The organism is Microcoleus sp. Pol7_A1, from assembly GCF_036701085.1.
Lineage (GTDB): Bacteria > Cyanobacteriota > Cyanobacteriia > Cyanobacteriales > Microcoleaceae > Microcoleus > Microcoleus asticus.
Map to the genome: position 1 here is coordinate 1 of NZ_JAUBQD010000022.1, position 95,171 is coordinate 95,171.

The window sequence follows — 95,171 nt, forward strand, 5'->3', positions numbered from 1 at the left end:
TGGCTCATGTTTTTGGGGATAAAATTCCATTATAATTTAAGAGCGCTCTATCAACCATTTCTTTTTGGGAGATGTCTTTTGGGTTCGATCGCACATCTTTCACCAGGCTCAAAAACAGGCTTTCGGGCCTGTGAAGCGAAGAGTGAATTTCTTTCTTGTGGGCCGTTGCTCCTAGCCCGCCGATAAAAAGCCTGTAGAAAAGGGTGCAATCTTCCTTACCCAATCGACAAGAAAGCATCCCACAAGCAAGCACCGGCAGTGTTTACTTTTCTTTACAAAACGGGCGATCGACCCGAAGGTACAAAAGTCTGGACTGGCGCGCAAATCTCCCTGAAACCGTACTGATTCTTACATATTTAGCCGTAAAATCAAAAAATCAGCCGACAATCCCGGTTCCTCGCCAGCACCGAGAGTCAAAAAAATTAAGAATTGGGGGAACAAGCCCGCTACTCTTAGTGTCAAACGCGAGTATAATTGTGAAACGTTTTGACTACCCTATTTAATTCCTGCCTCTGGAGCCGCCGCCCATATGCCATCAACAGTGAGTACAGAATCAACAGCGGTTCAATTTAACCAACAGGGAGAAATATACTTATCCCAAGGAAAATTAGAAGAAGCGATCGCCTCCTGCGAGCAAGCTTTGAAAATTCACCCCAATTTTGCACCGGCTTACAAGACTTTGGGCAACGCGCTGCAAGCTCAAGGCAGGATGGAAGAGGCGCGGCACTGGTACGCTAAAGCGATTGAAATAGAACCGAATTTTGCGGAAGTATACGCGAATTTGGGCAGCCTTGGCGCGCAGCAGCAAAAATGGCAGGAGGCGATCGGATTTTATCAAAAGGCGATCGCGATTAAGCCGAATTTCGCGGGAGTGTACCGGAATTTAGCAAAAGTATTCGGACAAATTAGCAAACCGGAAGAAGCCCAGCAGTGCTGGTATCAAGCATTTAGTTTGGAACCGGAAAAAGTAGCGCCTGTGGAACACTTGAATATGGGCGACGCTTTTTTTCGGCAGGAAAAATTCCCCGAAGCGATCGCTTGTTACGATCGCGCCATAAAATTAAATCCTAATGTGGCGACTCCTTACCAAAATTTGGGCGAAGCGCTCAAAAAACAAGGCAAGTTAGAGGAAGCGACAGCATATTATCGCAAAGCTATTGAACTCAACGCAGCTAATGCGAGAAACGGCAGCGAGGGACAGCAAACTTTGGCGGGTGCAACTGCCACAAACGGTGCAGTTAAGCAGCAGCAGCCCGCAGCAACCGCAGTTAAGCCGCCAGTGCAGCCGCCAGTTAAGCCGCCAGTTCAGCAGGCAGTTAATTCTACAATTAATATAGAAGATCCAGAAGCATACAAAATACTGGCAGAAGGCTATTTTGCTCAGGGCAAATTGGAACAGGCGATCGCAGCTTGCAAGAAGGCGCTGCAAATTAAGCCGGAAGCGCCGCTTTACAAAATGCTGGGCAACGCCCTGCAAGCTGGCGGCAAAATTGATGAAGCTAAAAGTTGCTATGTCAAAGCAATAGAAATTAACCCAAATTTTGCCGAAGCTTATGCTAATTACGGCAGCATTTGCGCGCAGCAAGAACAGTGGCAGCAAGCGGTTTCTGCTTACGAAAAGGCGATCGCCCTGAAACCGGATTTTGCCGGTGCTTTCCGCAATTTTGCGAAACTTTTGACGCAGTTAGGCAAATCGGAGGAGGCGGCTGAGGCTTGGTATCGGGCATATGCGATCGACCCCAAGTCGGGCACCGCTGAGGAACACGAAAATTTAGCCAAAACTTTGATCGAGCAAGGTAAGGTAGATAAGGGAATTGAGTGTTACCGGCGCGCGGTGGCATTGAACCCAAATGCTGGCGCAGCTTATCACGAATTGGGCGAAATTCTCAGAAATCAAGAACAGTGGGAAGCGGCGGTAGATGCTTACAGCAACGCTATTAGAAATAATCCCGAACTTTCTTGGTCGCACAACAATTTAGCTGAGTCGCTGGTTAAGTTGGAAAGGTTGGAAGAAGCTGTAAATGCTTACCGCAAGGCGATCGAATTAAATCCAGATTTTAGCTGGTCTCACAACAATTTAGCTGATGTGTTGCTGAAGTTGGAACGGTGGGAAGAATCTGTAGAGTCTTACCGGAAAGCAACAGAATTAAATCCAGATTTCAGTTGGTCGCACAACTATTTAGCTGACGCGCTGATTAAACTGGGAAGGTGGGAAGAGGCAATTTCGGCTTACCAAAGGTCGATCGAACTCAATCCGGACCATTTTTGGGCGCACAACAATTTAGCAGAAGCGCTGGTGAATTTGGAACGGTGGGATGAGGCGGTTGTTGCGTACCGGCGTGCTAACGAAATCAATCCGAATTTCTTCTGGTCGCAGAGCAAGTTAGGCGACGTGTTGCTAGAAATGGAAAGGTGGGAGGAAGCGATCGATGTTTACAGGCGCGCGGCAGAGTTGAATCGTGATTTTCCTTGGACTTATTACAACATGGGAACGGCTTTTGAGAAGCTGGAACGGTGGGATGAGTCGATCGCCGCTTACCGCCATGCTGTGCAAATTCAGGCGGATTTGCCGTGGATTTCGCAAAAGTTGGCTGATGCTTTGAGGATGCGATCGCAGTGGGATTTGAAGGAGGCGATGCGTTTGTACGGGCGGGCGATTCAGGAGAATCGTGATGACGTGCAGTTGTATCACAAGGCGCTGGAGATTGCGCCGAATGATGCTGACCTTTATGTTGGGTTGGCTGATGCTTTGGTGCGGAAGAATTGGCCGGATGGGGCGATCGTCTTTTATCAGATGGCGTTGCAGGTAAATCCCGAATGCGGTGAGGCGCAATTGCAGTTGGGGTTGATATTCGCGCAAAAGAATGATACAGAGCGGGCGATCGCTTGTTACCGCCGCGCTATTGAGGTTCAACCAAATGAGTATAAACCTTACCAATTGTTAGGCGATGCTTTGAGTGCAAAAGGTCAGCGGGAGGAAGCGATGAACTGTTACCGCCGCGCGATCGAGTTAAAACCTGACGATCCGTATATCCACAATAATTTAGGGGATATGCTGCGACATCAAGGAGATTTGGAGGGAGCGATCGCTTGTTACCGCCGTGCCATAGAACTTAAGTCAGATTTCTCTTGGTTCCACTATAATTTAGGGGAAGTATTGACCAAAAAAGGGCGAATAGATGAAGCAAGTTCTTGTTACCGTCACGCCTTAGAGTTAGAACCCAAGATTTTCTAATTTAGATTGCGATGTGGTCTACATTTCGTAGTGTAATGTCGCATAATCAATATTATTACCCTACAAAAGTCAATCGAAATTAGAGAAACCCAAATGACACCGGAAGAAGCTCAGCGTCTAGAATCAAATATCCAAAAGACTTTCTCTATTCATGCTAAAAGCGACAAGAGTTATCTCTGGATGGCCTATTGGGTAATTTTTGAGCGGGAAGCTGACCCTGAAGGAGTAGAAGGTTGGTTAAACGATATCAAGGCAGGTTTGAATCGAGCTGATATCATCAAAAAGATGATTGAGTCAAGTGAATTTCAAAAACGCCTTTCAGGTGTAACAAGCTTAGAAGCCAGTCCAAATTAGAGGGAGATCCATGAAACCGGAACAAGAAAAACGTCTGCAAGAAAGTATCCAAAATACTTTATCCGCTCATGCTAAGAGCGACAAAAGTTATCTCTGGATGGCATATTGGGTAATCTTTGAGCGGGAAGCAGATCCTGATGGGCTGGAAGGTTGGTTAAACGAACTAAATACAGGTGCGTCTCGAGCTACTGTTATAAAAAAAATGGTTGAGGCGCATGAATTTCAACAAAAGCTGACAGGTGAAGAAGGTGGCAATCATGGCTTTACTGAAGAAAATATCAACTCTATGTTGGACAATAAACTTCATAGTGCTCGCATGAAAATGGTTAGAACCCTTCTACCGCCTGCTAATGCGATATTAGATTTGGGAGGTTATTCTGCATCAGATAAAAGAGGAGCTCTATTACAGCTCGGCTATCCTCATCTTCCAGAAAATTTATATATTAGAGATTTTCCGCCAGACAAAATGATGTTTCCAGGGCCAGATTGGCCAAGAAAAGTTAAGCACCAAAATTGCAATATTGAATATGTTTATGGAAGCATGACAGACTTAAGCTGCTTTCAAGAAAATAGTTTTGACTTAGTTTGGTCCGGAGAGTCAATCGAACACATCACCACAGAAGAAGCAGAAAAACTATTGGACCAAGTTTATAAATTATTAAAGTCTGGTGGTAAGTTGGCTCTTGACACTCCTAATAGGAAAGCTACCAAGCTACAGTTTCCCAATAATTATATTCATCCTGAACACAAGCTAGAATACTATTTCGATGATTTGTGCAAGCTTTTGGAGAAGCATAATTTCAAAATAGTGGAGACGAAGGGTATTATTGATCTCTCACAATCGATTGAAACTTCAAGCCAGGAAACTCTCAACCATGAATTTCTTCACAGCCAACTTTTAAATGATAATCCCGATAATTCTTATTGTTTCTACATTTGCTGTATGCGAGCGGAAGATTTGTAGGCTAATTTATCAGAAGACGCATAATAAATAATCCCTGATGCCAGCCAGTTGCTAATATCAAAATTGAAGCCTTGCTCTGTCTAGTTCTCTCTGAGATTGCAGCGCCGCTTGCTTCCACGCTTGAGCTTGCGATTCAACCAACTTTTTCTCTTCTATTGCCCTCATAATATATTCCAGGCGATGTCTAATTTTTTGACCAATAAGCTCTGGATTGAATAAAGACCTAATCTCCTTAGCTGCTCTCGCTCCTACTTCCTGTGCTTCCGAATAATTTTTAAAAACATACTGCATGAGCCAAGTTGTATGATCGATATCCGGCTCAGCCCAGATACTACCTTTTGGGTAAAGTCCATAAGCTTCAGTAGTTGCCACTAGATCGTATTTCACCAAAAAACTATTGCCGACATTCATAAAATCGGTATTTGATGAATAAGCGGTAGCTATGACTGGCTTGCCGTAATACATTGCCTCCGCCATAGTCAAACCAAAACCCTCAGCCCGATGTAGCGATACATAGCAGTTACAATTATCTACTAAGCCATGAACCTCTTCCTTGCTCAAATGCCCTTCGATAAGTTGAATAGATGGCCAGTCTTCTGTCATTGCTTTTAGTTGATCGTACTGATTTTGATAGTAAGGATGAGGTCGAAACTTAATAATCAGTAAAACATCTTCATTAGACTGACCAAAAGCTTTTTTAAACGCCTCAATGGTAGCAAAAGGATTTTTTCGCTCAAAACCGCTACCCATGTCGAACATGAACAGGAAAATAAATTTTTCTTTAGGTAGTCCTAAAGATTCTCTCCCCAACTCGTTGGGCGCTAAATAAATGCTAGGTGGTAATTTGACAACGGGAAGAGGCGATACATCTGAAATCGTTTGGGCAGTATAATTACTGTAAGTCCACACCTCATCAAATCGATTAAAAGCTCCTCTGAAAAAATCAGGAAATACCGGAAGTTCCCAAATCCAAAAACCAATATTATAGCGATTATTAAAATATTCCGGGTCGATCAAATTCAACAAGGACTCGTGAGGGTTGGTATGGACAATATTAATGGGATAAGAATGATCGCTGGAAAAATTGGTGTATGTAGAATCTAAGTTGCGTTGCGAATTTTCTTTCATATCCTTAATGGTGAAAGGAATGTTAGCTGCTTCGAGCGCTCTGATAGTCCCTCGCACACCCCCGCCCAAGCCAAACTCGCCACTCACATGACCGATAATATTAACTCCAAACTTAAAACTTGTGTTGTTGGACATAACTGAACTCCTCATAAGAAATATCTACAGTAAAGCAAATAAATTTTTCAAGTCTTAGCAAACCGTTGGTATTGCGCTAGCTCCGATTGAATTTGCTGTGTTGTCTGCCGCCAAACTTGGATTTGAGAATGAGCCAAAGCCGTCTCTTTCTGAATTTGATGGATGCCTGTTGACCAGTTTGTAGATTGGTTCATTCTGTTTCTAATTATTTCCAACCGATTTTTAATTTTGATGCCTTGAAGTTGAGGACTCAGTAAAGACTTGATTTCCTGAGCAGCTCTCGCTCCTACTTGTTGTGCTTCCTGGGGATTTTCAACAACATACTGCATTAAGGATGCTGCATGATCGATATGGGGATCTGCCCAGTAATTTCCTTTAAAGTAAGGCCCATAATCTTCGGTCAGCGTCACTATGTCATATTTTACTGGAAAACTATTGCCGACATTCATAAATTCCATATTAGATGAGTAACCAGTCGCGATTACGGGTTTGCCGTAGTACATCGCTTCCGCCATTGTCAAACCAAAACCTTCGGCCCGGTGCAGGGAAACATAGCAGTCGCAATTGGCGACTAAAGCATGAAGTTCTTCTCTCTTTAAATGCCCATCTATAAAGTGAACTGGCCAGCCCTCAGCTTGCGCTTTGAGTTTGTCTCGCTCTTGGGGGAAAAAGTTGCCATTAGAAAACTTGAGTACCAGTAAGACATCTTCATTCGATTGAGCAAAAGCTCGCTTAAATGCCTCCAAAGTAGCAAAGGGATTTTTGCGGCCTATTGTACTGTGGAAGTCAAACATGAACAAAAAAATAAATTTATCTTGGGGTAATCCTAATGCTTCTCTCTCAAATGACGGTTCGGGAAATTCAAGGCTGGACATCATCTTAATCACAGGGACGGGGGATACGGGCGCGATCGCTTCAGCGCAGTAATTGCTATAAGTCCATATCTCGTCAAATAAAGAAAAAGCGTACAGCCACCCTGATGGAAATATCGGCAGTTCCCAAGCCCAGAAGCCAATATTGTATCGACCTTTAAAGCATTCGCGATCGACCATGTTGAAAACCATGGGTTCTGGCAGAGTGTGGATCAGGTTAATGGGATAGGGATTTTGCTCGGAAAAACTTGTGTAGCTGCTATCTAAATTTCGATGCCAATGTACCTTAATATCTTTCAGTGCAAACGGAATGCCAGCAGCTTCTATCGCTCTGAGAGTGGCCCTAGAACCTTCTCCCAGACCATATTCACCGCTCAGGTGTCCGATAAAATTGATGCCGAAATTAGAATCTATTGTTTGATTTAACATGGTTCGTCTTTTACTTAAGAAATATTGCGAATAAATGCTTGATAATTCAGCGCTATTATCGTTTAAATTAAGAGTATTTTGCTAACTCTTTCTGTACCTGTAATGCTGTCTGCCTCCAAGCTTGGGCTTGACGAGCCAATAGATCTCTTTCTGTCTGAAGTTCATGGAACCGATTTGACAATTGGGTATGATTTAGATGTGCCATGATAAATCCAAGGCGATTTTTTATTTTTATACCTACAGCTTGAGGATTTAATAAAGACCTGATTTCCTTGGCTGCTATTTTTCCTGTTTTCTGAGCTTCCTGATAATTCTCAAATACTGACTGCATGAGAGACGCAGCATGAGCAATATCTGGTTCCGCCCAGACACTGCCTTGGGGGTAAGCTCCATAATCTTCAGTTGTTGTCACCAGTTCATATTTAACCGGAAAACTATTGCCAACATTCATAAATTCCATATTAGATGAATAGGCTGTGGCGATTACTGGTTTGCCGTAGTACATGGCTTCCGACATTGTTAAACCGAATCCTTCAGCCCGATGCAGAGACACATAACAGTCACAACTATTAACCAAGCCGTGAATCTCTTCTTTTTGCAAATGTCCGTCTATAAACTGAAGAGATGACCAACCCTCAGCTAAATCAATCAGTTCCTGTCGCCGTTGCGGAAAAAGATGAGCATTAGCAAACTTGAGAACGAGTAAAACATCTTGATTAGATTTACCAAAAGCTCGTTTAAATGCCTCAACAGTGGCAAAGGGATTTTTCCGTTCAAAGGAACTGCCAAAGTCAAACATGAATAGAAAAATAAACTTATCTTTGGGTAAGTTGAGGTTTTCTCTTGTTAATAATGGTTGCGGGAAGGCGAGGCTAACAGGAATTTTGAGTACAGGAACTTGGGAGACGGCAGAAAACGCTTCTGCACAAAAGTTACTGGTAGTCCAAATTTCATCAAATAAATCAAATGCCCACTGCCACTCAGAGGGAAATACTGGCAGTTCCCATAACCAGACACCTATATTGTATTTCCCTTTGAAATATTCAGAACCAATGCCGGGAAAGTATCCTGCTAAAATCTGCTCAACCCAATTGGGGTTGGTTTGGATAATGTTGATTGGATATGGGTTGTCATCGGAAAAATTTTTGTAGCTGGTATCGGAGTTTGGTAGCCAATCTATTTTTAGATCCTTAACTGCAAAGGGAATTCTGGCTGCTTCTAAGGCTCTGAGATTCCCTCTAGCGGCTTCCGCTAGCCCAAAATCACCGGTTATATGACCGGTTAAATTAACACCCAAAGAATTATTTAGTTGATGATTTAACATTGGTCTTGTTTTTTGCTGGGTAGAAATGTCTAAATAGGATTGAAAAACGATTTAATCTATGAAGCCTTTTGAATGAGCAGCCCCAAGGATGTTGTGACATATTGTTCTAACTGAAGCTTTAAGTGTATTGCCGACCAGGGGGGTACGTCTATGTGACGATCGAATGGCCCGCTTCCGGCGTTGTAGTTGAGGACTATTTCGTGTCCTTCGCTTGTCAAATCTGCAGCGAGTCCGTCGATGTCCTGCCGTCGAAACAGTACAGTCTGTTGGTTGTCGATCGTCGCGTCATTAGAAAAAACGTTGAATTCGGTGGTGTGTACTGCTATTCCGCCCGGACGCAGGCACTTAAGGCTGTTTTTTACGAATTGCAGACCCAGTTCGATCGAACCGACGTGTTCGAGGGCGCAAGACGAATAGACAAAATCGAAGCCTACCAAATCCGGATCTATTTTGTTCATGTCCGCGATCCGGTACTTTACCAGTGCCGCAAAGCGATCACGCGGGCAGATACCACGATCGTTAAGCGCTTCGAGCGTTGCTGCGTGTTGACCCGAACCAGCCCAGCCCTGCTTTGTAGCCTCTTCTAGATCGAGGTCTGTAGCGACTATCTCGCAGCCGCGCTGGGCCATTACCGCGACCAGGGGTTCCTTGCCGACACCAAAACCCAGCCCACGCTTGCCTGGTGACATCATTCCTGTCTCAGATAGGGCCTGGAGGATATAGCCGTACTCCCACAGCTTGCGGTGGAAGACAGGCGGGTGAGGCAGACGAGTCTCTTGACACCAGTAAACAAAGGCATCTGAGCGACACTGCGCCTCAGTAGCCATTTGCGAAACGGGATTAGTGAGGCTCGGCTCATCGTTGATAATAACTGGCTGCTGATTGATGCCAGTAGTCGCAGCGTTTTTTTTAATCATAAATAGCAGCGAGCCCTAACTTGAATGGAGTTCTGAGTTTTCTGTAGTTCTCTCTTTCCGCTTCTCTCTCAAATTCAATGCGGTTTGATAAAGTTCCATATCTTGGCTATTGATAGCTGCTAGCTTAGCTAGCAGATTCTTATCACTCAAGACATTGTTAACATAACCGTGATACCCGGGGTATCTATTTTTGTTATGCCAACCAATTTCTACCTCTGGCAAACCTAGCATCTCTCTCAGGTCACTTAGGTCATCGCGGAAAAATTCTTGGATGCCGACAAAGTAAAAATCACTTAGCTTCATTCCCAGAACGCACCTCGACATCAAGTTCTGGGTTGCTGGTAGCTCAGCAAATTCCAGCAGACTCGGCTTGGTTTGACTGACATATTTCTGAAATTCATCCTCAGTAACGTCACTCCGCATACTAATAGAATCACAATACCAGGAAATTAAGCGAGTAATGGGATGCCTTAACCAAATTATCGAGGGAACGGAATGCAAAAAACATCCTTTGTACTTTACAGCAGGAAAATAGCCGTGAATTATTCTAGTTTCTCTATTAATCCCACCTTGTTGCACGATAGTAGCTAAAGACCTATTTTTGTATTCTTTAACTAATTTATCGCTACCATAAACTTGTTCTAAAATCTTGCCAAACGTTACGCCTGCTGTTTTTGGTATGTGTACGGAAATCAATTTTACTTCCGAAGCTAAGGGCAAAAGTCCTTCCTCCACAAGCTTCCACAAAGCCTCAAATTCAGGTGAATCCCGCATTTCACAGAGGAATTGCTGACGTGTGAAGGTGCCATCATGTAAAACTTGGATGTAGGTTTCTTTGCCTTCGCGGTCGGGATCGCGTTTTAGATAGGCGTGATAAGCTACTTCCAGAAAATCTCCATCATTGAGGCTCTCAGTTTCTTGCAAAAATTCTGCATCGTTGATTAGGGGGAGTTGAAATTGAGATTGCTCTAATTGCCTGCGAATCCCAATTTTCATAATATGTTGCAGGCGACTTCTAATTGTGCTGCCAACAGTCTGCGGACTCAGTATAGACTTAATCTCCCTAGCTGCTCTGGCTCCTACTTGCTCAGCTTCTTGATAATTGTGAAAAACATACTGCATTAAGGAGGCCGCATGGTCAATATCAGGCTCGGCCCAGACACTACCTTTTGGGTAAGGCCCATAATCTTCCGTAGTTGTAACTAGGTCATATTTCACCAAAAAACTATTCCCTACATTCATAAATTCAACATTTGAGGAGTATGCAGTAGCGATCGTAGGTTTTCCGTAAAACATCGCTTCAGCCATGGTCAAGCCAAAACCCTCTGAACGATGCAGCGACACATAACAATCACAACAGTTAACTAAGGAATGAATTTCTTCTTTTTTTAAATCTACCTCTATAAACTTAATAGATGACCATTCTTTTGCCGAACTCAAAAGTTGCTCTTGCTGCTCTTTAAACTGTGGATGCGGTCGGAACTTAATCACCAATAGCACATCATTATTTAGTTTATCAAAAGCTCGTTGAAATGCCTCTACTGTAGCTATTGGATTTTTTCTTTCAAATATGCTTCCCAAGTCGAACATGAACAAAAAAATAAATTTATTTTCGGGTAATCCTAAAGCTTCTCTCCCCAATGATGATTGTGGCAGATAAATGCTAGGTGCTACTTTTAGAACTGGAATAGACGATACCTTAGCAATGGCTTCAGCCGTGTAATGGCTATAAGTCCATATTTCATCAAATAAATCAAAAGCACCTTGCCAAAAATAGGGAAATGTTGGCAGTTCCCAAGCCCAAAATCCTATATTGTATCTACCCTGAAAGTATTCAGAACCAATTTGCTCCATATGGACTGGATTAGGATTGGCATGAACGATGTTGATTGGATAGGGATTACTTTCAGAAAAATCTGTGTATGTATAATCTAAGTTCCGCTGCGAACTTTCTTTAATATCCTTGAGTGCGAAGGGAATCCCTGCTGCTTCTATTGCTCTAATGGTACCTCTCATGCCTTCGCCCAGACCAAATTCACCTGTCACGTGACCTACAAGATTGACACCAAAAGTATAACTTACTGTTTGATTGAACATAGTCAATTTTATCCTCCTGATAATTGTGAATACAATTTAAGTTTGAAATTGAAAACCTACTGTTTTTATCGTCACATTCAGGAACGAACGATTGATTGCTCGGTGAGGACAGTGTTCTAAGTTGATCGACGAACGTCAGATTTAGATGTGCGATCGCACGTTGCTAGCAATCTCAGTCTAGTGCATAGGAATTACACTCTTGCCATTATGAAGACCGCGACGCATCAATTCCTTCCATTCCGCTGAGTTAATCAGGGAGTTGGTATCAAGGTGATACCCCTTTTCTGAACTGAACTGGGCAAAACTCTCTAACCATTTTAATACTGTTTCTGTTGCGGAGAAAGGGGTACACTTTAATGATTCCTTTAGAAAGTGAGCCATAGCTTTCATATCACCATTGTGATGAGCGTGCCAAGCCTCCCACACCAGCAGTTTGTAATCCAACTGGAGTCGTAAGTCAGAATCTCCAACCCTACCTCCCTGAAACTGTAGTCTTTCCCCTTCAGCCTGAGTCTGGTGCAGTTGAGACTGAGATTGCTGCAATTCAGCCTGAGTCTGGTGCAGTTGAGACTGAGATTGCTGCAATTCAGCCTGAGTCTGGTGCAGTTGAGACTGGGATTGCTCCAATTCAGCCTGAGCCTGGTGCAGTTGAGACTGAAATAGTTGCCCTTCAACCTGAGCCTGGTGCAGTTGAGACTGAAATAGTTGCCTTTCAACCTGAGTCTGGTGCAGTTGAGATTGGGATTGCTCCAATTCTTCCTGAGTCTGATGCAGTTGAGACTGAAATTGTTCCAATTCCGCCTGAGTCTGGTGCAGTTGAGACTGAGCTTGCTCCAACTCTTCCTGAGTTTGGTGCAGTTGAGACTGGGATAGTTCCAATTCCGCCTGAGTCTGGTGTAGTTGAGACTGGGATTGTTCCAACTCTTCCTGAGTCTGGTGTAGTTGAGACTGAGATTGTTCCAACTCTTCCTGAGTCTGGTGTAGTTGAGACTGGGATTGTTCCAACTCTTCCTGAGTCTGGTGTAGTTGAGACTGAGATTGTTCCAACTCTTCCTGAGTCTGGTGCAGTTGAGACTGAGATTGTTCCAACTCTTCCTGAGTCTGGTGCAGTTGAGACTGAGATTGTTCCAATTCCGCCTGAGTCTGGTGCAGTTGAGACTGGGATAGTTCCAATTCCGCCTGAGTCTGGTGGTGTTGAGACTGAGATTGTGCCAATTCCGCCTGAGTCTGGTGCAGATCCAACTGAGAGTTTACCAATACTGCTTGAGTCTGGTGGTGTTGAGACTGAGATTGTGCCAATTCCGTCTGAGTCTGGTGGTGTTGAGACTGAGATTGTGCCAATTCACCCTGAGTCTGGTGCAGTTGAGACTGAGATTGCTCCAATTCACCCTGAGTCTGGTGCAGTTGAGACTGAGATTGTGCCAATTCACCCTGAGTCTGGTGCAGTTGCAACTGCGATTGTGCCAATTGACTCTGTGCATGATGCAATTGCGACTGAGATTGCTCCAATTCACCCTGAATCTGGTGCAGTTGCAACTGCGATTGTGCCAATTGACTCTGTTCTTGATGCAATTGCGACTGAGACTGTTCACTAAGTTGCAGAAGCTGGTGGAATCCACCTAATTCATTCCTACGCTTTGCTCGCAAGTTCAGAGCCTGTTGATACAGTTCCATATCGAGACTATTGCTCTGTGCTAACTTCTTGACAATTTCGTTATCATCTAATATTTTTCGTAATTGAATATCATACTCAGGAAATGTATTAGCATTAGTAAAAAAAACGCTAACATCACTCCACCCCATCATCGTTTTTAAGTCTTCTAAGTCTGACTGGAAAAACTCCTGAATTCCGACAAAGTAAAAATTACTCAACTGATTTTTCCCAATATAGTTAGCTACTATATTTCGCACCGCAGGAAGATTGGCAAACTCTACGATTCCCAAGACATCCATATTGCGTGGAATACCAACCTTTTCCATCCGCCAAAAAAAGTAATTTGATATTAATCGAATTACAGGGTTTCTCAACCAGATTACTTTTTTAGCATTATGAAAATAGCCTTTGTACTTGTCTAAGGCAAAGTGACCATGAATAACTTTAATGTTTGCTGGTAAAGCAGATGGTTTAATTTGACTTTCGGGAACATTCTCATTATCCCTGAAAACAGCTTCACGACCATAAACATGACTTAAAACTTGATAAAATGTTGTTCCTGCTGTTTTTGGTACATGAACCGATATTATTTCCACCTTCGCCTGAGTTTGATACTCTGGCTGGTTGTATTGCTCTAAATCTGTGTGAGTAGGGTGTAATTGCGCCTTGTCTTGATCCAATTCCACCCGATTTTCATAGGGCCTATTGTAAAACAGAGGGGTAGGATCGATATTTAAGTCTAAATGAAAATCGTTGGAAACCTTACAAAGCTCTATAACAGCGATTGCATTTGCAAAGGGGAAAGGATGGTTGTACTCTACATTACTAAGTTCTATCTCTTCTCTTTCTTCCCAAAGCATTTTGACGCTATCCTTTGTTGGATCTCTATCAGTTAATCTTAAAAAACTTGTACGGATGGCTTCTTGAGGAATTCCATATTTTTTTAATAGTGCCAGATACTGCGCGCTGAACTGAATGTACCATCCTCCATCAGTAAGGACTCCAAAGGGAACTGTAATCACTGCTTTTCCCTCAATAGCAAGCAAATCGTAGATCTTCGCGATTGCCTTCAGTGGAGCTTCCCGATCGCCAATTTCTGTAGACTCACCGTAAGCACCGCACGGATCAAGTCCCTGACCTATATGTTCTACGGTAGAGATTGAAACTATAGCATCATATTTTTCCTCGGATTCAAGAGTCATTAAATCTTCGTTATCCACACCTATATCTCTTTCAAATTTGTCTATAATTCTTCTTTTAATAACCCCCATCTTTTCGCCGAGTGAGCTTTCATAGCGCGAAAGTACGTTCCCCACTTCTAGAACACGGTTTGAATTTGGGAGATTAATCAGAAAGTTAAACCCAATCGAAACTTCAACCGCTCTTTCCGACGGATTGTTATACGGTATGCGATTGTAATATAACTCTTTTCCTTTAAATAAAAATGTTTTTTTCCAGTTAGTCATTTTAGTCCATCCTTAACGGCAATTAGTTCAACCACAATAATACCTATATACCTCTATGAATTTTGTTGAAACAAATGTTTTTATGTAACATATTTCATCTACTATCATCTGCACGACTTGGTGCATTTTGTACTTCGTCCCTCTCCTAATTTTTCCTTGTTATTGGCTAGATTGCTTCGACCGAAGGCAAGTTGCGTCAGTGTGGACAGACTGGTAGCGATCGCAAAATGTTCCCCATGTCAAACGTAAATCCTCAATTCAGTATTTTACTGTGTTTGACTAGGGTCAGGTCAGTCCAGTGAGTTCTTGTCTTGCTCGCACACTTCAGTTAAAATCAACTACGTTGCAAGTTTATCACAAGTGGCAGTTATTCAAAATGAATGCAGAGAAAACGGCTGTAACCCATATCCACGAAGGGGATCATTTTCTAGAGTCAGGCAATTTAGATGAAGCGATCGCGGCTTACCGCCATGCGATTGAGTTAAATCCTGACATTTCTTGGTCTTACCACCACTTAGGGGAAGCCCTGACTCAGCAAGGCAAGCTGGAGGAAGCGATTGCAGCTTACCGTCGCGCTATAGAACTCAACCCGGATTTCTCTTGGTCTTACCACCATTTAGGAGATGCTCTAGCTCAGCAACTGCAACCAGAGGAGGCCGCAGCCGCTTTCCGTAAAGCCATTGAACTCAATCCGCAACATTTTGGTTCTTACTGCGGCTTAGGCGAGAGCTTAGCTAAACTGGGTCAGCTAGATGAAGCGATCGCGAGTTACCGGCAAGCGAGCAATCTGAACCCAGAGGCGGACTGGGTTCACAATAAGTTGGGGGAGGTCCTGCAGCAGCGAACTAAATTGGACTTGGAGGGGGCGATCGCATCGTACTTTAGAGCCATTGAGCTAAATCCAGATCATACGGAATCTTACTATAAATTATTGGAACTTAAACCCGAGAGCTTTGAAGTTTACTGGCAGCTAGGAAAGACATTAGTAAAACTTGAGATGTGGGAAAAGGCGATTGACTGCTATCGTCTTGCTTGTGAACTAAATCCAAATTCTTATGAGTCTTATCAACAGTTAGGACAAACTTTATATCGTTGGACGCAGATCAAGTTAGAACTTTTACGCTCCCATCCAGATACGGGAAAAATCCTGCTCCAAAAACGCCAGAAAGATGCGTGTGAAATGGATCTGCCTCAAATCAACGATGAAGCTTTTTTACAAGCTGCTGACTCCCTCACCGAGTCAAATTTTGTGCAAGAAGTTTACCGCGCCTATTTGAAGCGCGAACCCCAGGCGAATGAGAAAGAAACATATTCCAAAAATCTCCAGGATGGTGCGATATCCCGCCAGATTATCCTCAGTTCATTCCGAAGTTCACAGGAGTTTGGGTACGTTTTAACTAAGTATCCGTATATCGAAAACGAGATAGCTTGTCGCTGGCGCGAGTTAGAAATTAGCCATGAATACTTAGCAGAGGAAATTGCTTGCTATCAACGAGCTATCTCCCTGAATCCAGAGTCATATATACTTTACTACTACTTAGGTGAAGCGCTAACAAGGCAAGGCAAATCTACTGATGCAATCGCTGCTTACCAAAAAGCTGTACAGGTTGGGATGTTTTTTGCTAAAAACAATAGGCTAGAAGAAGCCCTTTCTTGCTACCGAAAAACTATAGAAATTATCCCTGAAAAAACGAATATTTACTCTGAGTTAGTAATAAGTTTGTTAAAACAGGGACTACTAGATGAGGTACTTGCTTGCTCCTCAGAGGCGCTCAACACATCAATTAATAGTGCTGTGACTTATCATCATAACTTATCGATACTCATGGCACAACAAGGTCTGATAGACGAGGCTATAGTTTGTCTTCAAAAAACACCACAGATTCCAGTCGATAGTGATGGGAATGTTTGCGATCAGATATGGAATGAATTGAATCAACTCAACCCACTCAATGAAACTAATATTGATTGCCACGCAGAAATCAAACCAAAAGCAGCCGAGGAATATTTCAGGCTAACAAGCAGATACAAAATCATTACACATACATTAGAAAATTCTAATGATAAGAAATATCTGGAAAAAATGGGGCTGTCGCTAGCGAATGTGCAACTAATAGCACAAGACAATTTTCTCTTGCAAGAAATTTACATCAAGAGTTTTGCCGATCATCCAAAACATCTGCATCAGCCCATGAGACTAACTTTGCCGTATCAGCAAGTTCTCGTAGAAACTGGTTACGTTTATGCAGTTTGTCCTTTCAGTGGCAAGATTATTAGGTCTAATCAATCATTCGTTATCAATCATCAAGAAGTGGGACACCACGATTTGCAAGGTTTTCTTTATCGCTTTGTAGGAAGGGAAATATTTTATTTGATGACAGGCTGCCCAAACGGTGAAAAATTGTTAATTTATATACCAAGATTAGAGCTAATTATTCATCTAAATCCAGTGTTAGTTGGTTTCGCGCGCTCTGTAGAAAGTATCAATAAGTTCAAGAGTTATATGGTGAGCTGTTGGCAGCAAGTTCTACAATATATATCAACAGAAGCTAAACAAGTAGTCGATGTTATAGGTTTAGGCTTCAATATAGGACATTATTTGTGGCAAGACTTAGCAGGTATTCATGTTCTCATAGAGAATGAAATCCAGCATAAACTTGATAAAATCCTGACTGGGCCTGGGGACTACTTCAATTGTCGAGAAGTTTTCCCGGAAATTCCTGCTAACAAGTTCATTGAAGTTGAAAATGTTTGGGATCTTTTTAAAACTATATTAGATAATAATTATGTTGCTTTCAGGGCAAATGGTATATTTATTAAGGAGCAATTAGTAAAGAGAGTATGCCATGTTTCCCTCAAAAATTGTTCTCAAGATTTTTTGACAGAAGTAAAACAAGCTAAGAAACATTTTCCACTTTTGGGTGTCCAAATTCGCACCAGTAGTAGGGTATGGTTAGGTCAAGCAGAAGGAATAGCAAATATCATCAAAAGCCTATCTTCAGATTTTCCAAATTTGGGAGTTGTGTTTGATGGGTGGTCTCTAACAGGAAAAGAGAACTCTCTAAGTACGAGTTGGTCTATAATTGAAAAGGAGAAAGCCATAATGGAAGAAATACTTGCTCTTATCCCTCCTACTATCAATACATACAGTGCAATCGGTGCTACCACTTTTGAAACAGTTGTTTGGTGGACTCAAGCTATAGAGGTAGGTATAACTAGCTTGGGCGCTGGTATGACTTTTTCATCATGGATAGCCAATCATCCGAATATTGTCGTTCACGCATCTACCTTTATGATGAATACCTTTGGCAATCACCTAAGCCATGCGACTTTTAGAGAAAACTTAAAAGCGCAAGTATTAGTTCCTAACGAAAATATTACTGATGGTATTAATAACAACTATGATTGCGATTGGCGGTTTATTTATAATCAGATAGTTAAATTCTTAAATCAGATGGAAATTCGTTGATGTGTTTTTTTCACAAGTTAGTGTGAGCAAGGTACTCACACTATGAATAGACCAGATTTAAGTACGCTTTAACCATGCTCCAGGCCAGTGAGTCACATTGTCTGTCAAATCGCTCTCGCTAAACGGCCATTTAGGTTGCTCCAGCACAAACTCAGGATGCAGCTCCGCAAACTCAGCCGCGGCGGCAGTAGGATGATCCCAAGTCCATTCAGGATTTCCCCTCGGCACATCATACAAATCCTTCATAATCCCATCGGTGGCAATTATATAGGAGCCTGGTGTTACAAAACTACAATAAGCCTCTAACTCGTCAGCAACGTGCTGTTTTGTGTGACACGAGTCAAGAATCACCAAGACAGTCTCCCCTAGAGTTACTAGTTTTTTCACCTGCTCTAGAATACTGATATCTGTAGAACTGCCTTCCACTAAAGTAATGAACGATGACAGTTCATGTTCCTCTATAGCCTGGCGATTGTGGGGGCGAATTTCAATATCAACTCCTACAACCCTACCCTTGCCTATTGCTTTAAAAAGGCTAGCATAATAAATCAGCGAGCCACCGTGAGCCACCCCGGTTTCAATAATTACATCCGGTTTAACCTGATAGATAACTTCCTGAATGCGAATCAAATCTTCAGGGAGTTGCAGCAAAGGGCGACCAAACCAACTAAATGTGTAAGAATATTTCTGATTCCATCCAACTTTAACCCACTGAAGCGATATCAGTTCAAAAGCTTCTTTTGTGTAAAGGTCTAATACCTGCTTCTGGTGATCAATCTCACAAGTTAGTGTTTTTTCAGCCGTATCAATTGTCAATTTCATAACTTACTCCACTAATAGGTCAATGTTTAAATTGGATGCCTTTAATAATACTAGGTTTTCTTGATAATAATTCGGGTTCATCAAGATAGCAGTTGTAATTTCTCGAATGGCTATATCCTGATAGCTGACAATCGGGTGAGCAGTCCCAGGGATATATTTACCTTGTTTATTAGGGTTCAGGTCAATAATGCAGTCAATCCATTTACGATCTGGATCGATAGTATTAGCAAAAGTTACACCTTTAGCTCCAGCCCCCCAAAGAGCCACTTTTCCATGGCTAGCTAATTCTTGAATCTTAATTTCCCACTTGCCGATCAGTTCTCGTTCTGATCTAGCAAACTGGTTAGCTAAAATTGAAATGAATGCTGGTTTTTTAGTAACCGCAGGTTTTTGGGTCGGAATCGTAGCTTCTAACCATAGATATTGCCCTTCAAATATATGCTCTACGCTCTCAACCTGAAAACCAGATACTTCAAAAGCCGTCGCTAGAGACTGTGCCGTAAAGTAGGAACAGTGTTCGTAGAAAAAATCCCATATTACTTGATTGCGGAGTATCCACTCGACGCAAGGCGTTTCAAAGAAAACGCGAGCTTGAGGAGAATGAACCAAAGCTTGTCGGACAGAAAAGAGTAAGCTCAAAGGATCGGGAATATGTTCGATCGCGTGACGACAAACAACTACATCAGCATGAATATTAGCACACTCTGAGTCATAGTAACGCTTCTCAAACTTCAGGCGACCGTCAAAAACAGTTTCTGCCCCGACATAACTTGGGTCAAATCCATAACCAGTATTTCCCCATTCCTCTGATTCTACTAGCTTTCTTAAAAATGAACCCTTGCCACAGCCAACTTCTACAACCGAGCAATTTTGAACGTTTTTATCATAGATTAGAGAGCGCGCAAGTTCGCAAATATAACTCTCAAAAGATGGCGAATAAGTCTGGGTATTATCATACTCCTTTCCATAGCTTAACTTGGCACCATCAAAATCCTGATTAAAAATAAATCCACAGTCTTCACAAACTGCTAGAGTTAGATTGCCGCGATTTATTTGTCTAGCAGATATTATATCTGCCATCACTAAGTTTTGGTGGACGGGTACGCTACCTCGAACCAAAAAGGGGGCTATTAAGTTAGAATTGCAAACAGGGCATCTCTGCATACTTAAGATCCATTTACGGCGAAATATTTATAGTTTTTTGTATCTGTTAGCATCACTTTTTACTCAATTTTTAATCCTGTATAATTTGAATTATTCCACCAGATTATAGCTTGCCTTAATCCCATTTCCAAATTAAATTTGGGCAGCCAGCCTACCTCATTCGATAAACGAGTCACATCAGCCACTAACAAAGGCGCTTCTTTCGCGGCAGACGCAATAGCACCTAACTGCACTAAATCTGATCGCCCGATTAGAGCTGCTATTTTATAAACAACATCTTTAATGGCGATCGGCTGTCCCGATCCAATATTAACAGGACCCGTCACCTCACTCTCTAACAGAGCCACAAAAGCATCAGCAACATCCTGTACATACAGAAAATCCCGGATTTGATTACCGTGAGAGCAGCGAGCAGCCTCTCCCTTTAACAGAGAAAGAATCACTGAAGAAACCAGCCGATTTGGGTACTCGTAATCACCGTAGGGAAAGAAAATACGTCCCCAAGCACTGCTGAGACTTGTCGTCTCGGAATAGGAGTTCACTATCTCCTGCAAAGCTTTTTTACAGATACCGTAGGGAGTATCTGGATTTCTCGGCGTTACAACTTCCGAGCAATAACCATACTTCCAATCATACTCGGCGCAGGTTCCACCCATCACTACTCGCTCGCCACCTTGCTCTCGAAATTGCCTCAATAATTCCAAACTTGCCTGCACCCACAAAAAGTTATCTTCAGATTTCCAATATTGGCCGGGTACAGTATAACACCAGGCAAAGTGCAACAAATGTGTTGGCTTTACTTGACAAACTACCTCTTTAATGAATGTATGATCTAACAAATTTGCCAGATGCCATGTACAGTCAGAACTTAAAGTCGGCAAAGTCTTAGAAGCGACAGCGTGAACCTCGAACCCGTGTTCCACCAGCGTGTTGATCGAGTGTCTGCCAACAAAACCCCCTGCCCCCGTAACCAGGACTTTTTTCATAGCACAAAATCGGGGAAATTGCTATCTTTTTCCGAAATTACGCGCTGAGATATCTCCGGCCAATCAATACTAAAAGTTGGATCATCCCACCGCACTCCCCTGGCTAATTCAGAATAATAAAATTCCGACATCTGGTAAAAAACCTCCGTATTATCTGCCAAAGTTTGACAGCCATGAGCCGTACCTTCAGGAATATATATCATCTTGCGATTTTCGGAGTTTAGCTCTATCGCAAACCACTCTTTAAAAGTAGGCGAGTTTGGACGCAAATCTATGATTACATCATAAATTCCGCCTTTTACACATCTAACTAACTTTGCTTCTTCGCGCGGTTTTGCCTGATAGTGCATCCCCCGCAAAGTACCTTTTTTCAGGTTAAAAGAAATATTGCATTGCACTAAATTAGGATTCAATCCATGTTCTGCAAACTCCTTTTGACACCAACTGCGGGCAAAAAATCCCCTGTCATCTGCTAGGGGCTCTACCTCAATAACATAAGCTCCCTTAAGCTTCGTTTCAGTAAACTTCATCCTATTACCTCGACTTGAGGAATCAACACCACAAACTTACCTCCCCACTCGCCGATATAATCCATCTGACTTACTATCTCATCCTTGATGTTCCAAGGCAAGATAGCCAAATAATCCGGTTTAGTCTCCCGAATTTTATCTGGATGATATATCGGAATCTGAGTTCCCGGCAAAAACAAACCCTGCTTGTGCGGGCTTAAATCCACCGTATAATCAATCAAATCCGTGCGGATACCGCAATAGTTCAACAGCGTATTAGCCTTCGCCGGCGCACCGTAGCCCGCAATTGATTTGCCCTGGTTTTTGGCATCAATTAGGAAACTGAGCATTTGGCGCTTCGTAGACATAACCTGTTCGCAAAATCCTACATAAATTTCAATCTGATTTAGCCCTGCTTGCACTTCCTTAGCTTTCAGTTGGGAAATGCGATCGCCAACTGCTATACTATCAAAATCCTCATGCCTCCCGTAAATCCGCAGAGAACCGCCGTGCGTAGGTAATTCCTCCACATCAAACAAAGTTAAACCGTGACTTGCAAAAACTTTCTCAACCGTCAACAGCGAAAAATAAGAGAAATGCTCGTGGTAAATCGTGTCAAACAGCTTGTGTTGAATTAATTGCAATACATGAGGAAACTCCATTGTCAATATGCCATTGGGTTTCAGGATAATTTTCATCCCCGCCACAAAATCATTCAAGTCAGGCACATGAGCCAACACATTATTGCCCAGCAACAAATCTGCCTGTTTGCCTTGTGAAACCAACTCTTTAGCCGTTTCCACTCCAAAAAACTTGACTAAAGTTGGAACCCCTTTTCCCTCAGCCACCTTAGCTACATTTGCAGCAGGTTCAACCCCCAATACAGGAATTCCTTTCTGCTGAAAATACTGGAGTAAGTAGCCATCATTGCTAGCGAGTTCAATTACCTGACTGGTTTCGTCAAATCCAAAGCGCTCCACCATCAAACCAGTGTAATTCTTGGCGTGGCGCAGCCAAGAGTCTGAATAGGAAGAAAAATAAGCATAATCGCTAAAGATGCTATCCGGGGATTCAAACTCTTCTAACTGCACTAAAAAACAATTAGCACAGACATAAGTATGAAGCGGATAGAATTTCTCTGCACAATTCAGATGCTCTTGAGATAGAAAAGCATTCGCCAGCGGCGACATCCCCAGATTTACAAAAGTATGCTCCAATGGGTGACTGCAAAAACGACATTTAGATGGCACAGAATTATACCCCTTGACTATCAAATAAGAGAAATAAAATTAAAACCTGAGTCACAGAAACCCTCAATCACACGCTGATGACACAGGTGTTTTCCTCTTTCAAAAAGTTTTCATACCATTCAATTGTTTCTTTCAACCCTTCTTCTAGAGGATACTTAGACTCCCAACCGAGCATTTTTCGCGCCTTATCTGCCGAGAGATACTGATGTTTGATTTCATTCTTAGCACGATTCAATACGACAGGCTCTAAATGAGTCTTGTCCATCAATTCCAAAACCTTATCTACCATTCCCCGCACTGAAATTTGCAATTCGTTGCTGAAATTAAATGCCTCTCCCAAAATTTCTTTCCTGTCCATTTGTTCGGCCAAATGGAGATAAGCTAAAACCCCATCTTTCGCATAGAAATAGTCCCGGATAAAAGTGCCATCACTGCGGATGACTACCGGCTTGTCTCGTAAGGCCGAGCGAATTGTAGATGGAACTATCCGATTAAAATTCAAGTCTCCGCCGCCGTAAAAGTTCCCACAGCGAGTAATGCAAACCGGCAAACCATAGGTAACATAATAAGTCCGACTGATTAAATCAGCACAGCTTTTAGAAACATCATAAGGGTGTTCTCCTTGCAGCGGAGTTGTTTCGCTGTAAGGCAACACTAGCTGGTCTCCATAGGCTTTATCGCTGGATGCTATGACAATTCGACTCACACCTCCAACCCGGCGACAAGCTTCTAGAATATTCCAAGTGCCTTTAATATTCGTTTCAAAAGTTGCCAACGGCTCTCTATTTGCAACTCCCACAATGGTCTGAGCTGCTAAATGAAACACCGTATCTACTTCATACTCATTAATCGCTCGTTCTACCGTCGGCAAATCTTCGACACAACCGCGAACGGTATTAATTTGCCGGTACCACTCTCCAGCATAAAGTCGAGATTGGGGTACCAAGTCACGGACTAATCCCGTTACCAAGGCTCCTCTTTCCAGCAACTCAGCTACTAACCAGTTACCCAAAAGGCCAGTGCAACCTGTCACCAATACCGATCTATCGCGCCAAAATTCACTCATTCCCACACCCTCCAAGGAGCCTCTCCATTATCCCAAAGTTCGTTCAAATATTTATACTCGCGGTAAGTATCCATCGCAAAAAAGAAACCTTCGTGGCGGTACGCCATCAATTGTCCCTGGGCCGCTAACCGCTCTAGTGGCTCTCGCTCAAAAAAACAATCATCCCCGCTCAAAGCCTCAAATATGCTGCGGTGAAGTACCAAAAATCCTGCACTAGCCCAGCCATCTATTTGAGGTTTTTCCGTAAATTCCAGAACTTTGCCTTGGTTGTCCACATCTAAAATACCATATCTCGATATCGGACGAACTGTACTAACAGTTGCCAGCTTACCATGAGCCTTATGAAAATTCACCAAAGCTCCTATATCGATATCAGCAACTCCATCACCGTATGTCACCATAAAGGTATCATCAGTAATGTATTTCTCCACACGTTTCACCCGCCCCCCAGTCATAGTGTCCGAGCCAGTTTCTGCCAGTGTCACCTTAAAATCTTGTTCTTTGTGATCATCGTGATAAGTAATGCAATTCTGGCGGCCCAAGCAAATAGTAAAGTCATTATTCATGGCTTCATAATTCAGGAAATACTCCTTAATCATGTTGCCGCGATAGCCCAAACATACAATAAAGTCCCGGAAACCGTAATGGGCATATGTCTTCATAATGTGCCATAGTATCGGATGCCCGCCCACATCAACTAAGGGCTTGGGACGAAATTCTGTTTCTTCTCGGAGACGTGTCCCCAAACCGCCGGCTAATATAACTACTTGCATTGTTTCACATCTTGAAAAGGGTACACAACCGCTGATAATTCACAACAGGTATTTATTGCAAACAAAGAGCTATATTTTCTGAAAAAATCCTCACACCTTACCCATCCTCGCTTCCACCATCATCCGCACCACATCGGGCATTTTATATTTTGCCTCCCAGCCCAATTTTTCTTTTGCCTTACCCGGATTTCCCCTCCCTACAGCAATCTCCGTCGGTCTGTAAAGACTCGCATCGGTTACTAAATGTTCCTGCCAATCCAAACCCGCAGAAACAAACGCTGTCTGCACAAACTCCTCCAAAGGATAACTTACACCTGTGGCAATTACATAATCGTCCGGTTCTTCCTGCTGCAACATCAAATACATCGCCTCCACATATTCCGGCGCCCAACCCCAGTCCCGCTGCACTGAAATATTTCCCAAATGCAGTTTTTCGGAACTGCCCGCAGCAATTCGGCACACAACAGATACAATCTTTTGGGTAACAAACCTCTCCGGCCGAAGCGAGGACTCGTGATTGAACAGGATACCAGAACATGCAAACAAATTGTAAGCTTCCCGATAATTCGCTACTTCCCAAAATGCCGTTGCTTTCGCTACCGCGTAAGGACTTCTGGGGCGAAAAGGCGTATTTTCATCCGCTGCACTGCCTCCGGTATCCCCAAAACATTCGCTAGAACTGGCATTGTAAAGTTTAATTTTTCCGCCTGTAAACCGAATTGCTTCTAACAGATTCAGTGTGCCTGTGGCAATGCTTTCGAGGGTTTCTACTGGTTGTTCAAAAGACAGACCGACGGAACTTTGACCTGCTAGATTGTACACTTCGTCGGGCTGAATTTTCGCTAGTACCTGCAAGACGCTGCGAAAATCGTTGAGAGACATGGATTCTAGTTTCACTCTGTCTCGGATGCCCAAACGGGCCAGGTTTCCGAAACTAGACATTTGGGCATCCCTGGAGGTGCCGCAAACTTCATAACCTCGATCGAGCAACAGTTTAGCTAAATAAGCTCCATCCTGACCTGATATACCGCTAATTAACGCTTTTTTCATATCACATTTTGTTTTCAACACTGTACCGTAGCTGTTGCTATTTTTTCAGGTTTTTAACTTTTATAGTCGGAATTTTTATTTTTTTAATATTTGGGATTTTCCTAGAACTTAACCAAAGCAATTTTAAGCGCTTACTACAAACAAACAACTAATTTATCATCAAGCAGACCCGAAAGCCCGATCGAAGTATTATTGCAAAAAGTTTGATCGATAGCTGGGAGTAGCAGCATACGGATATCGGCCGCAGGACACGGCACTGCCGTGTCCCTACGATATTTCATTTTCTACTCGCCAACTATCAACTGCCAAAAGTCTCTACCGCTCGAAAACAGAAATAACCAGTCAGCTAGAAATCGACTCAAAAGTACAAAATATCAGCATTTTTACCTTCGGCCGAATGACTAATCCCTTCTGCCTTCGGGTACTAGGCTTCCCACCTTTGGGCGACCAATTCAGCCAAGTCAACCACCCGCTGACTGTAGCCCCACTCATTGTCGTACCAAGACAACAGCTTCACCATGTCGCCATCCATAACTAGCGTCAAGCTGGCATCCAGGATCGAAGAAGCATCGTTTCCGCGATAATCGCAAGAAACAAGAGGCAAATCGTTGTACTCCAAAATCCCTTTCATGGGGCCTTCGGCCGCTTCTTTGAAAACTTGATTTACCTGCTCGGTAAAAGTCTTTTTCTCTACCTGAGCCACAAAATCAACTACCGACACATTAGGAGTCGGCACGCGCATGGCGATGCCATTTAACTTACCCTTTAATTCTGGAATCACCAAAGCCACAGCTTGGGCCGCTCCGGTAGAAGTCGGCACAATATTCATCGCAGCAGCCCGGGCCCGCCGCAAATCCCGGTGGCTGGCATCCAGCAAGCGCTGGTCGCCAGTATAGCTGTGGGTAGTGGTCATCATGCCTTTGACGATGCCAAAATTTTCGTGAAGCACCTTCAGCACGGGAGCTAGACAGTTAGTGGTACAGCTAGCATTGCTGATGACAGTGTAGTCACTGTGCTTGTAGTTGTGGTGGTTAACTCCCATCACGTAAGTACCGACCTCAGGCCCCTTACCGGGAGCTGTAATCAGCACCTTTTTAGCACCGGCCGTGATATGCTTCGATGCACCAGCCTGGTCAACGAAGACGCCGGTTGCTTCAATAATCAGATCAATACCCCAATCTTTCCAAGGCAGGTTGAGCGGATTGCGATCGCTCACGCATTTAACTGTCTTGCCGTTGAGAATAATCGAATTTTCATCCGTACTGATGTCCACATCCTTCAACGTTCCCATCATGGAATCGTATCTCAGCAAGTGGGCATTAGTTTTCGGATCGGAAGTGTCATTAATAGCTACCAGTTCTAGCTGGCTATCTTTTCTGCCCAACCAGCAGCGTGCAAAACTGCGGCCGATACGTCCAAAACCATTGATCGCGACTCTAATCACCTTGTACCTCCTAATGATGGCAGCCCCTTGCTCAGGCTTAAATTTTGGAAAAATTTAAGAATTGACTTATGAGACAAGATCATATCGCAAAGGTCGATCCTTTCTAACTTTTTGTGTTTATCAAAAAAGCTGGAACTTTTTTAGAACGCCGAAATCGCAACCCAGAAGGCATTCGGCATTCGGCATTCGGCCGCTGGTTACTGGTAAAGCTGATGGGCCGCAATATAAGCCCGGACAACTTCCGGGACTAAGTAGCGGAGGTCGCGACTTTCGGCGCAGCAACGGCGGATTTGGCTCGACGAAATCTCGATCGCAGGCATGGACACCACCTCCCAGCGAATATCCACGTCCAAAAGAGCCATTTGTTCGGCAACTCGCCGGCCAACAGCATTTGCCTGAACCAGCATCGTGTCCCCGGAATCGAGGGGCTTTCCACTCGGACAATCTCCCCACTCGGACACTCCCCCAATCTCCCGGCTTTCTCCTGTTTTCCCTCCCTGACTCGGACGCGGGGCCACCAACCAGTCGCACAACCCGCCAATTTCGCCGCACCTATGCCATTTGGGGAGAGTAAGGAGTGCGTCGCTACCAATAATCCAGTACCAGCGATCGCCTGGATACAATTTTTGCAAATACAGCAGGGTGTCTATCGCAAAAGAACTCTCCGAGGCATTTGCCTCCGGCGGCGAAAGTAGGAAGTCAGGGCGATCGCCGATCGCGAGAGCGAGCATTTCCCGCCGTCGCTCAAAACTTGCCAAATCCGGGCGCCACTTGTGAGGAGGAGAGCGATCGGGTACCCAAATGACTCGATCGAGACCAAATTGACTTGCAGCCGTCTCCGCAACCAACACGTGGCCCCAGTGAACCGGGTCAAAAGTCCCCCCCAAAATCGCTATTTTCCCCATATTTCCCAAAAATCAGGATTAATACAGACATCGCGCAAATTTTATGTTTGTACGCTTTTAAACATAAGCTCGTTTATTACAAAACCCTCGCTTCACATCGGAGACCAACCCCTGGAGGACCGGAGTTTTAGCGTCCAGGACGAGTCCTGGACGCTAAAACCGATTTTGTTAACCCCCTTACTTCTTCAAACCTTCAATCAGAGTTAAAAAACCGGTTTCCGAGCGTCGGAGTGCGTCTAGGACTGGATGATTAACCTTACCAATATTAATCCCAACTTGTTTAGAGTGGGTTATCGACCGCCCGAGCATTAGTTTGTTGGCGGGCGACAAAGTTTTGACAGTAGATATACTTAGCGGATTGGTAAAAATTTTAAGGACTGCCAAGAGCCTCGATCGGCTTCTCGATCGAACCCAATCATTGGTTTGATTAATGGCTTTTGGACTATTTCGAGTAACTGCATAACTTGTATACATACAATCAAGTAAAAATATATACTATAGCTGCGATCGTGTCAATCTCTGACTTTCAGGAGAAAATGACCGTAAAAGTAGATTTATGACTATAAAATGAGCGAAATTTTGTCATACGTGGTAGTGTTTGTAAATCCTTATGGGTTTTCCCTCAATCTTGGTAAAAAAGTTGTGGGGCTCTTGCTGCCGTATCCCAGCACAGCAGGCGGATAGAAATAGAAAGAATGCAGGAGTATGCAACTACCCAAAATTAGTCTATTGATCCAGACCCCAGACCCCGTTTTCTGTTCTCTGCAATTTTCGAGCTGTGACTGTTCCGGAAAACTACTCGGTAGTAAGTCATATAGGATACAAGACAAATATCTCTACAAGTCCCGCAAATCAAGGGACGCGCAGAGAATTTTGTACAAAATCTCTAGCGAACTGTATCCTGAAAAAACAATTCTTGATATGATATCGCGTGTTATTGGCGTGGTGTGGTGTGTGAGGAGCAAAGATGCCGAGTTCTGTTGATTTCAGCGGTAGACCATTTCATTTTATCGGCATTGGCGGGATTGGGATGTCAGCCCTTGCCTACATTCTAGCTAAACGCAAGTTGCCTGTGTACGGCTCCGACATTAAATCGAGTCACATAACCGAGCGCTTGCAAGGAATGGGAGCTCATATTTTTTGGAGTCAAGACGCCAGCAATTTTGAATTATTTCAAACGGCCTTTAACGGTAGCAGTCCCGACCGCGGGCCACAGGAAAGGGCCGTATCCTCGGCAGTCGCTGGTACGGTAGGGGCTTCTGTCGCGACAGCCGAAGCTCTCCAATTCAACGGCAACGGTTCAAACGCCCAAGCAATTCCGGGATTACCTCAAGTAGTATGTTCGACGGCAATTCACCCGGCAAATGCCGAATATCGAGCTGCTTTAGATTTGGGCTGTCCGATTTTTCATCGATCGGATGTGTTGGCAGCGTTAATTCAAGATTACCAAAGCATAGCCGTAGCGGGGACTCACGGCAAAACTACTACTAGCAGCTTAATCGGCTTCATGCTGATGGCGGCGGGTCTAGACCCGACGATCGTAGTAGGAGGCGAGGTAAATGCTTGGGAAGGCAATGCCCGTTTGGGGGCAGGCCCCTACTTAGTTGCCGAGGCTGATGAATCCGACGGTTCTCTCGTCAAGCTGGTAGCCAAAATTGGCATAGTGACGAATGTGGAACTGGATCATCCAGACCATTACGATACCCTCGACCAGGTAATAGACACATTTAAGGTGTTTGCCCAAAACTGTCAAACCTTGGTGGGCTGCATTGACGACCAAATCGTCAAAGACTGCCTTCAGCCTCATGTCAGTTATAGCTTGCAGCCGGACAGCGGTGCTGACTACACGGCTTCGGGCGTGGAGTACGGAGCTGAAAGCACCAAGGCCCACATTTGGGAGCGAGGAGCTTTCCTAGGGGAAATGGAGTTGAAGTTGCTAGGCAAACACAATCTCAGCAATGCACTAGCTGCGGTAGCCGTGGGTCGATTGTTGGGGTTAGAGTTTTCGGCGATTGCCAAAGCTATTGCTGGCTTTGAAGGAGCTCGCCGCCGTTTTGAGGTGCGGGGTTTTCACAATGACATCCTGTTTGTGGACGACTACGCCCACCATCCTAGCGAAATTCGTGTCACCTTGGCGGCGGCTCGCTTGCGCATCGAAGGTAGCGAAAAAAATCCCAAATCCCGAAGAGTGGTTGCGATTTTTCAACCCCACCGTTACAGCCGGACTCTGACATTTTTGCCAGAATTTGCTCAATCTTTTGGGGATGCTGATTTGGTTGTGGCTTGCGATATTTATAGTGCTGGGGAAACGAATTTAGGAGAGATTAGCGGGCAGCAAGTTGCTGATTTGATTGCTAAAGAAGGCCGAGAGGTTGAGTTTCGGCCTTCCCTGGAGTCGGTAAGTAAGTTTTTAACCGAAAATCTGCAACCGGGGGATTTGGCTCTGTTTTTGGGTGCTGGCAATCTGAATCAGATTATTCCAGAGGTTATGGCTTTTTATCAAAAAGCCGATCGCCCGGATTAGCTCAATCGCCCATCCACAAGAGTCGATCGACAGCCAGGGCGGTGCAGGTTGTACCGACACTGCTATCTGGCGGGCCGCTCAAAGAGGCGGCATAAGTTAGGTAAATGAATTTTCAACCACGTCTTCGAGCGCAGGTATTTTTAAGGATTTTCAAGATGGTGACTATCTCGAATGACTCCTCTGTTAAGGACAATCGACGAGTGTATTCTCCTATTTCTTTGCGGGGAACTGATTGCAAGATTAACTCCCAAGTTTCGCTGGCAAGCCTGACTTCCTTCCGAGTCGGCGGCCCTGCCGAGTGGTACATTGCTCCCCGCAGTATGGAGGCTTTGCAAGCGAGTTTTGCCTGGGCTGACTCTGAAGGAGTGCCTGTGACTCTGCTGGGTGCGGGTTCTAATTTGTTGGTGAGCGATCGGGGTTTGTCCGGTTTGGTCGTCGGCACTCGCTACCTCAAACAGGTCAATTTTAATCCAGAAACAGGTCAAGTTACAGCCGGGGCGGGGGAGTCAATTCCCCGCCTCGCTTGGTTGGCGGCTAAACGGGGCTGGAAAGGCCTAGAATGGGCAGTCGGCATACCCGGCACTGTGGGAGGGGCTGTGGTGATGAATGCAGGTGCTCACAGAGGCTGTACTGCTGATATTCTGGTCAGCGCTCGCGTCCTATCCCCTGATGGCAAGGTGGAAATTCTGACTCCCCAAGAGTTGGAGTACCGCTACCGGACTTCGGTGCTGCAAGGGGGCGATCGGCTAGTAACAGAAGCGACTTTCCAGTTGCAGCCGGGATTCGACCGATCGCAAGTAATGGCAGAAACTAATGACCATTTCAGCCAGCGGCGGACAACTCAACCTTACCACTTACCGAGCTGTGGCTCAGTCTTCCGCAACCCCGGCCCCAAGACAGCAGGTTGGTTCATCGAACAAGCGGGACTGAAGGGATATCAGATCGGTGGCGCACAAGTAGCTCAGCGCCATGCTAATTTTATTCTTAACTGCGGGTCGGCAACGGCCAATGATATTTTTCAAGTGATCCGCCACGTTCAACAGCAAGTCGAGCAGCGGTGGTCGCTGTTGTTGGAGCCAGAAGTTAGAATACTGGGAGAGTTTCCCTTCTAAGGCATCATTGAAGTAATACGGAAACGGCAGACTGCCAGCCCACACACCATCACAAAGTAGTTATGACAAAATCAGGACAAGGATTTGGCTTCGGCCTGGGAAAAATGAAAGAACTGACTGAAGCTTTCAAAAAAGCTCAGCAGGTTCAAGAAGGAGCTAAAAAGCTCCAAGAAGAGTTGGATGTAATGGAAATTGAGGGAACTGCCGGCGGCGGCTTGGTCAAGGTTTTTCTCAGCGGCAACCAAGAACCCCGCCGCGTGGAAATCTCGCCGGATGCCCTCGGTGAAGGTGCTGATGTGGTTTCTGAACTCGTCACGGTGGCGATGCAGGATGCTTACGCTAAGTCTACGATGACGATGCGGGAGAAAATGGAAGAACTCACCGGCGGACTGAATCTCCCCGGTTTCGGTTAGTCATTAGTCATCAGTCATTAGTCATCAGTCATTAGTCATTAGTCACTGGTGATGGATGTTTAATAACGGCTTGATAGCTAATGACTGGTTGATTGGTATGAAGCAGGAAACATTGGTAATTGGAAGGAAAAATTTTCTTTCCTCTTCCTTCCAATTACCAATTACCAATTACTAATTAATAATTACCAATTACTAATTTAATGTCTTATAAATTATTGTTTGTATGTCTCGGAAATATCTGCCGATCGCCCTCAGCAGAAAATATTATGAATCATTTAATTGAACAAGCTGGTTTGAGCGATCGTATCACCTGCGATTCGGCCGGAACTGCTAGCTATCACATTGGCAGCCCCCCTGACAGGCGGATGGCATTGGCGGCGCGGAAGCGAGACATTGAATTGTTAGGCGAAGCCCGCCAATTTACCAGGAAAGATTTTGAAAATTTTGATTTGATTCTGGCGATGGATCGGGACAATTATCGCAATATTCTTGCTCTGGATGCTACAGGAAAGTATAAAGATAAAGTGCGGCTGATGTGCGATTTTTGCCAGAAATACGACCTTAAAGAAGTGCCAGATCCTTACTACGGCGGCCCGGACGGATTCGATCGAGTAATTGATTTGCTGCACGATGCTTCCGAGGGTTTGTTGGAGTACGCGATTGCTCAAGAAAAATTAAGACTTGGCCGCCAGCAATCAATTTAAAAAAGTGCCTTTTTTCGCCCGAATATTAGCAATGCTGTAGGGGGGACAACGCTAACAAAACTCGTAACTAGCGATATCAGAGTTGTTCCAGCTCCCCCTCCCAAGATAATACTGGGTGACAAAGAAAAAGTTAAACTTGTTAATACAAATTTGGGAGAATTGATACTCAAAGCAGCAATTGGCAGCAAAATAGATGGATACCAAGGCATTAACCAAGGTGTAGCAAACAAAAACAAAGTGAGAGTCGTCCATCCAATATCTGATACCAAATTAATTTCCGAGTCATTTTTGTGGAAGAATGATTTAATCAACGTCACTGCATAGTAAACTATCCAACTTAAATACGCAAAATATTTGAAGAATGATAGAATAATTTCCGTGGTTTCAACACTTACATTGGGCAGAAAATTCAGAAATAAATTGAGAGCATGGTGAAACGATCGAGCTGTCGCCCCGGCGGCTCCGGGATTTAACAGACTTCTCCAAGCTGAAACTGTTGGCAGAAACGTATAAGTTATCACGGCGATAATTAATAAAGAAAGCAAGACTGATGCTACTAAATCTTTCCACCGACGCTCCTTGCACAGAAAAGCAAAAACTAAAGGCAACCAAATTATAGGTAAGGTTTTTACTAGAAAACCCACCCAAATTGCAAAAATTGCAAAAACATAACGTTGATAATAAATACATCCTATTAAAACAATCAATGTATTAGCAACTAAAACGTCAAGGTGAGCGTTAGTTATTTGCTCGTTCAATAGCATGGGATTGACTAAATAGGCCATTGTTATGAGGTTACGGTTTTCATAACTTGTTAGCAACCGCCAAATTAAATAAGCATTGAGCGCGTGTACCAAGACGCAGATGATTTTAAAAATATAAACTGCTATTAAAGGGCTAATAGGTACAGCCAATGCTGATACCGAAAAAAAGAATAGAGAAACTGGGCCGTAGGTAGAAGTTTGCAACCAGTGGAGGAAAGGAGATAAGTTAGAAACGAAGGTATCGGAACTATTAAGATAAGGATTGATGTTATGTAAGCTCATCGCTCCGTAATGCAAGTACAAATAAATGTCACTGCTTTGGGGATAAGCTATGAGCGCAAGTGCCAGAAAAGGGATTGCATACTTGCAAATGTCTAGAAAGCTGGAACTTGTATGTTTTTTTTTATCCAAACAATATATGTAACTGTTGCTATCAAGTAGGAACCGTTAATTAAAAGTCGGATGAGACTGAAACCGTTGGTAGGGAAATCGTTATAGTTTTCTCCACCCTGTAAAACGCTGTAAAATTTGGTAATTCCCATTGATGTCGTGGCTATACAGAAAATTAAGGAAGCTGCTAATGCGATCGCATATAGAATTTTTGGATTTTTTAAGTAATTGTTAATCATGCTGTTATTCATGTTTGTATGACAATTGCAGGTGATTTTATTGGGCGAGCGAGCGTTGGCGGTTATCTGACTAAATGGTGTTCCATCGCAAAGCGAACGAGTTCTGCTCGGTTGTTGCTGTCAGTTTTTCTGAACAAGCTGCTGACGTGCTTTTCGACAGTTCGAGGGCTGAGGTTGAGTCGGGAGCCTATTTGAATATTAGAAAGACCTTCTGTCAGCAAATCTAGCACTTGTCGCTCTCGCTGCGTCAAAGTCGGAGCATTTTGGCTGGGAGATGCCCGTGAAGCGGAGCTATCCCGTAGGGAATCGCCTGTGTTTGACTTTTGAGTTAAAAAATCCGCTTCTGGCTTGCCATTGGCTCTGTTGCGCGCCTCTGTTGGCGTCGTTTCGGGTTCCGGGGAACGAGAGGGGGCCTGAGCGATTAGAGCGTAGCGATCGAGCAAAGAGCGAATTACCGCCCCCAATTCTTGGAGTTCAAAAGGCTTAGCCAGATAATTGTCGCACCCCATCTGATAGCCGCGAATCCGTTCCTGCGTGCTCGTGCGTTCCGTCAAAAAAATCACCGGCAGCAAGCGGAAAGCGGGACGAGTCCGAACTCGCCGCACGAATTCGTAGCCATCCATCTCGGGCATTGTAATGTCCGTAACAATCAAGTGGGGCTGAAATTCATCTACCAAGCCTAAAGCTTCTTTGCCGTTCTCAGCAGGGATTACAGAGTATCCGGTAATTTCCAGATAATCGATAATCGACAAGCGAGTCGCGAAATCGTCGTCAGCAACCAGAATCGTCAAGGGCATGAGGGGAATTTAAAAATTAAACCTTAAAAATTAAAAGTGACTAATTTCACTTTTAATTTTTAATTCTACTGTTTAATTCTGTTTATAACTTGCTGTTAAAGTAGCAGGCTGCGCTAATGTTCCCTCCAAAGCTACGCCGCGCCCGTTGGCTGCCAAATGCCGCAGAGTTTTGTAAATTGTCTCGATTTGCTCTGGCTTTCCTGCTTTTTTGGCTATTTCTGCGACAGACAGAGGTTTTTGGGCCTCTTTGAGCACTTGCAGTACCCGTTGCTGCAAGTCCAATACAGCAGCGGCCGCTTTTTTGCCTGCTTCGACACCCGGTTGGTGATAGGCATTGACATTCACCAAGGAACCGTAAAAACCTACGGCTCTTTCGTAGAGGGCGATTAATGCTCCTACTGTCCGAGGGTTGACTTGGGGAATTGTGACCGTAATGGAATCTCGGTGATTTTCGTACAAGGCTTGTCTAGTTCCCTGCAACAAACCAGACAAATAATCTCCGGAAGTGACGCCGGTTTCTACTTCAGGGGAAATGCCTTGCCTGTCTTCCAACACTTCAATAAATGTTAGGAAGAAATTCGGCACCCCGTCTCGCAGTTGCTGGACGTAGGCGTGTTGGTCGGTGCTGCCTTTGTTGCCGTAAACTGCGATTCCTTGATGAACTGTGTTGCCGTCTAAATCTTCCTGTTTGCCGATCGATTCCATGACTAATTGCTGCAAGTAGCGGCTGAACAATAGTAGTGAATCTTTATACGGCAAAACTACCATATCTTTTTCGCCCCGTCCGTTGCAGGCAAAATACCAACTCATGGCTAAAAGGGCGGCGGGATTATTTTTAATGTCGGGAATTCTGGTAGCTTCGTCCATGACTTTAGCGCCGTCGAGCATCGCCTGAATGTCGATGCCTTGCAAAGCTGCTGGCAAAAGTCCTACTGCTGAGAGTTCCGAAGTGCGTCCTCCCACCCAGTCGGCCATCGGGAAGCTGGCAATCCAGCCTTCGGATTTGGCTAATTTGTCTAGTTTGCTGTCTGTTCCGGTGATGGCAACTGCCTGTTTGGCGAAGTCGAGTTTTTGAGCGGCGAAGGCTTTTTGAACTTCGATCATGCCGTTGCGGGGTTCGGGAGTCCCGCCGGATTTGGAGATTGTAATTACTAGGGTGCTGGCGAGTTTGTCTTTGATTTTGTTGAGAATTCGATCGATCCCAGCCGGATCTGTGTTGTCGATAAAATGAATTGCTAGGGGCGGAATGTCTGGGGATAAAGCTTCGGCGACAAATTGGGGGCCTAGGGCCGAACCGCCGATGCCGATCGAAATTATGTCGGTAAATTGCGGAGCAAAGGGCGGTTTAATATCGCGGTTTTGAACTTTCTTGACAAATGTTTCGACTTGTGATATTCCTTCGACTATTTCTTGTTTTAATTCTGGAGTGGGAGCTAAATCGGGGTTTCGCAGCCAGTAGTGGCCCACCATGCGGTTTTCGTCGGGATTGGCGATCGCACCTGCTTCTAAAGCTGCCATGTCTTTGAAAGCTTTGTCAAATTTGGGCTTCAGTGCTGCTGCGAAAGCGTCGTCGAATCCCATGCGGCTGATATCGAGGTAAAGTCCCAATCCCTCGTTATAGTAAAGCCAGTCTTGATAGCGTTGCCAGAGTGCTGCGGCGTCCATAGGAATTCTCTACAATTTTTTTAATGTTCGATCGGCGTCGTCAGGAATCCACCAATTGTAGTTTAAAACGATCTGATGTACGGCTTTTGCAGAATCCCAATAAATTTAAGCATTAGTCGTCTGAAGGCAGCCGGAGCCGAAGGCAGCCACAGCATTCGGCAGAATTAAACAAAAACAATATGAGTTGCACAACACTCTTTGTAGGTAGATCGCCCATTAATGGCAACACCCCATAGATAGATCGAAGCAACACAGAGTTTTAAATGTGGTCGAGGTTGGGCTTTGGGCCCTGGTTTAACAATATTCAAATTCTGGCGATCGGGATGTGTAAAATAGGCATTGCGGTCAGGTTAAATATACTTTTAGCTGTCACTCAGTAATCGGCTAAAAGTATAGTTAACAACTGTCAACAATCTGAAGTGTAGTATAATATACAGATATTATAATTTAAGTGCGATCGACTATGCTTGCTCTATCTCCCGAATTAAAAGAAAGGTTAGCAACTCCGCTCAAAATCGGCGATTTTGAAGTTAAAAGTCGCGTCCTGCAATCGCCCTTATCCGGCGTTACCGATTTGGTATTTCGCCGCCTGGTGCGGCGCTACGCGCCGGATTCGATGATGTACACGGAAATGGTGAACGCTACGGGTTTGCACTACGTGAAGCAACTGCCGAGAATTATGGAAGTTGACCCGAACGAGCGCCCGATTAGCATTCAATTGTTTGACTGCCGCCCGGATTTCTTGGCAGAAGCGGCCCAGAAAGCTGTGGCAGAAGGAGCGGATACTGTTGATATTAATATGGGGTGTCCGGTTAACAAAATTACTAAAAACGGCGGCGGTTCTTCCCTGCTGCGAGACCCGGAAACGGCCGAGGCAATTGTGCGGGCTGTTGTGGAAGCGGTAGATGTTCCTGTCACGGTTAAAACTAGGATCGGTTGGACTGACAAAGAAATTAATATTTTGGAATTTGCCAAGCGGATGGAAGATGCGGGAGCAAAAATGATTACTGTACACGGCCGCACTCGATCGCAAGGTTACACAGGCCCGGCAAAATGGGAGTGGATTCGCCGAGTGAAAGAAGTTTTATCGATTCCAGTTATTGCTAACGGGGATATTTTTTCAGTGGAAGCAGCGATGCGATGTCTGGAAGAAACCGGCGCTGATGGAGTGATGTGTTCGCGGGGAACTTTGGGCTATCCTTTTTTAGTGGGAGAGGTTGATTATTTCTTGAAAACTGGTCAAGAAAAGATACCTCCGACACCAATTGAACGTCTCGAATGTGCTAAAGAACATTTGCGGGCTTTGTGGGAATATAAAGGTGAAAGCGGTGTCTGCCAAGCGCGCAAGCACTTAACCTGGTATGCTAAGGGTTTCCCCGGCGCTGGGGAATTGCGGGGCCTGTTGGCTGTGGTAGAAACGGTTGAACAAGGTTGCGATTCGATCGATCGCGCGATCGAGCAATTGCCCGCATAAACCTTACCCGCAGATGTCAACTAGGGATTAGAGAAACAAAACCTGCCTCTGCGGGCTAAGATTTAAGACAAAGTTAAAAATTTGTGTGTGGGGGAAAGCATGGATTCCTTAAAAGGGCGAGATTTATTAAGTCTGGCAGATTTAAGCATTGACGAATTAAATTATTTGCTGGATCTAGCAACCAGTTTAAAATCGGGAATGGTCAAGCTGAAACGCAATAAAGTTCTCGGCTTGTTATTTTCCAAAGCTTCTACGCGAACCCGGGTAAGTTTTACGGTAGCAATGTATAAATTGGGAGGGCAAGTAATTGACCTCAATCCCAACGTTACACAAGTCAGCCGCGGTGAACCTTTGGTAGATACAGCCAGAGTTTTAGACAGATATTTAGACATTTTGGCGATTCGGACTTTCGAGCAAAAGGACTTAGCAACTTTTGCCAATTATGCAAAAATTCCTGTGATTAATGCGCTGACAGATGACGAACACCCATGTCAAGTCCTGGCGGATTTAATGACAGTAAAAGAGTGTTTTGGCAAGCTAGAAGGATTGACCCTGACTTATTTTGGCGACGGTAACAACATGGCAAATTCGCTGATGTTGGGCTGTGCAATGACCGGGATAAATGTCAGAATTGCTTGTCCTGAAGATTTCGGTCCGAATATTGAGATTGTGGAAAAAGCTAAGGCAATTGCTCAGGGAAAAACAGAAGTTACTGTAACTGCTGATGCGGAAGCTGCTGCTAAAAATTCTCAAGTGATTTATACTGATGTTTGGGCGAGTATGGGACAGGAAGAGGAAGCAAAAATCAGGATTCCTTTGTTTGAACCCTATCAGGTAAATGAACAATTGCTGAAGTTAGCAGATAAGAATGCAATTGTATTGCACTGTTTGCCCGCACACCGGGATGAAGAGATTACCGATGCAGTGATTGAAGGCAGTCAATCGCGCGTTTGGGATCAGGCAGAAAATCGGATGCATGCTCAGCAAGCTTTGCTCGCAAGCATTCTGGAAAGCGATTAGGAAGTAGCTAAAAATTAGTCTGTCGGGGGATAAAATCGACCTGCTCGCTACTTTTTGCAGACCGCTTCCGTTATCATTTCATTTGAACCAGGATTATTTGCAGCCAGCCTGTAATTATCCGTTTCAACCATGATTAATAGCAATCTCTTAAGTAAAAGAAATGAATCACATTACTACGACAGACTTACTCGAAAATCTCAAATGGCGATATGCCACCAAACAGTTCGATCCAGCCAAAACAATTGCTCCAGAAATCTGGACAGCTTTAGAAGATGCGTTAGTGTTAACACCATCTTCTTATGGGCTTCAACCTTGGAAATTTCTGATTATTACCAGCTCGGAACTTAAAGAACAGCTCAAACCCCTCTCCTGGAATCAGTCACAGGTTACTGATTGCTCTCATTATGTCGTGTTCGCGATTAAAAAGAATCTCAGTGCCGAGGATGTCGATCGCTTTATAGCTCGCACTGTCGAGCTGCGGGGCGGGACGGTAGAGGCAATGGCAGGATATCGGAGTCTAATCGTCAGTGACTTGGTTGAGGGTGGCCGCAGTTTTAATATCAATGACTGGTCAACCCGCCAAACTTATATTGCACTGGGCAACTTTATGACCAGTGCTGCATTGCTTGGTGTTGACACCTGTCCAATGGAAGGAATTGAACCTGTCAATTACGATCGCCTGTTGGGTCTTTCTGCCAAAGGCTTTACTACCGTTGTAGCTTGTGCGGCTGGCTATCGCTCTGAAGCAGATAAGTATGCTTCACTCGCAAAAGTAAGATTCCCTAAGTCAGAAATCTTAGAAACTTTATAGAACCCATTTGGTATCTTCTTGAGCGAACTATATGGTTTTGAGGGGATCGTTTTACCAGAGGATTTAATACCAGAGTCAGGACTTTAAGCTAACAGGCATCAAACCAGATACAACCTAGATACCTCAAAGGCTTGTGAGACAACAAAAAGATCCTAAATGGGTTCTATAAACCCGGGATACGCTGTAAGTCGATCGCAATAGCGCACCTCGGCGCACCCTAAAAAGATATTAAGAGGCTCCGAAATTCACTTTTGTGACTTCACCTGCGAGAACATTAACAGTTTGTTGAATTTGACTACCGTCAACTTTCAACTGATAAGTTCCCGGAGAAAGCTCGATCGCCCCAAACCATCCTTTACCATCGGCGCGCAGTTGACGAACCGCGCCAGCAGCATCGATCGACTGCAATGTCAAGCTGGCACCGTCGCAAGTTCGCTCGCACTGCTGCAAATTTCCGGCGATCGCACCTGTAGTCGGCCGCGACTTCCAAGGCATATCGGGAACGGCTGCGGTTGTCGCCCACACAGGCTGAGTTTCATAGGTTTTGCCCGTCGCAGCATCAACGTATTGACTCGGCTGCGACAGCGCGGTGTAAAACAAATCGTTGCTTTGGGGAACGTATTTCCAAGGCTGGCGGGGCAAATCACCGCTACCGCCCGATCGCAGTTCCACATTCGTGTACACGTTGCTGCTAGCGTAGGAATAGAGCACCGTACCTGCGACGTGATTTCCTTTCGCAGACGGATGTTCGGCGCGACGAATCTGGCCTAGAGTGTCTTCGATGTAGTTGAGGTAATTGCCGGGGCCGATCGCAATTTGGCGGTTGTACTGGTGGTCTTTGGCGTACTCGATCCAGTTGTCGTAAGCGAGTTTTTGCGATCGTTTGTACTCGCGCTGGTAAGTCATCGGCATCGCCATGTCTACGATCCCTTCTTCCAGCCAAGCGCGCCAATCTTGCAATACTTCTTTGTAAGGCTGCGTTTGATACCACCCTGCATCGTTTGTTGGGCCGTCTCCCCAGGCGATCGTGGCGGCAGTAATTTTAACACGCGGTTTAATCGCAAGGCTTTCTACATAAAGCTTCCGCACTAAATTTGTCACCTGTTCGCGCCGCCACTGCATCCACGCGGGATCGGTGGGTGCGGGTTGGCCCGATCGACCTGTTTGCTGATTGAAACGGGCGATCGCAGTCGGATTGTAGCCCCAAGTCGGCCCACCGTAGCGCACATAATCCAACTGTACGCCGTCCACATCGTAGCGCTTGAGCAAGTCCAAATAGACGGAAACAGTATAATCTACGGCGTCTGGATGGCCGGGATCGAGATAGCCTTGGGCTTCCCCACCGTAAGTCAGCATCGCCCAATTGTCGCTGCCGGGGGCTGAAGGCCCGTGTTGTTGCCAAACGTGACCGGCGGGAAGTTTGGTGCCCGAAACCACCGGCAGCGTCACCATCCAAGCGTGTACTTCAATGCCTGCGGCGTGGGCTTTGTCAATCAAATCTTGCAGGGGATCGAAACCGGCCGGAACGTTGGGATCGAGGGTGCGGGGTTCGATCGCACTGGTGTAAAAAGCATCGCCACGGCGGCGGACTTGGGCGACGATCGCGTTGGCATTTGCCCGCTGCGCGTCTGCGATCAATTTTGTGACTTCTTGAGGGGTTTTGAAGCCGGGGTTGAAGGCGTCCACCCAGAAGGCGCGAAATTCGGCGGTTTGGGTTTGTGGGGGCATAGTTGCGGTCGCCCGGGATGGGAAGTTGGAGAACCAACCAGGAGTCAGCAGAAAACTAATTGTTAAGCCAATCAGGAACAAGCTTGACAAAAAGAATGTTTTGGTATTTCGCATCAGAAATGTGTGAGAGAGCGTTTAACAGTCCTTTACGGACTTTTGGTTTGAGCGTCCGCTTGACATTTTCGCACAATGGTACATTAAGTGGGCAGATCAGTAAATAGTTGAGTAATACCGCTGGGAGAGTCGAGAATGAGATTAAAATTGACCTCGGCAAAATGGGCGATATTTTCCGATATTTCAATATAGCGGTTGAGCCAGTAAATTGAATCCGCTACACCACTTAACATTGTTTTACAGGCTAAATAGGGTTTTAATGATTTTCATTTTGGCTGTATCAATGCCGCATTCAAGTTTGGAAATTGGACTGAGGGTTTTCCACTTGCCTTTATTCGCGGTGAAGATAGCATCGGCTGTTTTTTCAGGATCGATAGTTTCAAAGCCTCCTATTTTATTAGTTGATAAATAGTTGAGACGGTCAAAAATTTCATCTCTAGATGCACGTTTCACGCTGACTGCTTGAGGAGGAGGAGGCGGCGGCGGTGGCGGTGATATAGAAAATACTTTAGCAATAAAATCTAATCTCGCCTTAGTCAAACCACATTGTAACTTAGTCAGGGGGGTGAAATCTGACCATTGCTCGCGGTTAGAATCTACAATTTTATTTGCCGTTTCAACGGGTTTTACATTCTTCCAATTATGCTCTTTAACTAAGTATTTAAGTACAGCTATAATAGTATCTTTTGATGCTGTACTCAGATTGACTTGGGGATTTGCTTCTCGCGCTAGAATCTTCGCTTGTTCAATATTTGATGGTTTTGGGTCAATGACAATACACCATACTAAATCTAATTTGGCTTGTTGAGCTACAGCATAGACAAAGTGATTGCTCACCACTTGATACTGAGACTCGCCTGTTTCTTTAACGATAATCGGAATCCAATTGCGATTACCTGCTTGCAAGACGGCTTCGGCGGCTCCGGCAATGATAAACTCTGACTCAGAGCAGGGTTCTGCTGACTCAATTTTAGATAACTTCAAGTTAATTAACTTACCGATGTTCTCAGAATTACTCATACAAAAAATACTCCTTCGCTAATTTTAAGTAATATTCAGCGGCTTTTTTGTGTAGAAAAACCGCTGGTTTTCGAGAAAAAGCTGCAGTAGAAACAACTTCATATTCTGGAACACTGAATATAGTTGGGTCAATCACCGTTTTTGTAGATTTAGGCCAATAATAGGGTAACAAATTAGAATCGAGAATATAACTCTCTCCTTTCTTAAGTGTAAGAATGGCTTTAATTTCTGCATTTGCTCTTTTGATTGAAGCCTCTGTTTCTTTATGTTTATTGAAAAATATCGGCAAGGCAATAGGGCCACCGTCCTTCCTAAGCTTCTTAACTTCAGGTAAGAATACTTTAATCACTTTAGCAGCATTTTTTAAAGATGAAAAGTTATTGTGTTCTGTTGGCATGAGGATTACATCGGAAGCTATCACAGAGCTTTTACTAAAAAAAGTCCAGTTCGTAGGTGCATCAATTAAGATGTAATCATAATTACGAACAAAAGTCTCAAGCAAATCTCGCAGCCTTGCTGAACCTTTCTCAATTTGTGCTTCATAATCATAAGCCATGAACTTCGATAATCCTGAATCAGATGGGATGACATCAAATACCTTAACTAATAGACCTGCTTTATCCTTCAGATTAAATGCTTGAAGAGTTTCTTTAACATTTAATGCTTCATCAACCAGGCACTGAGATAATTTAACTTTTGCCTCCTGTAAGCCCAATGAATCGGTTAAATCTCCTTGTTGTGGATCGAAGTCAACAACAAGCACTTTTTTGTGCTGTTGTCGAAGAATCGCAGCCAAGTTGATTGTCGTTGTAGTTTTTCCCACGCCTCCCTTATCATTATAGATGCAAATTGTTAAAGCTTTGGGTGCGTTTTCCAGCAAGTTTTTAATTTTAGTAATAATCTCAATAATATTATCTTTGGTTATCCTCATGCAGTCAGTAGCCGGCAATACGATTTTACCATGTTTGCGGAATAGCTGGATATCTGTTGAGTTAGTGATCATACCCCATTGAGATGTTTGGCACTTAGGAGCAAGAAGATAACCTGTTATCTGTTCTTTAGCTTTTTTGTACGCGGGAGTACCTTCTGCTAAGTTAATGATGGCATTTCCTGATACTCTCCCTTTAACTTCAATGATTAAGTATGGGTTAATCTTAGCAACTGAAAATTTATCCTCATCGTGATTCTTGCGAGCAGCAAAATCAGCAGGACCCTTCCCTGTTTTAAACTGTTGTACCCACTCATCAGAGCTGAATCCAAGTGCATTTAGAAGGCGTTTGACAAATCTATCTTCGACTTCTGGCTCTTCTGCATTCTCTGAAATACTATCTAAAACTTCGTTCCAGTTGATAGTTGTCATGATTTAGACCTAGATATTTAAGTAAAATCATAACGCTTGGTTTTAGTTTGTGTCATCGTTAGCTACCTCCCGATCTAGCTATATGAACAGTCAACATACTTTTGGATAAGTTATATATTTTCTAGTGCGCTTGACATTTTTGCACATCGGTGGAATTTTGGGCGAAAATACACTAAACTGGCGATCGCACTTTTTGAACAAATGATAGTACCGCACTTTCAAACGCTAGCCCTTCCGGGTAACAGCTACTCAACTGCAAGCAATTTACTCGATCTAGTGGATGGCTGGCGCCAAGAAGCAACCCGAAAGTTGCAGCAAAGCCAGAGAGGAGAAAAAGGACAATTTTTAACACCTTCCTCAGTCGCAAGTTTGATGGCGGGAATGTTTGAATTTAACTGTCCCGATATATCCCTGTTAGATGCCGGTGCTGGTATTGGTTCGCTGTTAGCAGCCGTTGTTTGCGAACTTTGTCAGCGCCCAAACAAACCGCACAGCCTGCACGTTACAGCTTATGAAATTGACTCTATTTTGATTGAATACCTCAAGCAAACTTTAGAATTATGCAGTATTGAATGTGAGCATTTTGAGATATCTTTTACCTGTGAGGTTCGCGAAATAGATTTTATTCAAGACAGCGCCGATATGTTGCAGCCCAATCTATTTACACAACCAGTAAAACGGGAATTTACCCATGCAATTATCAATCCTCCCTATGCCAAGATAGACGCTAAATCCCAAGCCAGAACCTTGCTGCGTTCTATAGGAGTAGAAACCAGCAATCTCTACGCTGGCTTCACAGTTGCTGCCGCTCACCTGCTCAAACCAAACGGTGAATTAGTGTCGATTACTCCCCGCAGCTTTTGCAACGGTTTATACTTTCGAGATTTCCGCAAAGTATACCTTCAAATGATGGCTTTGCGCCAAGTACACATCTTTGAATCCCGACAGTTGCCCTTTCGCGATGATGCGGTGCTGCAAGAAACTATCATTGTGCGCGCCACCAAACAAATAGAACAGCCAGATATTGTACTAATTACCTCAAGCAGCAGCGCGGGCGACGACCTGGTTTTGTCTCACCAACTGCCCTATACCGCCCTAATTAATCCCAAAGATTCCGAGCAATTTATTCGGATTTTACCGGATTCTCTCAGCCAGAAAGTAGTCGAGCAAATAGCTCAATTTACTTCCACCCTAGAGGAATTAGGCTTAACAGTTTCTACCGGAAAAGTTGTAGATTTTCGTGTTCGCTCTGACTTGCGGCTAAAACCTGAGAACGGTACAGTTCCGCTGATTTATCCCGCACACTTCTCGGCTGGCGGTGTTGAATATCCCACAGCAACGAGCAAGCATCAAGCTTTAGCTGTCACGGAAAAAACTGCTGCACTCCTCGTACCTAACGAACATTATGTTTTGAGCAAGCGCTTCTCGTCAAAGGAAGAGAAAAAGCGAATTGTTGCAGTTGTCTGGGATGCCAATAAAATTAATAGTTCTAGCGTTGGTTTTGAGAATCATTTGAATTACTTTCACCAACAGGGACGCGGATTAGACCTTACCCTGGCGCAGGGATTGGCCGTTTATCTAAATTCGAGTTTGGTAGATGCGTTTTTCCGACTGTTCAACGGACATACTCAAGTTAATGCTACGGATTTACGCAATTTGAAGTATCCTAATGTAGAGCAATTACTTTTACTTGGCGCACAAATAGGAGAAATATTTCCTACACAGCGGGAGATTGATCGACTTGTCGAGAGACAACTGCTTAACGCGACCAATCCGTTAGAAAATAGCCCAATCACAATCAAGAACCGTATTGATGAATCTCTAGAAATACTTGCAGCGCTGGGTTTTCCAAAAGGTCAGTTTAACGAACGTTCCGCCTTAACCCTTCTGGCTTTGCTGGATCTCAAGCCAAAGGATGCTTGGGAATTGGCAAAATCTCCACTTCGGGGAATCACACCAATTATGGAATTTATGGAGGAGGAGTACGGTAAAAAGTATAAGCCAAATACGCGGGAAGCTGTGCGCCGCCAAACGGTGCATCAGTTTCTAGATGCAGGTTTAATTGTTGTTAATCCTGACAGTCCGGAACGTCCGGTGAATAGTCCAAAAACGGCATATCAGATAGAAGAAAGTGCTTTGGAACTGCTGCGAACTTATGACTCTTCTGACTGGAACAAGAATGTTCGGGCTTACCTCGTTCATTTTAAGTGAGAAAAATTTTTGCAGGCTTCTTCCAAAAATGAAAATATTTGTGAGCCAGAATGATGCTAAAATACACTGTTTATATGGCTGCCGCTGGCATCGGAATGACATATACTGTGATGCAAGCGGTTTAATTGACCGGAATTGTCGATCGCACTCCGTAAATCAAATAAGTAACTAGGTAAAATATTTCTGCAATGGAAAAAAAGCATAACGCTGGATTGTGGGTATCAGTATTATACTTCGCTCAAGGTCTGCCTTACACCGTCGTTAATTTAATGTCGGTGATTTTTTTGAAAGGTATGGGAACTAGCAACGAACTCATCGGATTGACAAGTCTGTTGTCTTTTCCTTGGGTTTTAAAAGGTTTGTGGGGCCCAGTTGTTGATTTGTATTCCACCAAACGCAAATGGATTTTAGCAACCGAAATCATTTGTGCTTTTCTGTTTGCTTTCTTAGCTTTTGGCGTATTAACGCCGGCACCGATTATTATATCGCTTGTTATCTTTACGGCGATCGCCTTTGTGTCAGCTACTCACGACATCGCCATTGACGGATTTTATTTAAACACTCTCAATAAAGACCAGCAAGCCTTGTTTGTCGGGGTTCGCAACACGGCTTATAGAGGTGCTGTCATTGCCGGTAGCGGTGTATTGGTGTTCTTAGCCGGGAAACTGGCCGAACAGCATTTAGTCACCGGAAATACAGGCGACACCAAAATATATCAAGACATTCCGCTGTCACTTTTCGGTTCGGGTTTTAGCGTGTCTGCGCTTAACTACGGATGGGCGACCGCTTTTGGCATTTGTGCGATTATGTTTGTGCTGATATATCTCTTTCAGCGGTGGTATCTTCCCTATCCTCGAAATTACGCTCTGGAATCCGACACCCCCCAACAAACAACAAGCTTTATCGAAGCATTTAAAACATATTTTCAGCAAGATAAAATTGGTTGGATTGTTACTTATGTCTTAATTTTTAGGTTAGGCGATGCCTTGACGTTTAAAATGGCTCCGCCATTTTTAATGGATAAAGTGGAGAAAGGAGGATTAGCAGTTTCTACATCGGACATGGGTCTGTTATCGGGTACGATCGGGGTAATATTTCTGTTAATAGGAGGGTTGCTGGGCGGCTATTTGATTGCAAAACAAGGATTGAAAAAATGGATGTGGCCGACGGCAATTCTGCAAAATTCAACTAACGTGCTGTATTGGCTGTTGGCAATCAATCAGCCGGGGATTGAATGGGCTTATGCTGTAAATTCGATCGAGCAATTTACTTACGGACTTGGCGTAGCTGCCTATACAGTGTTCTTGATGCGGACTGTCCGCCCTGAATACGAAGCATCTCACTATGCAATTACAACGGCTTTTATGGCCGCAGGAGTGCTGATTCCGGGCGTTTTTAGCGGCTACTTGCAGGCGAATCTCGGCTATCAAAATTATTTTTTGATGAGCGCGCTGGCTGTGATTCCCGGTATGCTGACGATTTTCTTTCTGCCCCTAGAAGATGAGAAAAAATTAGCAGCTATGCCCAGGCCTGGACTGGACGATTTCGATTAATTTCAAGTCCGGTCGCTATAATTATCAGATCCGGGCGGGGCGGGTTTACCAATTTCTGCACTACTTTTTTGAGATGTCGGTGAACCCGCCCCTGGAGGAATATTGATGTTTTTAATCGTCGAATTAGTATAAATTCTGTGTGCTTGCGTTCAGAAGATAAAATAAGGACACAACAATGTTGTGTCCCTACCGAATATCTTTATTGCCAGCCGCCAACTAAATCGCAATAAAATCACTAGCTGTTAGCGGACTACTTGGAATGCCAGTAATACTGGCAAGAACTTCGCCGTTACTGGCCACTTCAATCGTCGTTATAAAATCGCCTGGAGTAACTTTCAGTTGGTTGAACGTCAAACCTCCGCTCAAACCGATTAAATCTTGACCCTTTTGAAAGTCTATAAATGTATCTGTACCGGCGCCAACTCCTAACACCAATACGTCGCGTCCAGCGCCACTAATTAAGAGATCCGCACCCTTTCCTCCAATCAGCGTATCGTTTCCTTCTCCACCGCTCAAATTGTCATCCCCTTTGCCACCGAATAGCTGGTCGTTGCCGACGCCACCGCTGATAATATCGTTGTCTTTGCTGCCCGTGAGAGTGTCGTTTCCCCCATTGCCAATGAGAATATCGTCCCCTGCAAAACCTGAGGCTGTATTGTTGGCATCGTCGCCTACTAAATTATTAATTTGGGATGGAGCGAGAGCCGTTTGCATTGCCAAAACGTTTGCTAAAAAGGAGCTTCCCGGAGCGGTTCTTAATTGTTCTAAACTGCTGCGCGATTCCAGCGATGTTGCCAAGGCGGGCAGTGCAAAGTCTAAGCCAGCTAACAGCTCTAAATAATCGGAATCTGTGAAAGTGAAATCAGGGCGGTTCAACTGGTCTACAGAGATTTCGGCCTGAGTTAAGCCGGGAGGAGGAGCAGTTAACAAACCGTTTTGGGTGTGCTTGTCCAAGACAAGTAGCGGGTTGATAATCGGGTTAGTAAATGTTTGAAGAATTACTTTTCCGGGGAGAAAAGCTTCTCCTCCCAAACTAACAAAATCGCCGCTAACTATGTAGTGAGTTACATTCTTTCCTGCCCCGGCTTTCTGCTTAAATGTATTGACGGTGTTCTGATCGACTCCGGGAGAATTGAAGGTGACAACATCTCCGATAGTAGAGGTAAATTCGGTGGCGGCTAGTTGCGTTATGGCGCCGCCTAAGCTGTGTCCGAGAAGGTCTGGTGGCAAGCGGCTGGGGTTTTTGGCTGTATCTTGACTGATTTCTGTCAACCAATTTCCTAATGCTTGTTTGTTGGCTTCAAATTGGTTGAAACCGGTGCCGCGCGGGTCTGCGTTGGCAATATCGTCTATGAGCGAGTCGGTGCCGCGAAATACCAAAACAGGCGGTTTGTCTGGGGTGGTGGAAATTAAGCCGATCGCGTGAAATCCAGTTCCGGGATCGTCAAACGTGCGATCGATTTGGTAGCCAGCACCGCTCAAACCAGTTTGAACTAAAGTTTGAAACTCGGAGCTGTTATCTATGTAAGCAAGTTGCTTGGCTATAGTTTCGTAAGTGGCGGGGGAGGAGGGCATATTTTTTTATTTCCTGTCGTTAGATTGGGAATTAGTGTTTAAGCTACTTAATTAAGTTTACTGTAAACTCCGTTTATTAACAATATTAATTAGTCATATTGCGTGGCTTTGTAGGAGAATATTTAGCAGAGATTTTTTGTTACAAAAAACAATAACTCGCTCCGCTTGCGTGCCACCAAAAGTACAAATTTTTCTCGCACAAAAGCTATACAAAATCTACCCGCGTAAGATCGCTTGCCACTACGCCTCTAAGAGTAGCAAGAATTTCCCCAGTAACCGGGATAGTAATTAAAGCTCCGTCACCACCTTGGGTTACTCTAATTTGAGGAAAAGTTAGACCCCGCGACAGTGTAATTAAATCTTCACTATCTTGAAAATCTAAAATCACATCTGCTCCGCCGCCGGATTCCAATACAAAGCGATCGCGCCCCGCGCCGCCAATTAAAAAATCGTTGCCAAACTCGCCGGAAATCAAATCGTTTCCGTTGCCACCCTCGAAATAATCATTATCTCTGCCGCCGTACAAGAAGTCGTCGCCATCACCACCGGTGATGCTGTCATTACCTCGATTGCCTCTGAGAGTATCGTTACCGCGGTTGCCGATAATTGTATCCTCTCCAGCGCCGCCGGTAGCAGTATTGTTGCGATCGTCCCCTGATAAATAATTTGGTTGCAAGGGAGCTAAACCGTATTGCATTTGTCTGACTAACTGCACAAAAGAAAATTCTGGTGCTGTTCTCAAACTCTCTGCACCCGATCGGGTTCTGATGGCTACTGACACATTGGGCAGGGCCAAATTCATCGCAGCGATAAACTCGTTAAAATCTGAGTCGTTGTTATAAGCAAAATCGGGACTGTTTAATTGTTCTACGGAAATTTGCCTCTGCAAAAAACCCGCTGGCGGAGTAGTTAACAAATTTTCAGTTCGATGTTTTGCCAAAACAGTTAAGGGATTAATACTCGGGTCTGTAAAACTTTGGATAAATACTTTCCCCGGAATAAATGCTTCGCCAAACAAGGTGACGAAATCTCCACTGACAATGTAGTGGGTGACATTTTGGTTGCCTGCCCTGCTGAGATTTCTCCGAAAAGCGTTGAAGGTACTCGCTGACACTCCCGGAGAGTTGAAAGTAAAGATATCGCCGGTAATAGAGGTGTATTCGGTCGCTACAATTTGAGCGACAGCTCCGCCCCAACTGTGACCGATGACATCTGGCAATAACTTGCTGGGGTTTTTAGCAGTATTTTGACCTATTTCTGTGAGCCAGTTTTTGATACTATCTTTGTTCTTTTCAAATTCAGGTAAACCAATGTCTCGGGAGTCGGAAAATATAGCGTCGCCGTCGATGAAATCTGTACCTTTAAATACCAGGGCGGGCGGGTTTTCGGGATTGGATGAACCGAAGCCGATCGCATAAAAGCCAGTTTCTCGGTCGTCGAATATGCGATCTATATAGTAGCCATTAGTATCTAGGAAACGCGAAACTTCATTTTGCGCGTTCGGTTTTTGATTTAAAAAAACAATTGACTTAGCCAGAGCTTCATAAACAGCAGGCGAGGCACTCATAATATTATATTTTGTGTTTGTTGGTATTTGCGATCGCTCAAGCTTGAGCTAAGTGTCCAATGGCAGCCATTATAGCTGACAAGATTTGTATGGTATACTTGATAATATCAACTCAAGAATCAAGTTTTTGCGGTTATGGCTATCATTCGTCAATACATTGCTCCATTTATAGCGATATTAGTATTTTTGGCGGCTCTGGTAGCAGTCAGTGCTCGCATCTTTTTGCCGGCTGACATGGCTGCCCCGGCACCGATTGAGGAAGCGATCCCCCAAAAGCAAGCGGCAGTAGTGAATCCAATTTTCTTGGGGGTAAATTATTCCGCTTTGCGTGTCCGGTGAGCTGATGTCTGCTCAACTAATACCGGGCTACGAGATCCGCTCAGGATCTGGACTCGATCGGGCAAAACTGGTAAAGTTTATGCACCGGACTTACCGAGAGCTTTACCCGGATGGGGAATTGGGACATTTGGCTCAAACTGTCGAGCAGTATTTTTCTAACCAGACGCCGGTTTGGTGGGTAGAGTGCCAGAAAAACAGCCAGGAAGAGGCAGAAATTTTGCCGGCGCTTCCCTCGCAGTATCTCAATCCCCAATCTCAAGTCCAAAATCTGACATCAGTTATCGGATGTTTGTGGTTGGGAAATGCGATCGACCAAACCACCGGAGAACGTTACGCTCACATTTTTTTGCTGTACGTAGCACCGGAACATCGCCGTTTAGGAGTCGGTGCAGCTTTAGTTATTCATGCTGAAAATTGGGCGCGGGAAAGGGGCGATCGACAAATTGGTTTGCAAGTCTTTCTGAGCAATCAGCCTGCTCTGAATCTCTATCAAAAATTAGGCTATCAAAGTCATTCCCTCTCAATGCTCAAGTCTCTTTGAAAAATAAAAGGTACTGTTTGTAGTAAGGACGAAGAGTCCTGATACATAAAGAAGCTGAAAACTTCGTGAGTTTATGGGCACTTAACTCTTGACTACGAACTTTATGAAGGACTGAAGTCCTCACTATGAACCACATGAAGACTTCACTCCTCCCTCGGAATACTTTTATTGGTATTATCCTAGTTGCTGTTGACCGTTGTCTGAGTTGCTGAGGAGCATCCTCAGTGCGGTAAAGTTTTTTTATGCACAATAACGACTACTCCAACGCCCTTAATACTGACACGGAACTGGAAAGCCCTTTGGATCAATTTGACGAATCCGAACCCCCGCTGCCAGATCCCGAGGAAATGCTGCCTTTGCTGGAATCCCCGCAACCTCAGCACCGGATGATGGCGGCGCGGGCTTTTTGCGAACTGCAGGACGATCGAGCAATTTCGCATTTAATTAATTTGTTGAGAGACGGTTGCCCCTTGGTGCGGGTAAGCGCGGCTTATGCGTTGGGGCGAAATCCGAGTCCCGATGCTGTGGAACCGCTGATTCTTCAGCTCAATCGCGACTGGAACGGTTACGTTCGCAAAGGGGTAGTTTGGGCCCTGGGAAATTGCAGCGACCACCGCGCTTTGCCATCTTTAATTGATGCTCTGAAAACTGATATTTCGGCGGTGCGTTTGTGGGCGGCGAGTTCTCTGGGTCAAATGGCAAAAGTTGGTTACTATGTGGTGATTGCTGCGATTCCGCCGTTGATTGAAGCGCTGCGGGGAGATTCTGTATCTGCTGTGCGGAGCAACTGCGCTTGGGCGATCGGGCAACTGGCTCGCGAATTGCCGAATAATATAGTGTACGCTGGGGCGATCGACGGTTTGATAGAAGCTTTAGAAGAAGATGAAGATATGGGCGTGCGGGAAGATGCTAAATCTTCACTTTTGCGAGTTGGCGACCCGCGCGGTTTGCAGATTATTGAAGATTTAGAAATGGAAGGACTTTTGTGATTTAAAGGCTCCAAATACCAATTATGCCTTTCATTAGTGCTCAAACAGAATTTGGATTCAAAAAAATCTTTGCTTCGCCCCAGAGCAAAGACATTTTGATTAGCTTCCTCAATGCTATGCTCTATGACGCGCAGCCAACCATTGAAGACTTAGAAATTATTGACCCTTACGCCGCGCCGAGCGTTACTGGATTAAAAGACACTTACCTGGATGTTAAAGCCAAAATTACAGGCAACAAAACTGTGATTATCGAAATGCAGGTAATAAATGTAGAAGCTTTTACTAAACGGGTAGTGTATAATGCCGCCAAAACCTACGCAAATCAACTCAGGCCCCGGGAAGGATACTCTAAATTAAATCCTCTGATTGCTTTAACAATCACAGATTTTATTCTGTTTGAAAACACAGAAAAATTTCTCACCCATTTTGTATTTAAAGAACTCCAATAAAACTTCGAGTATTATAACAGAGAAATCGAATTAGTATTTGTAGAACTGCCCAAGTTTAACAAAGAACTGGAACAAATCGAGAACCTAATTCAAAGCTGGATTTATTTTATTAAAAATGCTCCCCTATTGGATGAAATTCCGGAAAAATTTGCATCAATCCCAGAAATTCAAAAAGCTTTTTCCATCGCCAACAGAACTAATTTAACCCTTAAGGAATTAGAGGAATTGGAAAAGCGGGAAATGTTTTTTGAAGACCAACGGGGTGCTGTTATTAAGGGGATGCAAGAAGGTCGCCAAGAAGGCCTAATTGAGGGGCAAACAGCATTAATCCTCCGTCTACTCGCGCGGCGCACTGGGGAAATCCCACCAGAAACTAAAACTCGCATTCGGCAGTTATCTCTCGAACAATTAGAGGATTTAGGAGAAATTTTGTTAGATTTTACCAGTCAAGAGGATTTGATAGCTTGGTTGGAATCGGCTTCAGCATGAATTTATAACTTTTGCACTCCTGATACTAAATCCGGCTTTAATACCCCCTTTATTCTTTATTCGCCGCAGGCGGACTGTGTTTGTGTAGTAGCGGTTTCAACCGCCGATTTTCTAATCTAATAAGTCGGGTTCGCGGCGCACAATCATGTCATAAAGCGGTTGAAAGCTAAACCATCCCATGCGGTGAGACCCTACTTGCTGCTGTGTCAAACTCGCACATTCTGGCTTGATGAGAATTGGTTTTCCCGCTGCTTCGGCCATTAACTGCGCTTGACAAGAACGTTCCATTGAAATAAACCACCAAGCGGCTTCATCTACTGTTTGACCTACTGTTAACAGTCCGTGATTTTGTAAAATAATAGCTTTTTTCTCACCTAAAGTTTTGGCGATGCGTTTAGCTTCTTCGATTTCCAATACAACTCCGGTGTAATCGTCAAATAAAGCTTGGTCTTCATAAAAAGAACAAGCATCTTGCGTCAGCGGGTCAAGCAGGCGGCCCAAACTCGACCAACTTTTGCCGTAGGGAGAATGAGCGTGGGCTGCTGCGATTACGTCGGGGCGGGCGCTGTGCACTTGGGAATGAATGGCAAAAGCTGCTTCGTTTACGGGTTTATTTCCTTCAACAACTTCGCCTTTGTGGTTGACTAAAATTAGGTCGCTGACTCGAATTAAACTAAAGTGCATTCCAAAAGAATTGACCCAGAAATGGTCTAGGTGTTCGGGGTCGCGGACGGTGATGTGTCCGGCAATTCCTTCGCTGAATCCGAAGCGGGCAAATAATCGGAATGCGGCGGCTAAACGCTGTTTGCGGTGGCGGCGTTCTTCTTCAACTGAGTTGAATGTTGGGGGTTGAATGGTGACTTTTGGGATTTTTAATGCGATCATATATTTTATTTTGTCATGGGGAATGGGTAATTGCTAATTGTGGGGCAAGCATCTTGCCTGTCCTACTGACTGGCGACTTCACTGAGGCGCAAACCTGATATATTTTGGCAGTCGAAAGTGGCGTTGTTACCGGGGTGGCGCTCGATTAATTCGATAATTTGTCCGGCGGGGTTTTGCAGAAACCACTGGGTTAATGAGCCGTAATCTAAGGGTCGATCGGACAGGGGTTTGAAGTTTTTATTTTGCCATATTGTAGCAGCATTCTGCACGTTTTCGACTCGAATCGCAACGTGGTGAACTGCTGCTAATCCTCTTTCTTGCTGAAAGCGGTTTTTTTGGTCGCCGGCTGCGTGGGGCGCATCTAATACTACTAAGCCGCCCGCTGGCATTAATAAGGTCATTAAATGCAGCCACAAATCCGAGGGAACGTTAATGTTTTCCGCACAAAAGTTGATCGGGAATAAGTCTGGGCCTTCGACTGTTTTGGCACCGAAAGGGCGGAAAGATGCGGCGTAGTTTTCGAGTTCGGTTCGGGTGGGAAATGTGATGACAAAGTGGTCGATCGCAACTTGTTCGCCGTACAGGTGCGTCTCAAACGTCCAGGCTGTTAAAAATTCGGGACTGATAAATTTGGGGTTGAATTCCAGCAAGCCATTTTTTTCGATGAAAGGTGAGTCAAGATGGCTGTGAAGGTTGCGATCGAACTTTAGGGTTTGTAGATTCAAGTTTTTCATCTGTCTTCCCCGATGTTAACTCCGCAAAACTGCGAATTTTGTCTGCAAGCAGAATTTAACGCACATTTAGTGCGCCTTAATTCAAAAATAACACAAAATTTAATACAGGCAAGCCGATCGCGCGATCGCAACTCCTAAACCTTTACACAGCAAATATTCCCCAATCTAAAATCTAAAATCTAAAATCTAAAATCGGATGGTTTGCCGATCGCGTTCCCGGCCAACCACGCCGTAGTCCAAGCACTTTGGAAGTTGAAACCGCCCGTTACGCCGTCGATATCCAAGATTTCGCCCGCAAAGAAAAGTCCGGGACAGCGGCGGCTTTCCATTGTCTTAAAATCGACTTCTTTGAGGTTGACACCGCCGCAGGTGACGAATTCTTCTTTAAATGCGCCTTTTCCGGCAACCTGATATTCGCCTTGAACGAGTTCTTGCAGGAGGCGATCGAGGGTTTTGTTAGATAAGTCTGCCCAGCGTTTTTGCTCATCAATGCCGATCGAACTTGTCAAACGTTCCCAGAGGCGGCGCGGCACCGGAAACGGACAGCTAGAGACAATCAATCGGTGCGACAACTGCGACTTAACCGCTAGCAGTTGCTGCCGCAAAACTTCCGCATTGTACTGGGGAAGCCAATTAATCAGCACAGATGTTTTATAATGGCGATCGTGCAAAAATCTCGCACCCCAAGCCGAAAGTTTGAGTACAGCAGGCCCGCTTAAACCCCAGTGAGTAATTAGCAAAGGCCCGCTTTGTTCTAATTTAGCTCCCGGCAATTTCACCTTAGCATTAGGAACAGAAATTCCGGCTAAATCTTTGATTCTGCTGTCGGAAATATTAAAAGTAAATAGAGAAGGAACGGGCAGTTCTACAGTATTACCTAACTCTTTTGCCCACTTAAAACCCGAAGGATTGCTGCCTGTAGCGAGAAGAATGCGATCGCACTTAAAACTCTCCCCCGACTTCAACTCAATTTCAAACCTAGGGGCGGTGTCCCCCTGTTCGCCCTCTGCGGTGTTGCCCGTTAATTTCTTTACTGAAACTACTGCATCGCCGGTGCGAATTTTTACGCCTGCATCCTCAGCAGACCGGATCAAACAGTTAACAATTGTCTCCGAATCGTCGGTGATCGGAAACATTCGCCCGTCTTCTTCTGTTTTCAACTTCACACCGTGACCTGCAAACCATTCTACAGTATCGCGGGGTTGAAATCGAGTAAAAGCACCGCGCAGAGCTTTCCCTCCTCTGGGGTAATTCTGCACTAAAACACCAGGGTCAAAACAAGCGTGAGTCACGTTGCAGCGCCCGCCGCCAGAGATGCGAACTTTTGCCAGGAGTTGCCGGCCAGCTTCTAATAAAGTGACGCGGGCCTGCGGGTAGGTTTTGGCACAGGTAATTGCACTAAAAAAACCAGCAGCACCGCCGCCGATGACTGTAATTTTGAGCATTCGATCGGACAAATTTTTTCTCGCTTATTCTGGTTCAAAATCCGATTTTACCGCCCCGCAAGTCGGACAAACCCAATCGTCGGGGATATCTTCAAAGGGTGTACCGGGAGCTATGCCTCCGTCGGGGTCGCCTACTTCTGGATCGTAGACGTAATTGCAAACTGTACAAACGTATTTTTGCATTTGCTTAACTCAATTTTATATTGCAAGCCTATAGATTGTACTTGACAACGCAACTTAGTGCAATACCACTTTCAAAAAGTAATGCGACTTTCGGCAATTCCGAAATTATTAAAAATTTAGTTTTTCAAAATTCTACAATCTAAAAGTTAATTAAGTCTTGCACAAATCTAAAATCTAAAATCTAAAATCTAAAATAGTCAAAGCCTCCAGAACCGCAGTTCGAGAGGCTTGATTGTATTTTTTATTAGTTTGCTGCGATTGGAAGACTAGACTTTTGCTAAAGGCTTAGTCCAAACGCCGTTTTCATCTTCTTCGTACTGCTGGTGAATGGTGTTCCAAGCGGTGTGTTCCGCTTGTATCGAGTCGTTGCTTTCGTCAAATGCGGCGTTGTATGATTCCATAAAGGTTTTTTGAGCAGCTTCCGACAGGTGCGATCGCACTTCTGGAGACAAGTCTGCCGGACTATTGCAGCGACCTTTAACGGCGCGCGGCAGGGTCTTCTCGCTAACTGAAACTTCTTCGCCACCTGCACTTTCTAGCAAGAGTTGAAATTCGCCCGATTTATCTGCGGGAACTTCTGCCATCACGAGAAATTCGCCTGCTTCAACGCGGGTTTGATAGATTGTTGCTTTGTCTTCGGGCATTCCCAAAGCGACTAAAGCCGAAACTAGACCCGCACCGGCCGAACCTGCGATCGCCCCGCTAGCTGCACCCAACAGTGCAGCACCCAGCGGGCCCGCCGATACTACTGCACCGACAAAGGGAATAAACAGCACGCCGACGCCTGTTAGCAAACCCAAAAAAGAACCGAATAAGGAACCAAAAATCGCCCCGCTTCGCAGACCGCCTAATATCACATCTTTTTTAGTAATAAAGCCGGCAATTTTAGTTTTAGATTGAAAGTTTTTTCCCATTACTGAGATGTGGTCGCGGGAAACTCCGCGATCGAGCAAGCGCCGAATTACGCCGTCTAATTGTTCTTCTTCCTTAAATACGGCTGAAACTGTTCGTTCGGCTAAATATTCCTCTGTCATTGTTCCTCCTTTATCGTTGGTCGATTGGTTGTGCTTTTTTTAAGTATAGGAAAACACTGTAGGGCGAGCGCATCGACCGGGAGATAGAGGTAGATTTATCCGAGATCGTGTGAGGCTCTATCAAAAGAGTTAATTTTTTTAAAAATGGGCAATCGCTCATCTTTTACTAACAGTTATTTAGCTCTACTATAAGCTCCTAACTATTCCTATCATATTCTATTGTAACGGCTTAAGTTTGGTCGTATATTCAGACTCTAAGCGCTCCCACTCAGCGTTTTCTGCTGCTATCTCCGCGTCAATTTTGCCTTTGTTCGCATAATAGTAGGCTAGTGCACCATAACTTTGTGCTAAAGTCAAGTGCGGTTTTTCATCACTTATTTGTTCTGGAGTCAGCCCAGCATTAAAATCAATAGCAATGTTCTCTACCGTAATTCTAGTTCCTGCAATTCGTGGACGGCCACCGCAAGTTCCCGGCGTGCTGACAATTAGCGTTCCAATATCAACGGCAGTTGTCATATTTACCTAGATTGAGTTAACTTTATTCTATTGTAACGCAGCTTCATTTCTACCCGATCGCATTTATCAAGGTTAATCAATGCCACTAGCACCCCTGTTTCCTGTCGTTCATCCCATCCTCAAATCTGCTTTTCCCAGATGTCTGTGGACGGGAGATATCAACAGCCGAGAAATTGCCCTCACATTTGACGACGGCCCGCACCGCCAGCACACACCTCAAGTGTTAAAAGTTTTAGATAAATACGACATCAAAGCTAGTTTTTTCTGGCTGGGATTTTGCGTTGACAGGCATCCAGAAACGGCTAAGGAAGTTTGCGATCGCGGACACTGGATCGGCCTCCACGGCTACCAGCATATATCGTTTGCGAAACTCAAAACTCACGAACTAAAACAAAGTTTAGAAGACACGCAAAAAGCAATTGCCAAAGCTTGCGATTTAGACCCAGAATTGATCCGGGATGTGCGGCCGCCCAACGGCATTTTTACGCCGCGAACATTAGAGTTATTGCAACAGTGGGAATATCGCCCCGTAATGTGGAGTGTCGTCCCGGAAGATTGGGTGCGACCGGGGGTTAGGAAAGTTATTAGTCGGGTCGTGCAGCAAACTGAAAACGGCTCAATTATTGTACTTCACGACGGCTATTGCGGTGGCGAAGATGTTGCAGCTTCGGCTGAAAAAATAATTCCCTTGCTTTTGTATAAAGGTTACAAATTCGTGACGGTGGATCGACTGTGGCAACAGGCAAACATTCAAATAACAGGAAATTAAGTTAATGAAAAAAACACTGTTTATTACATCTCTTTGTTTGGCGAGTGCCGGATGGGCGATCGAGTTTTCTCCTGCTTCCCTCAGTGCGGAAACTCCACTTGTAGTGCAGCAGCCAGCCCCTGGCCTATCCGCGCCTGCTCCCAACTCGAAAACCCCGCAAGTGGAACTGCTAAATCCGGGAGTGGAACCACGACAGGAACTGCGTTTGAAGCCAGCTATCGATGTCAAAGAAACAAGTGTTATGACCGTAAAAATGGATGTGGAAATATCCGCATCCGGTCAATCTTCGCCTGAGGGTAAAATTCCAATATCGGTGATGACTTTCGAGACAAAAGTCACTAAAATTGATCCCAACGGCGATATTCACTACGAGTTTGCTTATACTAACTCAGATATCGCGGGCGATACTGGAAATATGCCGCCAGCCGCGCGAGATGCCATGCGTTCCGCACTCAAAAGCATGGTCGGAGTGAAAGGATCTTTCATCATGGACAATCGCGGTTTTCATAAAGGAGGTGACATTATTTTGCCCGAAGGAGCTGACAACAACCTCAAACAAATGGTTGGACAAATGTCTAAATCTCTAGAACAACTAGCCTCACCGCTGCCTGCAGAAGCAGTCGGAAAAGGAGCCAAATGGCGCGTTTCTTCTTCCTCTAATTTCAGTGGCATGAATGTGAATGACATTGCTACCTATGAATTGGATAGCTGGCAAGATGGAGTTGTCTCTATGAATGTAAGTATAGAGCAGCAAGCAAACCCCCAAAATATTACCTCTCCCCTACTGCCTGCTGGAACTACCTTAACGCTAAAATCTTTTAGTTCTCAGGGTCGGGGAAAACTTACAGGGCGCTTGGATAGATTAATTCCTTTTCGCTCTACTGTGTCTATTAGTTCAAATAGCGAAATGAGTGCTAAAAATGCTGGCAGCTCAGAAGAATCAACAATCACAACAAAAATGGCGATGGAGATGACTTTAGAGTCGAAGTAAGCTTTATTATACCAACTCTAAAAATTAGGGACACGGCAGTGCTGTGTCCTTAGTCGCCGGTAAAATTTTAATAAATGGTATTAAATCGGGTTAAGATACTTGATATTATATAAAGTTTCCAAAAGTTTCGATCGCCAATTTGTAAGTAGAGGAGTCTGTTCTATGATTCGATCGCACAGATGGCAAGCTATCATCGCTTTAGTGGTAGCCCTGGGGATAATCATCGGGAATTTAGTGTTTCCGGGTCTGAATGTAGCGCCGGCATTTGCTCAAGCCAAATTTAAGGATGTTAACGACCATTGGGCGCAAGCTTGCATTGAGGAGTTAGCAGAGAAAAAAATTATCAGCGGCTACTACGAAGACGGCAGTTTTCGCCCGAATCGCCCTGTCAGCCGCGCTGAGTTTGCGGCGATGGTTCGGAGGGCTTTTCCCGATGCGAAAACCGTCCGCAATCCGATCGACTTTGCAGATATTCCTACAAATTACTGGGGTTTTAAAGCAATTCGAGAAGCTTATCAAACAGGTTTTATGTCTGGATACAGCGGGAGTATTTTTAACCCGACTTTGAATATTCCCCGCTGGCAAGTTTTGGTAGCTTTAAGCAGCGGCTTGAAATATACACCTGCGGGGTCGGCGGCTGAGATTTTGGATGCAACGTTTGAAGATGCGCGGGATATTCCCGAACTCGCAAGAAATGCGATCGCCGCCGCCGCAGAAAAACAACTTGTTGTCAATTATCCGGCAGTCAAACAGTTAGAACCTACGCGCAATGCTACTCGCGCCGAAGTAGCAACTTTTCTCTGTCAGGCGATCGCCAAACCCGGTCAAACTGCCTTAGTTCCTGCTCAATATATTGCCCAAGTTCCGGCGAATATCGGCCCGCCGAGAACAACAGAAATCTCGGAAGCGGGGAAAGTTCGGGCGGAAGTTTCTTTCGTAAAAGAAGCAGAAAATGCTAAAAATCTCAGCATCAAAATTATCCGCGACGGTAAAACTTTATTGGAAGAACCAGTGCTGATTCCGACTCGTTCTCTAGTAGATAATCCCGACCAAAAAGCCAGCGAAGAAATATCAGAAGGACGTTTGTTATCGCTGCGAATTCGCGACTTGGACGGCGACAAGGAACCGGAAGTGCTAGCAGATTTAGTGTCAATCAAAAGCGGCGTCCGCTGCTGCAATTATTCGTTTATTTACCGCTACGATTCCGGCGCTAACAAATACACTCATATCAAGCATTTTTGGGGCAATGTGAGTTACGAAATTGTCGATTTTGGCAAAAATGATATCCCAGAGTTCAAGAGTCAGGACGGGCGATTTGCGGAGGCTTTTACAAATTATGCTGATTCTCGCTTCCCGCTGCAAGTTTGGCAGTACGGCGCCGGAAAAATGCAAGATGTTAGCAAACAGTATCCGGTGGAAGTATACACGAATTCTGCTGAGCTTTGGCTGGAATCTAACAAGCGTCTGAGTGAAAATGGGGAGGTGAAGGGGGTTTTGGCGGCCTTCATGGCGAGCAAGTATGTCATGGGCCAGGAGGCGGAAGGTTGGCAATTGTTGGAGAGGGTTTATCAAGGGCGCGATCGCACTCAATTCTTTGGGAAGTTGCGGGAGTTTTTGGTAAGTACGGGTTATGCTAGTAAGTAGATTTGCAGGTTTTTAACCGCAGATGAACCCGGATAGACGCTGATCGGATCTGTAGGGGCGGGTTTTACGAATAATATCTAATTTTCACTAACAATATTACTAAACCCGCCCCCATACAACAGATAACCCACGTCAACTATTCATCAAATTTATCCTCACATATTAATTTGTTTAAATAAATAAGTTACTAACAACTTGTGAAGAAATACCAAAACTTGTTGCTTTTTGAAGCGCCAAGCTAAAATAAAGATAAAATCTCAGATATTTAATTAGTGAAAATGGTATACCCACCTGCACCTTGGAATCTGCAAGGTTATGCTGTTCAGACTTTACAATTGGTAGATGTGGCACGAGTGCGCCCCTTGGTTCCCTCTGAGTTAGAAATTGTCTCTTTATTGCCCGGAAAAACCCTAGGGGGCATTTATATATCCTCCTACGGGTTGGGTTCGGTGATGGAGTACAATGAGTTAATTGTAGTTAGCGCGATCGCCAATTATGCAGGAAAATGGGGCGCTTGGATTTCCCATATTTACGTAGACAACCCTAACTCGGTAGCCGGCGGGCGAGAAATTTGGCGACTTCCTAAAGAATTAGCTCAATTTAGTTGGGAAGGCAGCGATTCGGTAAAGGCAGCACCGCTAGGCTACCGCGTCACAGTTAGCCAAGGAAACCGTCCACTGTGCAGCCTCAATTACAGCAAGCAAACTTTAGCTTTACCGCTGTCTGTGAGCGGAAATGTTTTCAGCGCTGACAGCAGCAATTTGCTGTTATTTAAAGGAGAATTTAAATCTCGAATCGGTTTAATTAAAGCCGAATTAGAAATACCTGAAGAGAGTCATTTTGCAAGTTTAAACTTAGGTCAGCCATTGCTAACAGTTGCCTGCGAAGATATGCGTTTAATTGCGGGTGCGCCGGAAGTTGTGGGGAATAGAGCTGCTGAATTCAGTTATTAGCGGTAAAATTTGCGTACATTATAGGAGGAAACTTCAAATGAGCGATATTGGTTTTACCCACATTGCACTTTCTGTTAGCGATGTAGACAAAAGCATCTCGTTTTACGCGAAGTACGCTGGCCTCAAAGTGGTTCACCGCCGTGTAGATCGAATTAAATCATTAGATGTTGCTTGGATTTGTGATTTAATTCGACCGTTCGTCATTGTGCTAATTAAAGCACCATTAGTGGATGGCAAACTTTTACCACATTCCCATCTCGGCGTCGCCTGCGAAACTCGTGAAAAAGTCGATCGCCTTTGCAGTGAAGCTGAGTCAGAAGGGCTTTTATTGAACGGCCCTAATGACTCGGAACCTCCTGTCGGTTACTGGGCTTATCTCCGAGACCCGGACGGTCATACGCTGGAAATTTCCTACGGTCAGGAAGTTAACTCACTGTTAGAAAACTTATTAGCGCAGGCAAAGTTATGAGGTCAATCGATTTTAGATTTTAGATTTTAGATTTTAGATTGAAGCATTGACCCCACGGATAAATTAGGGGGCTCCTTTATCGGATACAGGTTTTTTATTTCTGGACCGATGAATCCGGGGGCTTGTATCCTGGATGCTTTCGGTCAGGAATTAACTTTTATAGAGATGCTTTGCAACGCTTGTGAATGACAGCATTATGTTGAAATGCATCCAAGGCTGCTAGATTGAGCAACCCCAGCTAATTTAATCATAAATTAACCGGGGTTGCGGGCAATTAATTCGCTCAGTAATTACTAATCTTTTTAAATGCCAGCCCCCGGAGCGGCTTCAGCACCCATTTCTAAAATTGTACCGCGAAGGAAATCAATTTGCTGCTGGAAGTCCATGCCTTCAATCTTTCCTAGTAAAGCTTGTCCTGCTTCGGGAAGTTGATAGTCCGAAGGCACAGGAATAATAGTTCCTTCGTCCATTCCTACTGCTAGAAAATACCAAAAAGCCAACTTGGTTTCAGGACTCATTGAGCCGTACATCCGGCTGATTTCAGTATTGGCATTTGAGGCAATGTCGCGCATTACTTGTAGTTGTTCTTGGTGGGGCAGCGGCTTGACTTGATCGAACAGACCCTGAGCGATGTCAGAACCGGAAGCACCGGGAGCCGCTGGCGTTATTGATTTGCCCATTTGGGTGTAAACAAACCACAGCAAACCTAATTGGTCGTCTACACTCAACTTCTTAATATCTGCTTTTCCTTGGTCGTAAGCACTGCTAGTAAAAGTCATTCAAGCCTCCAAAATAATATGTATTGCTCAGCTTTCTTATTTGTGAGAAAACTTTTGTTTGCTACTTAATTAAAGTATCTAATAAAGAGTGACGCTAGAATCTTGCTTAAGACAGAGATGCTTCCCAACATAAGTTCGTGAAGTTAATTCACCAAAATAGGGAAAATTTGCAACCAAAGGATGACGCAAATTTGACAAGATTGTTATGAGCTGTACTCCTGATTAGCATTGTTTAGCCGATCGACGATCGCCTATAATCGCAACAGACCTGTATTGAGGTGGCTGTTATGTCGATCGCAACTGCAAAACGCTTCACCATAGCGGAATATCACCGCCTGACAGAACTGGGGTTCTTTGGTGAGGACGATCGAGTTGAGTTAATTAATGGAGAACTTGTGAAAATGGCAGCTAAAGGTACCGCTCACGAAACCTGTCTGAGAAGATTATTGCGGGAATTAAGCGCCATAGTAGCAGAGCGGGCAACTTTACAGTGTCAATCTCCCATCGTTTTACCGACAAACAGCGAACCTGAACCTGATTTTTCGCTCGTACAAAATCGCCCTGACGACTATCTATCCTCTCACCCCTGTCCAGGGGATATACTGTTGCTGATTGAGATTGCAGATTCTTCTTTGAGTTACGACAAACAGGTTAAGCTCCCCCTTTATGCTGAAGCCGGAATCTCTAACTATTGGATATTTAATTTATCACAAACTTGCTTGGAATGTTACAGCGAGCCCTATCAGAATGCCCCAGGCCAATTTGGTTATCGCAGGACGCTGATTTTTCTGCCCAACGAGTCTGTTAATCTGCCTTATTTTCACGACTTGGCGCTCGATTTATCGAGAGTGTTTCCGCCAACTATAGAATCCTGAAGGACTCTGATATTATTCCCAAGAAAATAGGCTGGCAAACAGCCAGCCTAGAATCAGGAGAATTTTATTTCAAACTCGTTGAAAATCTAGCTAAACAAACCCGAAATCCCGCCGACTGCTATTGCTCCAGCCAAAGCGGAAACAACCACAGAAGTCAGAGCCGTACCGAACAGCCACCAAGCTGCCGCTGCTGCCGCTTCGCGCGCATCTTCTGCTTGCTGCTTGGTCTTTTTCTTGAGTTCTTTGATGCGTTTTTTGGCTTCATTTTGCAGGCGTTCCGATCGCAATAAAACGCTGTCCCTGGCTCCTTCCATTTGGTCAACAATTCGGTGAGCGTCAGTCTCGGATATATCGGAACGAGAACTCAGCAGGGCAACTAAAGTACCGCGATCGAACTCACCTAAACGCTCTTTAATCGCGTCAAATCCGGCCTGCGGGTCGTCAAACACTTTGCGCAAGTCCCGCTTGATTCCCTCGTAGTTGAGCTCGGGTCGATCGAGCGAATTGAGGTAATCCCGAATTTTCGCGAAAATACCGTCAATTGTTGACTGAAACTTGTCCTGAACTATTTGAACTTGTTCCACAATTTGGTTGCGGACAGATTCAATTTGGTCGGCAATTCTGTTAGCTTCCTCTTCCGAGATGTCTTCCCGCTGCGACAGCAATGCTACCAGAGTCGATCGATCGAAGTGCTTCAGGCGATCGCCCAAACTTTGCATCCCCATTCCCGGCTCGCTAAAGAGCAACTGCAAATCGCGTTTGATGCTTTCAGGATTGAGTTCTTCCTTGTCCGTATTCCGCAAGTAATTTTCCAAATTTCCTTGGAAATCCCGGACTGTTTTTTGAGCGCGAGATGCCAAGCGGCGGGGCGATTTCACGATGCTGCGAATCGAATTTTGCACGCGATCGATCGTCCGATTGATCTGTTCTTCGCTCAAATCTTCCCGCTGCGAAAGCAGCTTGACTAAAGTTTCGCGATCGACCTGAGAAAGTCTTTCCCGAAGTGCCAAAGTACCCTCTTTCGGATTTTCAAACAATTTGGTCAAATCTCGATTGATGCCTTCTGGATCGAGTTCTTCCAAGTTGGTATTCCGCAGGTATTCGCCAATTTTTGCAGTAACTTCCTCGTACTGTTGCTTAGCTCTATCTGCCACTATTTGCGGCGCGTGGATAATGTTGTCGCGCACAGATTCGATCCGGTCGATCGCCTGATTTATCTGTTCTTCGCTGAGGTCTTGGCGCTGTGACAGCAACTGCACCAGCGTATCGCGGTCGAATTGAGACAAGCGTTCTCTCAGCGCTTTAAATCCGGCTTCCGGGTCGTTTAACAGCGTTTGAAACTCGCGCTCGATCGCTTCAGGATTGAGTTCTTCCTTATTAGTATTGCGGAGATAGTCTTCTACCTTTTGCCGCAATTCTTGCGCTTTCGATTTCGCTTGCTCTTGCAATTCTTGAGCTCTAGAAATCACGCGATCGCGCGAACTTTCGAGCCGCCCGATTAACTGATCGGCTTCCTCTGGACTGAAATCTTCCCGCTGACCGAGCAACTGCACCAAAGTATCGCGGTTAAACTGCGACAGGCGATCGCGCAAAGCCTCAAAACCAGCATCCCGATCTTCCAAAAGCGCTTGGAAATCCCGCTCGATACCTTCAGGATTCAATTCCTCCTTGCCGGTCGATCGCAAATAATTTTCAATCCGGCTCCGCAAATCTTGAGACTGTTCTTCACCCGCAGCATCTCGCACAATTTCCAACACTTCTTGTCGGACACCTTCAAGCTGTTCGGCAATTTCCGTCACCTGTTCCGGAGCCAACCCCTCGCGGCGGCCCAGAATCCCTACAAAATAATCGGGATTAAACAGCTCTAACTGGCGCAAAACGGCCCCGGGAGAAGCTTCCGGGTCGTAAATAACATCCCTAAATTCCTGCTTGATTGTCTCCCGGTTGAGATGCCAAGGTTGGGCATTCAGCAAGTAGTTTTCCACATCAGCCTTAGCTGTATTGAAAGGCAGCGCAGGCACTTTTTCGCCCGCCTTAGAAGCCAAAGATTTAGCTTGTTCCGTCCCTTTGGCTGTCAGTTGCTGCAACTGACCAGAGATTTTTTCAACATCCAAATCCGACAAATCCGTCCGCGACAAAACAGTGCCCACAAGAGCTTCCACACCCAACTGCATCGCTCGCTTCATGCCGCTGGTGGATTCCGATTTGTTTTCCCTACTTTCCAGAATTTGAGACAGCTTGGCGTTGAGTTCGTCAGACTTCAGCAAATCAGGAGCCGCAAACTTGAGAAAATTAACCAACTCTAAATTTGGGTCTTTCTGCTCTTGCTGCTTGCCGAAAGTTTGCTTCCAAACGCCTTCGAGTTGGTCGGCAACTTGAGTTATTTCCTCTTGAGAAAAGTCTGTGCGACTTTTAACTAAATCCACAAAAGTCTGGCGGTTAACATTCTTCAGAACGTCGCTTCCCGCAAGAGATTTGATATCTGAATCGCCCAGCAACTTTTCAAATTGACCGCGAATTTCTTTAACATCTAGTTTCGGTAACTGCAAAGAACCCACATAATCTTGCAGTGTTTCGCGAATGCTATCCGGGTCTACCGCCGAACTCAATTCGCGGCGGACAGCGGCAACAGATGCCTCTACAGTGTTGACCATTTGGTCGCTGGCCATCTTGCCGCCGATCGCTGCACCGGCAGTACCCATGACGCCTTGAACGCCTGAAAAAGCAGTTTTTATCAAGGAACCGATCATGGAACCGACGGCGCTAGAACCGAGCCACACCAGCGTTAAAAAGTACGCCGACCAAATGACTACACCAATAATTGCCGCTCCGTCTACCGAGGCAATTGAAGTTAGTTTGACTGCCAGAAAACAAGCCAAAAATAAAGCCAGGTTAACTGTGACTAAAATCCAACCCCCGACTAGACCTTCAGTCTTACGAATTTTAGTTCCTAAACTTTTGGAATCATCATCATCGTCATCGTCGGGTAAAGCCTCGTCCCAATTTGAGATTTTGGCGGCGATCGAGAAATTTGTTAACAGGAATTGGAAGCCGAAAGCCATAATGACTCCGGCGATTAATGCAACGAAAAACTGCGGGCTTAAAAACATCAGCCCTCCGATATCGGGGTGGTCAAATGTCGCGTCTATTTCTACTGGCATTTGGGCAATATTGAATTTGGGACTGTACTGCGAAATTAATAACTCGCTTTCAAACATAAATTACCTCCTACAGTTTTATGCCTAACTCGGCATAGCGAAACTTGACCCCAAATTTATTCATAAGGGATTTTGTAATTTTTAGATGGTGGTTTGTTTGGGTCTGGCTTAATCTTACGGAAGCCCTTATTAGTGAATTTGGGATGAGTAGTAAATCAGTTCTATAGTGATCTCATCCTTGCTACTTATTATGCCTGTGGAAGCTAAAAAATAAATCCGTCTAAAGTCAGAAATTAGTTTTTATGCGACTGGTAGCAGCAGAGTTCGCATAAAAGCTGCAAGTTTGAGGCGGGGGGCGATGCCACCAATTATCTCTAGTAGTAAAGTGCGAGGCACTTCACCCTACATATCGTATAGTGGGCTACCTAGTTAGGATTCTGTTTGATTTTTATGCTCAAAACGAGCTAGTAATTCCGAGCGATCGATCTGCACTATCGTTCGCGTGCGATCGAGGGTTTCTAACTGTAATTGCAGGCTATTCAACAAACATGATATCGAGTGCGCCGCAGCCTAGGCTAGGAATTTTTGCCGCAGCATTTTCCCTCACAGTTGCGAATGCTGCGAAGACAGCCGTACTCCTCGAAACGTTGACTGTGTTTGCGAACAGTAGGATATGCCAGTAAATATAAGGGAATTCCGATTATTTTGTAAAGCAATCGACCAGCAGCATGAACAATATCCCAAATTTCGCTGGAATTAGGTTCTCGAACAAATTCTCCTATTTCATCTTTTAAGGCAAGCCACTGAGATTGCACAGTAGGAGAGTGACAATTATCAAATACTGCCATACCTTTTTCGTAGTTTTGCCAAATTTTATTCATATATTTAATCAAATCCGCCTCACGTCTGATAATATCAGAAGTTGATCTAAAATTACAATCATCCGGTATTTTAAGGAAATCAGCCATGCGACTCTCTCAAATGCTTTTTGTCACCCTGCGCGAAGACCCGGCAGAAGCAGAAATTCCCAGCCACAAACTATTACTCCGTGCCGGATACATCCGGCGCATCGGCAGCGGCCTTTACGCTTATCTACCTTTAATGTGGCGAGTTCTCAAAAAAGTATCTCAAATTGTGCGCGAAGAAATGGACGCTACCGGCGCTCAAGAATGTCTCCTCCCGCAATTGCAACCGGCCGATTTGTGGCGGGAATCCGGCCGCTGGGACACCTACACTCAAGCTGAAGGTATTATGTTTGCAATGACAGACAGGCAGCAGCGAGAATTGGGACTGGGCCCTACTCACGAAGAAGTGATTACTACAATTGCTAAAGATATGATTCGTTCTTATCGGCAATTGCCTGTACATCTATATCAAATTCAAACTAAGTTTCGCGATGAAATTCGCCCGCGTTTCGGGTTGATGCGCGGTCGCGAATTCATTATGAAAGATGGCTATTCTTTTCACACTAACGAAGAAAGCCTGAAAAAAACTTATCAGGATATGGCTCAAGCTTATAGCAATATGCTGCGCCGATCGGGCTTGCAATTCCGAGCAGTAGATGCTGATTCGGGAGCAATTGGCGGCTCTGGTTCTCAAGAGTTTATGGTGCTGGCAGAAGCGGGCGAGGATGAAGTTCTCTATACTGAAGACGGTCAGTATGCAGCTAATGTGGAAAAGGCTGTATCGATGCCTGCTGATGCCGAACCGTCGCCCTTTGCAACTTTTGAAAAGCGGGAAACGCCGGGAACTGAAACAATTGATAAACTTTGCAAATTTTTGAAATGTTCTCCGACGCAAGTTGTCAAAAATGTGCTTTACCAAGCTGTTTACGACAGTGGCATCACAGTCTTGGTATTGGTAAGCATTCGCGGCGACCAAGATGTGAATCAGGTAAAGTTGCTGAATGAATTAACGAAGTTAGCGGGCAATTATCAAGCTAAAACTGTTTTATTTTTGACTGTTCCCGATGCGGAAGCTCAGCGGAAATGGGCTGCTAAATCTTTACCTCTCGGTTATATGGCTCCCGATGTTGCTGATGATTATATCGCTGGGAGCAAGGAGGTAAACTCTAAGTTTTTTCGTTTAGTCGATCGCACCGCAGTTGACCTGACAAACTTTGTCACCGGTTCAAACGAATCAGGATACCACGTTGTCGGGGCTAATTGGGATAAAGAATTTCCTCTACCAGCAACGGTTGTAGGTGTCAGAACAGCCAAAAAAGGCGATCGGGCAGTGCACAACCCCGAACAAACCTTGCAAAGTGCCAGAGGCATCGAAGTCGGCCACATCTTCCAATTAGGAACCAAATACTCCCTAGCAATGGGCGCCACCTACACCAGCGAACAAGGCGAAGAAATGCCATTTGTGATGGGCTGTTACGGTGTCGGCGTGTCGCGTCTAGCTCAATCTGCCGTTGAACAATCCTACGACAAAGACGGGATAATTTGGCCGGTGGCGATCGCCCCGTATCACGCCATTATTAGCATCCCCAATATTTCCGACGCCCAACAAGTAGAAGTCGCCGAAAAACTCTACGCAGAACTCAACCAATCTGGGATTGAAACCTTGCTAGATGACCGCGACGAACGAGCCGGAGTTAAATTCAAAGATGCTGATTTAATCGGCATTCCCTATCGGATTGTTCCCGGTCGTTCGCTGAAAGCAGGCAAAGTTGAAGTCGTGGAAAGAGCAACTCACCAATCACATGAAATTCTCATTGATGAAGTCAATTCTACTTTGAAACAGTGGATTGATGCCGCCATCAAATAAGGCTTTATAATTGGTAAAGTGCGGAGTGCATCGCCCTACATTAGCGCGCAACGTATAGGTAAGGTGCGCACTGCGCACCCTACATTAGCTTCCTTCTTCTGCTATGAAATTTAAAGACAAGCTCTGAAATCCCGAAAAACTTAAAACTCGATATAAATCTGAACCTAAATCATTTTCTTCGATTCCATGCAGTGGCGATCGCACCAATCGCCCTCGATATACAGCAGGCTATTGCTGAATTCAGAAATAGCCACCATCAAAATTTTAGCATCAGAATAGGCATCCACAGCGGCCCGGTTGTCGCTGGAATAATCAGCCTTAAAAAATTTATTTACGATTGGTAGAAAGACACAGTTAACACTGCTTACCGCATGAACTATGACGGCACGCCTGGGTGCATTTAGGTAACAGCGACAACTTATGAGCGATTGCAAGACAAGTATTTATTGCAAAGTCGCGGCAGAATAGAAGTCAAAAGCCAAGGTGAGATGGACACTTATTTTATTACAGGTATCAAGTTATAGCATAAGGAACAATGAAGAAGGAATATAAAAACTCATGTTTCATAAATTAATAATCTCCTAATTTTCGGGTGCGGTTGCTATAGTTAGTTAAAAATATAAAACTCAGTATGAACCAAAACACAAATCTGTTTCTGCGATTTACTCAACCTAGAAATTGGCAATACTTAGCCAAAGTAGCTGCCATTGCTTTTGCTTACGCTTTGGGAGCAAAAATAGCAGTTTCAATCCCCGGCGTAAATAAATTAGCTACCTGCGTCTGGCCGCCCGCAGGAATTGCACAAGCTGCAATATTATTATTTGGTAGCCGCCTTTTGCCGGGCATAGCTTTAGGCGTATTTTTTTACGAAACTATTCACCTTAAGGTATCTTTAACACTTGCAGCAATTAGTGCTTTTTGCGCTTGTTTACAAGCTGTGTGCGCATTTACTTTGCTGCAACAGCTCAAGTTTCGCTCCTCACTCGATCGGCTGATCGATGTAGTCAATTTAGTCTTTTGCGGTGCTCTAGTTGCCACCCAAATCAACTGCACTATCGGCACGCTGCGGCTCTGTGTAACTGGTTTAGTTGACTGGAGCCAATATTGGCAAATTCGCTGGAATTGGTATCTCGGAGATACATTAGGAGTTTTAATTTTTACTCCCCTGCTGTTGATTATATACAACCAAAAACAAGTACGAAGCACTTCACAAAGTCCAGGCCCTAAAACTATTTTAAATCGCATCAGTGCCGGAATATGCCTGCTGTTATTAGTAACAGTCAGTTGGCTAGTATACAACTCAAAAAGTGAAGGCAATCTCTCCCATTATCCCCTCGAATACTTGCCATTTCCCTTAGTAATTTGGGCAACCATTCAATTCGGCCAGGGCGGGGCTGTTTTAGCATCTTTCATTGTATCCAGTATCGCAATTTGGGGCGGTTCTCAGGGAGGTGGCCCCTTTATTGCCAAAGCGGACAATATTAATCAGGCTATCTTGTTTTTGCAGGCTTTTATGAGCGTAATTGTAGTTACATCGCTGCTGTTGGCCGCCACTGTAGCCGAACGCGCCTCAGCAGAGGATTCACTGCGGCAAAGCGAAATTAAGTATCGGGAATTAGTCGAAAATGCTAACAGCATTATTTTAAAAATAAATACGGAAGGAAATATTACTTTTTTTAACGAATTTGCACAGAAATTTTTCGGTTACGACGAAAAAGAGATAATTGGCAAACACGCAGTGGGAACAATTATTCCCGAGGTAGATACAAAAGGAAATGACTTGGGAGCAAAGTTGAGAGATATTTTGCAAAACCCAGAACAATACACGCGAAATGAAAATGAAAGTATGCGGCGCAGCGGCGAGCTGGTTTGGGTATCGTGGGCAAATAAACCGCTGTTTGACGCGGCAGGAAATTTCGCAGGAATGCTGGGAATCGGTACGGATATCACAGAGCGCAGGCGAGCTGAAATGGCGCTTTACCAACTCAATGAAGAGTTAGAATTTAGAGTGAAAGAACGAACTAATGCTCTCAATGATACTTTAAATGCACTGCGAGTTCAACAGGAACAATCAGAACGCTTGTTGTTGAATATTTTGCCTGAAGAAATAGCAAATCGGTTGAAGCGAGGAGAGAGTACGATCGCAGACACCTTTGCTGATGTTACTGTCTTATTTGCGGACATAGTAGGCTTTACTCAACTCAGTTCCCTAGTTTCTCCAAGGCAATTAGTAGCCATGCTAAATGATATCTTTTCGACATTTGACAACCTAGCAGAAAGGCACGGTTTGGAAAAAATTAAGACCATTGGCGACGCTTACATGGTAGTTGGAGGGCTGCCAGTTCCTCGCCCGGATCACGCAGATGCGATCGCAGAAATGGCTTTGGATATGCAGCAGGCAATTACTGACTTCAGCAATACCCACAGCCAAGCTTTCAGCATCAGAATCGGCATCAACAGCGGCCCGGTTGTCGCCGGAGTTATCGGCATTAAAAAATTTATTTACGATTTGTGGGGAGACACGGTTAACACCGCTTCCCGCATGGAATCCCACGGCAAGCCGGGGTGCATTCAGGTAACAGAGACAACTTATCAGCAATTGCGAGAAAAGTATTCCTTTGAAAACCGCGGCGCGATCGAAGTTAAAGGCAAAGGTCAGATGACTACTTATTTACTGAAATGCCGAAAATTGCTCTACTAAAGCTTTTTTTCTAAAAGTAAGGGCGATCGCACTCTCAAGTGTGCGATCGCCCTCATTTTAATTTAGCTAAGTTTTTTAAAGCTTGTAAAGATTAATTCCAGCTTCCTTCGCCATGATTTCCAAACCCTTGTGTTGCAAGGTTTTAATTGCCTTTGTAGAAAGGTGCAATCTTACCCAGCGCTTCTCCTGCGGCCACCAAACCCGCTTCCACTGCAAATTTGCGTCTTGCAATTTGTGAGTGCGGTGGTGCGAGTGAGAAACTGCAAAACCGTTATTAGCCTTCTTCCCCGTTAGCTGACATTTCCGCGACATATTGCCCTCCAGATTACCGTTTTTTGCGTGCAGCATTTCATTATACCCGAAGGAAGAAGGAAGAAGGAAGAAGGAAGAAGGAAGAAGGAAGAAGGCTTGACTTATCCCTTTACCAATAGAAATAAACTCTTGCTCCCCCCCTTACTAAGGGGGGGTTGGGGGGGGTAATTACATTGCACGTTGAGTCAATTTTGTCAACACTTGATTCGATCGCTCGACAAAATCCTTCATCCCTTCAGCATCGAAACCCTTCTGGGCCATCAAAGCCAAGTCGTAAACGTGGTGACAAATCATACTCGCCAACTCGGCAGAAGGAGACTCCCCGCCGCCTTGAATAATCGCACCCTGACTCAAACTAGCCAAATTTTGAATCAGCGGGTGAGACGTATTCACCAGCAAAACGTGTTCTTCGGGGAATTCGGCCGCTTGCTGCTGCAAAAGCGCCGTCATGTCGCGCATCCGGCGCAAAGCTTCCGGCAAAAGTACGATCGCAGGTGGAGTCGCCTCCGCAGAGTCAGACTTCAAAGCTTCTGTGCGAATGTTCACTTTCGGCTTATTGAGAGCTTTTTGGAACATTTCTTTAACTTGTTCGCTGCGAGTTTTATTCGTCGCCGGATCGACAATTTCCGCTTCTTTTTCTTTGTCAATTAGCGTTTCGTCGATGTCGGAATCAACCCGCGAGAATTTGACATCTGAGTATTCTCTTTCCAAGAAGCTGATAAAGTGCGTGTCGATGAAAGAATCCATAAACAGCACTTCTAAACCTTGGCTTTTGTGCATAGCAACGTAAGTTGCTTGAGACGCCGGGTCGGTACAATAAAACACGCGATTTTCGTGGCGTTTTTGATTGCGTTCCAAATACTCTTTTAGAGTCGTGTAAGGCTGCGTGGAACTAGAATTTTCCGACTTCGGAGTGACATCTTGCCACAAATCTCCTTCCTCTGTTTGCACCTGCACTTCAGGCGTCACAGTTTCTGGCTTTTCGGCTGTTGGTTCGTAGGTGCTGCGGTAGATTAAAATATCTTCCACTTGCTTTTTGAACTTGTCATCGTTGAGAGTTCCAAACTTGACAAAAGTGCCGATATCTTGCCAGCAGCGGATGTATTCGTCACGGTCGTCGCGGTAGAGTTCTTTCAGGCGATCGCCCACTTTTTTCGCAATATAATCAGCGATTCTCCGCACAGTTCGATTGCTTTGCAAAGAACTGCGAGAAACGTTCAGCGGAATGTCGGTACTGTCAATGACTCCCCGCAGCGGCATCAAGAATTTAGGGATAATTTCTTCGCAGTGGTCGCTGACAAAAACCTGGTTGCAGAATAGCTTAATATTGCCTTGGGTAACATCGACATCCGGGCGCAGTTTTGGAAAGTAAAGAATCCCGTTGACAATAAAAGGATAATCTGTATTCAGGTGTACCCACAGCAGCGGCTCGTCTTGGAACGGGTAAAGGTAGCGGTACAGTTCTAAGTAATCTTCTTTTTGCAAATTGCTGGCAGATTCCCGCCAAATTGCTTTGTGCTTGTTGAGTTCCTCTCCTTCAAATTTGATGGGAACAGGCATGAAATCGCAGTAAGTTTTGATTAACTGCTTAATGCGACTGGGTTCTACATATTCTTGTTCTTCATCTTGGAGAGTGAGAGTAATAGTAGTGCCGCGTTCCGTGCGGGAGGATTCTGATAGTTCAAAAGCGGGAGAACCGTCACAATACCAGTGTACTGCTTGGGAGCCTTCTTGGTAAGAAAGAGTATCAATCTCTACTTTCTTCGCCACCATGAAAGAAGAGTAGAAACCTAAGCCGAAGTGACCGATGATTGCGTCGTCGCCGCTGCCTTGGTATTTTTGAATAAATTCTTCTGCGCTGGAGAAAGCGACTTGGTTGATGTATTTTTTTACCTCGTCGGCAGTCATGCCGATGCCGTTATCGGAAATTGAGAGGGTTTTGTTTTCTTTGTCGATCGCTATGTTGATTTGCGGTTCGCCCATGTCGCCGCTGTATTCGCCGGAACGGGAAACCATTTTGAGTTTGGCAATCGCATCGACTCCGTTAGAAATTAGTTCCCGCAAGAAGACTTCGTGGTCGGTGTATAGCGACTTCTTGATAATCGGGAAAATATTTTCGGTATGGATTGAGATTGTTCCCTGTTCTAAAACTGTCATAATTTTTCTCTCTGATGACTGCTAATTGCTGATAAGTAGGTAGTTACAAATAAACATTAGATGGGGAGGGCGGGTGAGTGCACTCATCTTCTCGCTTGTATGATAAATTCTTAGCTAAACCCGCCCCTACAAGATACTATGTTTTTTTTCCTTACCTACTTAGCTATTTAATGATTTTGGGCGATCGCGCTACCTTTTGCAAAAGGGATTACCCCAAAAAGATGATTCGGTTTCCCTCACATAGTAGCTCACAAAGGCAACCGCAGCAGGAAAGTAGCGCCTTGCCCCAATTCGCTGCGGGCGCTGAGGCTGCCGCGGTGTGCTCGGGCTATGGTTTGGGCGATCGCCAATCCCAGTCCCGAACCGCCGGTATGGCGCGATCGATCGCTGTTGACTCGGTAGAATCGATCGAATATTCGCTCTAAATCTGCCGCCGCTATCCCAATACCGGTATCTTGAACCTGAACTATCGCCTCCTGGTGGCTGCAATCTAAAATAACTGTTACTTTTCCCCCAGCCGGAGTGTATTGAATGGCATTAACAATTAAATTAGCAACCAAACGGTAAAGTTGGTCGGAGTTGCCGACAACATTTAATTGCTGCTGCACCCGCACGGAGGATGTTAGCGTTACCTTAGAAGCGATCGCCATTGCTGCCAATTCCTCGACTAAATCGCTAACCAGGTCATTCAAACAACACAATTGAGGGCGATCGCCTATCGCTTGATTATCCATGCGAGCCAGCAGCAGCAAATCAGCCACTAACTGAGTCAGCCGTCGGTTTTGGCGATCGATCGTCCGCAAAATTTCCCGCGCTTCTTTTTCATCCAATTGAGGCGTCAACAGCGCTGATTCTACTGTCGCCTGCGAAGCCGCTAAAGGCGTCCGCAATTCGTGAGCAGCATCCGCTGTAAACTGTTGGATTTGTCCGTAGGAAGAATAAATCGGTTTCATCGCCAGTCCAGCCAATAACCAACTAGCAAAGCCTATCAAAATCAATGCTGTAGGCAATCCTAATTTCAAAACCAATTTCACTGTATTGAGATAATTATTGAAGTCTTGCAGGCTCCGGCCAACTTGAAAATATCCCCAATCTTGCTGTGTTTGGGTGTGTAGCGCTACAGAAATTTGGTGATAAACATTGCCTTTGGTGTCAGTTATTGTTTGCCAGTAATAAGAGTTAAATTCTGGTGGCAATTCTTCTGGATAAGCGCCTGCGGTCGCAATTAATTTCCCCGAAGAATCAAATAAACGGATATAATAATAGCTTTGGTTGATAGCGCTTAAAATATGGCGCTCTGGCAACTGTTCTTTAATGCCGTTAGCTCCAATTATGCGGAGGTTGGGCAAAAGTTCATTGACTATTGGTTCTAGGCGCCCTGGCTGCTGCAATTTGATTTCGAGGCTGTCGTGTAGCGTCCCCGCTACCGATTCTAATTCGCGGTCTATGGCGATCCAGTGAGCGTGGGCGATCGCCTTATATACGCCAAATCCCAGCAAGCTCAAAATCAAACCCATTACAGCCGCATAGGAAATGGCTAATTGCCAGCGAGTTCGGTTAAATAGTTTATTTTGATTCATTTAAACTTAGATTTTATATAATTTAGGACTAAGGCAAACTGTTACAAGTAAGGGTACAATTTTAGGTATGTAGTTGCGCTTCAGCGCTCTTAGCTAGCCCTGTCTTGCGTGTTAAATCTGAACCAGATAAAAAGCCGAAAACTCCTATTTCACGTTCCGATTTTTGAGACTTCAATCAAGGAAAATTGCTTGGGGGAGCTTGGACTCAGAATCAAAACGCTGAAACTTAGCAGGCTCGTTACTCACCTTGACACGGCTAAGCGCTCTTAGCTTAGGAAAGAGCGCTGAAGCGCAACTACATACCTTTGTGCCAGTTAGCCTTAATCGTATAATTGTTAAGAACAGGCAAGATGCCTGTTCCACAAAAATTAAATTTTATTGTGGGGGCGACCGGAGATCCCGCCCTACTTTAATTTCTCATCCGGTATCCGACGCCGTGAACGGTTTCAATTAAATTCGCGCCGCCCACCGACTCAAGTTTGCGCCGCAGCAAGCGCACTTGAGCTGCTACCACATTGCTAAAGGTATCTGCGCTCGCCTCCCATAGTTGATTCCGAATTTGGTCAGTGGTGATAATTTGGTTGGGATGTTTCATAAAATATTCTAGCAGTTGAAACTCTTTGTTTTTTAGAGAAATTATCTGGCTGTTGCCACTTCGATCGAGATGGCGCACTGTTCGAGTTCCGCAGTCCAAAACCAGATTTCCTACCTGTAGCTGTTGCGGTTGAATTTGGGGCGATCGCCTTTGCAAAGCCCGCAATCTTGCTAACAGTTCCGCCATCCCAAACGGTTTAACTAAATAATCGTCAGCCCCAGCATCTAGTCCCGCAACTTTATCTTCCATTCGGTCTTTTGCTGTTAGCATCAAGACGGGCAGGACGCTATTTTTAGCACGCAATCTCTGCAGAAGTTCCAATCCTGACAATCCTGGTAGCAACCAGTCAAAAATAGCCAGGTTATATTGCGTCCAGTGACTGTCTAAATATTCCCAAGCTTCACTGCCATCCAAAGCCCAATCAACTATATATTTTTCCTGCTTTAAAGTGCGATCGATCGCTTTCCCTAAATCTGGCTCATCTTCAACTAGCAAAATTCTCATAACTCTAATTTATAGCGGTAAATCCTTATACATTGTTAGCGATCGGCAGCATCTACGCCAACATCTAAGCTCACATACTGAGATGAAATCAGCATGAAATTTTATGACGGAAACTAATTGGATCGCAAGCCCCCGGATTCATTCCAACGCGCAGGCTGACTGACGGGAATAAATCTAAAATCTAAAATCTAAAATCTAAAATCGATTGGCTTCGCAGAAAAAGATAACAGTTGACAATAATTGACAACAAGCTGGTAATGTCTTATAATCAACCACGAGGGAACTTTTGAGAATTATTATCAATAACTATGACAGATTTATCCGATCGTCCCGCCATTAAAAAGGCTGGGCGCTGGAGTCGCCGCCAACTGCTACAGCTAGGAATAGCTGGGGCTGGGGTAGCGGGGGGCGCGATCGCATTTCAACACTTGACTCGCAAACCGACATCAGTCGCGAGAATACCGCCCATACCCGCAGATGCACCCACCGTCAGCAATATCAACCCGATGCAAATTGCGCGGGATTTTGATTACGGCACGGTGACGCGCGAAAACGGGCGCACGGTTCGGGAATTTCGCCTGGAAGCTAATACTTCGATCGTCCAACTTAATAGCGCCGTCACTTTCAACACCTGGAACGTGAACAATCGCGTGCCGGGGCCGACATTGAGGGCAACAGAGGGCGATCGCATCCGCGTCATTTTTTATAACAAAGCCGGACATTCTCATTCGCTGCACTTTCACGGCGTTCATACCAGCGAAATGGATGGCGTTAAACCAGTGAAAAACGGTTCGGTATTTATTTATGAATTCGATGCCAATCCCTACGGAGTGCATCTATATCACTGCCATATTGCTCCTGTAACTCGCCATGTCGGTAAAGGACTTTATGGTATGTTCATCATCGATCCGCCAAAACCACGTCCTCCCGCAGATGAAATCATGTTAATCATGGGAGGATATGACGTAAACGATGACGAAAAAAACGAACTTTACGCTTTTAACGGGTTGCCAAATTATTACATGAACAACCCTATTTTTATCTATAAAAATCAGCTAATTCGGCTCTACGTTCTCAACCTGATCGAGTACGAAGCAGCAGTAACCTTCCACTTGCACGCCAACTTTTTTGACGTATATCGCACGGGAATGACTTTAACTCCCAGTGAAAGAACTGATGTCATCACTATGGGAGTAGCTGAAAGACATATCTTAGAATTTACCTACGGCTACGCCGGAAAATATATGTTTCATCCCCATCAAGATGCGATCGCCGAAGCTGGCTGCATGGGTGTATTTGAAGTCATTGCTTAACCCAAATCGCGGGCGAGGGGGCGCCGATTCTAATTAAGAAAGTATGAAATTATTTGACAAGCTCGATCGCAAATAGGTAAAATTAATAGCTCGCAAGTAATTGAGAATATTTATTAATAACTTGCGAGTTCAAATGCACATAACGTAAAAATTAGCAACTGCCATGTTATCAACTTTTCGTTTATTACCTACAGTCACTGCTACAGCCATCCTCGTTGCTCTGGCTGGTTGCGTTTCCCCCACAGCCAGCAACACCGACAGCACACCCTCACCCGCTGCTACAGCCAGTCCCGCATCCACAAGCGGTCACAGCGGGAATCACGGAGGAAAGCCCGGTATTAACATCAATACTGCCATTCTTTCGGAGTTAGATAAACTCGAAGCCAAGTTAGGAATACCGGCACTTTCTAACAAAATTCAAGCCAGCCGCCCTTACGGAAAAGTCGAAGAATTGGTTTCAAAAAATGTCATTACTCAAGCCCAATTCGACCAAATCAAAGACTTGGTAACTATTGAGGATATCGTACTCACAGGCGAAGCCAAAGATGTAGACTACATGACTAAACTCGGCTTGATGAAAGGGCATCTTTTCGTAGCCCAAGAACTCTTGGATCAAGGCAAACCCGACCAAGCAGAACCGCACATCGGGCATCCAGTCGAAGAAATTTATGCCGATGTGGAAGATCAGCTAAACGAGCGTAAAATTCCTGAATTTAAGGCTACTTTAATTAAATTGCAGGATTTAGTTAAAGCAGGTGCAAAAGATCCGGCTCAAGTGAATGCGGAATTTACCACATCGATGCAAGCTGTAGATGGAGCAATTGCCGCTCTTCCCGAAGCGCAGCGCAAAGATCCGAAATTCGTGCTGCAAGTGATTAACGGCTTGCTAGATACAGCTAATTCCGAATACGGAGCGGCAGTTGCTAACGGCAAAATTTCCGCAATTATTGAATACCAAGATTCGCGGGGTTTCGTCAGGTATGCGGAAATGCTGTACAAAGATATTGCGGATCAAGTGGCTAAAACTAGCCCGGAAACCGACAAAGCAATTGTTGCCAACATGACTGAGCTTAAGGAAAATTGGCCTACTGCGATCGCGCCTGCAGCCCCCGTAAAAACCACCGAACAAGTCAGCCAGCTAATTAAAACGATCGAAAGCGACAGCCAAAAAGTTCTCAAACCAGCCTCCTAAAAAATTAACTCTCATCAAGAGCGGTAATTGGTAAATAATCTGCCAATTACCTCCCTCATTAACCACTTCCATTCTACCATAAAAAGATGAATTTTAGCGAAGCATTACCCACATTTGTAATCACCCTCCGCGAAGGAGTAGAAGCCGCATTAGTTGTCGGAATTGTTCTAGCTTGCCTCAAAAAATCAGGGCAAAGTTATTTAAATCCTTGGGTTTTCGGCGGTGTTGCTGTAGGACTTATCGCCAGTGCTTTGATAGGTGTACTGTTCGGCTGGACTATTCAAATTTTGTCCGCATCCAATCAGCCTTTTGCACCAATTATGGAGTCGCTGCTAGAGGCAACCTTTGGGGTTTTAGCAATCGCAATGCTGAGCTGGATGCTGATTTGGATGACCAAGCAAGCGCGATTTATGAAAGCCGAAGTCGAAGGCGCCGTAAGTGCTGCCTTAACGCAAAATTCTCATGCCGGCTGGGGCGTATTTAGTTTAGTTTTGATTGCCGTTTTACGCGAAGGATTTGAAACCGTTTTGTTTGTCGTTGCCAAGTTTCAACAAGGGATTATGCCAGCGATTGGTGCTTTGGCGGGCATTCTCTCAGCCACCGGACTTGGTGTCCTGCTGTTTAAATGGGGAATAAAAATTAATATCCGCCTGTTTTTCAAATATATGGGCATTTTATTGCTCTTCATTGTAGCGGGTTTAGTGGTATCTACTTTGGGATTGTTTGACAGCGCGGTGAATATTTTATCGCAAGCAAATCGCGAGTCAGCAGCACTGTGTTTCTATTACGAAAGATTTGCCAAAGTGCACTCTTGCATTCTCGGGCCGATGGTGTGGAATACCTCAAAACTACTTCCCGAAGAAAAGTTTCCCGGTTTGTTGTTGAGTGCGTTGTTTGGCTACACGGATAAGCTCTATGTCGTGCAGGCGATCGCCTATTTAGTGTTTTTAGGTACTGTCGGTGGCATCTACTTCCAAAGTCTGGCAGGTAGAGTTTTCTTCCCATTCAAAAAAACACAGGCAACGAAATAGGAAATAAAGTGCGATCTCAATAAATGGTGCATTGATCTAATCGAGTATAATTTCGTAAAATTTGACCCGATTACCATCAAGGATTTTTATGATTGGCTTAGCAATTACTTCGGTTTTAGTCAACTCGGGAATGCCTAGTTGGAACTGGCTGCAAATTATCATCGTAGTTTCCTATTATGCAATTCCCACAATGCTAGTTTATGCCCTTTACAAAGGGCGAGATATCCCCTTTCAGTGGATGTTCCTGGTATTTGGAGCTTTCTTCGTCACCTGCGGCACAATCCACGTCATAGAAACATGGTATATTTGGTTTCCTGAATCTTTAGTGTCAGAGTTCATGAAAGCGATTACAGCTTTCGTAGCCGGAAGTTCAGTTTTGTTGCTATTAACATTGATGCCTTTTGCGCTGGCACTTCCCAGTCCTGCAAAGCTAGAAGCCGCCAACTTAGCATTAGAAAATGAGATTGCAGAACGCCGTAAAGCGGAGGCAGCACTTGCTGAACTAGCAGAAGTATTAGAACAGCGAGTGAAAGCAAGAACAGCCAAACTTTCCAGAGCAAATGCTTCTTTAAGTAAAGAAATTTTAGAGCGGAAAGCAGCCAAAAAAGCGCTGCTACAATCTGAGTTTCAACTGAGAGAAAAAGCCCAAGAACTAGAACTAGCTTTGCAACAACTCCAGGAAACCCAAGCTCAATTAGTACATACCGAAAAGTTATCAGCTTTGGGAGAACTGACAGCAGGAATTGCCCACGAAATTAACAATCCTATCAACTTTATTGGTGCAAATATCGCCTACGCCCGCAATTATGTTGAAGATTTATTGCGGTTAGTCAATTTATATGACAAATATTATCCCAATCCAGTAGCAGAAATCCAAGAAGAAATTGAGAAAGTAGAACTCAATTTTTTAAGGGAAGACTTGCCAAAACTCCTTTGTTCAATGAAGGTAGGAACTGACAGAATCTGCGTGATTGTTTCGTCGATGCGCAATTTTTCGCGTTTAGACACAGACGGTATGAGTTTTGCTTCCATTCACGAAGGAATAGACAGTACCCTGCTAATTCTCCAGCACCGACTGAAAGCAAATGGCAAAAGCCCAGATATTCAACTGATTAAAGAGTACGGCGATTTACCGCTGGTTGAATGTTATGCAGGGCAACTAAATCAGGTATTCATGAACATTATCAGTAATGCCATTGATGTTTTGCGAGACACTTCTAATTCGCCTGTTTTGAATAGCCAGAGAAGCATTCCTAGCATTCAGATTAGCACAGAAGTGGCGGAAGGCGATCGGGCAATCATCCGCATTTCCGACAACGGCCCTGGCATGACTGAAGAAGTCAAAGATAAAATATTTAATCACTTTTTTACCACAAAACCCGCCGGTAAAGGAACGGGTTTAGGGTTATCAATTAGCAGCCAAATTGTTCGAGAAAAGCACTGTGGCTGCTTGGAGTGCCTTTCGGGACTTGGAGAAGGTACGGAATTTGTAATTTCGCTGCCAATAACGCAGAAGCGCCTTGAAACTAGCAGATTAGTGGAAATGCCGGAGGCAGTTTGAATTCCCGGTAGATTTCAAATTGCAACTTGAACTAATTGATTCAAATTTTTGACAATTTAAATGATTAAGACTGCATTAATCAATCAGCTATCTATTGATTGAAGGTAAAACGACCGTCAACTTTTTCTCCGTTAATATCCGCAGTCACTTTCACGGGATAACTTCCTGCATCTTTGCCGGGAAACACCACAGCGTAATGTTTGCCCTCAGCATCGTATTTGAAAGCTAGGGTTTGCTGCTTTCCATTCGGCAACTGCACTTGAGCCGTCACCTTCGCATTAGGAACTGGTTCCTTTTTATCCCCTTTTTGCAAAAAAAGATCTAAATGAGTTCCGGTAGCTTCTTTTTTAGGTACAAACTCTAAATGGTAAGCTCCAGACTCCACGACTTGCCCCCCTTGAGTTGCTGTTGCAGGATCAGTGGCGGGAGTAGAAGACGCAGGTTGAGAGGCGACAGGAGGGGATGCTGGAGTGGTATTTGGATCCGTTGCTTGGTCGCCTTGACTGCAAGCTCCCAAAAACAGCAATCCGACACTACCTAGAACAATTAAATTTGACTTGAGCAATTTCATTGGTTTGACTCCTTGCTGACTGACAATAATTAGAAAATATCACACATTAACTACCTTCCCGTCTTCAACAACTGGCTGAGGTTGTTGAGGGCGTAAGAAATGCCCGAATTGAGCATACAAAGCTGGCAAAACTAACAGAGTTAAGGCTGTAGAAGTAAATAATCCTCCTAAAACTACTACTGACAGCGGTTGGAGGATTTCTTTGCCCGCCCCGCCTTCTAAGACTAAAGGTGCTAAACCCAAAGCTGAAGTTAAAGCAGTCATGAGGATGGCGTTGAGCCGTTCCATCGAGCCTTGAATAATTGCTTCCTTAAAAGGCAGTCCTTCGGCAAACTTAGAGTTGTAGTTGTCTACTAATAACAAGCCGTTGCGGGTAGCAACGCCGAATAATGTGACAAAGCCAACCAGGGAAGCTACGGAAATTATACCGCCCGTCAAAGCTACAGAAATTACTCCTCCCACTAATCCGATCGGCAAATTAATCATAATCATAGCAGTTGAAGGAATTGACTTGACGGACAAGTACATCAATACTGTAATTACCAAAAAGGCGATCGCACTAAATATGATAATATTTTGCGAAGCTCTTTGCTCAGCTTCAAATTGACCGCCGTACTGGATAAAATAGCCAAAAGGCAACTGCACCTCTCGTTTTACTTTAGCTTGAATTTCATTCACAACCGATCGCAAATCCCTACCTTTAGCATTCGCCGCCGCCACAATCAAGCGAGAAACATTCTCGCGATTAATCGTATTTGGACCCGTACCGTATTTGACAGTAGCAACTTGGGCCAGGGGAATTTTGTTGCCGTTCGGAGTATCAACCAACAAATTCTGAATAGTTTCTAAGTTATTTCGATCTTCAGGCTGCAACCAAACAACTAAGTCAAAAGTTTGCTGCACCTCCAAAACTTGAGAAACAACCTTGCCGTTCAAAGCTGTTTCAATTATTTCAGAAAGCTCTCCGATTTTCAAACCGTATCTACCCGCAGCTTGGCGGTTAAATTTAATTTGAATTTGTTGCACTGGCACCTGCGGTTCGAGTTGCAAATCCACAATTCCCTCAACTGTTTTCATTTGCTCTTCTACTTGGGCACCGATGCTGCGAAGTTGATCCAAATCAGGGCCAAAGATTTTAACAGCAATCTGACTTCTGACACCAGATAAAACCTCATCCATCCGGTGAGAAATAAAACCGCCGATATTTGGTGCAACTCCCGGCAATCTAGCAAATTCCTGCCGCAGCGACTCCAAAGTTTTCGGCCTGTTTTTCATCCCTTCCTCGCTCAAACCGATATCGATGTGAGCTAAATTGACTCCCGCAGCATCAGCATCTCCCGGAGCTCTGCCCGATCGCACTTGCACGTATTCAAACCTGCTATCATCCTTAAGTGCATCTTCAATAGCAAAAGCCGCGCTATCTGTTGTCTCCAAAGACACCCCCGGATAAAGCTGAATAGTATTCACCAAAGTTTGCTCCTGAAACTCCGGCAAAAACACCCGTCCAAAAGATGGCAAAATAATTAATGCAGCCACCATACTAGCAGCAGCAAAAGCTAAAATAATCCCCGAATAACGCATTGACAATTTTATCAAAAAATGATATATTTTTTTGCAAAGTCTCGGCAGCCAAGGTTCCGCAGCACTCATACGTTTGTTAGGCAACAAGATAGCGCAAAGGGCCGGAGATATTAACAGCGATTCCAGACTAGAAATCACAACAACTACCAGATAAGTAATCCCCATCGGCGTAAAAATCCGACCTTCTACACCGGGCAAAGTAAAAATAGGAGAAAACACCACAATCCCAATAACAGTCGCTCCAATTAACGAATCGCGCACCTCCTGACTGCCGTCAAAAATCACATCCATCACCGGACGCGGATGAAGAGAAGACGTATTTTCTCTCAAATTGCGGTAGGTATTTTCCGCATAGACGATCGCATCGTCGATCGCAGTGCCGATCGCCACCGACAAACCCCCCAAAGTCATCGTATTTAGCCCCAGCCCCAGCCAATACATCGCCAGCAGCGCCAACAGCCAAGTCAGAAAGAAATCCAGCAAAACAACCGCCAGAGTGCGCCAATTCATCAAAAACGGGATGAGAATAAGGGTGACGATAATGCTGCCTTCAACTAAAGCCGATCGCACATTCTCCACCGAGGAATTAATATATTCTTCCTGTCGAAAAGTCACAGTAACTTTAATATCTTTGGGCAGAGCTTGCTGCACCTCAGCCATTGCTGCCTCAACCGCTTTAGTTACAGTCGGAGTATCAGCAACTGGCTGTCTGTTTACCATCACAATCACAGCTTTTTTGCCGTTAAAACTGCCATCGCCCCGCTTGATTGCAGCACCAATTTTGACATCAGCTACATCACCAATTCTGACGGGCGTTCCGTGGCGAGAGTCGATCGCAGATTGCTGCAAATCTTCCAGAGACTCAATCCGCCCCACCCCCCGGATTAAAGTTTCTCGATCCGGCGTAATTAAATACCCCCCCGGCGCGTTAACATTCGCAGCCGCCGCCGCTTCAGCTACTTGCTGCAACGACACATTAAAAGCTTTCAACTTTGCAGGTTCTACTAATACTTGATACTGCCTTTCTTCGCCGCCGTAAGCCACCACTTGAGCAACGCCAGTCACTGCCAAAAGCCGATTTGTGACTTGCCAATCAACAAGACGGCGCACTTCCATCAAAGGAGTAGTTTCTGATGTGAAAGCATAGGTGATAACCGTACCGACAGGAGAAGTTGTCGGAGAAATTTGCGGTGTTTCTACCCCAGCCGGGAGTTTGCTTTGAGCTTGCTGCAACCGTTCTGTTATCAACTGCCGCGCTTGATAAATTTCAGTTCCCCAATCAAAGATTACCTTAACCGCAGAAAGGCCCACAGCCGAAGACGATCGCACTGCTGTCACCCCAGGAGTTCCGTTAATCGCACTTTCAATTGGCAGTGTTACCAAAGACTCGATTTCTTCCGGCGCAAGCCCCGGTGCTTCCGTCTGAATTTCGACTTGCGGGGGTGCAAAAGGAGGGAAGACATCAAGCGACATTTGGGGGATGATATACAATGTCCACAGACTAACAATAATGGTAGCGATAACAACTAGCCAGCGGCGGTTAATTACCCATCTAAGAATTGTGCTGAACATTTAAGTAAGTTTGATATAATAAAAGCAGATTTGTGCAAATTAAATTGCTATCTTCAAGCAATTGCTTACTTCAAAGTCTTGACTTCTGCCTCTTGAGTTTTAACGTGATGGTTGTCATTGTGTAACAGCAGTTCATTTTGCAACGCCGGTGCAGAGGCGGAAAAACTATTGTTCGCGGCATAGTTTCCAGAATCCGCTGCTATTGCTGGCAATTTGCGCCGATTTCCCCACAACACGCCGGCTGTGAAAGTCAGGGATGCGATCGCAACTCCTCCCCCTATTCCCGCCCACCATAAAGACACGGGTAAATTATTCAAATTAACCTCTGTTACCTTTGGAGATGCCTCTTTTTTTGCCTCGTCTTTTGAGGGCTTGCTGCCGCCCCGCAAAGATTGTGCGTAAAGTTGAGGTGCTCGCTGCGTTACTATCAAATCTCCCTCGAATAAACCCCTCTTCACTTCAACTAAATCTCCGGCCGTTTGACCGAGTTCAATTTCAACCGCTTGATAAGCATTGCCATTTTGGACGTAAACGGTTTTTTTACCGCTAACATCCACTACCGCCGCACTCGGAATTGCTAAAATATTTGTGGCAGTTTTGTCGGTTAAAATCTCCAACTCAGCAAACAGTCCCGGTTTTAATTCGCCGTTAATATTATCTAGTTCCGCTTTCACCGGCACAACCCGCGTTTCTCCTTCCACTGATGACCCAATTAAGGCAATTTTTCCATTGAAAGTGCGATCGGGTAAGTTAGCGACTTTTACCCTGACTTCCTGACCCTGTTTTACTTGATTCAGGTCTTTTTCGTAAATATTGGCTGTGGCAAAAACGCGACTGTCATTTAACAGACTCATCAACGGTTTTTCAGCGTTTACTGACTCTCCTGGGGTGATTTCGCGATCGGCTACCGTCCCGGAAATCGAAGCAACTACGGTAACGAGTCCTCGATCGTTGGCAACCGTTCCTAATTGTTGCAGCCGCGCTTGATAGGCTGCGTCAGCCAAGCGAATACGCGACTGAGCGACTTCGACGGCAGTTTTGCCGCGTTTGAGTTGGTTCTCAGCTTCTAGGACTTCCCGGCGACTCTGAGCTCTGGTAAGTTGAGCTTTTGCTTCTGCTACTCTGCCTTGAGATTCCCGCAATTCCCGCATTGGGAGGTCTACTTCGGCTTGTTTAATTTCGGTTTGGGCTTTGATAACTTCAGGACGGCTTTTTGCTTTAGCAACAGTGGCTTTTGCTTCGGCAAAATGGGCTTGCGATTCCAGCATTGTGCGCCGCGCGATCGCCCCTGATGCCGCTAATTCTTTGTCGCGATCGAACTGTTCTTTGGCAACAGTTAATTCCGTTTCTGCCCGCGCTATTTCGGCTTGCGCTATTTCAACTTGACGCTGATAGTTTTCTTGAGCGGCTTGCACCACGGAACGCTTGTTTACTAATTCTTGTTCTTGCTGGTACTGCTTAGTTACTGCTGTCAATTGGGTTTGGGCTTGGGCGATTTCTGCTGCGGATATTTGAAGTTGGCGATCGTAATTTTCTCGTGCTAGTTTGAAATCTCCTTCCGCCTGCTGCAAATCTGCCTCAGCTTCGGCACGTTTCGAGAGAGATTCAACCCGCAACTGTCCTAATTCTGAACTCGATAAAACCGCAACGGGTTGACCTTTTGATACTTTGTCTCCAGGCTTCACCAGTAACTCTACTACTTTGCCAGCAACAGGAGCCGTCACTTCTACTTTTTGGTTGGGCAAAGTTTCAATTTGTCCTGTGGTTTTGATGCCGATATCTAGTCTCTGGCGGGCGGCAGGGGAGATTTTAATTCCTAACCGTTTTGCTGTTTCGGCATCCACAGAAATAGCAGCAGGAGTTTGAGGTGTTTCGCTGCTTTGGTGAAATTCATTTCCGTGGCCAGCGTGGGCAAAAACTGCGGCGGGAGAAGTTAGCAAAATTAGGCTGAACAAAATTCCAGAAAAGCTGCTAATAATTGCCGGAGACTGAGCATATTTGTGAAATATCATCGTTGGTCTTGTCCTTGAAATCAGGTTGAGTACCACAGGTTTAACGGTTGGTATTTTGCCAATGTAAGTAAGTGATAACACTTAAGTAAAGCTACTTATTAGCATTTTCCAAGAAGCGACCGCTAAGCAATGACCGAGAGCTAGAAATGCTCTACTCAACCTAGTATTTCACGGTCAAATGAAATTAGGATGAAATTTCGCATCAGCAGCCCAGATGCCCACCGGCTTCTAAAATACGAAGATAAGTTTCGCCTAATGACAAGCAATTTTGCTGTAGATTTTTTTCCGGTTTTTTTATCTCTGCTTGCGCTTCAATTTCGTTTGTTAATGCGCTCACTAGCTCCTCTACGGCTGCATTTGATTTATAAGTTGTGTTTAATTCCAAGCTGCTCAAGATCATGAACTACCCCCTCTATATAGCTTTTTGCTGATTGGTCTACTACTTTAGAGGTAGGGTCGAGCCGTTGTCTACAGTATTCTTACGTAACTTTCTACTACTTTAGAGGTAGGGTGGCTCAATTATCTACAGTATGTGTAGGTAATCTCGGAAACTGAGGTGGAGTCAGACAAATGCTGACAGCCACAGTCGAACTACATTACTTTGTCTACCAAGGTTGCCGCCACTTTTTCATTTGCTCAATTTCTTGCTTTTGTGAAGCAAGTATTTTCGGAACTCTTGAGCTACTGTGATTAATGTCACTCATTTTTGGGATTTGGGTCACGTTTTGTTGAGGGGCTCTAAATTACTGTTTGTACCAAGCTTGTCGCCACTGTTTCATTTGCTCAATTTCTTGCTTTTGCGAACTCAGAATTTCTTGAGACAATTTCTTCATTTCCGGCCGTTTTGATTTCTTCAAAGCATCTTCAGCCATCACTAAAGCTCCCTCGTGGTGAGGAATCATCGCATTGATAAACCGCAAATCAAACTGGTCGTCAGCAGCACCTAAATCCATGCTCATCATCATGCTTTGCATCTGTTCGGGAGTCATTGGCATCATGTGACCCATTTGAGCGTGATAAGCCATCGGCGTACTGCTGGCTTTGGGATACCAAGTTTTTCGCCACTCTTTCATTTGATTGATTTCGCGGTTCTGAGCAGCAATTATGTTATTTGCTAGTTTTTTCATTTCGGGGCGTTTTGATTTATTCAGCATCTCTTTTGCCATGTTTACAGCACCTTGATGGTGTACTGTCATCCCATCAATAAATCGCAAATCGTAGTCGGTATCAGCAGGGCCTAAATCCATTGACATATTGTGATTCATGCCATGATTCATCCCACCCATGCCGCCGCCTTGTGCCGCGTCTTGCTTGTTGTTTGCTGCGGTTGCAGCCGTAACATTAGGGGCTTGAGTTTCGCTGGAAGGGGCTTTGGAACAAGCTGCAAGCACTCCACTGGTTAAAGCGGCTGTGGCGGTCAATATCAGCGCTGCAAAGCCTGTTTTTAATGAAATTTGTTTCATAGAGCTTATATCCTTAAAACGACCATTTATCTTCAGCTTTTCACATATAAATGAAATTAGGATGAAATTTTTTAATCTGACTTGTAAAGAATTATTACTATGCAGCCGATCGCACTCACAGTTAAGATTTACAGAACTCTCTTGAACGTAATTAGGTAGGGTGCAGAGTGCGCGCCTTACCCCTATGGGTAGCGTCTCAAACCACTTTTTTCATAATTCCTGATTTATTTTGCAATTCCCCTTGACTCTCCTGTGTACTGGAGACTTTACAATGGAGTTAATTCATTGATTGAGCAGAGTAGTTTCTGCTGAGGTTCAAATTATGACTTTACAGCTAAAAGTTCCTAAGATGGCTTGTTCTGCTTGTGCGACTACGATCGCCAAAGCAGTCCAAGGCATTGACTCAGCCTCCACGGTTGAGGCGGATCTCAAGACAAAATTGGTCACAATTCAAACAGCTAAGTCGGAAAGTGAAGTTAGGAAAGCGATCGCATCTGCTGGCTATCCAGCCATTTAAACACAGGAGGTAATTGTATAATTTAGGAGGGCATCTATGGACAATCTCACACTTAAATTGCGGGGCATGAGTTGTGCTTCTTGTGCTTCCTCTATCGAACAAGCAATTCAATCTGTTCCCGGCGTACTTGAGTGTCAGGTAAATTTTGGGATGGAACAAGCAACCATCCAATACGACTCCAAGCAAACCAACTTAGAAACAATTCAATCGGCTGTTGATGCTGCGGGATACCAAGCTTTGCCGCTTCCAGAAATGGCTGCCACAGAGGATGATTCAGAACAAGCCGATCGCAAATCTGAATCTCAAACCTTGCAGCGGAAACTCTGGACAGCAGGTATCATCAGCATCCTGCTGGTTGTGGGTGCTATTCCGGCGATGACGGGCTTGCACCTGCCATTTATTCCCGCGTGGCTGCACAATTTTTGGCTGCAATTAGTGCTAACATCCCCCGTACAATTTTGGTGCGGCAAATCGTTTTATGTGGGAGCTTGGAAATCCCTAAAACGGCGTGTAGCGACAATGGATACCCTGATTGCTTTGGGTACGAGTGCTGCTTACTTTTATTCTGTATTTGTGACATTTTTTCCTGGTTTATTCACCGCCCAAGGTTTGACTCCGGGCGTTTACTACGAAGTTGCCGCTAGCGTTGTCGCCTTAATTTTGTTGGGGAAAACCCTAGAAAACCGGGCGAAGGGAGAGACTTCGGAGGCAATTCGCAAACTCATGGGTTTGCAAGCAAAAACTGCTCGGATAATTCGCAACGGGGAAGAGTTGGAAGTGCCGATCGCCAAAGTGGAAATTGGCGACATCGTGCAGGTGCGGCCCGGCGAGCAAATCCCCGTAGACGGAGAGGTAATTGAGGGTGCTTCGACAGTAGACGAAGCAATGGTTACGGGAGAAAGTTTGCCTGTCAAAAAGCAGCTTGGCGACGAAGTTATCGGAGCGACAATTAACAAAACTGGCAGCTTCAAGTTTCGGGCGACAAGAGTTGGCAAAGATACATTTTTAGCTCAAATTGTCAAGATGGTGCAGGACGCACAGGGTTCAAAAGCACCGATTCAAAAGTTAGCAGACCAAGTGACTGGTTGGTTTGTTCCCGCAGTAATTGCCATCGCTTTAGCTACTTTTATTATCTGGTTTAACGCGACTGGCAACTTCACTCTAGCTACAGTGACAATGGTGGAAGTGCTGATTATAGCCTGTCCTTGCGCTTTGGGTTTGGCGACTCCGACTGCTGTGATGGTGGGAACTGGTAAAGGTGCAGAAAACGGGATTTTAATCAAAGGAGCGGAGAGTTTAGAATTGGCTCACAAAATCCAAATTATCGTGTTAGATAAAACTGGAACTCTCACAGAAGGCAAGCCGACTGTAACTGATTTTGTGACAATTAAAGGAACGGCGGACAGCAATGAGTTAAAGTTGCTGCAATTGGCGGCGTCTGTAGAGCGAAATTCGGAGCATCCTTTGGGGGAAGCTGTTGTGAGGTACGCTCACTCTCAAGAGGTTAATTTGACGGATGTTAAGAATTTTGAGGCGATCGCGGGGAGTGGAGTGCGCGGGGTTGTAGGCGGAAAGTCGATCGCCCTGGGAACGCTGAGGTGGATGCAGGAACTAGGCTGCGATACTGAATATCTGGAACTGCGCGCCAGAGCTTTGGAAGCTGCGAGCAAAACGGTTGTTTGGATGGCTGTAGATGGCAAAATAGAGGCAATTCTGGGCATTGCTGATGCCCTCAAACCCTCGTCAGCGCAGGCAGTGAAAGCACTTCAAAAACTCGGTTTGGAGGTGGCGATGCTGACTGGGGACAACCGCGCGACGGCGGAGTCGATCGCCCAATCTGTGGGCATTACTCGCGTTTTTGCCGAAGTTAGACCCGACCAAAAAGCAGCTCAAATTCAAGCCCTGCAAGGCGAAGGAAAAATTGTCGCGATGGTGGGAGACGGGATTAACGATGCACCGGCTTTGGCCTTAGCAGACGTGGGAATTGCGATCGGCACCGGCACAGATGTGGCGATCGCCGCCAGCGACATTACCTTAATTTCAGGAGATTTGCAAGGTATAGTTACAGCAATTAAACTTTCCCGCGCCACCATGCGGAACATCCGCGAAAATCTGTTTTTTGCGTTTATTTATAACATCGCTGGAATACCGATCGCGGCGGGCATTTTGTTCCCCCTGTTTGGCTGGCTGCTAAATCCAATTATCGCTGGTGCAGCAATGGCTTTCAGTTCAGTATCTGTAGTTAGTAATGCTTTGCGATTGCGGAATTTTAACCCAAAATCTATTGCCTAAATTTGGAGGAATTAGAAAAATGTTACAGCATCGTCAAATTTGGGGAAGTCTCGCGAGTTTAGGGCTGGTGATGGGAATGGCATCGGGAGTTCAAGCTTCCAAAATGTCCGTCCAGCATTCTACTTCAACGACTCAATTCCGCAGCATTGAACAGCCACTAGGTTTAAAAGTTGGCGTAACAATAGGTGGTTTGACATTAATAGGTTTGGAATTGTGGTGGTTTTTATTCAGTAAAGCTAAAGGGCAGCAAGCTGAATCTATTCAGGGGATACAAGAGTTGGATATTACTGTAGACGGGGGTTATGAGCCTGCCACTGTAGTTGTGGAAGCGGGTAAATTAGTCCGGCTCAATTTCTTGAGGCGCGACCCCAATAGTTGTCTGGAAAAAGTGTTGTTACCAGATTTTCACATTGTGCGCGAATTACCTCTAAATCAGGTGACGGCTGTTGAATTCACCCCTCAAAAATCTGGACGATACCTATTTACTTGCGGCATGAATATGTTTCGGGGTGTGGTGGAAGTACAAAGCTAAATCAAATAGACAGTTATCAACCTGCGGCAATGGCGACGGTTGAGGCGCGAGTTTTTTCAGCAAGAAATCGCTAAAATAGATGAAAGCTTAAAAAATTTGGAGTGAGCTAAATGCAACTACTACACACGATGCTCCGAGTCGGCAACCTGGAAGAGTCCCTCAAATTTTACACCGAGGTTCTGGGCATGAAATTGCTGCGGAAAAAGGACTATCCAGACGGTAAATTTACTCTGGCTTTTGTGGGCTACGGTGATGAATCAGACACTACAGTTTTGGAGTTAACATACAACTGGGGCGTCACAGAGTACAATTTGGGTGATGCTTACGGTCATATTGCGATCGGAGTTGACGACATTTACGGTACTTGCGAAGAAATTAAAGCTCGCGGCAGTAAAGTTAGTCGGGAACCGGGCCCGATGAAGCACGGTTCAACTGTAATCGCTTTTGTGGAAGACCCAGATGGATATAAAGTTGAATTAATTCAACTGGCAAATCAAGGTAGCAACACCCAGAAAGTAGCAGCAACAGCCGCATCCTAACGGGAGCGTGTCACTTTTGCGACAAGTATAAATACTCAAAACAAGTGGGGCAAAGGTTTTGAGCTATTGTTGGCAAAA

75 protein-coding genes and 3 pseudogenes are annotated in these 95,171 nt (G+C 44.8%); 34 read left to right on the forward strand and 44 right to left on the reverse strand.

The window, feature by feature from the left end; all coding sequences use genetic code 11:
• Positions 1 to 529: 529 nt before the first annotated feature.
• From QUA20_RS14445 to QUA20_RS14455, 3 genes are all read left to right on the forward strand, one after another.
• Positions 530 to 3,235, forward strand: coding sequence for a tetratricopeptide repeat protein (locus tag QUA20_RS14445; protein ID WP_333189494.1), 2,706 nt, complete (start codon positions 530 to 532; stop codon positions 3,233 to 3,235).
• A 93-nt stretch (positions 3,236 to 3,328) separates the two neighbouring features.
• Positions 3,329 to 3,589 carry a DUF4214 domain-containing protein gene (locus QUA20_RS14450; protein WP_333189495.1) on the forward strand — a complete coding sequence of 87 codons (261 nt, stop codon included), beginning with the start codon at positions 3,329 to 3,331 and terminating at the stop codon, positions 3,587 to 3,589.
• A 10-nt stretch (positions 3,590 to 3,599) separates the two neighbouring features.
• Positions 3,600 to 4,553 (forward strand): DUF4214 domain-containing protein, encoded by a 954-nt coding sequence (locus QUA20_RS14455; protein ID WP_333189496.1) that lies wholly within the window; start codon positions 3,600 to 3,602, stop codon positions 4,551 to 4,553.
• A 57-nt stretch (positions 4,554 to 4,610) separates the two neighbouring features.
• Here the strand turns inward: QUA20_RS14455 and QUA20_RS14460 are convergent, their stop codons facing one another.
• The 6 genes from QUA20_RS14460 to QUA20_RS14485 all read right to left on the reverse strand — a co-directional run bounded on the left by QUA20_RS14460 (position 4,611) and on the right by QUA20_RS14485 (position 14,575).
• Complete coding sequence (locus tag QUA20_RS14460; protein WP_333189497.1) at positions 4,611 to 5,816, reverse strand: glycosyltransferase; 1,206 nt, start codon at positions 5,814 to 5,816, stop codon at positions 4,611 to 4,613.
• A gap of 47 nt (positions 5,817 to 5,863) precedes the next feature.
• Positions 5,864 to 7,117 carry a glycosyltransferase gene (locus tag QUA20_RS14465; RefSeq protein WP_333189498.1) on the reverse strand — a complete coding sequence of 418 codons (1,254 nt, stop codon included), beginning with the start codon at positions 7,115 to 7,117 and terminating at the stop codon, positions 5,864 to 5,866.
• Positions 7,118 to 7,184: 67 nt separating this feature from the next.
• Positions 7,185 to 8,441 (reverse strand): glycosyltransferase, encoded by a 1,257-nt coding sequence (locus QUA20_RS14470; protein ID WP_333189499.1) that lies wholly within the window; start codon positions 8,439 to 8,441, stop codon positions 7,185 to 7,187.
• A gap of 56 nt (positions 8,442 to 8,497) precedes the next feature.
• On the reverse strand, positions 8,498 to 9,358 hold the full coding sequence (locus QUA20_RS14475) for a methyltransferase domain-containing protein (RefSeq protein ID WP_333189500.1): 861 nt from the start codon (positions 9,356 to 9,358) through the stop codon (positions 8,498 to 8,500).
• Between the two features lie 15 nt (positions 9,359 to 9,373).
• Positions 9,374 to 11,455 carry a glycosyltransferase gene (locus tag QUA20_RS14480; protein ID WP_333189501.1) on the reverse strand — a complete coding sequence of 694 codons (2,082 nt, stop codon included), beginning with the start codon at positions 11,453 to 11,455 and terminating at the stop codon, positions 9,374 to 9,376.
• A 177-nt stretch (positions 11,456 to 11,632) separates the two neighbouring features.
• A complete protein-coding gene (locus tag QUA20_RS14485) occupies positions 11,633 to 14,575 on the reverse strand; it encodes a hypothetical protein (RefSeq protein WP_333189502.1) in 2,943 nt (980 codons plus the stop codon).
• A gap of 376 nt (positions 14,576 to 14,951) precedes the next feature.
• On the opposite strand from QUA20_RS14485, the gene QUA20_RS14490 reads away from it, so the two are divergent.
• Complete coding sequence (locus tag QUA20_RS14490; protein WP_333189503.1) at positions 14,952 to 18,044, forward strand: tetratricopeptide repeat protein; 3,093 nt, start codon at positions 14,952 to 14,954, stop codon at positions 18,042 to 18,044.
• 57 nt (positions 18,045 to 18,101) lie between these two features.
• On the opposite strand, the gene QUA20_RS14495 is transcribed toward QUA20_RS14490, so the two are convergent.
• The 10 genes from QUA20_RS14495 to nadD all read right to left on the reverse strand — a co-directional run bounded on the left by QUA20_RS14495 (position 18,102) and on the right by nadD (position 28,013).
• Entirely contained in the window at positions 18,102 to 18,866 is a 765-nt protein-coding gene (locus QUA20_RS14495; protein WP_333189504.1) for a CmcI family methyltransferase, read from the reverse strand.
• Between the two features lie 3 nt (positions 18,867 to 18,869).
• Complete coding sequence (locus QUA20_RS14500) at positions 18,870 to 19,946, reverse strand: class I SAM-dependent methyltransferase (RefSeq protein WP_333189505.1); 1,077 nt, start codon at positions 19,944 to 19,946, stop codon at positions 18,870 to 18,872.
• 143 nt (positions 19,947 to 20,089) lie between these two features.
• The gene (locus QUA20_RS14505; RefSeq protein ID WP_333189506.1) at positions 20,090 to 21,016 is read right to left on the reverse strand and encodes an NAD(P)-dependent oxidoreductase; all 927 of its coding nucleotides are present in this window, start codon (positions 21,014 to 21,016) and stop codon (positions 20,090 to 20,092) included.
• Positions 21,013 to 21,546 carry a dTDP-4-dehydrorhamnose 3,5-epimerase gene (gene rfbC / locus QUA20_RS14510; RefSeq protein ID WP_333189507.1) on the reverse strand — a complete coding sequence of 178 codons (534 nt, stop codon included), beginning with the start codon at positions 21,544 to 21,546 and terminating at the stop codon, positions 21,013 to 21,015. The genes QUA20_RS14505 and rfbC overlap by 4 nt, the downstream gene beginning before the upstream one ends.
• Positions 21,543 to 22,775, reverse strand: coding sequence for a class I SAM-dependent methyltransferase (locus QUA20_RS14515; protein WP_333189508.1), 1,233 nt, complete (start codon positions 22,773 to 22,775; stop codon positions 21,543 to 21,545). Before QUA20_RS14515 ends, rfbC begins: the two co-directional genes overlap by 4 nt.
• 67 nt (positions 22,776 to 22,842) lie before the next feature.
• A complete protein-coding gene (locus QUA20_RS14520; RefSeq protein ID WP_333189509.1) occupies positions 22,843 to 23,841 on the reverse strand; it encodes a GDP-mannose 4,6-dehydratase in 999 nt (332 codons plus the stop codon).
• Positions 23,838 to 24,614: a glucose-1-phosphate cytidylyltransferase gene (gene rfbF, locus QUA20_RS14525; RefSeq protein WP_333189510.1), complete on the reverse strand. Its 777-nt coding sequence runs from the start codon at positions 24,612 to 24,614 to the stop codon at positions 23,838 to 23,840. The genes QUA20_RS14520 and rfbF overlap by 4 nt, the downstream gene beginning before the upstream one ends.
• A gap of 90 nt (positions 24,615 to 24,704) precedes the next feature.
• Positions 24,705 to 25,664 (reverse strand): GDP-mannose 4,6-dehydratase, encoded by a 960-nt coding sequence (locus tag QUA20_RS14530; RefSeq protein WP_333189511.1) that lies wholly within the window; start codon positions 25,662 to 25,664, stop codon positions 24,705 to 24,707.
• Between the two features lie 424 nt (positions 25,665 to 26,088).
• Complete coding sequence (locus QUA20_RS14535; protein ID WP_172185783.1) at positions 26,089 to 27,108, reverse strand: type I glyceraldehyde-3-phosphate dehydrogenase; 1,020 nt, start codon at positions 27,106 to 27,108, stop codon at positions 26,089 to 26,091.
• A gap of 197 nt (positions 27,109 to 27,305) precedes the next feature.
• Complete coding sequence (nadD, locus tag QUA20_RS14540; protein WP_333189512.1) at positions 27,306 to 28,013, reverse strand: nicotinate (nicotinamide) nucleotide adenylyltransferase; 708 nt, start codon at positions 28,011 to 28,013, stop codon at positions 27,306 to 27,308.
• Positions 28,014 to 28,980: 967 nt separating this feature from the next.
• Here nadD and murC point away from each other — a divergent pair.
• From murC to QUA20_RS14560, 4 genes are all read left to right on the forward strand, one after another.
• A complete protein-coding gene (gene murC, locus QUA20_RS14545) occupies positions 28,981 to 30,537 on the forward strand; it encodes a UDP-N-acetylmuramate--L-alanine ligase (protein ID WP_333189513.1) in 1,557 nt (518 codons plus the stop codon).
• Between the two features lie 155 nt (positions 30,538 to 30,692).
• Entirely contained in the window at positions 30,693 to 31,649 is a 957-nt protein-coding gene (murB, locus tag QUA20_RS14550; protein ID WP_172185842.1) for a UDP-N-acetylmuramate dehydrogenase, read from the forward strand.
• A 62-nt stretch (positions 31,650 to 31,711) separates the two neighbouring features.
• A complete protein-coding gene (locus tag QUA20_RS14555) occupies positions 31,712 to 32,062 on the forward strand; it encodes a YbaB/EbfC family nucleoid-associated protein (protein ID WP_006634273.1) in 351 nt (116 codons plus the stop codon).
• 200 nt (positions 32,063 to 32,262) lie between these two features.
• Positions 32,263 to 32,766, forward strand: a complete 504-nt coding sequence (locus QUA20_RS14560) for a low molecular weight protein-tyrosine-phosphatase (RefSeq protein WP_333189514.1) — start codon at positions 32,263 to 32,265, stop codon at positions 32,764 to 32,766.
• On the opposite strand, the gene QUA20_RS14565 is transcribed toward QUA20_RS14560, so the two are convergent.
• The 4 genes from QUA20_RS14565 to QUA20_RS14580 form a co-directional block, all read right to left on the reverse strand.
• Positions 32,763 to 33,812, reverse strand: a complete 1,050-nt coding sequence (locus QUA20_RS14565) for a hypothetical protein (RefSeq protein WP_333189515.1) — start codon at positions 33,810 to 33,812, stop codon at positions 32,763 to 32,765. The genes QUA20_RS14560 and QUA20_RS14565 overlap by 4 nt on opposite strands.
• 92 nt (positions 33,813 to 33,904) lie before the next feature.
• Positions 33,905 to 34,159 carry a hypothetical protein gene (locus tag QUA20_RS14570; protein WP_333189516.1) on the reverse strand — a complete coding sequence of 85 codons (255 nt, stop codon included), beginning with the start codon at positions 34,157 to 34,159 and terminating at the stop codon, positions 33,905 to 33,907.
• Positions 34,160 to 34,221: 62 nt separating this feature from the next.
• Entirely contained in the window at positions 34,222 to 34,956 is a 735-nt protein-coding gene (locus QUA20_RS14575; RefSeq protein ID WP_333189517.1) for a response regulator transcription factor, read from the reverse strand.
• A gap of 72 nt (positions 34,957 to 35,028) precedes the next feature.
• Positions 35,029 to 36,621, reverse strand: a complete 1,593-nt coding sequence (locus QUA20_RS14580) for a glucose-6-phosphate isomerase (protein WP_333189518.1) — start codon at positions 36,619 to 36,621, stop codon at positions 35,029 to 35,031.
• Between the two features lie 463 nt (positions 36,622 to 37,084).
• Here QUA20_RS14580 and dusB point away from each other — a divergent pair, with 463 nt between their 5' ends.
• The 3 genes from dusB to QUA20_RS14595 all read left to right on the forward strand — a co-directional run bounded on the left by dusB (position 37,085) and on the right by QUA20_RS14595 (position 39,926).
• Positions 37,085 to 38,095, forward strand: a complete 1,011-nt coding sequence (gene dusB, locus QUA20_RS14585) for a tRNA dihydrouridine synthase DusB (RefSeq protein WP_333189519.1) — start codon at positions 37,085 to 37,087, stop codon at positions 38,093 to 38,095.
• Positions 38,096 to 38,194: 99 nt separating this feature from the next.
• Positions 38,195 to 39,115 carry an ornithine carbamoyltransferase gene (gene argF / locus QUA20_RS14590; protein WP_333189520.1) on the forward strand — a complete coding sequence of 307 codons (921 nt, stop codon included), beginning with the start codon at positions 38,195 to 38,197 and terminating at the stop codon, positions 39,113 to 39,115.
• 160 nt (positions 39,116 to 39,275) lie between these two features.
• The gene (locus QUA20_RS14595; protein ID WP_333189521.1) at positions 39,276 to 39,926 is read left to right on the forward strand and encodes an NAD(P)H-dependent oxidoreductase; all 651 of its coding nucleotides are present in this window, start codon (positions 39,276 to 39,278) and stop codon (positions 39,924 to 39,926) included.
• Between the two features lie 228 nt (positions 39,927 to 40,154).
• Here the strand turns inward: QUA20_RS14595 and QUA20_RS14600 are convergent, their stop codons facing one another.
• The 4 genes and pseudogenes from QUA20_RS14600 to QUA20_RS14615 all read right to left on the reverse strand — a co-directional run bounded on the left by QUA20_RS14600 (position 40,155) and on the right by QUA20_RS14615 (position 44,148).
• The gene (locus tag QUA20_RS14600) at positions 40,155 to 41,654 is read right to left on the reverse strand and encodes a family 10 glycosylhydrolase (RefSeq protein WP_333189522.1); all 1,500 of its coding nucleotides are present in this window, start codon (positions 41,652 to 41,654) and stop codon (positions 40,155 to 40,157) included.
• 206 nt (positions 41,655 to 41,860) lie between these two features.
• Positions 41,861 to 42,001: pseudogene (locus tag QUA20_RS14605) on the reverse strand (alpha-E domain-containing protein); the annotation flags it as partial.
• A gap of 4 nt (positions 42,002 to 42,005) precedes the next feature.
• Positions 42,006 to 42,788 carry a hypothetical protein gene (locus QUA20_RS14610; protein WP_333189523.1) on the reverse strand — a complete coding sequence of 261 codons (783 nt, stop codon included), beginning with the start codon at positions 42,786 to 42,788 and terminating at the stop codon, positions 42,006 to 42,008.
• Positions 42,781 to 44,148, reverse strand: a complete 1,368-nt coding sequence (locus tag QUA20_RS14615) for an AAA family ATPase (RefSeq protein WP_333189524.1) — start codon at positions 44,146 to 44,148, stop codon at positions 42,781 to 42,783. Before QUA20_RS14615 ends, QUA20_RS14610 begins: the two co-directional genes overlap by 8 nt.
• 201 nt (positions 44,149 to 44,349) lie before the next feature.
• Between QUA20_RS14615 and QUA20_RS14620 the strand changes: the two genes are divergently transcribed.
• The gene (locus QUA20_RS14620; protein ID WP_333189525.1) at positions 44,350 to 46,359 is read left to right on the forward strand and encodes an Eco57I restriction-modification methylase domain-containing protein; all 2,010 of its coding nucleotides are present in this window, start codon (positions 44,350 to 44,352) and stop codon (positions 46,357 to 46,359) included.
• A 188-nt stretch (positions 46,360 to 46,547) separates the two neighbouring features.
• On the forward strand, positions 46,548 to 47,912 hold the full coding sequence (locus QUA20_RS14625; protein ID WP_333189526.1) for an MFS transporter: 1,365 nt from the start codon (positions 46,548 to 46,550) through the stop codon (positions 47,910 to 47,912).
• 216 nt (positions 47,913 to 48,128) lie between these two features.
• Here the strand turns inward: QUA20_RS14625 and QUA20_RS14630 are convergent, their stop codons facing one another.
• Entirely contained in the window at positions 48,129 to 49,487 is a 1,359-nt protein-coding gene (locus QUA20_RS14630) for a calcium-binding protein (RefSeq protein ID WP_333189527.1), read from the reverse strand.
• A 205-nt stretch (positions 49,488 to 49,692) separates the two neighbouring features.
• A complete protein-coding gene (locus tag QUA20_RS14635; RefSeq protein ID WP_333189528.1) occupies positions 49,693 to 51,054 on the reverse strand; it encodes a calcium-binding protein in 1,362 nt (453 codons plus the stop codon).
• Positions 51,055 to 51,189: 135 nt separating this feature from the next.
• Here QUA20_RS14635 and QUA20_RS14640 point away from each other — a divergent pair, with 135 nt between their 5' ends.
• From QUA20_RS14640 to QUA20_RS14655, 4 genes and pseudogenes are all read left to right on the forward strand, one after another.
• Entirely contained in the window at positions 51,190 to 51,393 is a 204-nt protein-coding gene (locus tag QUA20_RS14640) for a hypothetical protein (RefSeq protein ID WP_172185756.1), read from the forward strand.
• A gap of 4 nt (positions 51,394 to 51,397) precedes the next feature.
• Positions 51,398 to 51,934: a GNAT family N-acetyltransferase gene (locus tag QUA20_RS14645; RefSeq protein ID WP_333189529.1), complete on the forward strand. Its 537-nt coding sequence runs from the start codon at positions 51,398 to 51,400 to the stop codon at positions 51,932 to 51,934.
• A gap of 242 nt (positions 51,935 to 52,176) precedes the next feature.
• The gene (locus QUA20_RS14650) at positions 52,177 to 52,923 is read left to right on the forward strand and encodes a HEAT repeat domain-containing protein (protein ID WP_333189530.1); all 747 of its coding nucleotides are present in this window, start codon (positions 52,177 to 52,179) and stop codon (positions 52,921 to 52,923) included.
• Between the two features lie 23 nt (positions 52,924 to 52,946).
• Positions 52,947 to 53,861: pseudogene (locus QUA20_RS14655) on the forward strand (Rpn family recombination-promoting nuclease/putative transposase).
• Positions 53,862 to 53,972: 111 nt separating this feature from the next.
• Here QUA20_RS14655 and QUA20_RS14665 read toward each other — a convergent pair.
• The 6 genes from QUA20_RS14665 to QUA20_RS14690 form a co-directional block, all read right to left on the reverse strand.
• Positions 53,973 to 54,746 carry a class II aldolase/adducin family protein gene (locus QUA20_RS14665; protein ID WP_333189531.1) on the reverse strand — a complete coding sequence of 258 codons (774 nt, stop codon included), beginning with the start codon at positions 54,744 to 54,746 and terminating at the stop codon, positions 53,973 to 53,975.
• Positions 54,747 to 54,808: 62 nt separating this feature from the next.
• Positions 54,809 to 55,480, reverse strand: a complete 672-nt coding sequence (locus tag QUA20_RS14670) for a hypothetical protein (protein WP_333189532.1) — start codon at positions 55,478 to 55,480, stop codon at positions 54,809 to 54,811.
• A gap of 179 nt (positions 55,481 to 55,659) precedes the next feature.
• A complete protein-coding gene (locus QUA20_RS14675) occupies positions 55,660 to 56,925 on the reverse strand; it encodes an NAD(P)/FAD-dependent oxidoreductase (RefSeq protein WP_333189533.1) in 1,266 nt (421 codons plus the stop codon).
• A 24-nt stretch (positions 56,926 to 56,949) separates the two neighbouring features.
• Entirely contained in the window at positions 56,950 to 57,108 is a 159-nt protein-coding gene (rd, locus tag QUA20_RS14680; RefSeq protein WP_172186041.1) for a rubredoxin, read from the reverse strand.
• 266 nt (positions 57,109 to 57,374) lie between these two features.
• The gene (locus QUA20_RS14685; RefSeq protein ID WP_333189534.1) at positions 57,375 to 58,142 is read right to left on the reverse strand and encodes a ChaB family protein; all 768 of its coding nucleotides are present in this window, start codon (positions 58,140 to 58,142) and stop codon (positions 57,375 to 57,377) included.
• A 216-nt stretch (positions 58,143 to 58,358) separates the two neighbouring features.
• Positions 58,359 to 58,658, reverse strand: coding sequence for a DUF433 domain-containing protein (locus tag QUA20_RS14690; protein WP_333189535.1), 300 nt, complete (start codon positions 58,656 to 58,658; stop codon positions 58,359 to 58,361).
• 79 nt (positions 58,659 to 58,737) lie between these two features.
• On the opposite strand from QUA20_RS14690, the gene QUA20_RS14695 reads away from it, so the two are divergent.
• The 5 genes from QUA20_RS14695 (at position 58,738) to QUA20_RS14715 (ending at position 63,484) form a co-directional block, all read left to right on the forward strand.
• Positions 58,738 to 59,427 (forward strand): polysaccharide deacetylase family protein, encoded by a 690-nt coding sequence (locus QUA20_RS14695; protein ID WP_333189536.1) that lies wholly within the window; start codon positions 58,738 to 58,740, stop codon positions 59,425 to 59,427.
• Positions 59,428 to 59,431: 4 nt separating this feature from the next.
• Positions 59,432 to 60,418, forward strand: a complete 987-nt coding sequence (locus QUA20_RS14700) for a DUF6263 family protein (protein ID WP_333189537.1) — start codon at positions 59,432 to 59,434, stop codon at positions 60,416 to 60,418.
• A 162-nt stretch (positions 60,419 to 60,580) separates the two neighbouring features.
• Positions 60,581 to 62,062 (forward strand): S-layer homology domain-containing protein, encoded by a 1,482-nt coding sequence (locus QUA20_RS14705; protein WP_333189538.1) that lies wholly within the window; start codon positions 60,581 to 60,583, stop codon positions 62,060 to 62,062.
• Between the two features lie 278 nt (positions 62,063 to 62,340).
• The gene (locus QUA20_RS14710; RefSeq protein ID WP_333189539.1) at positions 62,341 to 63,015 is read left to right on the forward strand and encodes an acetoacetate decarboxylase family protein; all 675 of its coding nucleotides are present in this window, start codon (positions 62,341 to 62,343) and stop codon (positions 63,013 to 63,015) included.
• Positions 63,016 to 63,052: 37 nt separating this feature from the next.
• Complete coding sequence (locus QUA20_RS14715; RefSeq protein WP_333189540.1) at positions 63,053 to 63,484, forward strand: VOC family protein; 432 nt, start codon at positions 63,053 to 63,055, stop codon at positions 63,482 to 63,484.
• 302 nt (positions 63,485 to 63,786) lie between these two features.
• Here the strand turns inward: QUA20_RS14715 and QUA20_RS14720 are convergent, their stop codons facing one another.
• Positions 63,787 to 64,263, reverse strand: coding sequence for an orange carotenoid protein N-terminal domain-containing protein (locus tag QUA20_RS14720; protein ID WP_333189542.1), 477 nt, complete (start codon positions 64,261 to 64,263; stop codon positions 63,787 to 63,789).
• A 287-nt stretch (positions 64,264 to 64,550) separates the two neighbouring features.
• Here QUA20_RS14720 and QUA20_RS14725 point away from each other — a divergent pair, with 287 nt between their 5' ends.
• Positions 64,551 to 65,138 carry a Uma2 family endonuclease gene (locus QUA20_RS14725; protein ID WP_172186032.1) on the forward strand — a complete coding sequence of 196 codons (588 nt, stop codon included), beginning with the start codon at positions 64,551 to 64,553 and terminating at the stop codon, positions 65,136 to 65,138.
• Between the two features lie 86 nt (positions 65,139 to 65,224).
• Here QUA20_RS14725 and QUA20_RS14730 read toward each other — a convergent pair whose 3' ends face one another.
• The gene (locus QUA20_RS14730; protein ID WP_333189543.1) at positions 65,225 to 68,356 is read right to left on the reverse strand and encodes an MFS transporter; all 3,132 of its coding nucleotides are present in this window, start codon (positions 68,354 to 68,356) and stop codon (positions 65,225 to 65,227) included.
• Positions 68,357 to 68,871: 515 nt separating this feature from the next.
• Complete coding sequence (locus QUA20_RS14735) at positions 68,872 to 69,177, reverse strand: hypothetical protein (RefSeq protein WP_333189544.1); 306 nt, start codon at positions 69,175 to 69,177, stop codon at positions 68,872 to 68,874.
• An 85-nt stretch (positions 69,178 to 69,262) separates the two neighbouring features.
• On the opposite strand from QUA20_RS14735, the gene proS reads away from it, so the two are divergent.
• From proS to QUA20_RS14750, 3 genes and pseudogenes are all read left to right on the forward strand, one after another.
• Positions 69,263 to 71,068 carry a proline--tRNA ligase gene (gene proS / locus QUA20_RS14740; protein WP_333189545.1) on the forward strand — a complete coding sequence of 602 codons (1,806 nt, stop codon included), beginning with the start codon at positions 69,263 to 69,265 and terminating at the stop codon, positions 71,066 to 71,068.
• A gap of 185 nt (positions 71,069 to 71,253) precedes the next feature.
• Positions 71,254 to 71,592 (forward strand): annotated as a pseudogene (locus QUA20_RS14745) (adenylate/guanylate cyclase domain-containing protein); the annotation flags it as partial.
• A gap of 107 nt (positions 71,593 to 71,699) precedes the next feature.
• Positions 71,700 to 73,769, forward strand: a complete 2,070-nt coding sequence (locus QUA20_RS14750) for an adenylate/guanylate cyclase domain-containing protein (RefSeq protein ID WP_333189546.1) — start codon at positions 71,700 to 71,702, stop codon at positions 73,767 to 73,769.
• Between the two features lie 75 nt (positions 73,770 to 73,844).
• On the opposite strand, the gene rpmB is transcribed toward QUA20_RS14750, so the two are convergent.
• The 4 genes from rpmB to rppA form a co-directional block, all read right to left on the reverse strand.
• Positions 73,845 to 74,081 (reverse strand): 50S ribosomal protein L28, encoded by a 237-nt coding sequence (rpmB, locus tag QUA20_RS14755; RefSeq protein WP_006634309.1) that lies wholly within the window; start codon positions 74,079 to 74,081, stop codon positions 73,845 to 73,847.
• Positions 74,082 to 74,249: 168 nt separating this feature from the next.
• On the reverse strand, positions 74,250 to 76,238 hold the full coding sequence (htpG, locus tag QUA20_RS14760; RefSeq protein WP_333189547.1) for a molecular chaperone HtpG: 1,989 nt from the start codon (positions 76,236 to 76,238) through the stop codon (positions 74,250 to 74,252).
• Between the two features lie 248 nt (positions 76,239 to 76,486).
• The gene (gene rppB / locus QUA20_RS14765; protein ID WP_333189548.1) at positions 76,487 to 77,818 is read right to left on the reverse strand and encodes a two-component system sensor histidine kinase RppB; all 1,332 of its coding nucleotides are present in this window, start codon (positions 77,816 to 77,818) and stop codon (positions 76,487 to 76,489) included.
• Between the two features lie 409 nt (positions 77,819 to 78,227).
• Positions 78,228 to 78,917, reverse strand: a complete 690-nt coding sequence (rppA, locus tag QUA20_RS14770; RefSeq protein ID WP_333189549.1) for a two-component system response regulator RppA — start codon at positions 78,915 to 78,917, stop codon at positions 78,228 to 78,230.
• A gap of 308 nt (positions 78,918 to 79,225) precedes the next feature.
• Between rppA and QUA20_RS14775 the strand changes: the two genes are divergently transcribed.
• The 4 genes from QUA20_RS14775 to QUA20_RS14790 all read left to right on the forward strand — a co-directional run bounded on the left by QUA20_RS14775 (position 79,226) and on the right by QUA20_RS14790 (position 84,014).
• A complete protein-coding gene (locus QUA20_RS14775; protein WP_333189550.1) occupies positions 79,226 to 80,230 on the forward strand; it encodes a multicopper oxidase domain-containing protein in 1,005 nt (334 codons plus the stop codon).
• Positions 80,231 to 80,393: 163 nt separating this feature from the next.
• Positions 80,394 to 81,422, forward strand: a complete 1,029-nt coding sequence (locus QUA20_RS14780) for a helix-hairpin-helix domain-containing protein (RefSeq protein WP_172186024.1) — start codon at positions 80,394 to 80,396, stop codon at positions 81,420 to 81,422.
• Between the two features lie 86 nt (positions 81,423 to 81,508).
• Complete coding sequence (locus QUA20_RS14785; protein WP_333189552.1) at positions 81,509 to 82,453, forward strand: FTR1 family protein; 945 nt, start codon at positions 81,509 to 81,511, stop codon at positions 82,451 to 82,453.
• An 88-nt stretch (positions 82,454 to 82,541) separates the two neighbouring features.
• Positions 82,542 to 84,014 (forward strand): ATP-binding protein, encoded by a 1,473-nt coding sequence (locus tag QUA20_RS14790; RefSeq protein WP_333189553.1) that lies wholly within the window; start codon positions 82,542 to 82,544, stop codon positions 84,012 to 84,014.
• 91 nt (positions 84,015 to 84,105) lie between these two features.
• Here QUA20_RS14790 and QUA20_RS14795 read toward each other — a convergent pair whose 3' ends face one another.
• The 5 genes from QUA20_RS14795 to QUA20_RS14815 form a co-directional block, all read right to left on the reverse strand.
• On the reverse strand, positions 84,106 to 84,585 hold the full coding sequence (locus tag QUA20_RS14795) for a hypothetical protein (protein WP_333189554.1): 480 nt from the start codon (positions 84,583 to 84,585) through the stop codon (positions 84,106 to 84,108).
• Between the two features lie 39 nt (positions 84,586 to 84,624).
• A complete protein-coding gene (locus QUA20_RS14800; protein WP_333189555.1) occupies positions 84,625 to 87,738 on the reverse strand; it encodes an efflux RND transporter permease subunit in 3,114 nt (1,037 codons plus the stop codon).
• A 65-nt stretch (positions 87,739 to 87,803) separates the two neighbouring features.
• Positions 87,804 to 89,750, reverse strand: a complete 1,947-nt coding sequence (locus tag QUA20_RS14805) for an efflux RND transporter periplasmic adaptor subunit (protein ID WP_333189556.1) — start codon at positions 89,748 to 89,750, stop codon at positions 87,804 to 87,806.
• 202 nt (positions 89,751 to 89,952) lie between these two features.
• A complete protein-coding gene (locus QUA20_RS14810; RefSeq protein ID WP_333189557.1) occupies positions 89,953 to 90,135 on the reverse strand; it encodes a hypothetical protein in 183 nt (60 codons plus the stop codon).
• 358 nt (positions 90,136 to 90,493) lie between these two features.
• A complete protein-coding gene (locus tag QUA20_RS14815; RefSeq protein ID WP_333189558.1) occupies positions 90,494 to 91,213 on the reverse strand; it encodes a DUF305 domain-containing protein in 720 nt (239 codons plus the stop codon).
• A 322-nt stretch (positions 91,214 to 91,535) separates the two neighbouring features.
• Here QUA20_RS14815 and QUA20_RS14820 point away from each other — a divergent pair, with 322 nt between their 5' ends.
• From QUA20_RS14820 to gloA, 4 genes are all read left to right on the forward strand, one after another.
• Positions 91,536 to 91,730: a heavy-metal-associated domain-containing protein gene (locus QUA20_RS14820; RefSeq protein WP_333189559.1), complete on the forward strand. Its 195-nt coding sequence runs from the start codon at positions 91,536 to 91,538 to the stop codon at positions 91,728 to 91,730.
• A 36-nt stretch (positions 91,731 to 91,766) separates the two neighbouring features.
• Positions 91,767 to 94,022: a heavy metal translocating P-type ATPase gene (locus tag QUA20_RS14825; protein WP_333189560.1), complete on the forward strand. Its 2,256-nt coding sequence runs from the start codon at positions 91,767 to 91,769 to the stop codon at positions 94,020 to 94,022.
• Between the two features lie 19 nt (positions 94,023 to 94,041).
• Positions 94,042 to 94,554 (forward strand): cupredoxin domain-containing protein, encoded by a 513-nt coding sequence (locus tag QUA20_RS14830; RefSeq protein ID WP_333189561.1) that lies wholly within the window; start codon positions 94,042 to 94,044, stop codon positions 94,552 to 94,554.
• A gap of 110 nt (positions 94,555 to 94,664) precedes the next feature.
• Complete coding sequence (gloA, locus tag QUA20_RS14835; RefSeq protein ID WP_333189562.1) at positions 94,665 to 95,093, forward strand: lactoylglutathione lyase; 429 nt, start codon at positions 94,665 to 94,667, stop codon at positions 95,091 to 95,093.
• Positions 95,094 to 95,171: the final 78 nt, after the last annotated feature.

Excerpts from the sequence above, each read along its gene's own strand:
- QUA20_RS14485 (WP_333189502.1), bottom strand. The coding sequence starts at position 14,575 with ATGACTAACTGGAAAAAAACATTTTTATTTAAAGGAAAAGAGTTATAT.
- QUA20_RS14645 (WP_333189529.1), top strand. The coding sequence starts at position 51,398 with ATGTCTGCTCAACTAATACCGGGCTACGAGATCCGCTCAGGATCTGGA.
- QUA20_RS14465 (WP_333189498.1), bottom strand. The coding sequence starts at position 7,117 with ATGTTAAATCAAACAATAGATTCTAATTTCGGCATCAATTTTATCGGA.
- QUA20_RS14825 (WP_333189560.1), top strand. The coding sequence starts at position 91,767 with ATGGACAATCTCACACTTAAATTGCGGGGCATGAGTTGTGCTTCTTGT.
- QUA20_RS14635 (WP_333189528.1), bottom strand. The coding sequence starts at position 51,054 with ATGAGTGCCTCGCCTGCTGTTTATGAAGCTCTGGCTAAGTCAATTGTT.
- QUA20_RS14710 (WP_333189539.1), top strand. The coding sequence starts at position 62,341 with ATGGTATACCCACCTGCACCTTGGAATCTGCAAGGTTATGCTGTTCAG.
- QUA20_RS14520 (WP_333189509.1), bottom strand. The coding sequence starts at position 23,841 with ATGAGTGAATTTTGGCGCGATAGATCGGTATTGGTGACAGGTTGCACT.
- QUA20_RS14560 (WP_333189514.1), top strand. The coding sequence starts at position 32,263 with ATGTCTTATAAATTATTGTTTGTATGTCTCGGAAATATCTGCCGATCG.
- QUA20_RS14815 (WP_333189558.1), bottom strand. The coding sequence starts at position 91,213 with ATGAAACAAATTTCATTAAAAACAGGCTTTGCAGCGCTGATATTGACC.
- QUA20_RS14675 (WP_333189533.1), bottom strand. The coding sequence starts at position 56,925 with ATGCTCAAAATTACAGTCATCGGCGGCGGTGCTGCTGGTTTTTTTAGT.
- QUA20_RS14495 (WP_333189504.1), bottom strand. The coding sequence starts at position 18,866 with ATGAAATTGACAATTGATACGGCTGAAAAAACACTAACTTGTGAGATT.
- QUA20_RS14460 (WP_333189497.1), bottom strand. The coding sequence starts at position 5,816 with ATGTCCAACAACACAAGTTTTAAGTTTGGAGTTAATATTATCGGTCAT.
- QUA20_RS14775 (WP_333189550.1), top strand. The coding sequence starts at position 79,226 with ATGACAGATTTATCCGATCGTCCCGCCATTAAAAAGGCTGGGCGCTGG.
- QUA20_RS14685 (WP_333189534.1), bottom strand. The coding sequence starts at position 58,142 with ATGACAGAGGAATATTTAGCCGAACGAACAGTTTCAGCCGTATTTAAG.
- QUA20_RS14530 (WP_333189511.1), bottom strand. The coding sequence starts at position 25,664 with ATGAAAAAAGCGTTAATTAGCGGTATATCAGGTCAGGATGGAGCTTAT.
- QUA20_RS14500 (WP_333189505.1), bottom strand. The coding sequence starts at position 19,946 with ATGGCAGATATAATATCTGCTAGACAAATAAATCGCGGCAATCTAACT.
- QUA20_RS14445 (WP_333189494.1), top strand. The coding sequence starts at position 530 with ATGCCATCAACAGTGAGTACAGAATCAACAGCGGTTCAATTTAACCAA.
- gloA (WP_333189562.1), top strand. The coding sequence starts at position 94,665 with ATGCAACTACTACACACGATGCTCCGAGTCGGCAACCTGGAAGAGTCC.
- murB (WP_172185842.1), top strand. The coding sequence starts at position 30,693 with ATGGTGACTATCTCGAATGACTCCTCTGTTAAGGACAATCGACGAGTG.
- QUA20_RS14565 (WP_333189515.1), bottom strand. The coding sequence starts at position 33,812 with ATGAGCTTACATAACATCAATCCTTATCTTAATAGTTCCGATACCTTC.
- QUA20_RS14640 (WP_172185756.1), top strand. The coding sequence starts at position 51,190 with ATGGCTATCATTCGTCAATACATTGCTCCATTTATAGCGATATTAGTA.
- QUA20_RS14730 (WP_333189543.1), bottom strand. The coding sequence starts at position 68,356 with ATGTTTGAAAGCGAGTTATTAATTTCGCAGTACAGTCCCAAATTCAAT.
- dusB (WP_333189519.1), top strand. The coding sequence starts at position 37,085 with ATGCTTGCTCTATCTCCCGAATTAAAAGAAAGGTTAGCAACTCCGCTC.
- rfbC (WP_333189507.1), bottom strand. The coding sequence starts at position 21,546 with ATGAAGTTTACTGAAACGAAGCTTAAGGGAGCTTATGTTATTGAGGTA.
- rpmB (WP_006634309.1), bottom strand. The coding sequence starts at position 74,081 with ATGTCGCGGAAATGTCAGCTAACGGGGAAGAAGGCTAATAACGGTTTT.
- QUA20_RS14695 (WP_333189536.1), top strand. The coding sequence starts at position 58,738 with ATGCCACTAGCACCCCTGTTTCCTGTCGTTCATCCCATCCTCAAATCT.
- QUA20_RS14505 (WP_333189506.1), bottom strand. The coding sequence starts at position 21,016 with ATGAAAAAAGTCCTGGTTACGGGGGCAGGGGGTTTTGTTGGCAGACAC.
- QUA20_RS14670 (WP_333189532.1), bottom strand. The coding sequence starts at position 55,480 with ATGAAAAACTTGAATCTACAAACCCTAAAGTTCGATCGCAACCTTCAC.
- rppB (WP_333189548.1), bottom strand. The coding sequence starts at position 77,818 with ATGAATCAAAATAAACTATTTAACCGAACTCGCTGGCAATTAGCCATT.
- QUA20_RS14705 (WP_333189538.1), top strand. The coding sequence starts at position 60,581 with ATGATTCGATCGCACAGATGGCAAGCTATCATCGCTTTAGTGGTAGCC.
- htpG (WP_333189547.1), bottom strand. The coding sequence starts at position 76,238 with ATGACAGTTTTAGAACAGGGAACAATCTCAATCCATACCGAAAATATT.
- QUA20_RS14725 (WP_172186032.1), top strand. The coding sequence starts at position 64,551 with ATGTCGATCGCAACTGCAAAACGCTTCACCATAGCGGAATATCACCGC.
- QUA20_RS14785 (WP_333189552.1), top strand. The coding sequence starts at position 81,509 with ATGAATTTTAGCGAAGCATTACCCACATTTGTAATCACCCTCCGCGAA.
- QUA20_RS14790 (WP_333189553.1), top strand. The coding sequence starts at position 82,542 with ATGATTGGCTTAGCAATTACTTCGGTTTTAGTCAACTCGGGAATGCCT.
- QUA20_RS14470 (WP_333189499.1), bottom strand. The coding sequence starts at position 8,441 with ATGTTAAATCATCAACTAAATAATTCTTTGGGTGTTAATTTAACCGGT.
- QUA20_RS14720 (WP_333189542.1), bottom strand. The coding sequence starts at position 64,263 with ATGACTTTTACTAGCAGTGCTTACGACCAAGGAAAAGCAGATATTAAG.
- QUA20_RS14630 (WP_333189527.1), bottom strand. The coding sequence starts at position 49,487 with ATGCCCTCCTCCCCCGCCACTTACGAAACTATAGCCAAGCAACTTGCT.
- QUA20_RS14570 (WP_333189516.1), bottom strand. The coding sequence starts at position 34,159 with ATGATTAACAATTACTTAAAAAATCCAAAAATTCTATATGCGATCGCA.
- rd (WP_172186041.1), bottom strand. The coding sequence starts at position 57,108 with ATGCAAAAATACGTTTGTACAGTTTGCAATTACGTCTACGATCCAGAA.
- QUA20_RS14490 (WP_333189503.1), top strand. The coding sequence starts at position 14,952 with ATGAATGCAGAGAAAACGGCTGTAACCCATATCCACGAAGGGGATCAT.
- QUA20_RS14665 (WP_333189531.1), bottom strand. The coding sequence starts at position 54,746 with ATGATCGCATTAAAAATCCCAAAAGTCACCATTCAACCCCCAACATTC.
- QUA20_RS14455 (WP_333189496.1), top strand. The coding sequence starts at position 3,600 with ATGAAACCGGAACAAGAAAAACGTCTGCAAGAAAGTATCCAAAATACT.
- argF (WP_333189520.1), top strand. The coding sequence starts at position 38,195 with ATGGATTCCTTAAAAGGGCGAGATTTATTAAGTCTGGCAGATTTAAGC.
- QUA20_RS14625 (WP_333189526.1), top strand. The coding sequence starts at position 46,548 with ATGGAAAAAAAGCATAACGCTGGATTGTGGGTATCAGTATTATACTTC.
- QUA20_RS14820 (WP_333189559.1), top strand. The coding sequence starts at position 91,536 with ATGACTTTACAGCTAAAAGTTCCTAAGATGGCTTGTTCTGCTTGTGCG.
- rppA (WP_333189549.1), bottom strand. The coding sequence starts at position 78,917 with ATGAGAATTTTGCTAGTTGAAGATGAGCCAGATTTAGGGAAAGCGATC.
- QUA20_RS14595 (WP_333189521.1), top strand. The coding sequence starts at position 39,276 with ATGAATCACATTACTACGACAGACTTACTCGAAAATCTCAAATGGCGA.
- QUA20_RS14735 (WP_333189544.1), bottom strand. The coding sequence starts at position 69,177 with ATGAATAAAATTTGGCAAAACTACGAAAAAGGTATGGCAGTATTTGAT.
- QUA20_RS14620 (WP_333189525.1), top strand. The coding sequence starts at position 44,350 with ATGATAGTACCGCACTTTCAAACGCTAGCCCTTCCGGGTAACAGCTAC.
- QUA20_RS14615 (WP_333189524.1), bottom strand. The coding sequence starts at position 44,148 with ATGACAACTATCAACTGGAACGAAGTTTTAGATAGTATTTCAGAGAAT.
- QUA20_RS14830 (WP_333189561.1), top strand. The coding sequence starts at position 94,042 with ATGTTACAGCATCGTCAAATTTGGGGAAGTCTCGCGAGTTTAGGGCTG.
- proS (WP_333189545.1), top strand. The coding sequence starts at position 69,263 with ATGCGACTCTCTCAAATGCTTTTTGTCACCCTGCGCGAAGACCCGGCA.
- QUA20_RS14805 (WP_333189556.1), bottom strand. The coding sequence starts at position 89,750 with ATGATATTTCACAAATATGCTCAGTCTCCGGCAATTATTAGCAGCTTT.
- rfbF (WP_333189510.1), bottom strand. The coding sequence starts at position 24,614 with ATGCAAGTAGTTATATTAGCCGGCGGTTTGGGGACACGTCTCCGAGAA.
- QUA20_RS14450 (WP_333189495.1), top strand. The coding sequence starts at position 3,329 with ATGACACCGGAAGAAGCTCAGCGTCTAGAATCAAATATCCAAAAGACT.
- QUA20_RS14700 (WP_333189537.1), top strand. The coding sequence starts at position 59,432 with ATGAAAAAAACACTGTTTATTACATCTCTTTGTTTGGCGAGTGCCGGA.
- nadD (WP_333189512.1), bottom strand. The coding sequence starts at position 28,013 with ATGGGGAAAATAGCGATTTTGGGGGGGACTTTTGACCCGGTTCACTGG.
- QUA20_RS14780 (WP_172186024.1), top strand. The coding sequence starts at position 80,394 with ATGTTATCAACTTTTCGTTTATTACCTACAGTCACTGCTACAGCCATC.
- QUA20_RS14800 (WP_333189555.1), bottom strand. The coding sequence starts at position 87,738 with ATGTTCAGCACAATTCTTAGATGGGTAATTAACCGCCGCTGGCTAGTT.
- QUA20_RS14555 (WP_006634273.1), top strand. The coding sequence starts at position 31,712 with ATGACAAAATCAGGACAAGGATTTGGCTTCGGCCTGGGAAAAATGAAA.
- QUA20_RS14795 (WP_333189554.1), bottom strand. The coding sequence starts at position 84,585 with ATGAAATTGCTCAAGTCAAATTTAATTGTTCTAGGTAGTGTCGGATTG.
- QUA20_RS14610 (WP_333189523.1), bottom strand. The coding sequence starts at position 42,788 with ATGAGTAATTCTGAGAACATCGGTAAGTTAATTAACTTGAAGTTATCT.
- QUA20_RS14575 (WP_333189517.1), bottom strand. The coding sequence starts at position 34,956 with ATGCCCTTGACGATTCTGGTTGCTGACGACGATTTCGCGACTCGCTTG.
- QUA20_RS14650 (WP_333189530.1), top strand. The coding sequence starts at position 52,177 with ATGCACAATAACGACTACTCCAACGCCCTTAATACTGACACGGAACTG.
- murC (WP_333189513.1), top strand. The coding sequence starts at position 28,981 with ATGCCGAGTTCTGTTGATTTCAGCGGTAGACCATTTCATTTTATCGGC.
- QUA20_RS14475 (WP_333189500.1), bottom strand. The coding sequence starts at position 9,358 with ATGATTAAAAAAAACGCTGCGACTACTGGCATCAATCAGCAGCCAGTT.
- QUA20_RS14580 (WP_333189518.1), bottom strand. The coding sequence starts at position 36,621 with ATGGACGCCGCAGCACTCTGGCAACGCTATCAAGACTGGCTTTACTAT.
- QUA20_RS14750 (WP_333189546.1), top strand. The coding sequence starts at position 71,700 with ATGAACCAAAACACAAATCTGTTTCTGCGATTTACTCAACCTAGAAAT.
- QUA20_RS14690 (WP_333189535.1), bottom strand. The coding sequence starts at position 58,658 with ATGACAACTGCCGTTGATATTGGAACGCTAATTGTCAGCACGCCGGGA.
- QUA20_RS14480 (WP_333189501.1), bottom strand. The coding sequence starts at position 11,455 with ATGTTCAATCAAACAGTAAGTTATACTTTTGGTGTCAATCTTGTAGGT.
- QUA20_RS14715 (WP_333189540.1), top strand. The coding sequence starts at position 63,053 with ATGAGCGATATTGGTTTTACCCACATTGCACTTTCTGTTAGCGATGTA.
- QUA20_RS14600 (WP_333189522.1), bottom strand. The coding sequence starts at position 41,654 with ATGCCCCCACAAACCCAAACCGCCGAATTTCGCGCCTTCTGGGTGGAC.